Genomic DNA, 111,155 nt, shown 5'->3' on the forward strand with positions numbered 1-111,155 from the left:
CACTGCACGCATGAGAAGCCTTCACAGTCAGATTGGGTTGAGTTTTGCAAGCTGATGCTGGAGTATCACCAGGTCGTTGTCGATGAATCGATTTTGACAATCACACCCGACTGAGGCTGCTTTCAATGAGTCTAAAAATCAATTACGCGGTTCGCTGCGCAGCCACCAGCTACCAGAAGGGCAAGAACGCTGGCACCGGTGCCGCCATGAGTGCCTACAAGCAGATCGAAGCCCAGGAGCGTCAATGATGAGCAAGCCACAAAACACGGTCGTCGTTGGAGCAGCCAGCGCGGGCAAAACCACCTCCTTGCGGACCAGGGTCTGCGGCACGCTGTATGGCCGATCATCCACGGACACGCAGCCATCCATGCTGACACGCACCCGCCGAAACTCGGCATACTCGAAATCGCCGTTGGGCAGGGGTTGCATGGCGGGCAGGTCAAGCGCTTCAAAGGTGCTCCGGCGCGAACCGGGCAGTTTCTGAAACTTGCGTTGGTTAAGGTCCAGCAACAGTTCCTGAATGGCCTGGTTGAGGTCGTGTAGCTGATGAAAGACTCGCTTGCGCAATCGAAACAAGATCCATCGCTCTACCACCAGCACGCCGTTTTCCACCTTGCCTTTATCTTTCGGGGTTCGGGGGCGCGCCGGAATGATCGTCAGGCTGTAGTGGTCAGCCAGGCTTTGATAGGTGGCGTTGATGACCGGCTCGGTTCGGCTGGCATGAATCACAGCCGACTTGAGGTTGTCGCAGACGATGACTTTCGGTACCGCACCAAAAAACTCGAACATATTGGTATGGGCAGCGATCCAGTTGGGCAATTTCTGAGACCAGTGCGCTTCGGCATAGGTGTAGTTTGATGCACCCATCACCCCGACAAAAATCTGAGCCCGTCGGATTTCTCCGGTGGCCATGTCGATGACCGGCATGGTGGGACCTGCATAATCCACAAACACGCGTTCCCCGGCAACGTGGGTGAATCGCATATAACTTTTGAGTGTTTTGCACCACTGCCTGTAGCGTTCACAAAACTGACTGCGTTGCAAACCATCTGGATGGTCGGCGAGGTATTCAACGTGCAGTTGAATCAGGGTTGCCCCTTTGGCTTTCAGCTCTTGCTGGATATCGACCCAATTGGGCTCGACCTTGCGCTGGAAGCGGCCCGTTTGGGGTGGAAACAAGCGCGCTTCAAGCGCAGCATCGTCGGTGTCTGGCGGCAGTGGCCATACCAAACCGGCTGCGGTGGCTCTGGTAATGTGGTTGCTGACCGCTTCCCGTGACAATCCCAGGCTGCGGGCGATGGCCCGCTGACTGAGATCAGTTTCGTGAACAAGTCTGAGGACTTGCCTGATTTTTCGCATGGTGATTCTCCGATTCATCGTACTTGAACCGGTCAGCTTGGTTCCCGCCGACCGGCACCCTTCGTCGGCTGTGGCACCACGACCTAGTCGTGTCAACCCCAGCAATGAGAAACAGCAGGTGGCCGCCCACCNGGTNGGTCGCAAGCGACTTGACGGCGGGTCGAGGGAAATGCACAATACGCACCGAAGTCCCCACTTCAATGACGTTATGAAACAGCCCGCAGTTGACGCTACGGGCTGTTTCGCTTTTCCCGGCCTCGATTTCAGTCAATCTATGGCATGGGTGGTATCTCCTTCTGGGTTGGAACTGGTCGCTGTCGCCGATTGGCTGACGGACCTCTGGGTTTGAAGCTGTAGCGTGTCGGCCACAACTCCCGGATTTCAAGCCCTACCACTTGGGCTATATGCTGTGCCACAGAGTAGGCAGTGATTCGATCATGAATGACATTGCCAACCACTGCCTGCGACACCCCGAGTTGTCGGGCAAGAAGGGTCTGGGTGACCCCGGCCTGACGCAGTCGATAGTTGATCTCAAATGCTTCCATTCGTGACAGTCTTGCGTGTTGGGTGTAAATTATCTCTATTTAGACTACAAATGTCTTTATAGAGATAAATATACACCAAATGAAACATAAAGATCAAGAAGAATCTGCCTACGACACCCTGGCTGACCTGCCCGCACGTTTGACACAGGTGCTTGCCCATCAGGGCATCTCGCAAACCGAGCTGGCCAGACAGATTGGCATGTCGCCTGGCTTCATCAGCGATGTGATGCGGGGGCACAAGCGCCCAGGTGCAGAATTCTTCGTGGCTGTGCGCAAGCTCTTCTGCGTCTCAATCGACTGGTTGATGACCGGTGACGGCACCATGATGGGCGATGTCGGTATCCGCCATGAACTGCTGCAGGCCATCCGGATTCAAATTGCCGTCGCCCGCGCGGCGGTCAACGAGGATGATCCCGCTGCACGCGCCTTGCTGATCCTGATTCGCGAGGGGCAGTTGGTCAACGCCGCGAAGGATGCGCATTTTCAGGGTCTGCTGGAGCGTATCGCGCCAACTGACCGCGACCTGGATCTGGCGGTGGAGCTTTACAACGGCCATTTGGGAGCCACCGACCCGATTGTCCAGCGACGCAATTTATTGGCGGCCGCCGTGGCTCACTTTGAAGCGCGCAAGCCCATTGACAAGATGGCGGCGATGACGGGCTTGCCCAAAGCAACTGCACCATCACGGGTGCAGATCAACACCGGTCGGAGACAGCGCATTGCGGGCAACGATTACATCGACCACCGTCCGCAAGGTGACGGGAAGAAATGAGCCCATCGGCCAACTGATTTCTTAACCCTCCAGGAGCTCCTGATGAACCAGCAAACCACACCAACGTTGCCATCGCACGCGAATCTTCAAGTCAACCATGGCGACCACCACCGGATCGCGTTCAGGGACTACCATGAAGGTAGTACGCCGGATTCGATCAAGATGTACCTGGCGACCACACCCGCTGCCCAGATCGACGCGGAGTCCATAGATAACGAATTTCTCTTTCGCCATCGTTTTGGGTTCGATGCCAACCCGTCAGGTCGCGCCGAGGTCATTGCATTGAAAAGGCAATTTCAGATAACGGATGCGGAAGTTATTTCCTTACGTCGCTCTGGGCTGCTTTCCATCAAACGAACCGAAGTCAGAATTGCGCCAGATCGTTGGGTGCCCATGATGGGCTGGTTTTACCTGAGCATCATCAGCATTTATTTGCTGCCCAGCTTGCTTGTCATCGCCTTTGGTTCTGCACCACTATGGAAACAATATCTTGGCGTCATTTCTCTGGGTGCTATCTGGCTTGCAGCGATATGGTTCGTATGCAAGACTCACATCCATCCGTGGAGGTTGCTCAAGCAAGTTGGCGCTTTGCACGTTGCAGGAAATTCTGCGGTTTGAGGACGGGACGGGAGACCCAAAAGGCTTACCCATCCAAGAGTGATCCATCCAATCTCTGGGAATGGTCACCCTCCGAACTCGATTTTACCCGATCTCCCCCATTTATCCCGTCAACTCATTTTTAGCCTATTATTTTTTATAATATATTTTTACGTATATTCAAAGAAATGTTTAAATTCTGATAATATGTCTTTGAGCATCAGTGCAATCGAAGTAGTCAGTAATATTGCCATGATAACGTTAAATCTTCTTAAATTGCCAAAGTTTTTTCTAGCAGTAGCTCCGATCGCGCTCCAACCAAGAAGTGACAGCGAGCAGGCAAAAAAGAACACTACGCAAAATAATATCAAAGTAAAATTATAGTAATCGCTCGAATTTACATAAATTGATACTGCAGCAATGGAAACAATCCACGCCTTTGGATTAGAAACCTGTGCTAATACTCCAGAGAATACGCTTGGTGCTTTGGTAATTGTTTCAGTAAAAGCATCGGTCATATCTGCCCTTGCAATTCGGTAGGCTAAATTAAGCATGTAAATCGCTCCACCCAGCGTGAGTAGCACGCGCACAATTGGAATTTTAACTATAAGTTCTCCGAGTCCAATTCCAACGGCCAATAGAACTCCAATAAATCCAAACGTTGCACCGATTACATATGGTATGCTTTGGATAACTCCAAAGCGTGCACCAGACATTGCCAATATAATGTTTATAGGCCCAGGACTTGCTGATGTTGCAAATGCAAACACGCTCATCGGCAATAATTTTTCCATTACTAGTGATATGACCATCCCAATTTCTGAACTCATAGATCTGCGTCTTTCACTTCCCCAGTACCCTTAAAAAGAAATTTTCTTTGGATATCTACAGCGTAGTATTTTTTAGGTAAAACTGTGCCATCAACGCTGTATCCAGCGTATTTTTCCCAATACCCGATCTCGTTAAGACGTGTCACCTCAAGTGTAGCTAGACATTTCACGCATTTGTACAGATAAAGACCGAAATCAATAAGCCGTAAAGGAAAACCGTTTTCAAGCGGTAAGACTTCGCCATCAACATGATATGCTAAAATCGCCTCACGTTCTATTGCTGAAGTTAAGTGAATTGTTGAATCGTACTTTCCATTTACTGTGCCGACACTATTTTGTTTTATGTACAAAGAGCGATCGGTTATATCCACGCCTGCAATAGCAAGTACATCTTTGAGTAATACACCTTTCCAGTGTCTCTTAATACTCCATAGACAAACACAAACGTTTCTTCTATGGTAATCAACAGATGGCATGGTCAGAAGCTCTTCGTATCCGATAGTCACTGGCTTTTCAACTTCACCAAATATTTCTAGTTTCCAGTTTATGAGATCTACAGGACATACACCCTCCTGGAAATATCGGAGTGAAGATGGTTTTTTGTGAAGAAATGGGGTTTTCAGAGAACCATCATTCATATATAAATTGCTCATTTAGTACACATCGAATTCCGACAATATTGTCTCTCAACTCTGGAGAATAATAATCGCGGCTAGCGCAGCGTAGGCAGTCTTCATCGTGGAGTCCGGATCCACCTCGAACAACATGAGGCAGGTTCTCTGCGGTTGCGTAAATCGGATCTATCTTAAATTCATCCCACCTGTAATCTGGTGAGATGTTGTCCAAGCACCATTCATTTAAATTTCCTGCCATGTCGTGGCATCCGTTCCTTGAAACAGCTAAGGGGTGCGCATCAACGCTTGTGCTACGACGATTTAGCTCAGCAGGCTCGCATCCGGGTGCGAAATTCGCCAACGATTCAGTGGGTCGTTCATTTCCCCACGGATACAGATCTATTCCTCCGCAAGCGGCGTATTCCCATTGAGCCTCAGTTGGAAGTGATTTGCCTTCGAACTTTGAAAACGCTATCGCCTCCCACCAAGATACACCCGTGACCGGTTGCTTTGGTTGGTTCCAATTGAAGTCATTCCAATAAAGTGGTTTTTGTTCATCTAAGCTCGTAACGAAATCCCATCCTTGGTCAGTCCAAAACTCTCGTCGTGAGTAACCATCTGCCAAAATAAACTTTGTATATCTTTCGTTTGTGACGGGAAACCTATCTATCCAGAACCCCGAAAGGGCGATCTTTTTGATTGGTCCTTCATTGGTATAAATTGAACTACCGCGACAGAAAATGGCCGGGGCAATATAAACCATATCTATAGTATTCATCGTAATAGTTGAAGATTGCCAGTCATTTTATTTATCAATTTTTTACCACCATATGCCATCAACCCGAATATCTTAATCTCATTTAGACTGCTCTTAGAAACTTGAATTTCATAGTCATCATACGTCTTTGTTCGCATTGCGCATTCGTTAAACACCACCACAAACAATTCTGATCCACATTGCTCTATGAACATTGATCTAAGTTTTTCTGTGGAAGCCTGGAGCAACGGTATTGGAATAGTGGTGATACCTAAGAATTGATGCCCATCGGCTGACTCAACTTCCTTCCCTACGAGTTCCGGGTACTTGGCGCCCAAACTCAGTGTCAAAATGGCAGCAATATTTGCTTTTAAACCAGTTGTTAGTGAATCTTCGACGACAATTACAGCTTTAGTCATTGAAATCACCTCTGCCTGCGAACACCGTCCAAAGCATTGGAATTACTCCAGTATCGACCATCTTTATCAATCCATTTTTTTCGCAGGCCAATTGGGTAGTTAAACAGGCATCTACTTCACCAGCCATAGCCAGACGTGCAGCCTCACCTGTTGAGAATACTTCAATGATGATGTGATCGCAGTTCGGTATCAATTTCGAAATTAAATGGGCCGGTGCCCTGTGTGATGCAACTCGCATCGGCGTGCTCCTGAGGTTTATTGCACCGTGCTTGGTAGCCAGCACATAAGATGGTGTATCAAGAAAGAACGCAGCTATAGGCTTTAACTTGCGAGAAATATAGAATTTATTCACATCTTGATACGCATTGGCGACCAGAAAGGCCGCACTCCCTTTGCTCTTGATGACAAATTCCTCTGCTTTCTCGTAGCTGTTAAATAGTTGGACATCGTCTGTAAGATGTTTCGCGGCAAACTCGCTACTAGTACCAGATGGGCCGAGCGTTGCAATGACTTTACGACAGCAGTCAAACGATTCATCATGACGAATGATGAATTGAAGCAATTGAGTTTCGCCAGAACAGACTATCTCTCTCAATTTATCCTCCCTACTTGATATGGAATAGTCAGTCCAAGTTCCAAGTGGAAAACGGATTGACTTGCACGAACACAGCGCTGTTCCAAATTCTGTACCGATTGATAGCTCAAGTATTGTAAAAAATACAGATCACCTAAATTCTACAGTTTCAGTGCATTAAGGCGTGTTAAATCCATACAAATCAATGACTTACGGATGATATTTATTAGTTTTCAGCAATGATTGTTACGACCTTCGATATCTAAGGAGGAACAGGGGTGTTTTGTACCACGGCGAATGAGGGGCTTTGGAGTTCGATAGCCTTGGTGAAGCTGGGACGAAATCTGTTGAAAGCCACGCCATCACTGGGTTTTCTATAAATTGTCCCCGGCTTTCCTGACTCGCTTTTTCTGCGAGACAGCCTTTTGATCATCGGTATTCAAGGGAATGATGCTGAAGCGTCTCGCAGTAAGTCAGGGTATGAATTCTATAAAACGGCTGTTTGGCAAGCGAAGCGCGACAGGCCGTAGGCATCAAGCCGAGGAGCGGTGGGCAACCCACGCACCCCGCAGGGGCCGTCCATAGGCTTGTCCTGTGGGCGGGTGGGTTGTCCACGGCGGACGTGAGTTGTGAGATGCAGAATCTGCTGGGCTTAAAAAGATTGTAAGGAAGGTGAAACTTTCCCTACGCTACAGCGAGACGCATCTGTTTCACGCTACGTCAGGGGCAGGCGCAACGGCAGCGCACGAACTGCACATGGTTGTTGCGAAGGGTGGCCTGTACACGGCGGGCGCATGTTAAAGATACGTCCGGTTATCGGAACTGTCTACATCGAATAGGTTGGGACGCAAAGTCTGAAATATCGCGGTACGTAACAAATGATGACTGATGCGCGGCTAGTGGCAGGTTGCTGCTGGTGAGCATCACGGCAGACCTCAGTGTCAAGTAGGTTGCTCAGCGATACAAGTCATTGATAGATATCGTGGGCAGTTTTCGGATGCTGAAGTTGAGCGGGGCTTCAAGGTGGTGAAGTCGGAGTTGGAGATTGGTCCGGTGTACCACCGCTTGCCTGAACGCATACGCGCCCATGCCTCAATTTGTTTTGTGGCGCGGGGCTGTACCGGGTGATGCGTATGCGCCTACGCTCAGCCAATACCGACTTCACGCCGGAGCGGGCGCTGCAGTCGCGCAAGCGGATTCAGCATCACCGTGTCTCACTCAGTGGCGCGCAGCCGCTGAGCGGGGTGTCATCCATGAGCGAGGAGGACAGCCAAATGCTGAAAGCGCTGAAGGTCAAACAACCGAAAACAAACCGACAATTGAGCCTCTTGTAGGGGCACGTTCTGAACTCGAACCCAATAAAACAAGGACTTACGTCGTTAGCTGTCTAACTCTGGCTTACAGCCCACTTCTATATGAATTGTGCGCTTTACAAGTTTAATCATGGCTGGTATATTCCACGCCGCCTGCGGCGTTCCCTCTCAACGCGAACGTCAGTGAGTCGTATGGTCTCGTTGGTACCTGATACCCAATCTCTTCAAGTTAAAAGCCTTTTATCGTTAAAAGCCACGAATTCGAGTCAAAATGGCACAAAGGTATGGCTCGGAAGGCCTGATTTCGAAGTAGTCGTCGCTAACTTGAGAAGATTGATCCGATATCCCACCCCTTGGGGCGGGGTTTCCCATCTGTTAAGTCAGATAATTAGTGTCCAAGGATTTGTTTAGGCGTTATACCGGTAGTTCTTTTAAAAGCCTTGATAAAATGAGCCTGATCATAGAATCCCAGTTTGAACATTACATCCAACGGACTTATGCCTCTAAGTAGCATTGCCTTGGCACTCGCCATGCGTCGCACAGTCCAATACGCATAAGGCGATATTCCGACTTTCGCACGAAAGACGTTTACGAGATAATTGGGCTGCAATCCAACCATTTTGGCCAGATCGCCAAGACTAACCGCCTTGCTGTTAAGTTCAAATGGACTTAAGGCTATTGAATTTGCTAAACTGTCAAGATAGTCTTTGACTCGCTGAACTGCAGCAACCTCTTGTCCAGCCTTGCGGACAGAAAGTCCAGCATAGCGAGTCATTAGGGTCTCCAACGTCAGCGTCAGTTGGGTGTCAACTGATATTTTCCAACCGGAATTTTTGGGTCTACTTAGTGCGTATGCGAGTGCGTCAAAAAGTTTCCGGATTTTCCCATCGACATCATGGGCAACACAATTCTGGAAACCTTTAATGGGTTGGTGATCAAGCATTTCCCTCAATTCGTCTTCACTAACGTAAAGCATTTTGTATTTCAGCGACTTAGTTACCGCGTACCCAGTGTGGGGTTCATCTGGATTCATCAGTGAGACGGTGCATGCTGGAAGCACTTCTTTGGAACCTCTTACAAAGTTGCCGCCAACGCCACCTTCAATCATTCCAATTGCAAATGCGTCATGGGAATGTTTTCCAAATGACTCACCTTTGATGCAGACATCAAGCATTTCTATGCCGCGATGCCAGGTTAAAACGTGCAATGCATTCTTATGAGTCATTCCCTACATACTCCCTTGAAACCAATGATTCGCTGTGGTTTTATTACAGCACACAGTGTCTAGCCTCTGGCAGACCGGACAATTATCCCTATCAGTGCCTAGAACCTTGATGCAGCCGGAGTGTAAGGTTTGTGATCATCGTTGAAGACTCCACTCGAGCGCACCTGAGGCACTTCGATGGTGACTTCAACCATGCGGGCCAGGACGGACTTGTTTTGTAGCCGTTGGTGTAGACACGCTGGACACAGCGCTCACAGGGGGGTGTTTGCTGGGCGCTCAATGCGCGATTTTTCGTTGATCAGTATGCGCAGGGCTTCACCTGCACCATTCAGACCTTTGGCGAGCAGGCAGGCTTAGTCATTAAGCTTGGTACGTTGTAGCTTCGAAATACGTTCTTTCTGCGGTGGTTCAGGCTTGCCAGTCAGCTTCCTGGGGGGCCTCCGGCGGCCTGGCAGGGGCCTAATTTAAAAAGCATCAAATCCTAGACTCAAGAGTCAAGCAACCCCGACCTTGCAACGGGACTTGTGTGGGTGTCCAGCCACTGATGATCAATACCAAGATCGTTTGAACTTCTGTTCAGCCTGACCCTGATGCGGCAGTGGCGTTTTAAATCGGAATGGCTGGCAGGGTCTGGACCGGAATGGGTGGCATTTGTGAATCGGAACGACTGGCCGGTTTGAATCGGAACGACTGGCGTTTTTGACCGGAATACGCACGTGTGCCGCAATGTCCGAAGACCTCAAGCTAACTGGCGCGCAGGAAGTCCCGCCTGTCAGCACATCCGCAACCGGATCAGGGTCGATCATGGTCGCTGACGACGGCGCAGTCATCAAAAGCCTCAAGACCACAGGTGTTGTCGGCACCGCTGCTCACATTCACACCGGCGAGAAAGGTGTAAATGGGCCGCCCATCGTCACGCTGACCAAGACAGCCGATGGCGTTTGGTCGGTGCCGCCCGGCGCCAAGCTGAGTGCAGAGCAGGCCAAGCTTTATAAAGCAGGTGGGCTGTACCTGAACGTGCACTCTGAAGCGCACAAGGGCGGCGAGGTTCGTACCCAGTTGACGCCATAGGGTGCGATTGCCGATCGCGCCCATGGACGCCTGCACCGCGTGGTAAAGCGCACCTGGACATCGATCTGGGCGCGGGGGATTGCCAGCAGTCTCGCGGTGATGCGCAAGCTGGCAAAGCCTGCGCTTAAGCGCCCACCCGCCCGCAAGGCAAAGGCTGCTGCGCGTGCCCCCGTTCCTATAGGTACTGGCGCGGTGAACCGGGTCAGCGCAAACGCCAAGCAAAGCACGGGCCGCTGGTCAGCAGGGGTAGCGCTTAGCACGGGCGGTGCGAGCCGCTATAAGCTGTATCGCCCGCCCGGCCTCCAGCCCGGCGAACGGGTACCGATGCTCGTCATGTTGCACGGCTGCAACCAAGACGCTGATCGGTTCGCCGCCAGCACGCGGATGAATCAGATCGCCGCGCGTGCACATTTCGTCGTTCTCTACCCCGAGCAAGATCACCTGGCAAATCCGCAGGGCTGTTGGAACTGGTACGACACCAAATCAGGCCGTGCCTACAGCGAAGCGGCGCGGGTCATGGCCGTTATCGAGCAGGCCTGCCTGAAGTACCCGGTGGACCGGCAACGGGTGGCGGTTGCGGGGCTGTCTGCTGGCGCTGGCATGGCTGCGCTACTGGCCACGCGCTACCCTGAGCGCTTCAAGGCGGTGGTCATGCACTCCGGCATCCCACCAGGCACCGCAAACTCCGCCCTTACCGCGCTGCGTGCGATGCAAGGGCGACGTGCTACAGCACCTTTACCAGCCACGCCCCCGACGATGGGCGCAGGCTTGGCGCCGCTGCTGGTGATCCACGGCACAGTCGACGCCGTGGTTGACGTGCGCAACGGACGCGCCGCCGCGCAGGTATGGGCCGACGCTGCAGACGCCCGGGCCGCGCCAGAGCGTGACGTCCAGCGGGGCAAGCGCTACGCCATGAAGGTGACCGATTTCAAGCACAAAGGCAGCACGGTGGTCACGCTCGCGGTGATTGGCCGCCTGGGTCACGCCTGGAGCGGCGGTGCCGCGAAACAGGCCTTCAGCGATGCCAAGGGGCCCGACGCGTCACGCATGGTCTGGGCCTATGCCGCAAAGCAGTTCCGTAAGTGAGCTTTGGCCCCCGCTTTTTTTCGGTCATGTGCTTTTGCAGCTGTGCGCTCGCCTGAATACGGTGGTCATGGATTCCGTGCAAATCAGATGGCGCTTGTGCGAAAAATTTTGGGACACTACTGACTTTTTTATATAGGACTGAGACATGACTGACTCCATCGTGATCGTCGGCGCGGCCCGCACCCCCTTGGGCAGTTTTCAGGGGGACTTTTCCGCGCTGGCCGCGCATGACCTGGGCGCTGCCGCCATCCGCGCCGCCATCGAGCGCTCAGGCGTTTCGCCTGACGCAGTGGACGAAGTGCTGTTTGGCAATGTGCTCCCAGCCGGCCAGGGCCAAGCGCCGGCGCGCCAGGCCGCGCTCAAGGCAGGTTTGCCCATCAGCGCAGGCGCGGTCACCCTGTCCAAAATCTGCGGTTCGGGCATGCGCAGCGCCATGTTTGGCCATGACATGCTGCTGGCAGGCAGCGCCGATGTGCTGGTCGTCGGCGGCATGGAGAGCATGACCAACGCGCCCTACTTGCTGCCCAAAGCGCGCGCTGGCCACCGCATCGGCCATGACCGCATCCTTGACCACATGATGCTTGACGGCCTGGAAGACGCCTATGAAGCGGGGCGCTCAATGGGCACCTTTGGCGAAGACTGCGCCGCCAAATTCGGCTTTACCCGTGAGCAGCAAGATGCCTACGCCATTGAGAGCGTGACCCGTGCGCAAAACGCCATCAACTCGGGTGCGTTTGCCGCCGAGATCACCCCGGTCACGGTCAAGGCCCGCGCTGGGGATAAGGTCATCAGCATTGACGAAGGCCCAGGCCGCATCAGGCTCGACAAGATCCCCACGCTCAAACCCGCGTTCAAGAAAGACGGCACCATTACCGCCGCCAGCAGCTCCAGCATCAACGACGGCGCCGCCGCGCTGGTGCTGATGCGCGAATCGACAGCGGTGAAACTCGGTTGCAAACCGCTGGCGCGCATCGTGGCGCATGCGGTGCACGCCCAAGAGCCGGCCTGGTTTGCCACTGCGCCGGTCGGGTCGGTACGTAAAGTGCTGGCGCGTGCGGGTTGGAGCGTGAATGATGTGGACCTGTGGGAGGTGAACGAAGCCTTTGCCGTAGTGGCCATGGCGCTGATGCACGACCTGAACCTGAGCCACGACATCGTCAACGTGAACGGCGGCGCCTGCGCCCTGGGCCACCCGATTGGTGCCAGCGGCGCGCGCATCATGGTCACGCTGATATACGCCTTGCAGGCGCATGGGCTGAAAAAAGGTGTTGCTACCCTGTGTATTGGCGGTGGCGAGGCGACAGCCATTGCGCTGGAGATGCTCTGATTTAGATAGCTGTTGGCGCTTTATCTGTAAGGGCTGGCGTTCGATTTGACATATTTTTTTCGGCTGGTGAAATGCGATATCCCGGCCCGTTTTGACAGCAACCAGCGGTCAAAGCGTTCAAGCCGGTTGCCAGCATCAATCCCCCTACCTTTCGTGAACGATTGCCGATGCGTGACCCTTTGAGGACTACATCAATTCCACTTTCGAGGTGTCTGAAATTTCTGTCGGTTGCGGCTTGGAGCTTCTTCGTGCGTGCGCTCGGTTGCCATTAGCGCTACTTGTCCAATGGGATGGATGTTTGGGTTACGTTCTCCAGACTGAACGTCTGCTCCCCGATGATTTCGTTCACTTTTTCAGCAGTCAATCCAGCGTCAATCAACTGTTTGCGCAAGCCCTCAATGCGACGCTCAAATGCAGCCCTTGCCTGGGTCACCCCATCGACAATGAACTAGACACGCACTTATCAAACCAAGCAAAGCGGATCGCAACCTCTTGGCGTGCAAGCGTCCCATGGGCTTGACGAACTCCAAGTTCGCTTAAATAGACGGTCCTTTGGATGTTGGCGAAGCGGTGCCGAGATAAAACGCGTTGGATGTCGGCACAGCCGTTTCTCCAACTAGGATTGCGATAGTGCTGCTCCAGCAGCTTCGCGTCCAGGTCAAAAACGATTAAACAGCGATCCGTCGGTTTTCCTCAATTTGGCTTAAGACTTTGGCATTAATCCAGCAGGCTCGCCACCGGGCCGCGCCAGCCAATGCTGGCCAGATCTGCCTCGCAGTCGGTGCCTTCAAACACAAACAACTCAAAGCGTTCGGCCGCATTGCGTCGGTACACCTCCAGCCGGGCGGTTTCGGCGTCGAGCAGGGCGTATTCTTTCAGCGAGCTCAGTTTTTGCAGGCTGATGAAATTTTGGCCCCGGTCGTAGGCTTGCGTGGAGGGCGACAGCACTTCGAGTATCAGCACGGGCTCGCTGACGGCAACTGCGCTCATGTCGCCCAGGTCTTGCGCGCTGCAGGTCACCAGCACATCGGGGTAAAACCAATGCTCTGTGACGTTCACGGCCACCTTCACATCGCCTGAGAACACTTTGCAGGGCGAGCCCGCCAAGTGGGACTTGAAAGCTAACACGCTGGCAACGGTTGCCAGGTTATGCCGCAGCGTGCCACCGGTCATGGCAAACACTTCGCCGCCAAAGAAGACATGCTTCTCAGGCTGCTGACTTTCCCAGTTCAGATAGTCCGAGACGCTCAAGACAGATTTTTCGAGGGAATCGGTCATGGTGTATTTCCTGTTGCGAAAAATGTACATTGTCGGGTGGAGGCGTTATTTTGAACATCCGTGCCATGACCGCGCTATGACCGCCGTGCCGCCGCCGTGGCCCATAATCAAGCTCATTGACGTGAACGTCAACTGGCTAACGCTTTTTTTGGAAGAACCCATGCTGCTGACAGATGACCAAGAAATGATCCGCGACGCAGTGCGTACCTTTGCCCAGGCCGAACTTTGGCCCAACGCCGCCAAGTGGGACAAGGAGCACACCTTCCCGAAAGAGGTGCACAAAGGCCTGGCCGCCTTGGGTGCCTACGGCATTTGCGTGCCCGAAGAACACGGCGGTGCCGGGCTGGATTACCTGACGCTGGCCCTGGTTTTGGAAGAAATCGCCGCAGGCGACGGCGGCACCAGCACGGTGATTTCCGTTACCAACTGCCCGGTCAACGCCATTTTGATGAAGTTTGGAGATGCCGCGCAAAAGAAGCAATGGCTTGAACCTTTGGCGCAAGGTCAGATGCTGGGTGCGTTCTGTTTGACCGAGCCGCATGTTGGTAGCGACGCATCGGGCCTGCGCACCACCGCCATCAAAGATGGTGACAGCTATGTCATCAACGGCGTCAAACAGTTCATCACCAGCGGCAAACATGGCGACGTGGCCATTGTCATCGCGGTCACCGACAAGGGCGCGGGCAAAAAAGGCATGAGCGCCTTCCTGGTGCCCACCAACGCGCCGGGTTATGTGGTGGCGCGCCTTGAAGACAAGCTGGGCCAGCATTCCAGCGACACCGCGCAGATCAATTTCGACGATTGCCGCATTCCCGCAGAAAACCTGATTGGCAAAGAGGGCGAAGGCTATGGCATCGCCCTGGGCGGCTTGGAGGGTGGGCGCATTGGCATCGCCGCGCAAAGCGTGGGCATGGCGCGCAGCGCGTTTGAGGTGGCGGTGGCCTATGCCAAAGACCGCACCAGCTTCGGCCAACCCATTTTCAACCATCAGGCGGTCGGCTTCAGGCTTGCCGAGTGCGCTACGCAATTGGAAGCAGCTCGGCAACTCATTTGGCACGCTGCTGCGCTGCGCGACGCTGGGCGACCCTGCCTGAAAGAAGCCGCCATGGCCAAACTGTTTGCCAGTGAAATGGCTGAGAAGGTCTGCAGCGTTGCCATTCAGACACTCGGTGGCTACGGTTATGTGAGCGATTTCCCGGTGGAGCGCATCTACCGCGACGTGCGTGTTTGCCAGATTTACGAAGGCACCTCTGACGTGCAGAAGATCATTATTCAGCGGGCGCTGGGGTGAGCGTGGTCGGTTTTTACGCCCTGAGTTCGAGCGGGCAATCCATTTTTCAGCGCGGCACCGTTCTGTACTCGGCACATGCGTGGGTGTTGTGGGGTGAAAACCCATCCGCCGCTGTGTTGCCTTTGCCAGGCGTGACCTGAGTATGGGCGTCGAAGACCGCGACTGGCACCGCAACGCGCAGCGCGAGCGCGACAAGCAGCGCCAGCTGGATGAAACCCGCCAGAAGTTCACTTCGTTTTCCAGCAAAAACATGGGGCGTAAAACCACGTCAAACTCGACAGCACCTGTGCACGCACCGCGCCAGACCGGCTTGATCCCGATGCTGCTGTTCTGGTTCGCGGTGATGGGGCTGGTTTACGGGCTGATGACGTTTTACCTCAAGCCCAAACAGACGCAGGTGCTGGCCAATGGCGACTTGGTGATTCCACGGGCGCAGGACGGCCACTTTTATACACCGGGCACCATCAACGGGCGCGAGGTGGTGTTTTTGGTGGACACCGGGGCGTCGCTGGTGAGCGTGAGTGAGTCGCTGGCTCAGGTTGCCGGCATTCGCGCCGGCGTGCCCACCACCTTTCACACCGCCAACGGCGCGCGCCCAGGGCGCGTGGTGAACGGCGTAGATGTGAGCGTCGGGCCAATGCATGTCACCAACCTCAAAGTCGGCGTGGGGCTGAACCTGGGCAGCGACACGCAGGCGCTGCTGGGGCAGTCGTTTCTCTCAAAGTTTGACATCAGCTTGACCCAGAACCAAATGACTTTGCGGGCGCGTTGAGGGTCAATCTTATTAAATAATGATAGCTGCTCGCGCTTATTTCATGTGGGCTAGAGGCTATTTTTATATATGAATCTTCAGGCAACGCTACCCCGTGGACTCTCCGTGCTGGAGCGCGGCTGGCTGTCTAGCAACAACATCCTGATCCAGGGCGAAGCAGGCACCGCGCTGATCGACAGCAGCTACCACACCCATGCGCCGCAAACGCTGGCGCTGGTGCAGAACGTGCTCAAAGACCAGCCGTTGGACTTGCTCATCAACACCCATTTGCACAGCGACCATTGCGGTGGCAATGCCGCACTGCAAGCGGCTTATCCGCAGGTACGCACCCTGATCCCACCGGGGCAGGCGGGCGATGTGCGGAATTGGAACCCCTATGCCCTGAGCTACACACCCACCGGGCAACACTGCCCGCGCTTCGGCTTTGACGGTGTGTTGCAGCCCGGGGCTGACTTGCGCCTGGGTGACGCGCTGTGGCAAATCCATGCCGCACCCGGGCATGACAGCCACTCGGTGGTCCTGTTTGAGCCGCAAAGCCGCTGCCTCATCTCAGCCGACGCGTTATGGCAGCGCGGTTTTGGGGTGGTGTTCCCAGAGTTGGACGGCGAGGGCGCGTTTGACGAGGTGGCCGCCACGCTGGATGTGATTGAAGCGCTGCACCCGTCGGTGGTGATTCCCGGCCACGGCACGCCGTTTACCGATGTAGCGCAGGCTTTGACGGTGGCACGCCAGCGGCTGGTCAGCTTTGTGGCCAGCCCGCGCAAGCACATTCAGTACGCTGCCAAAGTCATGCTCAAGTTCAAGCTGCTTGAAGCCCAGCGCATCACCCGCGCCGACCTGCTGGCCTGGGCGCAGGGCACGCCTTACCTGGCGCACTTGTTTGCCCAGCAGTTTGGTGGCGCACCATTTGCCCAGGGGCTGGACGCGCTGGTGAGCCAGCTGGTGCGCTCGGGCGCAGCCACCACGCAAGCCACGGTCGTTTTTAACGCCTGACGCCGTCGAGCCGCGTGCGGCCCTCAGGCGAGTGCTTGCCTCAAGTCAAGCGCGGCTATGATTTGGCCAGTTTTTCAGAGGTTTCTTCATGCGTATCTTGATTTTGGGGGCCGGTCGCGTTGGCGAGAGTGTGGCCGAAACCTTGGGGTCGGAGCAAAACGACATTACCTTGATTGACCCCGACCCGCAGCGCCTGCGGTATTTGGAAGACCGGCTGGATCTGCGGGGCGTGGTTGGCAACGGCATCCAGCCGTCGGTGCTCCGTCGTGCCGGTGCTGAGGATGCTGACCTGTTCATCGCCTGTGCATCGCTGGATGAAACCAACCTGGCCGCCTGCAAGGTTGCCAAGACGGTGTTTGGTATCCGCACCACCATTGCCCGTTTGCGCTCGCAAGAGTTTGAGGACGGCACGCCCTTGCTGGGAGCTGAGGGTTTTGGCGTGGACCATGTGATCTGCCCCGAAGAGTCGGTGATGCACTATGTGCACAAACTCATTGATTACCCCGAAGCTTTACAGATTGTGGAGTTTTCCCAGGGCCGCGCGCACCTGATTGCCGCGCGGGCTGCGGTAGACAGCGTGATGGTGCACCACACCATCGGCGAATTTAAAAAACTCTTTCCGAATACACCGATGCGCGTGGTGGCGGTTTACCGGCAAGAGGATGAACTGCCCATCACCTCCCAGACCCGGGTGTTGCCGGGTGACGAGGTGTTTGTGTTGGCCGACAAAAATAAGATCCGCGAGGTGCTCAGCGCCATCCACAAGGACGACAGGCCGGTGCGCCGGGTGATGATCGCAGGTGGCGGCAAGGTCGGCTTGCGGCTGGCGCGCAGTTTGGTTGGGCAGTGTGATGTGAAGCTGATTGAGCTCGACCGCAAGCGCTGTGAATACCTGGCCACCGAGTTGCCCAGCAATATGCTGGTGCTGTGTGGCGACTCGGCCGACGAAGAGCTACTGATGGAAGAAAGTGTCGGCGATATGGACCTGTTCATCGCCCTGACCAGCGATGACGAGGACAACATCCTGTCATCCATGCTGGCCAAGAGGCTGGGCGCGCGCCGCGTGATCTCGCTGATTAACCGGCGCGTTTACGCCGAAATGATGCAGGGCAGCGCCATTGACATTGCCATGTCGCCCGCGCAAACCGTCATCGGCGAACTATTGGTGCACGTGCGCCGTGGTGCGGTGGCAGCGGTGCACAGCCTGCGCCGGGGTGCCGCTGAAGCCATTGAAGGCATTGCGCGGGGAGATGCCCGCTCTTCCAAGCTGGTGGGGCGGCGCGTCAAAGACATCAGCCTGCCCGAGGGCGCGCGCTTTGGTGTGGTGGTGCGCGGCGAGGGTGCAGACTGCGAGGTGCTCATGCCGCACCACGATCTGGTGGTGGAAACCGGTGACCATGTGATCATCTTCATCCCCAATAAGCGAATGCTGCGACAGGTGGAAAAGCTTTTCCTGGTCAGTGCCACCTTTTTCTAGGCTGAAATGAACTTTTTCGGCCCGGTTTTGAATGTTCTGGCGCGCATCATCGTCGGCTATTCCCTGATGTTTTTGATGCCCTTGGCCTGGTCCTGGGGCATGGGTGAGGTTGGCATGGTGGGCGTCTGGCTCAATGGCTTGGCGCTGACCTTAGTGGTGGGGCTGGTGATGGGCCTGGTGAGTCGATCCCATCGCCGTGAGTTGCAGCCGCGCGACGGTTTTTTACTGGTGAACCTGGTTTGGCTGGTGCTGCCGGCCCTGTCTGCCGTGCCCTTGATGCAGGCCATTCCCGCCCTGAGCTTCACCGACGCCTATTTTGAGTCCATGAGCGGGCTCACCGCGACCGGCGCCACCGTCATGAGTGGGTTGGACCTGTTGCCGGTGTCGGTGAACGTGTGGCGCTGCTTTTTGCAACTGGTGGGTGGCTTGGGCATCATGCTGCTGGTGGTGGCGGTGCTGCCGTTGCTTGGGCTGGGCGGCGTGCAGCTCTACAAGGCTGAAACTCCTGGCCCGATGAAAGATGCGCGGCTCACCCCGCGCATTGCCGAGACTGCGCGTGGCCTGTGGGCGGTGTACTTTGTGATGTCGGCCCTGTGCCTGCTGGCCTACCACTGGGGCGGCATGAGCTGGGCAGATGCCTTTATGCACATGTGCAGCACCATGGGCTTGGGCGGTTTTTCATCGCATGACGCCAGCTTTGGCTACTGGGATTCACCGCTGCTGGAAATGGTGGCAGTGCTGTTCATGGCGCTGGCAGGCATCAGCTTTGCGCGCTATTTCATTGTGTGGCGTGCCAAGTCGCTGCGTTCGCTGGTGCGCGATCTGGAAGTGCGGGCTTACGTGACCGTGCTGCTGGTATCCACCTTCGGTTTGGCCGCGGTGCTGTTGCTGCACCAAACTCAGCCGAGCATTCTGGAGAGTTTGCGGGCCTCGGCCTTCCATGTGGTGTCGGTGGCCACCACCACCGGCTACGCCTCGCAAGACTACACGCTGTGGCCGGTGTTTGCCCCGGTGCTGTTGATGTCACTGGGCTGCTTTGTGTCCTGTGCCGGCTCCACCGGTGGCGGCATCAAGATGGTGCGCATGATCATCCTGTTTAAGCAGACCAAGCGCGAGCTGGTGCGGGCCTTGCACCCCAGTGTGGTCAACCCGGTGGTGATGGGGCACCAGGTGATTCCGGCCACGGTGAGCGCCTCGGTGATCGCCTTTATGCTGATCTATATCGCCTCGGTTGTCTGGTTGACCATGCTGCTGTTGCTCTCAGGGCTGGACATCGTGACCGCATTCTCTGCGGTGGTGGCCACCATCAACAACATCGGGCCAGGACTGGGGCTGGTGGGGCCTGCGGGCAATTTTGGTGTGTTGACCGATTTTCAGACCTGGGTATGCACGCTATGCATGTGGATGGGTCGGCTGGAGTTGCTGGCGGTGATGGTGTTGTTTATGCCGCAGTTTTGGCGCAAGTGAAAGCGCTGGGCTCGATGTGAGCCGACTCATTGAGGCTGGCGCTCGCGTGCTGCGCAGCTCGTCAGAGTTTCAGGCGTTGCTCAAATCACTGGGCGCGATGCCTGATGCACCATAGATTTATATAAAAAATCGGGCTCTAGCCCTTACAGATAAAGCGCAAGCAGCTATGAATTTTAAAGCAATCTTGTTTGACTGTGACGGCGTGCTGGTGGACAGCGAAGCCATCACCTGCGGCGCGCTGCGCGATCAATTGGAGGCGTCTGGCTGGCGCATGACGCTGGCCGAGTGCATGGCCTATTTTGTGGGCAAAGCCGTGCGTGATGAGCGTGTCGTCATCGAGGCACGCACCGGTCAGCCGCTCACCGAGGCCTGGATGCAAGCGTTTTACGCGCAACGCGACCAGGCGCTGCGGGCTAATTTGCAGATCATTCCAGGCGCGTTGGCAGCGGTGCAGGCGGCGCAGGCCCACACCGGCGGGCAGACAGCTTGCGCTTCAGGCGCAGACCGTTTCAAGGTGGAGATGATGCTCAGCCAGGTTGGGCTGATGGATTTTTTCGCTGGCCGCATCTTCAGCGGGCACGAAATGCCGCGCTCCAAACCCGCGCCCGACGTGTATCTGGCCGCTGCCGCACACCTGCAGGTGCCGGGTTCAGAGTGCTTGGTGATTGAAGACACCACTGTCGGCGTGACCGCCGGTGTGGCCGCCGCTGCCACCGTGTGGGCCTATTGCCCGCTGCCTGACGCGGGTGCGGCGCTGCTGCAGGCGGGGGCGAGTCGGCTGTTTTCGCGCATGTCTGATCTTCCAGAGTTGCTGCTGGCGCGCTGATTTGAAAATAGTTGGGAAAGTTGCAGCCACTGCCTATTCCTGAGGCAGTGCGTTGCAGGCCGCACCAGATAAGGCTTTGCCGGGTTGTCCTGTGACTGGTGCACAAAGTTATCCACAAAATCTGTGGGTTGATACCTTAAGCGTTTGTGTTAAGCGCTGCCTGTTTGCGAAAGCCTGCCGGTGCCTGCCCCGTCCACCCCCGAAACGCGCGGATAAAGCTCTTTTCATTCAGGAACCCAACCGCCTGCGCCACCTGCTTGATCGGTCGCTGGGTGCGCAGCAGCAGGTCGATGGCGCGGGCCTGGCGGACTTCGTCTTTCAGCCCTTGCAGTGACGCGCCTTCTTCTTGGAGCTGGCGGTGCAGGGTGCGGGGTGACATGGCCAGCAGCGCTGCCAGATCGTCGGCGCTATGCGTTTCGTTGGGCTGGCTGGCCAGGGCCTGGCGTACGCGCTGCACCAGCAGGCGGTCGCGGCGGTATTGCAGAACGGTCAGCGGCAGGGCGCGCTTGAGCATCTGGCGCAAGGCGGCTTCGTCACGGCGCAGCGGCAGGCGCAGGTAGTTTGAGTCAAAAATAATAGCTGTCCGCGCTTGCTGGAAAAGGGTTGGAGCCGGAAAAAGCACGTTATAGACGTCTTGATGGGCGGTCGCGGCAAAGGCGAATTGCGCCTGATTGAGCGCGATGCGCGAGTCAATCAGCCAGCACGCCAGGCCGTGAAAATTGCGCAGCACCGATACCAGACAAAACTCGCGCAGCGCGCCCAGGTCGCGGTGTTCGGTGATCTCAAGCGTCGCCACGCCGCCCGCATCACGTAGCGTGAGCGTGATGTCGTCGGCAATCAAGCCATGGTGGCGGCACCAGCGTTTTAATGCCACACCCAGATTTGGCGCGCTGATGGAGGCGCGTGCCAGCATGCCGTAGCTGCCCCAAGGCAGGCGCCGGCTGAACCAGCCCAAGCCTTCATCGTCGAGCTCCTGCATGGCGGCGCCGGAGATGCGCTCCATTTGTGCGGCGGTGATGCGCGTGGCTGGATCACCAAGTTTTTCTGGCGTGATTTGTGCCGCTTCCAGCGCCTGGCTTGGGTCTTTGCCCTGTTTGGCGTAGGCCTGCACAATGGCTTGAACAAATGCGATGGGTGTAACCGCTGGGCCAATTTTGGGTTTTTGGGCTAAATTAGGTGAGCCGGGGATGCGTTCAGGCATGGGTTGACGGACTTCTTTGGGTGGCTTGCGTACGGGCGCGATATGGGCAGGAGAGTTTGCACCTGAATGGCAGTATTTGCAACCTGTGTGACACCTGCGGCGCGCCTTGTTGCTCTATGCTTGACGCTGCACAATGGCGCAAAACCTTCAGCGTCAACCCGATACAGAAAGACTGCCATGCCCGCACTCGACTCGAAACTCAACGCCCGCTCTGCCGATTTCCAGATCAACGCCCATGCCATGCGCGGTCTGGTGGATGACCTGAACGCCCAGGTCACGCAAGTGGAGCTTGGCGGCGGCGAAGCCGCCCGCGCCAAACACACCGCGCGCGGCAAACTGCTGCCACGCGACCGCGTGCAAATGCTGCTCGACCCCGGCACACCGTTTCTTGAGCTCTCGCCACTGGCAGCACTCGGCATGTACCCCGACCGCGATGGCACCGACAGCGCGCCCGGCGCGGGCATCGTCGCGGGCATCGGCCGTGTCAGCGGGGTGGATTGCATGATCGTCTGCAACGACGCCACCGTCAAAGGCGGCACCTACTACCCGCTGACGGTCAAGAAACACCTGCGCGCGCAGGAAATTGCCCAGCAAAACCGTTTGCCTTGCATCTACCTGGTGGACTCGGGCGGTGCCAATTTGCCCAATCAGGATGAGGTGTTTCCAGACCGTGACCATTTCGGGCGCATTTTCTTCAACCAGGCCACCATGAGCTCGCTGGGCATTGCGCAGATCGCGGTGGTCATGGGCAGTTGCACGGCGGGTGGCGCTTATGTGCCGGCCATGAGTGATGAGGCCATCATCGTCAAGAACCAGGGCACCATCTTTTTGGGCGGCCCACCGCTGGTGAAAGCCGCCACCGGCGAGGTGGTGACGGCGGAAGATTTGGGCGGCGGCGACGTGCACACCCGCCTCTCAGGCGTGGCTGACCATCTGGCACAAAACGACATGCATGCGCTGGCGCTGGCGCGGCAATCAGTTAAGAATTTATATAAAAATAAGCCTCTAGCCCTTATGGATCATGCGCCAGCAGCTCCTAAATACGTAGCAGAAGAGCTTTACGGCGTGATCCCGGTGGACACCCGCAAGCCTTTTGACGTGCGCGAAATCATTGCCCGCATCGTTGACGACTCCGACTTTGACGAGTTCAAGTCGCGCTTTGGCATCACGCTGGTGTGCGGCTTTGCGCGGGTGGAAGGCATGCCGGTGGGCATCATCGCCAACAACGGTATCTTGTTCAGCGAGTCGGCCCTGAAAGGCACGCACTTCATCGAGCTGTGCTGCCAGCGCAAGATTGCGCTGGTGTTTTTGCAGAACATCACCGGCTTCATGGTCGGGCGCAAGTACGAAAACGAAGGCATTGCCCGCAACGGCGCGAAGATGGTTACTGCGGTGGCCACTGCTGCTGTGCCCAAATTCACCATCATCATCGGCGGCAGTTTTGGCGCGGGCAATTACGGCATGTGTGGCCGCGCGTTTAGCCCGCGCTTTTTGTGGATGTGGCCGAACGCGCGCATCAGTGTCATGGGTGGCGAGCAGGCGGCCAGCGTGTTGGCCACGGTGCGCCGCGATGGCATTGAGCTCAAGGGTGGCACCTGGAGCATGGAGGAAGAAGAAGTCTTCAAAGCCCCCATCCGCCGCCAATACGAAGAACAAGGCCACCCCTATTTCGCCACCGCGCGCCTGTGGGACGACGGCATCATCGACCCCGCCGACTCCCGCCGGGTGCTGGCGCTGGGCTTGAGCGCAGCCCGCAATGCGCCGGTGGAAGACACGCGGTTTGGACTTTTTCGCATGTGATGTGTATGATTTGTTAAATTCATACACATCAAAGGCTAAATCATGCGAACCAATATCGAAATTGACGACAAGCTCATGGACTTTGTCATGGCCACCGGCGAGTTCAAAACCAAGCGCGAGGCGGTGGAAGAGGGCTTGAAGTTGATCAAGCGGCGCAAGGTTTATGACGCTCTTTTGGCCGCCCGTGGCACCTTGCACTGGGATGACTCCGACGAAGCCTGGGCCAAATACCGTGCCGAGCAAACAGCTATGGCCAAGGCCCGGGCGGCTGGCGAGCCCATAACGGGTGAGCTTGACCCGCTTTTCGAAATTTCCATGTCAGACATGGTGCAGCAGCCCTCAGCCGCTTACACCGTTACTAAGGACAACACCAAATGATTCTGGTGGACTCCAGTGTGTGGATTGACTTCTTTCGGGAGACGCAAAACAAGCACACCCTGCAATTGGTCAAGTGGCTACAAGGCAATGACATAGAACTGGCTGTGGCCGATTTGGTCATTTTTGAGGTCATGCGCGGTTTTTTGCTGCCCAAAGATCAAGTTCGCGCCAAGCAGTTGCTGCTGTCGCTAACCGTGGTTGAAATCGGCGGGCTTGACAACGCGCTCATCGCTGCAGAGCACTACCACGCGCTGCGTCAGCGTGGCTACACCATCCGCAGCCCCATCGACGTGCTGCTGGCCAGTTACTGCATCACCCACGGCCACCATTTGCTGCACCGCGATGCAGATTTTGATGTGATGGAAATTCTCAGAGGTTTGAAAACATGGCCGCATTGACTATTGAGACCGACGTTGTCGCCACCGTCACCCTGAACCGCCCCGAGGTGCGCAACGCCTTCAACGACGAGGTGATTGCTGAACTGACTCAGGCTTTTGCCGCACTGGGCCAAAACGCACAGGTGCGCACCATCGTTCTTGCCGCTGACGGCCCGGCCTTCTGCGCCGGGGCGGACCTGAACTGGATGCGCCGCATGGCCGACTACACCCATGCCGAAAACCTGCTTGACGCCGCGCAGCTGGCCGAGATGCTGCGCGTGATCTACACCTGCCCCAAACCCACCGTGGCGCGCATTCAGGGCGACGTGTATGCCGGTGGCATGGGCTTGGTAGCTGCGTGCGACATGGCCGTTAGCGTGGACACGGCCAACTATTGCCTGAGCGAGGTCAAGCTGGGCTTGTACCCGGCCACCATCAGCCCGTATGTGATCCGCGCCATGGGCGCGCGTGCGGCGCACCGCTACTTTTTGACCGCCGAGCGTTTTGACGCGGTGGAGGGCTTGCGCATCGGTTTTGTGCATGCGGTGGTGGGCGCTGAGCAACTCGACGCCAAGGTCGATGAGATCACCCGCGCGCTGGTCAATGCCAGCCCGAATGCGGTCAAACAATGCAAAACCCTGCTGCACGACGTGGCCGGGCAAGACATCAACGCCAAGCTGATCGCGCACACGGTTGAGGGCATCGCCAGCATTCGTGCCAGCGCCGAGGGCAAGGAGGGCGTGCAGTCGTTCCTGCAAAAGCGCAAGCCCCACTGGCTTGCCCAAAGCTGAGCGCAACGTGCGCACTGACCTCTATGGACGCACTTTGGCAAACCCTGACCGGCTGGCTGCACGCCATGGGCTTGTCGCTGGGCGACAGCCCGCTCGGGCTGGTTGGGCCGGTGGCGGCTCAGGCGGCAGACAAGATGGATATGCCCGGCTTGCTGGCGCTAGCCGCCGCGCTGGGCTGGGCCAGTGGTTTTCGGCTGTACGCCGCGGTGTTTCTGGTGGGCATGGCGGGTGCGCTGGGCTGGATCGCGCTGCCCCAGGGGCTGATGGTGCTGCAACATCCGGCCATGCTGGCCGCCAGCGGCTTCATGCTTTGCGTCGAGTTTTTCGCCGACAAGATTCCGGGGCTGGACGCACTCTGGGACATGCTCAACAGCGTGCTGCGCATTCCTGCCGGTGCCGTGCTGGCCGCTGGCGCCTTGGGCGCGGACAGCGCCACCATGGGGCTGGTCGCCGCGTTGCTGGGCGGATCGCTGGCGGCCACCAGCCAGGCCACCAAGACCACCACGCGCGCGGCCATCAACACCTCACCCGAGCCGTTTTCCAACATTCTGGCCAGTCTGGCCGAAGACGGCCTGGTGCTGGGCGCCGTCTGGCTAGCCACCACGCACCCGCTGATTTTTGGCGTGGTGCTGGCCGTCACCGTGGTGCTGATGTGGCTGGTGACCGTTTCACTTTTCAGGTTTCTGCGCGCTGCGCTACGCCGCTTGACGGCACTTTTTGACAATTCCCAGAAGGTGGTTTGAATGTTTACCAAAATCCTCATCGCTAACCGAGGCGACCAGCCGCAAAGCGGCGCAGCAGCGAAGCTAAATTGCATGATGCGCGTAGCGCATGCAGGCGATTGCACCCCGATGGAGGTGGCGTATGTTTAATAAGATACTGATTGCCAATCGGGGTGAAATCGCCTGCCGCGTAGCCGCCACCGCGCGCCGCATCGGCATCAAAACCGTGGCGGTGTATTCCGACGCGGACGCCTCTGCCAAACACGTGGCCGCCTGCGACGAATCTGTGTTTATTGGCGGCAGCGCCCCCAAAGACAGCTATTTGCGCTGGGAACGCATCATTGAAGCGGCCCAAGCCACGGGTGCGCAGGCGGTGCACCCCGGCTACGGGTTTTTGAGCGAAAACGAAGACTTTGCCAAAGCCTGCGCAGCCGCCGGACTGGTGTTTATCGGCCCACCGGCGTCAAGCATTCGGGCGATGGGTTTGAAGGCGGAATCGAAACAGCTGATGGAGCGCGCCGGTGTGCCGCTGGTGCCCGGTTACCACGGCGCGGCCCAGGGCGAGGCGCTGCTGCAGCAGGAAGCCGACCGCATCGGTTACCCGGTGCTGATCAAAGCCAGCGCGGGTGGCGGCGGCAAGGGCATGCGTGCGGTGGACAAAGCTGAAGACTTTCTGGCCGCGCTGGAGTCATGTAAGCGCGAAGCTATCAACAGCTTTGGTAGCGACGCAATGTTGATTGAAAAATACGTGCAGCGCCCGCGCCACATTGAAATTCAGGTGTTTGGCGACACGCAGGGCAACTATGTCTATTTGTTCGAGCGCGACTGCTCGGTGCAACGGCGCCACCAGAAAGTGTTGGAAGAAGCGCCCGCGCCAGGCATGACCCCCGAGCTGCGCCGCGCCATGGGCGAAGTGGCGGTGGCCGCTGCGCGCGCCGTGAACTACGTGGGTGCGGGCACGGTGGAGTTCATCGTCGAGCAGCCCGGCGGTTACGAGCGCCCCGAAGACATGAAGTTTTACTTCATGGAGATGAACACGCGCCTGCAGGTGGAGCACCCGGTGACTGAAGCGATCACCGGACAAGACCTGGTGGAGTGGCAACTGCGCGTGGCCAGCGGCGAGCCGCTGCCGCTCAAACAAGAGCAGCTCAGCATCACCGGCCACGCCATAGAGGCACGCATCTGCGCCGAGAACCCCGACAACAATTTCCTGCCCGCCACCGGCACCTTGGAGGTGTACGCCAAGCCCGTGCATGTGTCGTTTCAGCCGCCTGTGGATGTTGCTGACAACACCAGCGCGCTTCGCAACCAGCCCATCCGCTTTGACGACGGTGTGCGCCAGGGTGACGCTATCAGCCCGTTTTACGACTCGATGGTGGCCAAGCTCATCGTCCATGGCGACACGCGCGCACAGGCGCTGGCCCGGCTGGACACCGCGCTGGCACAAACTCACATCGTCGGCCTGACCACCAATGTGCAGTTTTTGCGCTACGTGGCACAAAGCGAATCGTTTGCCCAGGGCAATCTGGACACCGGCCTGATCCCGCGCGAAGCCGCCGTGCTGTTCAACCAGGAGCGCGTGGGCCTGGCGCTGGCTGCGGCCGCTGACGTAGCGCAAACCCTGCTCGACGAGGGCAGCACGCAAACTACCGATCCGTTCAGTAAAACCGACGGCTGGCGCAGCCACGGTGTTTTTACCCGGCGTTTCGCGTTTGAATTTGGCGGTGAACAAGTGCAGGCGGGCCTGACCTACTTGCACGACGGTGCGCTGTCCTTCAAGGTCGGTGACACTGCTGGCGTGCTGAGTTTTGCCGCCACGCCGCAGGGCATTGACGTGCAATATGCCGGCCAGCGCGCCTTGGTGAATGTGTATCGAAAAGGCGAGGTAGCCCATATCCACACTGCGCAAGGTGCTACACAAATCATTGCGGTTGATTTGCTGTTGCACGCCGGTGAAGCCCCCGCCGAAGGTGGCCGCCTGACCGCGCCGATGCCGGGTAAGGTGGTGTCGTTTTCGGTGCAGGCCGGTGATACGGTCAAAAAAGGCCAGCCGCTGGCGGTGATGGATGCCATGAAAATGGAGCACACCATTGCCGCGCCGATGGACGGTGTGGTGGCCGAGCTGCTCTACGCGCCGGGCGATCAGGTGCCCGAAGGGGCTGAGTTGCTCAAGCTCAACAGCCTGCCGGTTTAACCCGAACTTATAAGCTTTTTAGGCCTCTAGCCCTTATATTTAAAGGGTGAGTAGCTATTAACTTAAAAGTACTATGGGTGCCTTCCACATCACCTTCTGCTGCAGCAACACCGAACCAGAGCCGTGGCTGGAGGGCTTGCGCGCCGCGCTGCCAAAGGCGCAGGTGTCGGTTTGGCAAAGTGGCGCAGCGCTTGCTGACTACGCCGTGGTCTGGGCACCGCCGCAGCAATTTATGGACGAGCAGCTGCAGCTCAAAGGCATTTTCAACATCGGCGCGGGCGTGGATGCGTTGATGAAACTGCGCCTGCCGCCAAACGCGGTGGTGGTGCGCCTCGAAGACGCTGGCATGGCCGTGCAAATGGCTGAGTAGGTGTGCCAGGCAGTGATCCGGTACTTTCGTGACCTGAACGCCTACGCCGGCGATATTCGCGCCGGGCACTGGACCTATTACAAACCGCGCCAGCGCAGCGACTTTTCCGTCGGGGTGATGGGGCTGGGTGTGTTGGGCGCGCGGGTGGCGCAGGCGCTGCAGCAGTTTGAGTTCCCGGTCAGCGGCTGGAGCCGCTCGCCCAAGGCGCTGCACGGTGTGCGCACCTTTATGGGTGCCGCGCAGTTGCCCGACTTTCTGGCCAGCAGCTTGAGCTCTGCGCAGAAGTCCACCACTGTTTGGTGGTCGCGTCCCTCGCAGGCAAAGAGCAGACGTTTTGCTTGAAGGTCATGCACCACAGTGATGTCGTTCTGACCTTTGCGCAGGCTGGTCTCATCAATGCCGACAATCTTCACCTCAGACATGTCGTCGAGCTTGCGGGCGCCCCTACATAGTGTTCAATACGCCGCCATAGCTGTTTGTCCGCGCAGCGCAGCAATGCTGCGGCTTGGCGCACCGGCAGTTCCTGACACAGCGACAGCGCCAGGGCTTCAAACAGTGCGTAGAAGCCACTTCCTTCGCGCGCCCAGGGCCCTGGCATCTGCGTGGTCTTGGCGCAACCACTGCAGGTAATGCGAGGTACTTGAGCGTGCAGCCATGCCTCGTACTGAAAGAAGTCCAGATGTCGCCAGTCTCGCTTTTGTCGGTCACAAATGCCTTGGTCGCTGAGTCCACAGGCCGGGCAAATCAGTCGCATGCCATCACAGGTGAGCTCAAAGTCGATGCGCCGGTGAGCGGTGTCTAGTTCAACTTTTTCGACACGCCAGGGTGCAGCTAAGCCCAGCGCACTGGTGAACAAGGATTCGATTCCAATTCCCATTTCTATATGGCTTGTGTTGGTTAAACATCCGCCCGGTGGATTTGTGGACAACCCGCTGCGCGCGTTGCCCACAAGCCCCACCGGACCCTACTACTGCATTGTATTTTTCAGGGCAAGTTCCACACGAAACGACGAAGGGCCCGCGTGACCCGGAAGATGACCGCGTGCGGGTCAAAGATGACTACAAGCTTTTGGCGCAGTGTGACTGTGAAGCCATCAGTCATTTAATCAGTGAAGATGCCAGCACGTTGTACAAATATTTAGACCGAGCTAGGGGTGCCGGGTTAACCACAACCAAAGCAGTCTTGCTGCGAGATGGTTTTGACACTGCATGGTTTGAGAACGGTCAAACACGATTGCTGCCGTAAACACGAACCCCTTGGCAGCTTTGTCGGCGAAGCAGCGCCGTTGAACGGGTGCATTGTTTTGGCGTGCAGTGCCGCATGGCGGCCAAAGTGAAAGCTGCCAGTGACCGGGTTTCGAGTAAAGGTTTGCGCCATACTTGACACTTGGTTTTCGTCGCAGGATTTGAGCAAGCTGCTCAGTCTGGTGGAGCAACATCAAGCAACTTTTGTGGAGGCCTGGGATGAATTTTTCAATGCTTAAATTGGCGCCTAGGGCCATGGCGGTTGTGTGCTCCGAAGACGAATTGCGAGTGTCCTTGGCCGATGGACGATCGCTCTCGGTGCCGATGGCCTGGTTTGCACGGCTGGCACATGCTTCACAAGCCGAGCGGGCGCATGACGAATTGCTGGGCGATCGCGAAGGTATTCATTGGCCGGAGATCGATGAAGATATTTCTATTGCCGCACTTTTGCTAGGCCAGCCGTCTGTGCAGGCTAGACGCGCACTGGCTTGATCGCCCTGATCGAAGCCAAGCAGGCACTGTTCTACGCCAGCCTCGAACTGAAAGCACAACAGTTTCCAGCTGCGCGTCAGCAACGCGCAAGCCCGACAGTGGTGCGTGACTGATGCTTGTAAGACCCCTCCTTTATTGAAACGAAACGGAACCATCCATGACTCTCCCCACCCACGTCAAACTCATCGATGTCGGCCCGCGTGACGGGCTGCAGAACGAAAAGCAAACCGTTCCCGCCGCCGTCAAGATCGAGCTGGTGCATCGCCTGCAAGATGCTGGTCTGAAAGAAATTGAAGTCACCAGCTTTGTCAGCCCCAAATGGGTGCCGCAAATGGCCGACAACCTGGAGGTCATGGCTGGCATCGCGCGCCAAAGCGGTGTGCGCTATTCGGTGCTCACGCCCAACATGAAGGGCTTTGAAGCTGCGCTGGCCAGCAAGCCTGATGAAATCGTCGTGTTTGGTGCCGCCAGCGAGGCCTTTAGCCAAAAAAACATCAATTGCAGCATTGCCGAGAGCATTGAGCGATTCGCGCCGGTGGTGGCAGCCGCGCTGGCCGCTGGCATCAATGTGCGCGGTGCCATGAGTTGCACCGTGGGCTGCCCGTATGAGGGCGACATCGCCCCGGAGCGTGTGGGCTACCTGGCCGGGTTGATGAAGGGCATCGGTGTGCAACGGGTGGATGTTGCCGACACGATCGGTGTCGGCACCCCTTTAAGCGTGCAGCGCGCCATCGAGGCGACGCTGGCCCATTTCGATCTCAACCACATCAGCGGCCACTTTCACGACACCTATGGTCAAGCGCTGAGCAACACCTTGGCGGCGCTACAGCTGGGGGTGTTCAACTTCCAATCGTCAGTGGCTGGCTTGGGCGGCTGCCCGTATGCCAAAGGCGCTACCGGAAATGTAGCAACTGAGGACGTGGTGTATCTGTTGCACGGCATGGGCATCGCCACCGGTATTGACCTGGACAAGCTCATCGACGCGGGCCAGTTCATCAGCGACTTTCTGGGGCGGCCGACTAACTCGCGCGTTGGTAAGGCACTGCTGAACAAGCGTTTATCCGCATGAGTCACGACGCCAGCAAACCCCTGCCCGAAGGTGTGCAGCGCGTGGCGCAGGTGCTGCGCGACAAAGGTCACCCGCATGCGCCGGTGATGCTCAGCGATGCGGCCCGCACGGCCCAGCAGGCCGCCGATGCGCTGGGCATCGCGCTCGGGCAAATTGCCAAAAGCATCATCTTCAAACGCAAGCCTGACGCTGCTGCCGTGCTGGTCATCACCTCGGGTGACCGACGTGTGGATGAAAAAAAGGTCCAGGCGCTGGTGTGCCAAGACGGGCAAAAGCTCGGCCGGGCCGACGCCGACTTTGTCAAAGCGAGTACCGGGTTTTCGATAGGCGGTGTGGCCCCGGTGGGCCACGCGGTGCCGCTGGTCACGCTGATTGACCGCGAGCTGTTGCGTTTTGACGAAATCTGGGCGGCAGCAGGCCATCCGCATGGCGTGTTTAAATTGCATTCTGAGCATCTGGCGCACCTCACAGGCGCGCCCGTAGCCGATGTCACAGAACAGGCAAACACATGACACTTAATGCAAAAGCTATGATTTTTCTAGCTGCTACCGCACGCGACATAAGGGCTGGAGGCCAAAAGTATGACAAAGGTGTGCCGTCGCCCTGCATGTCTGTCTGCCAGATGGATGACGACACCGCGCTGTGCCAGGGCTGCCTGCGCACGCTGGGCGAAATTGGTCAGTGGGGTAACGTGGACGACAAGCAACGGCGCGCCATCTGGCAAGCCATCGAGGCGCGCATCGTTCAATACGCACCATGAAACACATCACTTTTTACCTGGATTTCATCTCGCCCTACGCCTACCTGGCGTTCGAAAAGCTGCCCGAGGCGCTGCTGGGCCACAGCTACAGCGTCACTTACCGGCCGATTTTGTTCGCGGCATTGCTCAAGCACCACAGCCAACTTGGCCCGGCGGAAATACCGGCCAAGCGTGCGTGGACGGACCGCCATGTGTTGTGGCTGGCGCAACAAAACGGTGTGGAACTGCAACTGCCTGCCCAGCATCCGTTCAACCCGCTGGGCCTGCTGCGGCTGGCGCTGGCCTGCAGCGATTCAGGTTTGCCCAGCCGATATGTGTGTGAACGCATCTTTCGCCATGTTTGGCAAGGTGGCCAGGACGCAGCCGATGCGCAGCGCCTGCAGGCCTTGACGGCGCAATTGGCCCCACCGCACGGTGTCAATGACGCACTGGCCAGGATTCAGCTCAGAAGCCATACCGACGACGCCATTGCCAAAGGCGTGTTTGGTGCGCCCACCTTCGAGGTGGATGGCAAATTGTTCTGGGGCCTGGATTCGCTGCCGATGCTCAAGGCCTATCTGGACGAAGACCCGTGGTTTGGCAGCGCGTGGGCCGCTGCAGACCAAGTTGGCCAGTGGCCGTAGCTTAGTAGTCCGTTTCATCAAAACAGTTACATGAAATCGTGTCTTTTCCTGCCTGGCGTTGTTGTTCGTCGATGCCATAGCTACGGCTATGTCGCCTCCTCTCGCCTAGCCAGCCAGAAAAATCCATCGATTCCATTTCGTAACCGTTTTGGCGAAGCAAACTACTAGCCGCCGGACTCGACCTCAAACGCTTTGTGTTTGCCCTGCGCCAGAAACTGCGCCGCTTGGCCGAGCGCAGCAGTGAGCGCCGCTTTCAGCGTGTGCGGCGGGTTGATCACAAACACCCCGCTGGCAGGCAAGCCGGGGCGCACTACCTCGCCAGCATCGTCGTGCCCCAGCTTGCTGGACTTGACGGTGAGCGTGGCGTTTAACCAAGGCAGCTTCTCGCGGTTAGCCAGGGTTTTGAGCTTGCGCGGCAGGTCGTGCGCCTGCGGGCGCGGAATGATCGGGTACCAGACCATGTAGGTGCCGGTAGGGAAACGTTTCACCGAATCGGTCATCATTTCCACCACGCGCGGGTAGTCGCTTTTGATCTCGTAGCTCGGGTCGCACAGCACCAGCGCACGGCGCGAGGGCGGGGGTAAAAACTTCTTCAACGCCTCAAAACCGTCCTCCGGCAGCACCGCAATGGAACGCCCGGCGTTGAGCTGGGCAATGTTGGCCGCCAGAGTTTTAGCGTCGGTGGGATGGATTTCAAACAGTTTCAGCCGATCGCGGTCGCGCTCTTGCAACAGGTGGTGGATGATGAAAGGCGAGCCTGGATACACCTTGTGGCTGCCCGCCTTGTTGAAGCTGGCCACCATGTCCAGGTAGTCTTGCAAGGCTGGGGCCAGCGCGGCAACCGGGCTTGGTTTTTTGGCGCCTTTGGCTGCAGCAGGTGTTTTGGCTGCTGCACTATCCATAGCTGTCTGTGCTTGATTGGCGGGGGCTACAGGCTTATTTTCTATAGAAGCTGGGGGTGCGATGGCGGCCAGCAGTTTCAGGTAACCATCCGCCGCTTCGCCACTGGTCTGGGCGTAATCGCCGTCCAACCGGTACAGGCCAGCTCCGGCGTGGGTGTCAAACACGTTGAGTGCTGTGTCTTTTTGGGTCATGTGGCGCAGCACCGCCAGCAGGGCGGTGTGCTTGAGAACGTCGGCATGGTTGCCGGCATGGAAGGCGTGGCGATAACTGAACATCTCGTGATGTTACCGCGTTGCCCGGGAAATTTGTATAATGGCGGGCTTCGCAGCGCTTTTGTGGCTCCGCGGCGAAGCAGCTCTTTAGTATCGTCTCACGACCCTGCGCCGAGTTAACCCCACCTAAGAGATTCCCATCAGAGGAACGCCGACCGTGGAAAAGAGCCCTGCAAACCCTCTATATAAAAGAGAAACCTCATGTCAACTTTCAGCGCAAAACCCGCTGAGGTCGTGCACGAGTGGTTTGTGATTGACGCGACCAACAAGGTCCTCGGACGAGTAGCCAGCGAAGTTGCTCTCCGTTTGCGCGGCAAACACAAGGCCATTTACACGCCTCACGTCGATACCGGCGACTTCATCATCGTCACCAACGCAGCTCAGCTGCGCGTGACCGGTGCCAAGTCTACGGACAAAATCTACTACAGCCACTCTGGTTACCCAGGCGGCATCAGTTCTACCAACTTCCGTGACATGCAAGCCAAATTCCCTGGCCGCGCTTTGGAAAAAGCCGTCAAGGGCATGCTGCCCAAGGGCCCGCTTGGCTACGCCATGATCAAGAAGCTCAAGGTGTACGGTGGTGCAGAGCACCCGCACACTGCCCAGCAACCCAAAGTGTTGGTTCTTTAAGGAGCTTTGAGATGATTGGTGAATGGAACAATGGTACCGGCCGTCGCAAATCGAGCGTCGCCCGTGTTTTCCTGAAAAAAGGCTCTGGCCAAATCGTGGTGAACGGCAAAGACATTCAAAACTTCTTTGGCCGTGCAACCTCGATCATGATCTGCAAGCAGCCCCTGATGCTGACCAACCACGCGCAAACCTTTGACATCATGGTCAATGTGGCAGGCGGCGGTGAGTCCGGTCAAGCCGGTGCAGTGCGCCACGGTATTACCCGTGCCCTGATCGACTATGACGCAACGCTCAAGCCTGAGCTGAGCAAAGCCGGTTTTGTGACTCGCGATGCCCGTGAAGTGGAACGTAAGAAGGTTGGTTTGCACGGTGCTCGCCGTCGCAAGCAGTTCTCCAAGCGTTAATTCAGCTTCTCCCAAATGGCCGCCTGGATGCAAGTCCCGGCGGCCGTTTGCTTTTTGGCGTGTGGCCGCTGCGCCGCCAATGACCATACGCCAATTGGCGGCAAACCAGGCTTGAAGTTGCTCTGGATCAAGTTGTTGTAGTATTGCTCTACTCAATTATTTGGAGACCCGTATGAGCGCTGTAGCCGAAGCTATTCAAACCGAAATGCCTGCACCGATTTTGTTCACCGACAGCGCCGCTGCCAAGGTGGCTGACCTGATCGCCGAAGAAGGTAACCCTGATTTGAAGTTGCGTGTGTTTGTACAAGGCGGTGGCTGCTCCGGCTTCCAGTATGGCTTCACCTTTGACGAAATCACCAACGAAGACGACACCACTATGACGAAAAACGGTGTGTCGCTGTTGGTTGACGCGATGAGCTATCAGTATCTGGTGGGCGCTGAAATCGACTACAAGGAAGACCTGCAGGGTGCCCAGTTCGTCATCCGCAACCCGAATGCCACCACCACCTGTGGATGTGGTTCTAGTTTCTCCTGATACTGTCTCTCAGGCATGTTGGTAGCACTATGCCTGGATACGACTGATCTACAAACGAAGTGATCCAGTAACTTGCCAAAAAACCGTCTAACCAGGCGGTTTTTTTACGCCTGATGTGGCTCAGGCTGGGTAGATGGCGCCCAGAATTCTGCGGCCTGCTGCACCGGTGACGCTCGGCAGGTTGCCAGGTTTGTGGTGCATGGTCTGGTAAGCCAACCAGGCAAATGCAGCGGCTTCCACCTCCAGCGGCGGTAAGCCGTCTTGGTCTGAGGTGCTCACCGGTATACCCGCAAGATGCGCTTGCAAGCGTTGCAGCAGATGGTGGTTGAAGGCACCGCCACCACAAACAATTAATCTTTTGCTCTCTTTTGCGTAGCTGCTAATGCAGTCAGCACAAGCGCTAGCAGTCAATTCCGTCAGTGTCGCTTGAACGTCTTGCGCCGGTGCGTTGGTAAAACCCTGTAACTTGTCCTGCAGCCAGTCTGAATTGAACAGGTCTCGACCCGTGCTTTTAGGCAGTGGCTGGCTGAAGTACGGCTCGTCAAGCAGGCGTGCCAACAGGTCGGGCAGACATTGCCCGCTGGCCGCCCAGGCACCGCCTTGGTCAAAGGGCTGGCCGGTCTGCTGCAAGCACCAGGCATCCATCAAAGCGTTGCCGGGGCCGCAGTCAAAGCCCAGCACAGGGTCTGACGCCTGGCCAGGCAGCACGCTCAGGTTGGCGATGCCGCCCAGGTTGAGCACCGCCACAGTCACCCCTGGTTGGCTAAAGACCTGCTGGTGAAACGCTGGTACCAAGGGCGCACCCTGGCCGCCAGCGGCCACGTCACGGCTGCGAAAGTCTGCCACCACGGTGATGCCGGTCAGCTCTGCCAGCAAAGCTGGGTTGTTCAGTTGCAGGGTGTAGCCAGCACCCATAGCGGCTTCGGACCAACGTTGCGGTTGGTGGCGTACCGTTTGACCGTGCGCGCCTATCGCCAACACATCGGTGGCGTTCAAGTCCAAGTTTTGCGCCTGTTGTATCAGTTGGTGGACCACTTGCGCATACGCGGCTGCAATGCGATTGCCGGCCAGTGCCGCACGGTGCAATTCGTTGTAAGAGGCAATGTTGAGAGAGAGCAATTCGGCTCTGAAAGTGGGCTCAAAGGGCAGGCTTGCCTGTGCCAAAACATGAACGCCGGGCCCAGCCAGATCAAGCAAAACGCCGTCCACGCCGTCCAGAGACGTACCGGACATCAAGCCAATACAAAGCGCCTTCTTAATACTGTTTCCAGAGGCCAGCGCTTCAAACGGTTGGCCAACCCCTGCGCTCATTCAAACCGTGTTGGCTGCAGGCTGGCTGCTGCGTGCAGCCCGACTCGCGCCTCGCTGGCAGCCTGCTTGAACACAGGCAGTACAGCTGCCGACACCGGCACGGTTTCGCTCTTTTGAGCCATCTTCATTGGGTCATGCTGCACCCCATTCACCCGCACTTCAAAATGCAGATGTGGGCCGGTGGCCCAGCCGGTAGAGCCGACCAGGCCGATGGTTTGACCTTGCGTAACGTTGTCACCACGCTTGACCATCAGTCGGCTCAGGTGGGCATAGACGGTTTCGGTGTTGTTGCGGTGCTGGACAAAAACCACGTTGCCATAGCCGTTTTGCACCCCAGAAAAAGCCACAACCCCATCGCCCACAGTGCGCGCCGGTGTGCCGGTAGGTGCCGCAAAGTCGGTGCCTAAATGCTTGCTCCACTGTTTCAGGATCGGGTGAAATCGCTCTGAAAAACCGCTGCTAACCCGCGAAAAAGCCACTGGAGCGCTGAGGAAAGCGCGGCGCAGGCTCTGGCCGTCAAGCGTGTAATAGGCACCGGCGTTAGCTTGTCCGGCACTGTTGGTGCCTGGCGGCTGAAACCACATGGCCTGAAACACCTTGCCCGCGTTGACAAACTCGGCGCTCAACACGCGGCCCGTGCGCAAGCGCTCGCCGTCGCCTTCCAGCACTTCATAGACCACATTGAAGCGGTCGCCTTTGCGCAGTGAGCGGCGAAAGTCGATATCGCCAGAGAACAGTTCCGCTAATTGAGTGGCAACGCTATCGTGCAAACCCGCGTCATCTGTCGCGGCGAACAGTGATGACTGGATGGTGCCGCTTGCCAAACGCGCTGTTGCCACCAGCGGCGCAGATTCCAGATGGGCGGTGAAGCCCTGAGCATCACGCTGCACGACCATTCGATTGAACTCAGGACCATCGTCAGGGCTCCAGCGCACGCTCAGCTTGCTCAACTGATGGTTGTCGAGGGTTTCGATGGTGACATGGCGCCCGCTGCGGCTCAGCAAAGCCTGCCGCGCTAGGGGTTGGGTGCGTAAAAACTGGGCCGCTTGCGGGTCATTCACACCCATACGTTTGAGCAAGGTGTCGGTGGTGTCAGTGCTGCGGGTGATGTCAGAGCGATACAGATTCAGCACAGCGGTGCTCTGGTCGGTCTCAGACTCAGCCAGAGGCTGTTGTGGCTGCACCGCCTCGAGCACCATTTGGACCGGCAGTTCCGACACATCGGGGCCTAAGGAAGCCAGCGCCCAAGCGCCGCCGCCGCCTGCCAAAAGTGTGGCAGTGACAACGGCTGTGAGGTGTTTGGGGTATTTTGCCAGCGTGTTCGCTGAAGTTGCCAGCAGAGACTGGCCGCGGATCAAGACGGAATGGATCAAGGGAACATCCTGTATTGGAGCGTGGATTGCATACAACAGAGGTAGCAGAGACCCTGAGAAACACCCACTTAAAATCATACCGATTAACAAAACTTAGTATAAACCCCTCCCCTCAAGGTGGATGCGGGAAAACCCATATGACTCAGCAAAAAACCACAGATTTTCCCCTCTCTGACAGCGTTCGCGAAGCCCTTGCAGTGACTTTGCGCGGCTGCGAAGAGTTGATACCGCAAAAAGACTGGGTCAAAAAGCTGGTGCGCTCCGAGGCCACGGGCACGCCGCTGCGGATCAAGCTCGGCCTGGACCCGACTGCGCCCGACATCCACATTGGCCACACCGTGGTGCTGAACAAGATGCGTCAGTTACAGGACTTGGGTCACACGGTGATTTTTTTGATTGGTGATTTCACCACGCTCATTGGTGATCCGTCCGGGCGCAACAGCACCCGCCCGCCCTTGACCCGCGAGCAGATCGACATCAACGCTCAGACTTACTACCGCCAGGCTTCGATGGTGCTGGACCCATCCAAAACCGAGATTCGCTACAACAGCGAATGGTGCGATGCGTTGGGTTCGCGCGGCGTGATCCAACTGGCAGCGCGCTACACCGTGGCGCGCATGATGGAGCGCAACGACTTTCATGACCGCTTTCACGCCGGCGCACCCATTTCTGTGCACGAATTTTTGTACCCACTGATGCAGGGCTACGACTCGGTGGCATTGAAGAGTGACCTGGAGTTGGGCGGCACGGACCAGAAATTCAACCTGCTGGTCGGCCGCCATTTGCAAGCCGAATACGGCCAGGAGCCGCAATGCATCTTGACCATGCCGCTGCTCGAAGGGTTGGACGGCGTGGAGAAAATGTCCAAGAGCAAAAACAATTACATCGGCATCAGCGAAGGCGCCAACACCATGTTTGCCAAAGTGTTGAGCATTTCTGACCTGCTGATGTGGCGCTGGTACACGCTGCTGAGTTTCCAGTCAGAAGCACAGATTGCCGCACTGAAGGCCGAAGTGGCTACCGGGCGTAACCCGAAAGACGCCAAGGTGGCCCTGGCCAAAGAGATCACCACGCGTTTTCACAACGCCGCAGCGGCGGATACTGCCGAGCAGGATTTCATCAACCGAAGCCAAGGCGGCATCCCGGACGGGATCAATGAGATCAACCTGCCGCTGGGCGAAGGCGGTGCCGCTTTGGGCATTGGTGCGCTGCTGAAATCTGCCGGGCTGGCCGCGTCGAGTGGCGAGGGCAACCGCCTGATAGACGGTGGTGGCGTGCGCGTGGATGCTACTGTGGTCAACGACAAAGGTCTGAAGCTGGGCGCTGGGACCTATGTGCTGCAGGTGGGCAAGCGCAAATTTGCGCGCGTGACGCTGGGCTGAACAGCCGCTTGAGTGCAATGCCACTCCCGTCAAGCGTTTTATAAGGTCTTTTGGGCTCTAGCCCTTATGCCTTAAGCGCGAGCAGCTACTATTTTAATAGTTACCAGCCTTGGGTTGAACCCTGGTACAAGTTCTGGATTAGCCAGAATATAAGACACGTTTTAACTTGAACGACGATTGAATTGCCCCATGCCCTTACCTGACTGCCATGGCAACGAAGCCGCTTCAAAGCATAAAAATCCTGCTGTCAATGCCAGCGTTGCGAGGCAGTCCTGCGATTCGGCGGCATGGATTGCTTCACTGGCGTTCGCAATGACAGCTCGACCTCACCTTAAAACTTTCATATCCGACGCCTTATCTGACACCTCGCCGCTTGAGCGGCGTGCGCCCGCGTGGGCGATGGTGCCGCCATGATGGCGCTGCTACAGCGTGTGCGCTGTGCTCGGGTCGAGGTGGCCGGGCAGGTGATTGGCGCGATTGATGCCGGTTTGCTGGTGTTGCTGTGTGCCGAGCGCGGCGACACCGCTGCCGTCTGCGACAGGATGTTGTCCAAGATCCTCAAGCTACGCATCTTCAATGATGCCGCTGGCAAAATGAACCACAGCGTGCAGGACATGGACGGTCATGGCGCAGCCGGTGGCCTGTTGCTGGTCAGCCAGTTCACGCTGGCCGCAGACACCGCTGGCGGCAACCGGCCCGGGTTTACCGGTGCCGCCCCACCTGACGAAGGCCGCCGCTGGTTTGACTATCTGGTTGCACAGGCGCGGCAAAAGCACGCTGTGGTGCAAACCGGTAAGTTTGGTGCCGACATGCTGGTGCATCTGGTCAACGATGGACCGGTCACCATTGCGCTGCGTCTGACCGCCTAGTCGTTCACGCACCGGATAATGAGGCCCCATGTCTTTTGTTTTTGAACGTCCCTCGCTTTGGCGCCGCATTTCGCCGTGGCTGGGTGGTTTTGACGGGCCCCTGGCGCTGGCCGTGCTGCTGCTGGTCTGTGCAGGGTTGATCACCATGTACTCCGCAGGTTTCGACCACGGCAGCCGGTTCCAGGACCATGGGCGCAACATGCTCATAGCTTTTGCCATACTTTTTACGGTCGCGAAAATTTCGCCACAGCGCTTGATGAGCTTAGCGGTTCCGCTTTACATGGTGGGCGTCGCCTTGCTGATTGCCGTGGCGTTTTTTGGGGTCACCAAGAAAGGCGCAACCCGCTGGCTGGATGTGGGAGTGGTCATTCAGCCCAGCGAAATCCTGAAGATTGCCATGCCGTTGATGCTGGCCTGGTGGTTTCAGCGGCGTGAAGGTCAGCTGCGTGCCTTGGACTTTCTGGTGGCAGGGGTACTGCTGGCGCTGCCGGTGGGCCTGATCATGAAGCAGCCTGACCTTGGCACCTCCTTGTTGGTGCTGGCAGCTGGCCTGTCGGTGATCTTTTTTGCCGGCTTGAGCTGGAAACTGGTGATGCCGCCGCTGCTGCTGGGCTTGGTGGGGATCACGCTGCTGGTAGTGTTTGAGCCTGAGCTTTGCGCGCCCGGTGTCGACTGGCCGCTACTGCGGGAGTATCAACAACAGCGGGTTTGTACGCTGCTGGACCCTGGCCGCGACCCGCTGGGCAAGGGTTTTCACATCATCCAGGGCATGATTGCCATCGGCTCGGGCGGTGTCTGGGGTAAGGGCTTCATGCAGGGCACCCAAACGCATCTTGAATTCATCCCGGAGCGCACCACCGACTTTATTTTTGCGGCGTTTTCTGAGGAGTTTGGTCTGGTGGGCAACCTGCTGCTGATTGCCACCTTCCTTTTCCTTGTGCTGCGAGCGCTGGCCATTGCGCTGGAGGCCCCCACCGTGTTTTCCCGGCTGTTGGCCGGTGCCATGGCAGCTATCTTCTTTTGCTATGCGTTTGTGAATATGGGCATGGTCAGCGGCATTTTGCCAGTGGTGGGGGTGCCGCTGCCGTTCATCAGCTACGGCGGTACGGCGATGGTGACGCTCGGCTTGGGGCTGGGCATTCTGATGTCGATTGCCAAGTCAAAGCGGCTGGTGAAGTCATAACACCAGTGGGCGTCGGGTCTGCCCCCAAGCCCTAAAATCGCGGCCATGATTTCACGCGAACCCACCATCGAGCGCCTAGGCGTTGCCAAGTCCCTGCTGCTGACTCCTTTTTGTCTGGATGAGGGGCACCTCAGTCGGGCCTTGGCGGCCATCAAGGCGCACCAAGTCGACGAGGCGGACCTGTATTTCCAGTACACCCGCAGCGAAGGCTGGAGCCTGGAAGAGGGCATCGTCAAAACCGGCTCCTTCAGCATTGATCAGGGCGTGGGGGTGCGCGCGGTGAGTGGCGAGAAAACCGCCTTTGCCTACTCGGATGACATCTCTGAGGCGTCGCTCATGGATGCGGCCCGCACTGTAAGGACTATTTCGGCTGCAGCCCAGAACCGCAAAGGGCGAGTAGCTACTAAAAAAATAGCGCCTTCGCGTGCTCTTTATCATGGGCTGGACCCTATTGCCAGCTTGGACAGCACAGCCAAAGTGGCCTTGCTGGAAAAGGTCGAAAAGTTGGCGCGCGCCAAAGACCCGCGTGTGGCGCAGGTGATGGCTAGCCTGGCCGCCGAGCATGACGTGGTGCTGGTGGCGCGTGCTGACGGCACCCTGGCCGCTGATGTGCGCCCGCTGGTGCGTCTAAGTGTGACGGTGATTGCCGAGCAAAAAGGCCGCCGCGAGGTGGGCTCAGCAGGCGGTGGCGGGCGCTTCGGTTTTGCTTATTTTGACGACGCACTGATTGAAAAGTATGTGGACGAGGCGGTCAGTGCTGCGCTGACGAACCTGGAGGCGCGCCCGGCACCTGCTGGCGAGATGACTGTGGTGCTTGGCCCGGGCTGGCCTGGCATCTTGCTGCACGAGGCCATTGGTCACGGGCTGGAGGGCGATTTCAACCGCAAGGGCTCCAGCGCCTTTAGTGGACGTATTGGCCAGCGGGTAGCAGCCAAAGGTGTGACGGTGCTGGACGACGGCACCCTGGCCGACCGCCGTGGTTCACTCAATGTGGACGACGAAGGCAACGCCAGCGGACGCAATGTGTTGATTGAAGACGGCATTTTGAAGGCCTACATTCAGGACGCGATGAACGCCCGCCTGATGGGCGTCCCGCCCACCGGCAATGGCCGGCGCGAAAGTTACGCCCACGTTCCGCTGCCACGTATGACCAACACCTACATGCTGGCTGGCGACAAAGCGCCGGAAGAAATTGTGGCCAGCATCAAACGTGGCTTGTATGCCACCAACTTTGGTGGTGGCCAAGTGGACATTACCTCTGGCAAGTTTGTGTTTTCAGCCAGCCAGGCTTACTGGGTGGAAAACGGCAAAATTCAGTATCCGGTGAAGGGCGCCACGCTGGTGGGTAGCGGGCCAGAATGCCTGAAACGCGTCAGCATGATTGGCAACGACATGCAACTCGACAGCGGTGTCGGCACCTGCGGCAAAGAGGGTCAAAGTGTGCCGGTTGGAGTGGGCCAGCCGACCCTGCGGCTGGATGGGTTGACGGTCGGCGGCACGGCCTGATCAGGCATCACTTCCGCCATGGCTCACCAGAAGGCCCAATACCGATGCTTCAGTCTGTCAGGTTTTGGTGAAATGACTGTGCTACATTCAAACTCCATGACATCAGTGACCTTCTTCTTTAGCTACTTTTGGTTCTCAAGCGCCGCTGGCGGAAGAGAGTTCTGAAACGTTCCCAAACCAAACGTCCTGATTCTTCAAAACCGCCGGCAGCCCCGGCGGTTTTTTTATGTGTTTTTGATGCCAAACCTGCAAGGAAATCTTCCATGAATGCCAAAACTGTTGTCAGTGCTGATCCAGATGCCTGGAACCATTCTTTGAATGCCAACGCCCCTGATCGAACAGGTCAGACCGACAACGAACGCATCAAGGACATCACCGTGCTACCGCCACCCGAACATTTGATCCGGTTTTTCCCCATCAAGGGCACACCGGCCGAGACCATGATCAGCGCCACCCGCCGCAACATTCACAACATCACGACCGGCAAGGACGATCGCGTGCTGGTGGTCATTGGCCCATGCTCCATTCATGACCCGGCTGCTGCCATGGAGTACGCCCGCAAATTGAAGGTGCAACGCGAAAAATACGCCGATTCGCTGGAAATTGTGATGCGCGTGTATTTTGAGAAGCCACGCACCACCGTTGGCTGGAAGGGCCTGATCAACGACCCGTACCTGGACGAGAGCTTCCGCATCGACGAAGGTTTGCGCATGGCGCGTCAACTGCTCATCGACATTAACCGCCTGGGCTTGCCTGCAGGTAGCGAGTTTCTCGACGTCATCTCGCCGCAGTATCTGGGCGATTTGATCAGTTGGGGGGCGATTGGCGCACGCACCACCGAGAGCCAGGTGCACCGCGAACTGGCCTCAGGCCTGTCGGCACCGATTGGTTTCAAAAATGGCACCGACGGCAATATCCGCATCGCCACCGACGCGATCCATGCTGCAGCGGGCGGTCATCACTTTTTGTCGGTGCACAAAAATGGCCAGGTGGCCATCGTCCAGACCAAGGGCAACAAGGATTGCCATGTGATTTTGCGCGGTGGCAAGGCGCCCAACTTTGACGCTGTGAGCGTCGCTGCTGCCTGCACCGAACTGGAAAAGTCCAAACTGCCGCAGACCCTGATGGTGGATTGCAGCCACGCCAACAGCAGCAAGCAGCACGAGAAGCAGATCGACGTGGCGCGCGACATTGCTGGGCAGATTTCAGGTGGCTCGAAGCAGGTGTTCGGTGTGATGGTGGAAAGCCACCTGAGCGCAGGTGCACAAAAGTTCACGCCTGGCAAGGACAAAACCGACAAGCTGGTTTATGGCCAAAGCATCACCGACGCTTGCCTGGGCTGGGACGATTCGCTACAGGTGCTGGAATTGCTGTCGCAAGCGGTGCTGACGCGACGCGCCGCTTGAGCCGGATGCAGATCGCGAAGCTTGCGCCTTGAGCCGATGCAGCCAAGAGATCAGCGTGTCGAGGGCGATCGTCACAGGTAAAAACCCGTGCCTCTTGTCACTTTAAGGGTTATATGCCTTTTTGGCCTCTAGCCCTTACAGATCAAGCGGTAGTAGCTATATATTTTGTAGTGAATACAATAGTTTGGCATGCACGCCACCAAAGCCGCCGTTGCTCATGCACACGATGTGGTCACCCGCGCGGGCTGCCCGTGTGGCGGCGGCTACCAGCACGTCTAGCTGGTCACTGACCAGCGCCCGGTCAGCCATCGGTGCCAGGGCGCTTGCCGCATCCCAGTCGAGCCCCGCACTGTGGCAGAAAGCCAGGTCAGCGTTCTCCAGGCTCCAGGGCAGCAGTGCTTTCATGGTGCCCAGCTTCATCGTGTTGGAGCGCGGCTCAAACACCGCCAGGATACGCTCTCCGCTTGGCAGCGAGTTGCGCAGACCGTCCAGCGTTGTGCGGATGGCAGTGGGGTGGTGCGCGAAATCGTCATAAACCGTGACCGTGCCAGCCGTAGCGTCATGGCCCACCGTGACCGTGCCGCGCACCTCCATGCGGCGTTTGACGTTCTCGAACCTACCTAACGCGGTGGCTGCGGCCTCTGGCGCAACGCCCAGATGTTCTGCTGCAGCGATGGCGGCCAGCGCATTCAGTTGGTTGTGGACACCGGTCAGCCCCCAACGCACGTGACCTGCGGCATTGCCATGGTGGAGCACCTCAAAATCGTTGGCGGAGCCCACGGCGGTGAAGTCGCCCACTGCCGCGCCAAAGCTACGCACCTCGCTCCAGCAGCCCATGTGCAGCACTCGGGCCAAGCTTTCTTCCAACCCGTTGACCACAATCCGGCCACTGCCGTGTGCACCAGTGCCTGGGACGGTGCGAACAAGATAGTGGAATTGGCGCTCGATAGCGGCAAGATCATCAAAGATGTCAGCGTGATCGAATTCCAGATTGTTCAGCACGGCAGTGCGCGGACGGTAATGCACAAATTTGCTCCGCTTGTCGAAAAACGCCGTGTCGTACTCATCAGCCTCAATCACAAAGGCTTTTCCAGTACCCAGTCTGGCAGAGATGCCAAAATTCAAAGGCACACCACCCACCAGAAAGCCAGGTTGCAGGCCTGCGCATTCCAGCACCCAGGAGGTCATAGCGGCGGTGGTGGTTTTGCCGTGCGTACCGGCAATGGCGACCACATGGCGGCCCTGCAAGATGTGTTCGCTAAGCCACTGGGGGCCGCTGGTGTAGGGCAGGCCAGCGTCCAGAATCGCCTCCATCAACGGGAACTTCGGGTTGCCGTCGCTCAGACGTGCGCGGCTCACCACGTTGCCCACCACAAAGATGTCAGGATTCAGGTTGATTTGGTCCGCCGCAAAGCCGTCCAAGAGGTCAATTCCCAAGGCACGCAACTGGTCGCTCATCGGCGGGTAAACACCCGCATCGCAACCGGTGACCTTGTGACCCGCCTCGCGCGCCAAAGCAGCCAGACCGCCCATGAAGGTGCCGCAAATACCCAAAATATGAATGTGCATGCTCTGATTCTAGAGAACGCACTACCTGCGCCGCTTGGCCTTGCGTCTGGGCGGGTGGTGTGAATCAGGGCAAAATCCGCGCTCTATGAACGATTTGCAGACCGAGATCGCGGCGCAAGCTGCCCGCTGGGTGGTGGAGGAGGGGCTTGAATATGGCCCTGCAAAGCGCCGCGCCGTGAAAGCGATGGGTTTGCCAGGGCGCACCGCACTGCCCGGCAACGATCAGCTCGAAGATGCAGTTCGCGACTACCTGGCGGTGTTTTGCTGCGACACCCAACCGCAAGAGCTGCTGGCGTTACGCCGCTTGGCCCTGGTCTGGATGGAGCGCTTGGAGGAGTTTCGGCCGCACCTTGGCGGTGCGGTTTGGCGCGGCACCGCCACGCGGCTGTCAGATATTTACCTGCAGTTGTTTTGTGATGACTGCAAATCGACAGAAATTGCGTTGATTGACAGGAAAGTGCGCTACCTTCCGCACAGGGTGACCGGTTTTAATGGTGAAACCGTCGATGCGCTCAGTGTTCATGCGTTTTGTGCAGAGTTGCAAGAGGAGATTGGTGTGCATTTGATGATTTATGACCGTGACGATGTGCGCGGCGCCCTGATTCCTGACGGCAAAGGGCGCGCACCACGCGGCGATCTGCGGGCGTTGCGCCGTGTGTTGGCTGAGGTGCAGGCTTGAGCGCGCCAGCCTCTGGCCATTCGCGCCGGGCCTGGCTGGCTGCTGCTGGTGTTGCCGTGGTGGCGGGCGTTACGGCCTACGCGTTGCGCCGCCAGCCTGAAGTCAGCAGACAGCCCGGGCCGGTCGAGGAGGCCTTTTGGCAAACAGAATTCAGCCAACTTGATGGCGCCACTTTGCCTATGGCGTCCTTCCGCGGGCAAAACCTGTTGGTGAATTTCTGGGCTACCTGGTGCCCCCCGTGTGTGGCTGAACTGCCTCTATTGAGCGCCTTTCATAATGAAAACAAGCCTAAAAACTGGCAAGTTTTGGGTTTGGCCGTAGACCAGCCCAGCGCTGTCAAGCGTTTTCAGGCCCAAAATCCTCTATCTTTTCCGGTGGCTTTGGCGGGCATGGACGGCACGGAGATCAGCCGCTCGCTGGGGAATTTGAGTGGTGGTTTGCCGTTTACTGTTGTTTTTAGTCCTGCGGGTGCGGTGGTGCATCGTAAAATAGGACGCGTCTCGCCGGATGATCTGGCTGCCTGGGTGCAAGCAGGCTAAGCTGACAAAAGGCTTTTTGGTTGTAAAATGCTGGTTTTTAGATTGATATTTAAGTCATTTGCTGACAGTTGACAGAAGTTGGCGTAAATTCAGTCTAAATCCCCCTACTGCATGTTGGAGTGTTTATGGACCTTAGAAAACTTAAAACCCTCATTGACCTGGTTTCAGAGTCGAATGTTTCGGAGCTCGAAATCACCGAAGCCGAGGGTAAGGTGCGCATTGTCAAGGCCAGCGCCGCGATAGCTCCGCAATTTGTTCAGATGACCACGCCAGTGGCATCGGTGGCAGTGGCAGGCCCTGTGGCGACCGCTGAGCCTGCTGTGGCGATTGAAACCGGCCACATCACCAAGTCACCCATGGTGGGTACCTTTTACAGGTCAGCCACCCCTGGCGCCAAATCCTTTGTGGAGATGGGTGATGCGGTCAAGGAAGGCGATACTTTGTGCATCATTGAGGCGATGAAGATCCTCAACGAGATTGAGGCTGACAAAACCGGCACCATCAAGCGCGTCCTGGCGGAAAACGGGCAAGCGGTTGAGTATGGCCAGCCGCTGTTCATCATCGAGTGACGCCGGGCGCCATCTATGTTTAAAAAAATCCTGATCGCCAACCGTGGCGAAATTGCCTTGCGCATTCAGCGCGCCTGTCGTGAGATGGGCATCAAGGCGGTCATGGTCTACTCTGAGGCTGATCGTGACGCCAAATATATCAAGCTGGCCGAGGAGGCTGTTTGCATTGGCCCGGCCCAGTCGGGCTTGAGTTATCTGAATATGCCGGCCATCATCTCGGCGGCAGAGGTGACAGACGCGGAGGCTATCCACCCCGGCTATGGTTTTTTGAGCGAGAACGCCGATTTTGCCGAGCGGGTCGAGCGTAGCGGCTTTCAGTTCATTGGTCCCACGCCGGAATCCATCCGGATCATGGGTGACAAGGTGTCGGCCAAGCAGGCCATGATCAAGGCGGGTGTGCCTTGCGTGCCGGGCTCGGAAGGCGAGTTGCCAGACGACCCCGTGCAGGTCAAGCGTATCGCCAAAGCCGTCGGCTACCCGGTGATCATCAAGGCTGCCGGTGGTGGGGGCGGGCGTGGCATGCGGGTGGTTCACACCGAAGCGGCGCTCATCAATGCCGTGGCCATGACCAAGAGCGAAGCCGGAGCCGCCTTCAACAACTCGGCGGTTTACATGGAGAAGTTTCTCCAGAATCCGCGCCACATTGAAATCCAGATCCTGGCTGACAAATTCAAGAATGCGGTGTATTTGGGTGAGCGGGATTGCTCTATGCAGCGCCGCCACCAAAAAGTGATCGAGGAGGCACCTGCCCCCGGTATTCCCCGCAAGATCATCGACCGTATTGGTGAGCGCTGTGTGGCGGCTTGCAAACGCATCGGCTACCGCGGCGCGGGGACGTTCGAGTTTCTATATGAAGACGGTGAGTTTTACTTCATTGAGATGAACACTCGCGTGCAAGTTGAGCATCCGGTTACGGAAATGACTACCGGCATTGATATCGTCAAAACCCAGATCATGGTGGCGGCCGGTGAAAAGTTGCCGTTCACGCAGCGTCAGATCCAGATCCGTGGCCATGCCATTGAGTGTCGTCTGAACGCCGAAGACCCTTACAAGTTCGTTCCGTCGCCCGGGCGTATCACCATGTGGCACCCACCCGGTGGGCCGGGCATCCGGGTTGACTCCCATATCTACACGAACTATTTTGTGCCGTCGAATTACGACTCGATGATTGGCAAGGTGATCGCCCATGGCGATACCCGCGAGCAGGCCTTGGCCCGCATGCGCACGGCGTTAGGCGAGACGGTTGTAGAAGGTATCAATACCAATATCGCGCTGCATCGTGAGTTGATGATCGACGCAAAATTCATGGAGGGTGGTACCAACATTCACTATTTGGAAGGCTGGCTGGCTGACCGCGCTCACAAGTAGGGGCGACGCATGTTTGAACTGCGATTGATGTGCCCAGCGGATCGGGTCGAACCGCTCAGCGAGGCACTGGAGGTGCTCGAGGCGCTGAGTGTCAGTGTGGAAGATGCCGACGCCCAGACCGACGCCGAGCAAGCCCTGTTTGGCGAGCCCGGTATGCCTGCACCCAAGGATGGCTGGCAACGGTCACGCGTGCTGGCTTTGTTTGCGGAGCAGGCTCAGGCGCAAAGTGCCTTGCAACTGCTGCGATTACAAGACTTTTTTGTCGGTTGCGAAGCGTTGGGCATTGAGCACGTGCCCGAGCAGGATTGGGTTCGGCTTACTCAGTCGCAGTTTGCGCCGGTGGAGATCACACCTGAGTTCTGGATCGTCCCCACATGGCACGAGCCGCCTGACGCAGCGCGAGTGGTGATCAGGCTGGACCCGGGCTTGGCGTTTGGTACCGGTACACACCCCACCACCCGCATGTGCCTGCGCTGGATTGCGCGCAATGAGGCGGATGTAGCGCTGTCCAGGGTTCTGGACTATGGCTGTGGCTCAGGCATTCTCGCGGTCGGTGCTGCCAAGTTTGGCGCCTCAGATATTGATGCGGTGGACATTGATACCGGTGCGGTCGAGGCCACGCGCCTCAACGCGCAAGCCAACCATGTGCAACTGCGCGCAGGTTTGCCAGAGTTGGCGTCTGGGAGTTACCAAACGGTGCTGGCCAACATTCTGGCCACACCCTTGACAGTGTTGGCTCCGCTGTTGTGGTCGCGCGTGGCAGACGGCGGTCATTTGGTGCTGGCGGGCATTCTGGAGCGCCAGGCTGACGAACTCAAGGCTGCTTATGCACCTTATTGCAGCTTGACGGTTACGGAGCAGGAAGATGGCTGGATTTTGATGACGGCAAAGCGTTGAGGCGCTAGACTCAACGGCCGTTCCACCCCCCCGTTTATGAGTCTCCTGACACGTTGCCCCGCCTGCACCACCCTCTACAAGGTTGTGCCCGACCAGTTGCGCATTTCCCAGGGATGGGTCAAGTGCGGACACTGCGACGAAATTTTTGACGCCTCCCAGCATCTTTTGGAGGCGTCGATTGAGCCGGCAGAAGTCGTCAGCGCGCCACCGCCTGAGTCGCTAGTCGACCCCATCGACGAGGCCTCGGCGGATGATTTGGCACTTCCCGCAGAACGTGATCAGGATGATTGCGCAGCGGTGAATCATCTAGAAGAGCCAGAGCCAGAGCCAGAAGCCATTGGCGCTCTGGTCGGCCACGAAGATCTATCGGTTGTTTCTGCCGAGTGGGAACCCTCGAATCCCGATGCGCCCGAAGTTCAAAACGTTATTTCAAGCGCAGCGTCTGAAACCACCACTGAACCAGCGCTGCCTAGCGCACCTGAACCTGTTAATGAACCCGTCGCGCCAGAACCCAAAGCTGCGTCAATATCGTTCATGCGTGACGCAGCTCCCATACCGATTTGGGAACCTGGCACTGTCAAGCGGGCCCTGGCGGGAATTGCTATTGTGTTGACTCTGGGTTTGGGTGCTCAGTGGGTTTATCAGGACCACGACCGGCTGTCGGCCTCACGGCCAAACTGGCAGCCTGCGTTGACCAAGGTGTGTGCTTTTCTACGCTGCTCGGTCCAACCATTACAAAAGATTGAATCGATGGCGATCGATTCGGCTGCTTTCACCAAACTGGGCCCCGACCGTTATCGCCTGAGCTTTGTCCTCAAAAATACCGACCCTCTGATGCTGGCGGTGCCCAGCGTTGAATTGACGCTGACCGACGTGCAGGATCAGGTGGTGGTTCGCCGTGTGTTGTCGCCGCGCGAGTTGGCAGCGGCCTCTGAACGTCTGCCCGCTGCTTCTGAATGGCCGGTGGCGGTGAATCTGCGTGTTACGTCGGATGTATCTTCGTTGGCCGTGGTGGGTTACCGCTTGCTGGCTTTTTACCCCTGATCAGCGCAGAAAAAACCCTGGAAAAATGCCAGGGTTTGATGCTGCGAGCGCTCACGCCAATCAGGGCTTGGACCCGGTAGGAAATGGCCACGCTGCCTGAGGATTGAGCTTAGTCTTGGAGGCTGGCGCTAGCGTGGCAGCCGCTGTTTTTGGCGTCTTGGCAGCAGGCGCTGCAGCTTTGACCGGTGCTGCGGCTTTCGCTGGTGCTGCAGCTTGGGCGGGTGCGGCAGCTTTAGCAGGCGTCGCCGCTTTCTTGGCGGGCGCAGCAGCCTTTTTGGCTGGCGCTGGCGCTGGGGCTGGCGCTGGCGCTGGGGCGGCAGCGGCTGCTTTTTTCACCGGGGGTGCAGCTTTCTTCGCGGTGACAGGTGCCTTTTTGGCAGCAGCGGTTTTCGCAGGAGCAGGCGAAGGCGTAACCTTTTTGGCGGGCGCGGCATTCGGTGCGGGTGCTGCCTTGGTTGGTACTGCAACGGCTTTTTTCGCGAGCGCAGTGGCTTTCTTGGCTGCAGGTGCTGCCCTTTTCTTAGCCACAGGTGCCGCAGCTTGTTTCACCGCCGCCACAGATTTTTTGGCCGAAGCAGCAGGCTTGGTCGGGCTGGCTTTTTTAGCTGCTGGCGCAGGTGTTTTGGCCACAACAGCCGTGGGTACTGGAGCCGCTTTTTTCGCGGCGGGTTTTTTAGCAATGACCATCAACTTCTCCTTGGGGTAGCTACAAAGAGCACCTTATGTCAATGATTTGGCATAAAGTGATTCAGGTTGTTGGGGCTGCCCCAGCACCATGAATGGGAACACACAGGCACGCGACAAAGCAGTTTTCGTCTGGCTTGTGAAAGAGGGTGGGCTCGCATCGTCTGGTTCAACGTGAGGCCTCAACCGGCAGGGTCGCGGTAGCCTTGAAGGGGTTGATGACGCGCGACCAGCCCTGAATCTGGCAGTGCGAAAGAGGCGAAGGGTTGGCAGTAGGAGTGACTTTTTGGGACCGGGGCGACATAGTATTTTCCAATCCGCAAATTATCAGAGTTCATTGCACAAATTGAAAGCTGCACAAGCAAGCAAATGGTGATGAAGCCTGCGATGTTGCGTATCAACAGCGACTCTGTGGCGCTGCTGTGTGCGCAGGCCTTGTTCAGGCGCGTACCGCTGCTGGCAACAGCCTTGCGTCTAGGGCCAGAGAGCGCTCTAACAGGTGCCAGTCAAAACCGGCGCCGGGGTCGTGTTTGCGACCAGGCGCAATGTGTTCGTGCCCTGCCAGGTGCTCGATGGGGTAACGCTGCTGGATGCTGGCGCACAGAGCAACCAGGGTCGCGTATTGGGCAGGCTCAAAGCGGGTGCCCTCCAGGCCTTCAAGTTCGATGCCGATGCTGAAGTCGTTGCAATTGCTGCGACCCCGGTAGCTGGAGGCGCCGGCATGCCACGCGCGATCGTCGCAGCTGACAAACTGCCAAAGCTCACCGCTGCGGCGAACATAAAAATGCGAGGACACCGTCAGCCCCTGAATGCGATGAAAATACGGGTGGGCTTGCCAGTCCAACCGGTTGGTGAAAAGTTGCTGAACTTCGTCACCACCATACTGGCCCGGTGGCAGGCTGATGGAGTGCAGCACGATCAAATCAACACAGCTGCCTTTTGGACGTGGGCCAAAGTTGGGTGAGGGCAGTTGGGCTGCAAACTGGTAGCAGCCGTCACGCCACAAGGCGTTCGGGGCGACAGCCCCGCAGCGTTCAGTCGGCGGCGTCATCCGGGTTATCTTCAGTGCCGGGGGCATCAATTTTGAGCCGTGCCATGCGATAGCGCATTTGGCGCAAATTCAAACCCAACCGCGCGGCTGCCGCAGTGCGGTTGAATTGGGTAGCGCGCAGCGCCTGCAGCAACAGGCTGCGCTCCAGTTGGTCGAGTTGCGTTTGCAAGTCGCCGGCCACAGGTTCCGGCGCGATCTGTTCACGGGTGGGCAACGCAGCCGCAGCAAATTCGAGGGCATCCAGCGTGGAGTCGCTGAGCGTTGTCGTGCCTTGCACCGGGCGATCAAGCTGCAGGCTCTGCCCGTCTCCCAGTGCCACGGCACGGTACAGCAGGTTTTCCAGTTCGCGCACATTCCCCGGCAAGGTCAGACACGCCAGCTCCTGCAGCACTTCAACTGGCAAGGTCGGCACCGGTGTGTCTGATTCCTGGGCAATACGTGCCAGCAAAACCTGACACAGTTCGGGCAGATCTTGGGCCCGCTCTCGCAGAGGTGCAATCGTCAGGTCGATCACGTTGAGCCGAAAAAACAGGTCTTGGCGAAAGTTGCCGTTCTGCACCTCTTGCGACAGGTTTCTATGGGTGGCGCTGACGATGCGCACGTCCACCGCCTCTTCCTGGTTCGAGCCCAGCGGGCGAATGCGCCGCTCCTGGATGGCGCGCAGTAGTTTGGACTGCATCGGCAACGGCAAGTCACCAATCTCATCTAGGAACAAAGTGCCGCCACGCGCCGCCTGGAAAAAACCTTCGCGGTCTTGGGTGGCTCCGGTATAAGCCCCTTTGCGCGCACCAAAAAATTCGGCCTCCAGCAGCGTCTCAGGAATAGCGCCGCAGTTCACCGCAACCCAGGGGCCTTTGACACGGTGACTGTTGGCATGAATGGCATAGGCCACCAGCTCTTTGCCGGTGCCAGATTCGCCCGTAACCATCACCGGCGCCATGCTGGTGGCCACCTTGAGGATGCGCGTCTTGATCTGTTGCATGCACTGCGAGTGTCCGATCAGCCGGTCCAGCGCACGCTGGCCCAACGCCCCGGCGACCACGCCTGGCGTCGGTTTGCTGAAGAGGGCACCTTCGTCTGCTGACCCCGGTGTCACGCTGCGCACCGCCGAAGCCACCACCGCCCGGAACTGCTTCAGATCAACCGGTTTGGTCAGGTAGTCAAAGGCGCCTGCCTTGAGCGCTTCCACCGCATTCTGAGCCGACCCATAGGCGGTAATAACGATGCTGCGTTCGTTGCGGGCCTGGGCTTTGATGTCGGTGATGAGCGCCATGCCCAAGCCATCGGGCAGCCGCATGTCAGTGATCATCACATCAAAGCGGTGCGCTTCCAGCAGCGCACGCGCCTGCTGAAGGTTCTCCGCCGTGTCAACCTGATGACCCTCTCGCAACAGGGTCAGCTCGTACAGCGTGCGCAGGTCGGGCTCGTCGTCGACGACCAAAATCCGGGCGTGGCTGGCAGGTGTGGTCATGGTGTTGCGGGCTGGTCAGGTGCTGGCTTGAAAACAACGCGAAATTCGTTGCCTGGTACCAGCTGCTGGTTCAGTAATCTGTCGCTGCGGTCGTAGGAGATGGTGGCGCCATGGCTCTCGCACAGCTCACGGCAAATATACAACCCCAGCCCGCTTGAGCGGCTCTCAGACGAAAAAAAAGGCTCAAACAAATGCTGCTCTACCGACGGGTCCAGCACCGTTCCGTCGCTCCAAACGCGTAGCGTCAGTCCAATTTTTGAAGGCATCTGGCCGCCACTCTCCAGGCTGACCTGAATGCTGCTGGGGCGGTGGCTAGCGAAGCGCTGAGCGTTGTCTAGCAGATTGATCAACACCCGGCGCAAGTGCTCCACATCAAACCAGCCGTTAAGTGGCTCTATGGGCAGGCTCAAGCCGAGCTCGCCACCGGCCGCATGCTGATTGCCCCAATCCCGACAAATGCGCTCTGTGCTTTTGCAGATGTCCAGCGACTTTGCGGAGTCTGCCCGGCCGGGTTCACCCGCATGCGCGAGGTGCAGCACATCTTTGACGATGTTTTCCAGTCGCAGTGCGTTTTGACCGACCATTTGCGCCAGGCGTTGTTGCGCCGGGTCGCTCAGGTCCTCGGTCAATAGGGCGTTCGCCTGAGTGATAGCGGCTAGCGGGTTGCGAATTTCATGTGCCACCGCAGCCGACATGCGACCCATGCCTGCCAGTTTTTCGGCCCTGATGCGCGCCTGAATCTCACGCTGATCCTGCATGAACACCACGCACAGGCCCTGCACTTGCTCTTGAGTTTGGCCCTTCAGTGAGCCGGTCAGCTGGGTGCGTACTCGCAGCCTGCGCGGGCTGCTACCTGGCCTGTCAACGGTGATGTCAGCCTGTTGCGGGTGGTGGCTGGCAAAGCTGGCGTGCACCAACTGCATCAAAGTCTGCCAGCCAGGACGGGTGCTCAGGTCGAGCTCGTCATTTTGCGCCCTCGTGTCTAGCAGCAGACAGGCCGCTGGGTTGGTGGAACGGACCTTGCCACCTTCGTCGACGACCAGCACGCCATCGGTCAGCGACTTGATCACCAGCTCGTTCACCCGGCGCTGCTCGGCGACAGCCAGCTGGTTGCGCTGCGCCCGCAACTCCACATTGGCCAGGCGTGTCGCCAGTTGGCTTGCTATGAATGAAATAGCGAAACACCCAGCACCCGTGAGCGCTGCCTGCAAAAAATTGCCTGTGACATCGCCGGTGTGCCGGGTCATTAGCCAAGCGGCATGGGCAAACAACAGCAAGGTGACGCTGGCCGCAGTGGCCATGGCCAGCAGCATGGACCCCAGCACGCCGACCACCAGCACCGGTAGTGCAAACAAAGGCGTGTAGTCAATGGCACCACCTTGCACGATTTGCAGAGTGGCAAAAGCCAGCACATCCACCCCCACGGTCTGTAGCCAGGAGGCGTCAAAAGACCGCTGCAGTTGCTGTGGCTGCCCGGTCAGGCGCACCGCCAGCGCCGCTGCAAAATAAGTCAGGCAGATCAACAGGGGCGCGCTGCTTTGTTGCGGTATCAGCGCATAAATGCCGACCTGAAACAGTGCCAGCATCAACCCCAAGGTGGCACGGGCGGTCATGAAACCGCGCCACAGGCGTTCAAACTCCTGCGGCTGATCCAGCTCAGCGTGTGAAGCGTTAGGGAAGGAAGTTGGCCAGAGGGAGTTCACTGGCGCAGCAGCCAATCAGGACTCTGACAGCTGCAGATGCTCGGCACAGCAGTAACTGCCTTGACGACCCGTGATCGCATCAGCGGCCGGAAGGTGCAAACCACACTGCTGGCAGCGCACCATGTCCTCCAACTGTGGCTCGGCGGCTCGGGTAGCACGGTCGGGCTTGACCGAACCGGCCCGGCTTCTCCATAGCCAGACAATCACCAGCACAGCGGCCAGAAGTAACAGGCCTCTCACAAGGTCTGCCCCATCATCACCTCAAGCACAAAGCGCGACCCCACATACGCCAGCAGTAGCAGCCCGGTGCCCATGTAAAGCACGCGAACCGCTTGCCGACCGCGCCAGCCAAAGCGCGCGCGCCCGATCAGCAGCACACCAAAAGTTAGCCATGACAGCACCGAGAAAATGGTTTTGTGGTCCCACTTGATGGCGTGCGCGCTGCCATACAAATAGTTGCCAAAGAAGAAGCCGGCAATCAGGGTGGCTGTCAGCAGCAGGAAGCCTACATGCACAAAGCGGAAGGTCAGGCGCTCCATGGTCAGCAAAGGCATGCCGGTAAAACCGTCTGCGCCGATGCGAATGCGCGCCTCAGCACGCGTCATCATCCAGGCGTGGACTACCGCCGCAGCAAACAAACCGTAGGACGCAATGCCCAGCGCCCAGTGCAGTGGCAACCAGGCTGACAAATTCGCACTCAGTGGCTCACCCGGAAAAAGCAGGGTCAGCAGCACGACCGCCGCGCCAATGCTTGACAGAACCCAGGGCGTTTTGAGTTGTGGAAAAACAAAAATTTCAACCGCATACACCAGCCCGACCAGCCAGGCGGTAATCGACAGCGCGGGGGCAAACCCGAACAGTGGGCGTTCCCCACCCCACAAGCTCCAGCCAAGCAAAGCGCCATGCAACGACCACGCCAACCACACGGCCACACGCGACAGTGTTTGGTCAGTACGCGTGGCACCGGTGGCAGATACCGCATAGGCAGCAGAGGCCGCCAGCGACAGCACAAGTGTTAGAGGGGAAGCACTGGGTAAAATCATGGCAACAGTTTACCGTTTTGTCATTTGCCTTATCTCAAAGGCTCCAACTCAGGCTCCGCCCGCCGGACACCCCCCACATGGCTTCTGCTCTTACCGACAAACTCTCCCGACTGGTCAAGGAAATCCGTGGTCAGGCCCGCATCACCGAGGCCAACGTGGCCGACATGCTGCGCGAAGTCCGCATGGCACTGCTGGAGGCCGACGTTGCCTTGCCGGTGGTGCGCGACTTCATTGCCCGGGTGAGGGAAAAAGCGCTGGGCCAGGACGTGCTGGGCTCGCTGACGCCCGGCCAGGCACTGGTGAGCATTGTGAACAAAGAGCTCGCCGCCACCATGGGAGACGGTGTCGCCGACATCAACTTGGCCGCCCAGCCGCCTGCGGTGATTTTGATGGCAGGCCTGCAGGGTGCCGGTAAAACCACCACCACCGCCAAGCTGGCCAAGCACCTGATCGAAAAGCGCAACAAAAAAGTGCTGACCGTCTCTGGCGACGTGTATCGCCCCGCGGCTATTGAGCAGTTGAAAACCGTCACCGCCCAGGCGGGGGCCGAGTGGTTTCCCAGCACGCCAGAGCAGAAGCCGGTGGACATTGCCCTGGCCGCGCTGGACTTCGCCAAAAAACATTACTTTGACGTGCTGCTGGTCGACACCGCCGGGCGCCTGGCCATCGATGACGTGTTGATGCGCGAGATCAAAGACTTGCACGCCGCCATCCACCCGGTCGAGACGCTGTTTGTGGTGGATGCGATGCAAGGCCAGGACGCGATCAACACCGCTCGCGCCTTTAAAGAGGCGTTGCCGCTCACCGGCATCATCCTGACCAAGCTCGATGGCGACTCACGCGGTGGCGCGGCGCTCTCGGTGCGGCAGATCACTGGCGCACCGATCAAATTTGCCGGCACCAGTGAAAAGCTCGATGGCCTAGAAGTGTTTGACGCCGAACGCCACGCTGGGCGCGTGCTGGGCATGGGCGACATTCTGGCGCTGGTGGAGCAGGTGACTGCCGGGGTCGATATGGCCAGCGCGCAAAAGTTGGCCGCCAAGGTCAAGAGCGGCGCCACCTTCGATTTGAACGACTTTTTGAGCCAGATCCAGCAGATGCGTCAAATGGGTGGTTTGGGCAGCCTGATGGACAAGTTGCCCAGCGCCATGGCTGCCAAGGCCGGCCAGGTCGATATGGGCCGGGTTGAAAAAGACATCAAGCGCAAGGAAGGCATCATCCACAGCATGACGCCCAAAGAGCGCACCAAGCCCGATCTGATCAAAGCCACCCGCAAGCGCCGCATTGCTGCGGGTGCCGGGGTTCAGGTGCAGGAGGTGAACCGCATGCTCAAGGAGTTTGAGCAGATGCAGGACATGATGAAAAAAATGAAAGGCGCCGGCATGATGAAAATGATGAAGCGCCTGGGTGGCATGAAAGGCATGGGCGGCATGCCCAAGATGCCGTTTTAGGGCGCATCCGTAATCAAACTTTTAAGCCTCTAGCCCTTATCTTCAAAGGGCTGATAGCTATTTAATTGCGAGTGTCTGTCTACTGGAACATCGCCTGAAAGTTCTGTGTGCCGAGATAGCTCACCAAAATCCACAGAGCCACCAGCACCGCCCAAATGATGTTCGACACCTTGTTGCTGGGGGGGTTGATGATGGCCTCCTTCGCACGCGACATTGGGGTGCCCGGGGTGGTGTCCTGAGGTACCTTCCCCATGCTTTCATCAACGATCAGGTTGGTCTGAATACGTGCGGTCGTCATGATCTGATCGATCAACGCCCGTGCTTCACGGGTTTGGTCGGTTCGCTGCAGTTTCTGGGCTTGCTGGGTGATGGCCTTGAAGGCGGCATATTGCGATTCTGAAGGGTTCATCTGGTGGCTCCGGGTGAAAAATTTCGGGCTATTTTCGCCTCGAAAGAGGCCTGCGGTCTTGCCCTGAATCAAGGAAAGCGTCCGCAAGTACTGGGCCGCTACTGCGACTCAGTTCATGGATTCTGGCCACCCTCGGGTAGACCCGTTATTTCACCCTCCCCAGCGCGCTCAGGCCTATTCTTGCATCTCCGGCGCGGCATGTGACGCGCTTGGCGTGATGGTTGCGTCGCGCGCGCTGCTGCGGGTGCGTCGCAACGCATGACGCTGTGCGCGGGCGCTGCGCCGTTTGCTGCGCTTGGCTGACTTCCAGAGCACATAGCCATACAGCAGTCGGGCCAGGTATCCCACGCCTAATAGCGCCGCCAGCCCGATCAGCCATGGGGTGATTTGGTCAATCAGTTTCTCACGCATCATGCTGGCCATTTCTCTGTCCAACTGAGCTTGCGCGGCGGATCTGGGGGGCTGGGCCGGGTCTTGGCCGCCAGGTGCGTCCCACCGGCCAGGGCCTTTGACGCTGGGGTCGGGTTTATCCTGTTCGCGCCATTGGTTTTTGTTCAGGCCCAGATCAGATTTCAATTCGTGCAGGGCTTGCACCGCACCAGACTCGACCAACTTTTCGAACACCGGCCGAACGCCTTCCTTGATGGCGCTGTGAACCGACACGTCGGCAGGGGTGTGCGTCTGGCCCGGCGACGCGGTGGGGGTGGCACCGGTACGCTGCGGCATCACTGGGCCAGCAGGCGGCGGGGGCAATGTGCGCTGAGCCTTCTCGGCAGGCTCTGGCCGGGTGAGCGCGGTGCCTCTGGTGCCTGTGCGCAGCGGTTCTGCATCCACTGGCAGGGGTTCAGATGCCACTGTCACACCTTTGCGGGTGTCGATGGTCGTATCCGCCGACTCGGTGCCGTCGTACAAAACAATGGGCTCGGCAAGCGCCGATGTGAGCAACCCCAAACACAGTGCACAGACCGCGCTAAGCCGGGTGGAAGCAGTCCAAAGTAGACGCGGTAATCTCTGGTGCATAACGCTGTTGATTTTTCAGGACCGTGGAAAACCGCAGTGGTGCGAGTTAAACGCATCCAACTGTGAAGGAATGCTGAACGGGCGGACTTGATCGACGCATCAGTTACAAATTTTAGCGCTGACCAAAGGCCAGCTCAGCGTGTCGCGGAGGCATTTGTTAGGTGGATGCAGCGCTGGACCGCTTTGGCTACGAAAAATATAAGATTTAAGCCTGTAGCCCTTATGCTTAAAGCGCTAGCAGCTATTTTTTTAATAGCTACTAACCTGCTGTGAGTTCCAGCGTGTGCACCTCGCCACGCAGGGTGTAGGTGCGGGTCTCGGAAATGCTGACGTCCACCATTTGCCCGATCAGGCGCGGCTGGCCAATGAAGTTCACCACCCGGTTGCATTCGGTGCGGCCCATCAGCTCGCCGCCGTCACGCTTGGAGGCGCCTTCCACCAAAATGCGCTGCACCGTGCCGACCAGGCCCTGGCTGATGCGCGCCATGTTGGCGTTAATGGCGGCTTGCACCTCGTGCAGGCGGCGCAGCTTGACGTCGTGCGGCGTGTCGTCAGGCAGATTGGCCGCCGGGGTGCCAGGGCGTGGGCTGAAGATGAAGCTGAAACTGTTATCGAACCCCACATCGTCGATCAGCTTCATCAGCTTGGCGTGGTCGTCTTCGGTCTCGCCGGGAAAGCCGACGATGAAGTCGGAACTCAGCGCCATGTTCGGGCGGATGGCGCGCAATTTACGCACCGTGCTCTTGTATTCCATGGCGGTGTAGCCGCGTTTCATGGCCATCAGCAAGCGGTCCGAGCCGTGTTGTACCGGCAGGTGCAGGTGGCTAACCAGTTTGGGCAGCTTGTCGTAGGCGGCAATCAGCGCGGGCGTGAACTCGTTGGGGTGGCTGGTGACATAGCGCATGCGCTCAATGCCGGGAATGTCAGACACGTATTCCAGCAGGGTGGCAAAGTCGGCCATCTCGCCGGTGTCGCTGACCGTGCCAGGGTGGCTGATCATCTTGGCGCGCCAGGCGTTCACGTTTTGGCCCAGCAAGGTGATCTCCTTCACACCTTGATCTGCCAGGCCAGCCACCTCCACCAGAATGTCTTCAAACGGGCGGTGAATTTCCTCGCCGCGCGTGTAAGGCACTACGCAGTAGCTACAGTATTTGGAGCAGCCCTCCATGATGCTGACAAACGCGCTGGCACCTTCCACACGCGCGGGCGGGAGGTGGTCAAATTTTTCGATCTCGGGAAAACTGATGTCGACCTGCGAGCGGTTTTGCCGTGCGCGCTCGTCGAGCATCTGCGGCAAGCGGTGCAGCGTCTGCGGGCCAAACACCACATCCACATAAGGCGCGCGGGCAATGATGGCCGCGCCTTCCTGGCTGGCCACGCAGCCGCCGACGCCGATCAAGGCGCCTTTCTTCTTCAGGTGTTTGACGCGGCCCAGGTCAGAAAACACTTTTTCCTGCGCCTTTTCGCGCACCGAGCAGGTGTTGAAGAGGATCAGGTCAGCCTCTTCCACGTTGTCGGTGGGCTCATAGCCTTGTGCGGCGCCGAGCACGTCGCTCATTTTGTCCGAGTCGTACTCGTTCATCTGGCAACCGTAGGTCTTGATGAATACTTTTTTGCTCATGGCGATAGGGGGAATGATAATTTTGATAGCTGCTGGCGCTTAATGTATAAGGGCTGGAGCCCGATTTCTTATATAAAGGGGGCCGTTGGCCAGGCGCTGAACCCGGCCCTGCGCGTGGCAAGCCTTGCGTGCCGTCAGTTGCTAGCCGGACGCGCGTCAGACTCGAAGCGGATGTTGCTGATGGTGTCGTTGCCGGGGCGCTTTTGCTGGGCTTCGGCGTCGGTCAGAATCCACACCTCGTGAATCAACCCTTGGCCGTCGCGCACATAGTTCACGCGCAACTGCTGCCCCACCAGCGTGCCCGACATGACGATCAAATTGTTTGTGCCTCTGATGCGCGCGCCGGGTGAGAGCCTAGCTGGTGCACCGTCGAGCAAAATTGTCGGCGGTGTGGTCACCTGAAAAATGCCGCGCAGCGCCTTGGCAGGAAAAGGTCGCGTCATTCCCTGCGCCTCGGCCACCGAGGGCAACAGGCAGGCGACGAAGGTCAGGCACAGGGCCAGAATTAACAAGGGGGCTTTGAAAGCGCGGAGCCAGCGGTTCATGGTGTACATCCAGAGGCTGTTGAAGAAGGCACGATTTTAGGTCAGCGCGGTGCGGGTGTCATGCCGACAGATGTGCCAGACGTGCGGGTGCTGTGCGCGGAGGATGTGCCGGTGCTGTGCGGGGAACGAGCCGGTAGCGTGCCGGTAGCGTGCCAGCGTCAGGCTGGCGCCTTGGGCGGCAGCACGCCAGCGGCGCGCAGTTTGTCTTTTTTACTCGGCCGCAGGCCTTTCACGCCGCCATTGCCCATGCCAGCGGGTGCATCGGCAGAGGTGGAGACCGGCGGTGCCACGTCTTGCGCCTCGAAACCGGGCACGCTTTCGAGTTCAAGTTGAACCTGCTGGCGTTTTTCGATCAGCCGCCAATGGGCCTGCGTGCTGCTGCTGACAAAACTCAGTGCCAGACCGGGCTCGCCGGCGCGCCCGGTGCGGCCAATGCGGTGGGTGTAGTCCTGGGTGGAGCGTGGTAGATCAAAGTTCACCACCACCGGCAAGCCAACGATGTCCAGCCCGCGCGCCGCCACGTCTGTGGCTACCACCACTTGCAGCCGCTCCAATTTGAAGTCGGTCAGCACCTGCGTGCGTTTGCCCTGGCTGAGTTCGCCATGGAAGGGCTCCGCGGTCAGGCCGCCCTTGCGCAGCTTGTCGGCGACGATCTCGGCGGCGAATTTGGTCGCCACAAACACCAGGGCGCGCGGCCAGGCGTGCTGTTGCATCAGCTGGCGCAGCAGCTGGGTGCGCTTGGCCGTGTCGACCGCGATGGCGCGTTGGATGATTTCCATCGGCTGCTGCTGGGCGGCATCCACCTCAACCCGCACGGGGTCGTGCAGCAGGGTGTTGGCCAGTGCGGTCACGCCAGGGCTGAAAGTCGCCGAGAAAAACAGGTTTTGCCGCTGGGCGGGCAACTGCATCAGCACTTGGGCCAGCTCATCGGCAAAGCCCAGGTCAAGCATACGGTCCGCCTCGTCGAGCACCAGAAGGGCTACCGCATCCAACTTTAGGGCGTTGTGCGCCACCAAGTCCAGCAGCCGCCCAGGCGTGGCCACCACCACGTCGGTGCCGCCGCGCAGGCTCATCATTTGCGGGTTGATGGACACGCCGCCAAAAAACACCGACACCTTCACGCGCTGCGGCAGCTTCTGCGCCAGCGCCTGGATTACTTCGCCCACTTGCGCGGCCAGTTCGCGCGTGGGCACCAGCACCAGCGCTTGGGGTTGGCGCACCCGGCGGGTGTTGGGTTGCAGGCGTTGCAGCAGCGGCAGGGCAAACGCCAGGGTTTTGCCAGAACCTGTTTGCGCAGAGCTTAGCAAATCGCGCCCAGCCAGCGCTGGCGCAATGGCCTCCTGCTGGATCGGTGTGGGGCGGCTGTGGCCGAGTTGCGCCACGGCAGCCAGCAAGGCGGGCGAGAGGCCCAGGGAAGAAAAAGTCATGGTGTGGTTAAAGGTCAAAGGTCAAAAGCGGGTTGCGCGTCAAGGAAAATGCGTGCTGAGCGGCAGGTGTAACACAACCAGCGCGCGACCTGGCGGCACTGGTAGAGGCTGGCCGCATAATCGTTACCCTGAGAATTCTGCTGGTGCGCGCTGCCACCCCGTGTGCGCAGCAATGGGTTACCAAGGTGGCCGTTGGCCAGCAGGATTCAAATTGATGCAAAGGACACCGTGAAAAAAACATTCAAAATCAACATCGAAGGCAAAAACCGCGACCGCGTGCTGGAAGCCACCAAGCATGAAATCCGCCAGTACATGAAGCGTGAGCGCAACAAGGCGCTGACCGAAGGCGTGGATTTTTGGGACTTTGACTGCCGTTTTGGCCTGAGCGAGGAAGCCGCTGCCAGCGCGCATCCCGCCAACATAACCGCGCTGATTGACGCTGCCGCTCAGGATGGTGCACAGGCGTTTTATCTGGAACTCGTTGCCAAGCCGGGCGTTCGCCAGCCGCGTGGCGAGGCGCCCGAGGCCACCGAGGCACCGCAATAGCTCTCGCTGCCCAAGCCGCCACAAGAAAAAACCCGCACAGGCTTTTGCCGATGCGGGTTTTTGTATGTTGGCGACGGGTGATTCGCGATCCTGTGCGCGTTCAACCGCGCCCCTACCTTCAAACTTTCAGACGATGTCAGATCATTGCGACGGCATTTCGGATATGGCTCGTGAACGAAAATGGCGCTTTCAAACCATTTGATCTGTGAAAAAACTGCTCCTGCCATTAACCTCCCTCCTGAGCGGTGTCGCGCTGCTGGTGTTGGGCACCGGCTTACTCTTTGCGGTGATCGGTGCGCAGGCGGCAGCGGCAAACTTTTCGGTGTTGGTCACCGGCCTGATCAACTCAGGCTACTTTGCCGGCTTTGTGTTTGGCACCTACGCGTGTCCGCAAATCATACGAAGGTTTGGACATATTCGCGCTTTTGCCGCGATGGCATCGGTGGCGTCAACCTTGCCCTTATTGCACGCGCTTTGGCTCAATGCGGGGTTTTGGGCGGCCCTGCGCTTCACCAATGGCGTTTGCCTGGTCGGCTTGTACATTGTGGTGGAGAGCTGGCTCAATGTGGTGGCCCCCAGTTCACACCGGGGCAAGGTGTTTGCGGCCTACATGGCGGTCAGCGGGGTGGCCATGGCACTTGGGCAATGGCTGATTCTGGTGGGTGACCGCTTTGGTTTTGTGCCCTTTGCCATGGTGTCCATTCTGTTTTCGTTTGCCTTGTTGCCGATCACGCTGACGCCGGTCAACGAGCCCGAGCCGATGCCTGTGCCCAAACTGGGTTTGCTCAAGCTGTATGCCACCTCTCCCATCGGTGTCATTGGCGCGGTAGCGTCCGGCTTGTTAACGGGCGCGTTCTACAGCCTGGGCCATGTGTTTGGTGAGCGTGTGGGCTTGAGCGAAGTGGGCATTGCGACGTTTATGGCGGCGACCATTCTTGGCGGTGCCGCCTTTCAGTGGCCGGTGGGGCATTTATCTGATCAGAACGATCGGCGCTGGGTATTGTTTGGTGTCTGCGTGAGTGGCGTGGTGGTAGCGATGCTGGGGTTCTACTGGGCATTGGCGGCACCCTGGGCACTGATTCTGCTGGGTATTATTTATGGCGGCTTGACTTTCACCATCTATGGTTTGTCGGTGGCGCATGTCAACGACTTGATCAGCCGGGATCGGGTGCTGGAGGTGACCGGCGGCTTGCTGCTGCTGCACGGTGTTGGTGCCACGCTGGGACCCGCCTTGGCCGGTGGGTTCATGGATTGGCTTGGACCGGGCAGTTTGCTGCTGTACTTCGCGGGTGTGTTGGCACTGTTGGCCGTGGCCGTGTGGCGCCTGATTCGCCTGCTGCCGCTGAACCGTGGGGAACCAGGGCAAAAGGATGCTTATGTGGTCATGGGCGCCGGATCGCAGGCCGTTCTCAAACTGGACCCACGCGGCCCGGAAGATGAAGCGGCTCCACCGTGAGCGACCCAGTACAGCAGGAGATCCGCGGATCCATAGACCGGTTCAAACTACAGGAGTCACGACAAATGCAAGCGCACAATTATCTCGTGCCCCGGACCATGGTTGGCATGCAACTGACGGAATTTGGTGGCCCGGAAAAACTGGTTTATCGAACCGACCTGGCTGTGCCAGAGCCGCTGGCAGGTGAGGTGATGGTTCAGGTTGGAGCCTGTGGCATCAACAACACCGATATCTGGACGCGGGAGGGGGCTTATGGCGCGGGCGCTGAAGGTGGTTGGCGTGGGTCCGACTTTGATCCATCAGGACAAGGCGCATTTTCTGGATGCCTGGGGCATGGACGCCATCGTCTACCGAGGCGACCCAAATCCGGCGCAGACGATCTCACAGCAATTGGGCCAGCGCACGGTTGAAAATCGTGGCGTTTGTCGAGCAAGGCCGATTGCAGCCGCTGCTCTTTGGCACTTACCGGCTTCAACAGGTGGCTCTGGCGCAGCTAGATTTCAAGGGCAAAGCGCACTTTGGAAAACTGGTCGTTGTTGCGTGAGACGACCTTCTGCTAAAATACATTTGTTCAAATATATCTTTGAATCCGTTTGACGAATCGAAAGCTTGGCGCTTTCATTGTCAAGTCCGGGTGCACGGGCGCTTCGGATTTTCTCGATTTCATCAGGACTACAACATGCACCATTCCCTCAAGAAATCTTCGACCCTGACACTCGTCTTTGCCGCGTTTGTCACCACGCTACCGCTAGTGGCTTCGGCCCAATCCTGTGGCAGAGTGACCGTTGCCAATATGAACTGGCAGTCTGCCGAAGTGCTGGCGAACATTGACGACATTATTCTGACCGAGGGCTACGGTTGTGAGGTTGAACTGGTTCCGGGTGACACCATGCCCACACTCACCGCCATGATAGAAAAGGGCAAGCCTGACGTGGCCCCTGAGGCATGGATCAATGCCGTGCGCCTGCCGCTGGATGCCGCCGTCAAGGAAGGTCGACTGCACTACGCCGCCCGTTCTTTGCAAGATGGGGGGGCTGAGGGTTGGTGGATTCCCAAGTATGTGGCCGATGCCAATCCGGGCATCAAGACCATTGACGACGCGCTGAAGCATCCGGAGATATTCCCTTCCGCCGAGGCCAAGGGCAAAGGTGCCGTGCACAACTGCCCATCTGGCTGGAATTGCCAGTTGACCACGGGCAACGCCTTCAAGGCGTGGGATGCCAAAGCCAAGGGTTTCTTGCTGGTGGATACCGGATCAGCGGCTGGCTTGGACGGCTCTATTGCCAAGGCCAACGAGCGCAAGCAGGGTTGGCTGGGCTACTACTGGGCACCGACTGCCATCCTCGGTAAATACCCGATGGTGAAGCTCGACGCCGGTGTGCCCTTCGACAAAAATGCCTTCGAGACCTGCAACACGAAAGCGGACTGCGACCACCCGACCAAAACGGACTGGGCCAAGTCCGAGGTCTTCACCGTTGTGACGGACAAATTCAAGAAAACGGGTAGCCCCGCTTTGGCGTACCTGAACAAAAGAACCTGGGGCAACGACACGGTGAACCAGCTGCTGTCCTGGATGAACGAGAACCAAGCCACCGGTGCCGATGGCGCACGCCATTTCCTCAAGACCCAGCCGGAACTGTGGACCACCTGGGTCAGCCCGGAAGTTGCGCAAAAGGTCAAGGCCAGCCTTTGATGGCCAGCGATTGGCTTGACGAATTTCCGTCCATGGGTGCTGACCAGCTCAGCGCCTTGAGGCGGACGATTGACGGCGCATTCCGGTCTTTTTCGCGGGAGTACGGCGAGGCTGTTGAAAACCTCTTTAACCCGTTGCGGGAATTTTTAATTGCATCTGAGCGTCTGCTGACCCAGTCGCCCTGGCCGCTGGTGCTGGGCGGAATTGTCTTGGTGGCGTGGCTAGCATCGCGGTCCCGAAGAATCGTTCTGGGCACCATTCTGACGCTGCTGCTGATCGGCTACTTTGGCATGTGGGACGACACCATGAAGACCATTTCGATGATCTTTGTGTGTACCGTTGTCGCATTGGCCGTGGGTTTGCCCATTGGCGTTGCCATGAGCCACTGGGACCGCTTGCAGCGTGTTATCAACCCGGGGCTTGACGTGATGCAGACCATGCCCAGCTTCGTCTATCTGATCCCGGTGGTGATGCTGCTGGGCATTGGCCGCGTGGCAGGCATGATCGCCGTGGTTGTGTATGCCATTCCCCCAGTCATCCGCTTCACCAACCTAGGGATCCGACTGGTTGATCGAGATCTGCTTGAAGCAGCTGATGCCTTTGGCTCAGCCACATGGCAAAAGATGTTTCACGTGCAGTTGCCGCTGGCCTTGCCAACTATCATGGCTGGCATCAACCAGACCATCATGCTGTCACTGGCAATGGTGGTGGTGGCCTCCATGATCGGGGTGCAAGGCTTGGGCCAACCCGTGCTGAAGGCGATTGCCAACCAGTATTTCACCATGGGCATGTTCAACGGCCTGGCGATCGTCGGCATTGCCATCATCTTTGACCGGGTGTCACAGACCTACGGCAAACGCTTGCAAAAGCATCTGGAGGTTGTACATGGTTGAGGCAGCTACACCGCTCGTCGGCGTAGCCGTCAAGAACTTGTACAAGATATTTGGCCCGACTCCAGAGAAGTTCCTGCAGCCTGTGCGTGATGGCATGAGCAAGCAGGAGCTCCGCGATACCCACGGCCATGTTCTTGGGCTGCGCGATATTTCAATCGACATGCCTGCAGGCGCCATTCAGGTGGTCATGGGGCTTTCCGGGTCTGGCAAAAGCACCTTGATTCGACACATCAACCGCCTGATTGATCCCACCGCGGGTGAGATATGGGTTGGCGCAGACGATGTGGTGCAGATGTCTGCGCGTCGTCTGCTGCGCTTTCGGCGCGAGCGCACCGCCATGGTATTTCAGAAATTTGCCTTGTTTCCCCACATGACGGTGGTAGAAAATGCCGCCTTCGGATTGCAGATCCAGCACATCAGTCCAAAAAAGCGGCACGCCTGCGCGATGCGTTGGGTCGAGCGCGTCGGGCTCAAGGGCTATGAAGACAACTACCCGAACCAGTTGTCTGGTGGTATGCAGCAGCGCGTGGGGCTGGCGAGGGCACTCGCCAACGATGCCCCCATTTTGTTGATGGATGAGGCTTTTTCTGCGCTGGACCCGTTGATTCGTGGCGACATGCAGTCGGTGCTGCTGGATCTGCAGCAGGAGTTGAGCAAAACCATTGTGTTCATCACCCATGATCTGGACGAAGCCCTGCGCCTGGGGGATCGCATCGCGATTTTGCGTGACGGCGAAGTGGTGCAGCAAGGCACAGGCCAGCAAATTGTGTTGCAGCCCGCCAACGACTACATCAGCAGCTTTGTCAAAGATGTCAATCGCGGACGGGTCATCCGCTGCCGCACACTCATGAAAACGGGTGCGCCAGTTCAGGGGCCGGAAGTGGATGCCAGCATGGTCATCGAGGAGGCTGCCCGGCTACTCAGCGGCGTCGGCCAGGAGGCGGCGAACGTGGTCAGCAGCAAGGGCAGGCACTTGGGGACGCTGTCGATGGCCGACATCATCGCCGCCATGGTGCCACCGAACGTGGAAAGTTCGACCCAGCCAACGCCGCTGTCGTAGGGTCGGTGTGCATCAACCCTGGCAACGCTCGACTGCCTTGGACAGAGTTCGGCGAAGCCAGGAGAGCTTGCGTTGGCGCTGGGTCTTGGTTGGTGTCGGGTCGGAAAACGGTCTGATATCCGCCACCAGATCGTCAAAGTAAGGCACTGGAAAAGCAGAAAGCCAGCTACTTATTAGATAGCAGGCTTTCTTGTTTCGTCGGACGTTTAATCTTGGTGGTGATAGGTGGATTTGAACCACCGACATCAGCATTATGAATGCTGCGCTCTAACCAGCTGAGCTATATCACCACAGAGGCGAAAGTATAACGGCTCGCACTGCAAAAACTTTAAGCGCCTTTATTTTTGTGCTGAACTCAACGAACGGATCTGTGTTGTGAGAGGTTCCGGTGCCGCAAACCAGGCGCCTTCACCGGCCCGGTTCAGTTACCTCACTGGTGGGTGAACACGGCCTTGCGTTTGTTCACAAAGGCGTCCATGCCTTCCTTTTGATCCGTCGTGGCAAACAAGGCGTGAAACAGGCGGCGCTCGAAATGGAGGCCGTCATTCAAACTGCCTTCAAACGCCTGGTTGACCGACTCCTTGGCGGCCATCACGGCAATTTGTGAGTACTCACTGATCATCAGCGCGGCGCCCAGCGTTTCTTCCATCAGTTTGTCCAGCGGCACCACGCGGCTGACCAACCCCGCGCGCTCGGCTTCCACTGCGTCCATCGTGCGGCCGGTGAGGGCCATGTCCATGGCCTTGGCTTTGCCTACCGCGCGCGGCAGGCGCTGCGTGCCGCCTGCGCCGGGGATGATGCCCAGCTTGATCTCGGGCTGGCCAAAGCGGGCGTTGTCTGCGGCAATGATGAAGTCGCACATCATGGCCAGTTCGCAGCCGCCGCCCAGTGCAAAGCCGCTCACGGCGGCAATCACGGGCTTGCGAACCGCGCGAATTTGTTCCCAGTTGCGGGTGATGAAGTCGCCTTTGTACACGTCGGCAAAGCTGTAGGTGGCCATGGCGCCAATGTCGGCCCCTGCAGCAAAGGCTTTTTCGCTGCCGGTGAGGATCATGCAGCCAATGGCGGGGTCGGCATCAAAGGCTTTGAGTGCCTCGCCCAGCTCGGTCATGAGCTGGTCGTTCAGCGCATTGAGTTGCTTGGGTCGGTTCAGGGTGATGATGCCGATCTTGTCGGCTTCAGTACGCACGGTGATGAGTTCGTAGGTCATGGTGTTTCCGGTTGTAAGTGATGGATATGTTCAGTTTGTAAACCAAAGCCATTTTGTCGCCAAGCCTCAAATACCGTTACAGCCACTGCGTTGGATAAATTCAGGCTGCGCTGGCCTGCCACCATCGGCAGCTTGATGGCGGTGGTGGGGGTGAAAGACTGGCGGACCGTCTGGCTTAAGCCTTTGGTCTCAGAACCAAACACCAGATAGTCACCGGGGTGAAAGCTCACCTCAAAAACGTTGTGGGTGGCTTTGGTGGTGAGCGCAAAAAGGCGCTCCGTGGGCGGGTTTTCGGTGCCCAGAAACGCCGCCCAGTCGGCGTGGCGTTTGACGGTGGCGTATTCGTGGTAGTCCAGCCCGGCGCGGCGCATATGTTTGTCGTCCATCGAAAACCCCAGCGGCTCCACCAAGTGCAGGGTACAGCCGGTGTTGGCGGCCAGGCGGATGACGTTGCCGGTGTTGGGCGGGATTTCGGGCTCAACCAGGACGATGTGAAACATAGGTGGCATTGTCGCGCAGGCGCTTGGGCCATTGCGGGGGCACCTGCCCCCGACTTGAGCCAGCGAACTTGACCCACCTAAAGGGCCCGCCTGGCGGGTGCTAACAAGGCTACTCAGTGCGGGCAATCACCAACCCGGTCACCTTTGCGACCCCCGCTGCTTTGAGCACCCGCGCTGCGGTGTAGAGCGACGTGCCGGTGGTCATCACATCGTCCACCAGCACGACTCGCTTGCCGCGCAACACATCCGCCAGCAGGGGTTCTACGGCAAACGCATGGTCCAGCGCAGTCAGGCGTTCGGCGCGTTTGAGCGTGTGCTGCGCGGGCGTGTCTTGAATGCGCAGCAGTAGATCAAAGCGGGTTTTGGCTGGCTCCAGGGCGCGCGCCAGCAGCAGGGCCTGGTTGTAGCCGCGGTCTTTCAGCTTTTCAACGGACAGGGGCAGGGGCAGCAGCAGGTCGGCATCTTCCAGCGCCGGTTCTACCCACGGCGTGGCGCGCAGTAGCGTGGCAAAACTACGCACTAGGCCGGGTTCGGAATGAAATTTGTAGTGCGCTATCAAAGTAGACCAAGGGTAAGCATAAGAAACGGCGGCCAGACAGCGGTCTAGCGGCGGCGCGCTTTTGAGGCAGGCGCCGCAGTGGCGCGGGTTGCCGGGGTGCGCCGCGGCTAAGGGCAGGGCGCAGGTCAGGCAGCGTGGCTGCGGCTGGGCAAACTGGTTGACGCAGGCTTCGCACACCGGCTGCGATGGCCAGCTGTGGCACACCCGGCATTGGCTGGGCAGCCGGGGCAGGCCCAGACGCTGTGGCAACGCCCCCGACAACAGCTTGGTGAACATCGGGTCAATATACTCCCCAGACGCCGCTCCAAAGCCCCAAATTTTCAGATGTCAGCTTCCACGCCCCCCCCCACCATTGACCCGCTTGCCGCCCAACGCTGGCAGCAGATGCCTGCCACTGAGTCGCCCTGGCTGCATGAAGAGGTCGCGCGGCGCATGCAGGAGCGGCTGGACTGGATCAAGACCCAGCCCAGCAGTTGGGTGCATTGGCAGCCGATGCTGGGCGGCCTGCAGGCGCACAGTTTGCTGGCGCAGCGCTACCCAAAAGCTGCCTGCACGGTGCTGGAGGCTTCCAATGCTGGTGTGCAACTCGCATCGAAGGCGCTGATGGCGCCGCGCTGGAAGCCGCAAGCCTGGCTGCAGCCCAAGACCAGCGTGGTCCAAAGGGTCGATCAACCCGCGCAGATGCTGTGGTCCAACATGGCGCTGCACATGGCCGCCGACCCGCAGGCGCTGATGGCGCAGTGGCAGGAAGCGCTGCAGGTGGATGGCTTTCTGATGTTTTCCTGCCTTGGCCCCGACACGCTCAAAGAGCTGCAAACGCTCTACCAAACGCTGGGCTGGCCCGCGCACGCGCATGCGTTTACCGACATGCACGACTGGGGCGACATGCTGATGACCGCCGGGTTTGCCGAGCCGGTGATGGACATGGAACGCATCACGCTCACCTTTGAGTCGCCCGAGCGCCTGCTGCAAGAGCTGCGCGGCTTGGGGCGCAACCTGCACACCGGGCGTTTTTCCGCCCTGCGGGGGCGTGGCTGGCACCGGCAACTGCTGCAGGCGCTGGCGCAACAGCCCTTGCAATTGACCTTTGAGGTGATTTACGGTCACGCTTTCAAGCCCGCGCCGCGCTTGTCGGTGGCGGCACACAGCGAGATCAGTCTGGACAACATGCGTGCTGCGCTGGCACGCGGTCGGGCCAAGCCGGGTTAGCGCCACACGGCAGCGGCGCTACCTGGCCTGCGCCAAAATGGCGCGTTTGGGCTGCTGCACGCTGACGCGGATCGCTCTGCACGCCCGCACTTAAGCCATTTACTGCAGCGTATGATCACATGCTTGAACAAACGAAGCGCTCTTCAAAAAATAGCTACTAGCGCAATATTCATATGGGCTGCAAGCCAATTAGCCGCATGTGATCAGGACGCTCTGAAGTTCACCGCCATCAACATCACCGGTGCCAGTTACGGCCGTGACTTTGCCCTGACCGACCACAATGGCCAGCCGCGCACGCTGGCAGATTTTCGCGGCAAGATCGTGATGGTGTTCTTTGGTTACACCCAGTGTCCGGACGTGTGCCCCACCTCCATGACCGAGATGGTCGCCATCAAGCAGTTGCTAGGGCCTGATGGCGACAAGCTGCAGGGCCTGTTCGTCACCGTGGACCCCGAGCGCGATCAGCCCGAGATGCTTAAGGCCTATATGGCGGCTTTTGACCCCAGCTTTCTGGCGCTCTACACCACGCCCGAGAAGACCGCCGCCTTGGCCAAGGATTTCAAGGTGTACTTTAAGAAAGTGCCCGGCCCCGCGCCCACCAGCTACACCGTTGACCACACTGCGGGCAGCTACGTGTATGACACCCAAGGCAAGCTGCGGCTGTTCACTCGCTACGGCACCGCGCCAGAAAAAACCGCTGCTGACATTCATTTGCTACTGAAAAACGCCACCTAGCTACTATTGATATAGGAGCTACTGACGCTTTATCTACAAGGGCTGAAGGCCTAAGAGGCATATAAACGTAACCAGACACCAGACACCAGACACCAGACACCTTGCCCCTGCTCTGAGGCGCTGGGCGGCCGGCAGTCAGTCAGCCAGTCAGCCAGTCAGCCAGATCAGTTACTGGTTGCTGATACCCAGCGTTTTGATCACGCCGCCAAACAGCGCGGTGTCAGAGGTGATGCGGTTGGCCAGGCCCTCGGGCGATGAGCCCACCACCTGCCAGCCCTGCTGGAAAAGTTTTTCCCGCACCTCGGGCGAGCGGGCAATCTCGCTGATCAGCTTGGAGAGTTTGGCCACGATCGGGGCTGGCATGGTTTTAGGTGCCGCCACCGCGTTCCAGATCTCCAAGTTGAAATTGGCCACACCGGCTTCACTCATGCTGGGGAGTTCCGGCGCCAGCGCGCTGCGCCCGCTAGAGGTGACGCCGATAGCGCGCAACTTGTCCCCTTTGACCTGCGCCAGTGCCAGCGCCGGCGGCAGCATCGACAACTGCAGCTGCCCACCGAGCATGCCACCTGCCACCTGGGCGTAGCCGGGGTAAGGCACATGCACAGCTTTCGTCCCGGTGCGCGATTGCAGCAATTCCATGCCGATGTGCCCGACTGTGCCCACGCCTGGCGAGCCATAGCTCCAGCTGTCTGCGGCCTGTTTGGCTGCTGCCAGAAACGCCCGTGCATCGGCACCGGGCGCATTTTTGGGAGCCATCAGCACCAGTGGCGACACGCCGATCAGGCTCACTGGCGCCAGGTCTTTCAAGGGGTCATAGGGCAGCTTGGGGTTGAGCAGCTTGGCGGTGGTCATGTTGCCGTTGATCATCAGGCCCAGCGTGTGGTTGTCCGTGGCCTTGGCCACGAAGTCGGCGCCAATATTGCCGCCCGCGCCCACCTTGTTTTCCACAATCACCGGTTGGCCTAGCGCTTTGGACAGCGGTTCGGCCAGGGTGCGCGCGGTCAAATCGGGCGAGGAGCCGCCGGGGAAGCCGACGATGATGCGTACCGTCTTTGTCGGCCAGTTCACTGTCTGTGAAACATTTTGGCGAAACCCCGAGTCCAGGCCGATAGCCCAAGTAGATATTGCGCTAATAGCTATAAAAAAAAGAGTATTTCGGCGTTGCAAAGAGATCATGAGGGTGCTCCGTTGAGACATAAAAAAACCCTGGGTACCAGCAAGCTGCGGCACCCAGGGTGATTATCGGCGCGCCAGGTGCGCGTCAAACCGGTGGATCAGGCAAACTCAACCAGCGACTTTTTCATCTTTTTCATGGCCGCCACTTCAATCTGGCGGATGCGCTCGGCGCTCACGCTGTAAACCGCAGCCAAGTCGTGCAGCGTCATGCCGCCGGAACTGTCGTCGTTGACTTTAAGCCAGCGTTCCTCGACGATGTGGCGGCTGCGCGCGTCCAGCGTCTCCAGCGCCAGGGCAATGCCGTCACTGGCCAGCTCGTCACGGTGCTGCGCTTCAATCATGGCGGTGGGCTCGTGGGCGGCATCGGTCAGGTACGAAATCGGGCCGTAAGCGTCTTCGCCATCGTCGCCCGGTGTCGGGTCAAGCAGCACATCACCACCGGACAGGCGCGCTTCCATCTCGATGACTTCCTCGCGCTTGACGTTTAACTGCGTTGCCATGGCGTCGATCTGGCTGTCGTTGAGCGTGTCGCGGTGCGAATCCAGATCGGCCATGGCGTCGGCGCTGCGAAAACGCTGCTTCATTGAGCGCAGGTTGAAAAACAGCTTGCGCTGCGCCTTGGTGGTGGCCACCTTGACCATGCGCCAGTTTTTCAGGATGTATTCGTGAATCTCGGCCTTGATCCAATGCAGCGCGTAGCTCACCAGACGCACGCCTTGGTCCGGGTCGAAGCGTTTCACCGCCTTCATCAGGCCCACATTGCCTTCCTGAATCAGGTCGCCATGCGCAAGGCCATAGCCCAAGTACTGACGTGCGGTAGACACCACCAGGCGCAGGTGCGAGAGCACCAGTTTTCCGGCGGCTTCCAGGTCGTTGTCGATGCGGAACTCGCGTGCAAACCGCTGCTCTTCTTCCAGGGTGAGCATCGGCATACGGTTAACGGCGGAAATGTAGGCATCCAGATTGCCCAGCGCAGGAACCAGCGCCCAGGGGTTGGCCAGGGTCAGCGCGGTGCTTGGGGTATCAGTGTGAATCGTCATGCCTGTTCTCCTATGGATGGACGGCTAAATGTTAGCACTCCCTCAGAGAGAGTGCTAATTGATAAGTTCAATGGCTTACATAGCGCAATCGAAAGTCATTTTGTCCGACAGGTTTCTATTGGTGTCTCCCTGATGTTTTGGCTATCGTGGGTTTGCGCGGTGGGACTTATGCGCCCATCAGAGTCCAGGGTGAAAACAAGCCAGCCAGTACCGGGCCGGGCGCAGGATCGCGTCGCGGTGACTGCAGCCATTGGTCAGCAACAGCGCTCAGAAGCTCTCCCAATCGTCATTGCCAGCCTTCACCGTACTGTCATGCAACAAGTTCGCCGGTTTGGTGGCTGCCTTGGCCATCACCTTCTGAGCCGGTGCAAATGCTTTAGGTGCGCTGACCACGGCGCTGGCGCGTGCGGCGGGCGCTGAGAAATCAAGCTCCTGCCCAGGCGCCAGTTTGAACACCGCCACCGTGCTCACCAGTTCCTGCGCCTGGCTTCTCAGACTCGATGCTGCTGCGGCCATCTCTTCGACCAGAGCCGCGTTTTGTTGCGTGACCTGGTCCATCTGCTGGATAGCTTCTCCAATCTGGCCAACGCCTTGACTTTGTTCGGTGCTGGCTGAGCTGATTTCACCCATGATGTCGTTGACCCGGCGGATGGAGCCAACCACTTCGGTCATGGTGGTGCCAGCCTGATCCACCAGTGTGGTGCCTTGCTCCACCCGCTCGACACTGGTACTGATGAGAGTTTTGATTTCTTTCGCGGCTTCTGCCGAGCGGCCAGCCAGGCTGCGCACTTCACTGGCCACCACCGCAAATCCGCGCCCCTGTTCACCGGCGCGGGCCGCTTCCACCGCCGCGTTCAAGGCCAGGATGTTGGTCTGGAAGGCAATGCCGTCAATGACGCTGATGATGTCGCTGATCTTGCGGCTAGATTCGTTGATGCCTTTCATGGTATTCACCACCTGGGCGACAACTTCTCCGCCTTTGACCGCAACAGCGCTGGCGTTTTGCGCCAACTGGTTGGCCTGGCGGGCGTTGTCGGCGTTTTGTTTCACGGTGGAGGAGAGTTCTTCCATGGCGGCCGCTGTTTCTTCCAGCGCGCTGGCCTGTGACTCGGTGCGGCTGGAAAGGTCCTGGTTGCCCTGAGCGATTTCGGCACAGGCGGTGGCCAGGCTCTCTGCGTTGCCACGCACATTGGCCACCACACTGCCCAGTTGGGATTGCATCTCTTGGAGGCACTGCAGCAACACACCGGTCTCATCGCGGGTGTGTACCGTCATGATGTGACTCAGATCGCCGGAGGCCACCCTGCGGGCTGCCGTCATGGCATCGCGCAGGGGAGTGGTGATGGCGCGGGTGATGAGCCACGCGATGGTGGTTCCCATCAATAACATGACCACACTCAGCACGAGCAACAACTTGGAACTGGTCTGATTCAGCGATTTGATCTCAGCGGCTCGGGTATCGATGGCTTGGCGCTGCAGTTGTTTGAAGGCGTCAAGGCCGCTCAGGTAGGCCGTAGCCTGCGGCATGTATTCCTTATTCAAGACTTCATTCGCTTCGTCTAGCTTGCTCACCTTTTTCAACTCGGTGATGCTGTCGCGGGATTGACCGTACTTTTTGCGGATCGTCGCGAGTTCTTCGAACTGCGCCTTTTCTTCGCTTGTCTCAAGCAGTTCCCCAATGGCTTTTTGAGCCTCTGAAGCACCTTTGCCGGTCGCAGTCATATCGGCTGCAAAAAAGTCTACCAGTGAACTGTCGGTGCTCTTGGCAATGGCGGAGGTACGGCGTACCGCAGCGTTGACGTAGGTCGCCCAGTCACTGGCCAAACGTTCCTTGGTCAAGGGTGCGCCCATCATGGCTTCGGTTTCTCTGGCAGTCTCTTGCAGTCGCCACAGGCCGATGCCTGTGATGACCATGGCCAGCAGCAGGATGAGCGCAAATCCAGCGGCCAGACGCTGGCCAATAGAAAGTGTGAGGTGTTTCATGTCAGCGTTTTTCAGAGAGACGGTTTGAAGGTGCCAGCCAGAGCGATGCCCGGTTGGCGTGAGCTGGATGCCTGCACCTTGAGGATGTCGATGCCATACGCCACCGATCCAAGTTGAAAATTCAGGCACTCACGCGCCGGGTTGGGTGAATATGTTGGGTTCTCAGAACCCATCTCATTTATGCATATGTCGTCTATGTTGGCTTTGCCCTCGCTGTTGCAGTAACAAGTCAAGGCTTGCCCAAAAGGAGCCCGACACTGTTGAGTTGTGATAGCAACAACGAGGGTGATAACGAGGAACACAACCCCGCTATCTTCCCTGCTGGTGGCAGGCGTCAGACAGGAGGCTTTGCGTTCTTGGCTTTCGCTCAAGTGTGCCAAACAGCGAATTTTTTTGGTTTTCCCTGAATTTGTCAATCAAATGAGCACATCTGGCACGCTGGACTGCGGCTTTTGTAGCCGCCTATCAACGGTTTGTACTCAAAGATCGGCCACATTGCCCTTGTAGTCAGATCATTGCCCTGCCAGCTGGATACTCCAAAAGGTCAAAAAGCCACCAAACAAGACCAGCGTCGAGATGGGTTTCGCCTCCGGCGGCAAAACCTGCGCCGATGATGAAGCCATCAGTCGCTACATCAATAAAGGTCGCCAGCAGCAGCCCGGTGCTCAAGCCCTTAACGGCACCCGAGATGCTGGTGGCGTGCTCCATGCGCAGCGTCCACAACTTTAGCGCGTACATGAACAAGCTGCCCAGCGCAAACGAGCCCGCCAGAACCAGACCGGGCGCATGTGCCCGGCTGATCTCGGGCAACAGCTCGACCGCCAGTGCAGCCAGAACGACACCGGCTGCAAAGTGCTGAATCAGGCTGCGAGCAGTGTGGCTTGGCGTCCAGAAAGCCGCCAGAATTCCGCCCGCTAGGGCAATCACGGCTGGAATGCCCATGATCAGAAATTGATGTGTGTTCATTTGTTTTTATAGCGGGTATGGCATCAATCGTCGTGTTCGCCGCCACGCTCGCCACCGCCTTCACGGCCGCCTTTGATGTCGTGTTTGTTGCCACTGCGGTGGCATTCGACGCAGTTCTCGTATTTGCTAATACCTTCCTTGATATGTTCTCGGCGGATGTTGTCCGGCGTGTGTTCATGGCAGCCGTAGCAAGTGGACTGGCTGTAGTCATTGCGCACATGGCACGTTGCACAAGGGGCGTTGTGGTCGCGGTCGAGCACAAAGAACTTGTTGTGGTCAAAGGTGGCCGGGGTCCATTTCTGCTGTGTATGGCATGACTGGCAATTGCCGGTGACTTGCTTGTGCAGCGAGTCGGTGGGCGTTTTGTGGCAGGTCTGGCATTGCGTCAAGGTGGTTTGCTTGAGCAGGCTGTGGTCAAACTGACGCTGCCGGGCAAAACGCTTCACCCCTGCATGGTCACTGTGACAGGCCACGCAGTCCTGGCTTTTGAGGTCCTGGTGAAAAGCAGCCTTGGTGCTGGGCATGGTGAGCGCCAGGCCCGTGGTGGTCAGGCGGCCAATGTCGGCTGGCTTGTGACACGTGGCGCACTTGTCGGAACTGGCGCCGGTGAAGACGGCGTGGCAGGCAAAGCAGTCGCCCTCCAGGGCTTTGTGGCCGGGGATCAGTTTGCCTGGCCCGACCATCAAATTAGGGTAAATGAAGGTCAGCGCGGCCAGAATGACCAGGTTGACGGCCAGCAGGATCTTGACGATTTTGCTCATACCCAACCCCAGAACATGAAGACGCTGAGGATGTGCCCTAGCGCGATCACCATGAACACGATGTAAATCGGGATGTGCACCTTGCGCCACTGGTTCATGATGTACAGCGCGACAGCGTCCCAGAACACGGCTTGTTCAACCTCGGGTTTGGACATGCCGCGCAGTTGGAGCTGCTCGCGCTGGTCTTGCACAAGCGCACGCGCCCGTTTGAGCAACATGCGGCCCACCAGACCACTGACCACATTGACACTCATGGCCACAGTGGCCAGCCACGGCAGGATGGCGTTGAAGTGAACGCCTGCGTGGATCAGGATCATTAACGAGCCCAGCCAGGCGCTGAACTCGTGCATGCGCAGCAGCGTGACCGGGTTGCCCGAGGTAACGATCTTGCGCTTGCGCAGCGAGTAATAGAACGAGACGATGATCAGCACGGTGCCCAAAATGCCCAGGTAACGGCCCACCCACACCAGGTTCAACCGATGCAGCAGGTAGTCTCCTGACAAGCTGGCTGCCGCCAGCACACCCAGCAACAAGCCAAAGGGTAAAACGTGGTCGCGCCACAGTGATCGGTTCATTTAAAGCTCCAGCGTCAAAGGCGTTTTGGGCGTGCAGACGCACATCAGGCAGTTGCCCGGATCGGGGTCAAAGTCCGGGGCTTGGGCGTAGCTCACTTCACCGTGCCGAATGCTGGTTTGGCAACTGCCGCAACTCCCGGCACGGCAACCTGAGTCCACCGCAATGCCAAGGGTCTCAGCAAAAGCCAGCAAATTGCCGCTGCCCGGTTGCCACGCCTCCTGTCTGCCGGATTTCGCAAAAGTCACCATCACGGCGGTGTCTGCGCTCGGCGCTGGCGCGGCAGCACCAGGCGCCAACGCTGCACTTTTGCGTTTCACGCAAGCTGGGCCAAAGGCTTCAAAGTGAATGCGTGCGTCGGGCACCCCCCAGTCCTCCAGCGCCGGGACCAGGCTGGCCAACATCGGCGTCGGGCCGCACAGATAGAAGTGATAGGGCTTCAGTGGCAGCAGACGGCGCAGAAGATCTATGTCAACGCGGCCTTGATGCTGGTATTTGCTGCCGAGCGCAGTGCCCTTGTCGGTGTCACTGAGGCAGAAGTAAAGGTGGAAGTTGCTGTGCAGGTCTGCCAGGGCTTCCAAGTGCGCGTGTGCCATCAGCTCCTGGTCATGGCGTGCGCCATAAAACAGCCAGACTTCGCGCTCTGGCCGCTCAGCGATGCACCAGTTCACCATGCTCAGCATCGGTGTGATGCCGATGCCGCCGCCCAGCAGTACCACCGGTGCATCACTGTGGTCGATATGAAAATGCCCTGCAGGCGCACGCACCTGTAAAAGGCTGTCCAGGTGCACTAGGTCGTGGAAAAAATTCGATGAACGCCCGGGTGGATGAGCGCTGTTGGGTGGTGCAGGTGCGCGTTTGATTGATATGCGGTAACCGTTGGAGCGCGGTCCGTCCGAGAGCGAATAACAGCGTGTGATGGACTCAGTGCCGCCCTGGAGTGAGGCAATAGCCAACCGAAAGGTCAGGTACTGACCCGGCATGAAGGCGGGTAGCGGCTGGCCGTCTTGCGGTGCTAGATGAAACGAACAAATGTCCTGGCTGGCGTTCTCCATCACTTTGTGGGTCACCTTGAAGGCGCGCCAGCCAGCCCAAGCGGCAGCCACCGGCCCGGAGTCGACCGGGTCGTCGTTAAGTTTGCCGGGCAGGCCAGCATCAATGACCGTGGTGCGTAACGCCTCGTAAGTCTGCCAATGCCGCCAAAAGCCGATGGTCATGTAGATGGCCAGTTGCAGCAGGATGGCACCAACAATCCAGAGCAGCAGATGGAGCGAGGTCATGTGACCGCCCTTTGGGCTTGCCAGGCCCCAGCCTCAGATGTGAGAAACACGTTGCGTCCCTTTTTCTTGTCGAATTGACAAAAGTTTAGGCTTGCTGTCTTAAGTAACTCTTAACACCATCAGGGGCAAGCGCGGTGGCGCCGTGGCACCAGTTAAGAGGGCCTAAGGTATGCCTGCGAACATCGGCCCCGAAAAAACAAACTGTCTCCACCATGATTTCTGATCTGCCAACCCGCTTACTGACACCGAAACGATTGTTATGGGCCTCCATTGCGGTGGCGGTAATCACCATCACCTTGAAAACGCTGGCTTGGTACGTCACGGATTGCGTGGGTTTGTTATCCGACGCGATGGAGTCGTTTGTCAATCTGGCCAGTGCTGTTTTCGCTCTGCTGATGGTGACCATTGCGCAGCGACCGGCTGACGAGGAGCACCCCTACGGCCACCACAAGGCGGAATATTTTTCGTCCGGCTTCGAAGGAATTTGGATTGTCGGCGTGGCGTTCGGCATCATCTGGGCGGCAACGTCGAGGTTATTTGATCCACAGCCGCTACAGGATCTGGCTGGGGCCTGGCTTTGTCGGTACTGAGCTGCGCACTCAACGGGTTGCTGGCCTGGGTGATGTTCAGCGCCGCAAAGCAGCACCGGTCGATTGCAGTGGAGGCCGACGCCAGGCACCTGCTCACCGATGTCTGGACTTCGGTAGGTGTGGTGGTGGGTCTGGTAGGCGTGGCCATGACGGGCTGGCTTTGGCTGGACGCGTTGGCGGCTATTGGGGTGGCGCTGAATATTCTCTGGGAAGGTGGCCACCTGGTGTGGCGCTCAGCGCAAGGCTTGACGGATGAAGCGGTCGAACCCGAGGTTCTAACGCAAATTCAACAGACGATGGCGTCCTTTGACCAGCAAACCATCCGGTTTGACCATGTCATGACGCGTCGCTGCGGCCAGCGCCGCTTCGTGGATCTGCACATGCATATGCCGTCGGGCTGGAAGCTGGGGCGCGCTGCGGCTGTCAGAACCGAGGTAGAGCAGGCGCTCATGCAGGCGGTGCCCGGTCTGAGCGCCACCATTCAACTGTTACCCACCGAAGTGACGTGCAATGTTCACCGCAAAAATTCTGACCCAGACGGCCCTAGGCAGGGTGATTGGGTTATGCGACCGGGCTTCAGGGTGAAAGGCGCGCGCCGACAGCTACGGGCGTACTGATTCATCCGTTTTGCGTGTGATTTCACCCCGAAGCCGCATGCGCATAACCCAGTCGCCATGCCGGGTTTGACATGAAGCATCACGAATGACGAATGAAGCATTGATTTCGAGAGCAACCACAACACTTTGAATCGCCCCCTGAATCCACCGCACAGACCAGGGGTTTTCTGGTGGTGAGGGCATAATTTCTGGATGACACCGCTCACCCACCACGACATTCTGGGCCTGGTTGAACCGTTCACCCGCAGCGGCCACCAGCTTGACCTGGCGGCCAGCGACCGCATCCAGCGCTGCCTGGTGTTCAAGCCCAGAATCTCTAGCGGCTCAGTCACCGCCACCACCCAAAACAGCTCGATCATCAGCCCGGTTCCAACCGATGCTCTGGCGTTGACCGACACGCTGGCGCTGGACTGCCTGGGCGCTGACAACTTTGTACTCAAACGCACCCTGACTCACCCTGACGGTCTGGCGGCCACCCTGGTGATCAAAGGCGCAGACACGGCCAGCCTGCTGGCCAACGTGGAGGCGGTTGACCCGCACGCCCCGTTCAGATCAGGCGAGGGTTGGCAGATGGCCTGCAGCTACCGGCTGGAGCCCGGGCACAGCGCCAGCCAGGCGTCTGTTACCAGTCCGCCAGCTAGCAAGCCCGGCATGCTGCTGACCAGCGGTGTGGTGAAGGTGGCGGGCCTGACATTGCTGCTAAAAATGCCCGGCGTGACGGGTTATCCGGCTGAACTGGAGATCACCGCCAACGCTGCCATTGATCTGCCGGATGACTTGCTGCAGGTGCTGGGCCGGGACTGGGCGCGTCTGGAGCGCGGTGCCAAAAGCTGGAAGAGTACGCTGAAAATTCGCGGCAAAGAACCCGAGCGCATGCGTCTTGCGCAAGACAAGCTGGAGACCGCCGCCCGGCACTTGGTGCTGACGCTGTCCCAACCACCAGCATCTTTTGCGCGTCAGCAGGCGGCTGCGCGCTGGAGGGTGGCCGGCCGGCGTTCTGTGCCGATGCTGACCCTGGTGGGGTTGCTACTGGCTTCACTGGCTGTGCCCTACTTGGGCATCGCGCCGGATTCGGTTTATTGGATGTTGATCTTCAACGCGCCGCCGCTGCTGCTGCTGTGGGGCTTCAGCCTGCGTGAGATGCCGCAGTTTGCTCTGCCGCGCCCGCCCAAGCGGCTGACTGCGGCAAGTTGGTGGCCGGTGGCGCCAGCCGCGTCTGCGGTGATGCCCTCCAGCCAGCCCAGCCCAGCCACCACTGCTACTACCGCGCTCGTCGGGCAACCCTGATGATTTTCAGGACCGCAAGATCAAGACCACAGGATCAAGACCATACGATTGATACAAAACGCTGCAACCACACTGGGGCGGCTCTGCAACAGTCCTGGACAACAAGGTAAAACATGCTCGGTAACCCCATGAACATCCCGCCCGTCTCGATTGCCGCTGCCAAGGCCGCGCTGATCGAGCAATACGCTGACGACACGCTGCGCCGACGCGCCACCATGCTGTGGGGCACACGGGGTGTAGGCAAGTCGTCCATCGTGCGACAGGTGGCAGAGCATTTCAAGGTGCCGCTGGTTGATTTGCGCCTGACCACTATTGAGCCGGTGGACATTCGGGGTGCCATCTATGCCGACGACAAGCTGGCGAAAACCGTGTGGTTTCCGCCCGAGTTTTTACCTTCGCCATCCGACCCGGCGGGCATTTTGTTTCTGGACGAGCTCACCGCCGCAGACAAGCGGCTGCAGGTGTCGGCCTACTCGCTGATTCTGGACCGGCGCGTGGGTAACTACCACCTGCCTGATGGTTGGCAAGTGGTGGCCGCCGGCAACGCCAGTTTTCACGATGCGGTCAGCAACGACATGGGCACCGCGCTGGCCGACCGCATGTTCCACTTCAACGTGCAAACCGTGATTGACGCCTTTCTGGCCCACGCCATGTCGCAGGACTTTGCCCCCGAGGTGATGGCTTATTTGCGTGTGCGGCCTGACAAGCTCGACGACACGCAATCGCAGCTGGCCAATGACTACCTGATAGGTGCCAGCCCGCGCGGTTGGGAAGACATCTCCAACGTACTCACGTCGGGCTTGTCGGAATCTGCCAAACGCATCTTTGTGCAGGGCCGCATCGGCGCGGCCAATGCCGCCGAGTTTTTTGGGGTGCTGCGCGAAATTCAGGCGGCAGTAGATGTGGTTCGGCTGCTGGCGGCCAAACGCGGCGCTGACACCACCGCCTTGCTGCCCAAAACGCTGGACGGGCTCTACGGCACCATTTACGGCTTGCTGGCCGCTTGTCGCGATGAGCCCACGGTGAGCCGCGCGCTGGAGATCATCGAGCAATTTGTCGACATCCGCAGCAACGCAGCGCTGCCCATTGTGGAAGGCCAGACGCTGGCGATGGAACTGTTGATGCAGCGCGCGTTGGAAAGCGGCCTGGAAGCCGCCATTCTGGACAGCCCCGCCTACGCCCGCTACACCGAGCGGCGCGCCAAAGAGGACAAACGTGCCTGACAGCCTGCCTGCCCTGGCGGTGCCGGTGGACGTGCCAGCGGACGCCCCCTACCGGCATCGCGGCACCCGCGCGGTGGCGCGTATGGTCGAGTTTGCGCCGTCCACCGGTGGCCTGGCACTGTGGGTGAAGCACCAGAACATGCAAGAGCTGCAAGCCTTTTTGGCAAAACCCCAAGTCCAGGCCTCTAGCCCTTATGTAGTAACCGATGGCTGCACTATTTTTTATAGCGCCGAGTTTGAAGGCCTGCCGCTACCGGAGCAGGTGGGCCACATCGCCCACGAGGTGCTGCACATTGCGCTGCGTCACCCGCAGCGTTATCTGGACCTGAAACACCTGCTGGGCGATGTCGATTTGCCGCTGTTCAACCTCTGCGCCGACGCCATCGTCAACAGTGCGCTCAGCCACCTGACCTGGCTGAAGCTGCCGCAGGGTTCGGTGTATCTGGACAAGTTGCTGAAAACTTCGTTGCAACTGGACCAGCCGTTGGACAAAGCCTTGCTGCAGTGGGATGTGGAAACCCTCTACCGAGCGGTGGATGACCGTGCGGCGCAGCCCAAACGCGGCAACGTTCAGAGCAACAGCAGTAGCGCCGCAGCGCAAAAGCAGTCCAGCCAAGGCCAGTCGTCCAACAAAACCAGTGCCAACGGCCAAACGGGTCAGGCCAGCGGGCAGGCCAAAGCCACGGACGGCCAGCGCGCCGCGCGGGCCATGGTGCTGAGTCGACCGTCCCAAGCCGACCTGATTCCCGGCCCCGAGACAGAAGGCGCACCCGAATCCGAGGCCGAGCAAGCGCGCGAGTGGAGCGAGCGCATCACCCGCGCCCACGCCGGTGACGGCGCGCACTCCATGCTGCGCGCCCTGCTGGCAGACCTGCCCAAAACCCGCACGCCGTGGGAGCAGGTGCTGCGCACCCAACTGGCGCGCAGCCTCTCCCATGAGCCTGAGCTGTCATGGTCGCGCCCGTCGCGCTCCTACCTGGCCAATCAGGGGCGCAGCGGCCCGCACCACCGCATGCCGTTTGAACCCGGAACCAGCCCGAGCCGCACGGTGGCGCGCCTGGTGCTGGTGGTGGATGTCTCGGGCTCGATTGATGACGACTTGATGCAGCGTTTTGCCCGCGAGATCGAAGCCATCACCCGCCGCCTGGCCGCAGGCATCACCCTGGTGCTGGGCGACAACCGGGTGCAGCGCGTGGAAAGCTATCTTCCTGGCCGCTCCAAACTCAGCGACATCCAGTTCAAGGGCGGCGGTGGCACTGACTTCACCCCGCTGCTGGAAGAAGCCGAGCGGCATCACCCCGACATCATCGTGGTGCTGACCGATCTGGACGGACCGGTGCGCCACCAGCCGCGCTGCCCGGTGTTGTGGGCGGTGCCGCAGGCTTATGCCTTGGCGGCACAGCCGTTCGGGCGCAAACTTGTGCTGAGTTGAGCCCGACATGACCGCTGCGCCACTCACGCACCACGACATCCTGGCACTGGTGGCGCCGTTCACCCGCAGTGGCCGCCATGTGGATTTGCCGGCCTGTGACCGCATTCAACGACGCGTGGTGTTCAAGCCGCTGGAGCACGCCACCGGGGCGCCTGAGTTGTCTGGCCTGCGTGAACTGCTGGAGTTGGAAAAATTCGGGACGAGCACCTACCGCCTGACCCGCACCTTGGTCCTGCCCAGCGGCATGAAGGCAAGGCTGCAGGCCACGGGCAGGGAGCCCGCTGAGTTGCTGCGCCGGGTGGATGCGGTTGCTGCCGACCAGCATTTCCAGACGGGTGAAGGTTTTGTGGTGGCACACCATGACGCTTTGCTTCCGGATGCACAGATCCCCTCTCTGACCAGCGGTGTGGTGCAGGTTGGTGAGCTGACCTTGACCATGACCGTGTCTGCGGTGCGCAGCGTCTCGGCGGATGTGCTGTTGGCTGCCCCGCCGGGCCAGACGCTTGACATTCCGCATGATTTGCTGGCTGTGTTGGGCTGGGCCTGGTCGCCACTGACGCGTACACCTCAAGGCTGGACCGGCAAGTATCGCCTGCGCGGCACACCGACCCAACGCACCAGCCGCGCAGAGCGGGCGCTGCAGCGTGTGGCGATGCATCTGGCGCAGACCCTGGCCGCGCCCCCAAGCCACTTTCACGACCAGCATTTGGCGGCCCGCTGGCGCGTGGTGTTTCGCCGTGCCATTCCCATCCTGACACCGATCTTCCTACTGATCACCTTGTTGCTGATGCCAAAGCTGACGCTGGACGGTAGGCCCGGCTTGTGGACGCTGGTTTACCAGTTGCCTACGGTGTTGATTGCCATCAGTTTCATGACACAAGATTTGGCACGATTTGAAATGCCGCGCTGGCCGCACCGCGCCAGCGCCGTCAGTTGGCTACAACTGCGTGTCGCCGGTGTCGTGCCCAAAGTGATTTGATTTGGGTTTGTACGCAGCATTAGCGCATGCGGCTGGCACCAGCGCAAGCGTCAGGTGCCAGCGCAAGCGTCAGCCGCGTGTTCCGGTATTGCGGAAGGTCTTTCAGTGCGTTCCGGCGACCCCGCCACCGAAGCGGCTTCCAGCATCGGGTGGTCGATCTTGTGCAGAAAGCCCAGCGTGGCGTGTAGTGAGTTGTTCAGTAGTCGGGCAATCTCCTTCACGTCATCGGGCACGGCGGCGTTGTCCCAGTCCACCGCGGTATGGCGCGCCAAACGCACCGCCAGCACCACACATCTGACGTTGCTGCGCCTGGCGTTGCGGTTGTCGCTGATGTTGATCAGCAGTTCGGGCAAGTGCCACAGCTTCATCAGCGCCTGGCGCAAATCTGCCATCTCAACACCCAGCACCTCTTTCTGGATGAGGCTGGAGCGCAAGGTGCTGTCAGCGGCCTGGGCGTCGCGAATCTTGACCGCAAGCACGGGCGCATGCAGCCAGACCAGCATCTCGGCAAAGTCGTTCAGAAACGCAGCCTGGTGGATGATGGTTGCATCGGTATCGCCCCGATGCACTGCAAACCCAAGTGCAAACTGTCCGGCACGCTCTGCTCTTAGTAGCAAAGTCTGTAGACCCTGGCGAGCCTCGGGTTGGTCAGCCAGCCAGTCCTCCACAGTGCGCTGCGGGCCAAAGTGGCGGAAAAACGGCGAGATGCCCATCAACACCAATGACGTGGTGATTGACTCGGTCTGTGTGGCGTGGCTGGGTTTGCGCAGGCCAGCGGCAAAAGACAGCACTTTAAGCGTCATCAACGGATCGGCCTGAATCACCGAGGTGAGCATGTTCGCATCCACATCGTCTTCCCTGGCGCGCAGTTCTTCCAGCGCCGCAGCGGTTGCGGCCAGCACCGGAATCTCGGCTTGCATGAAATAGTGTGTCCAGGCGCCAATGTGCGCCAAGGCTGTCTTTATATAGGTGGCAGGCGGTGGCGCCGGCGCAATGGGTATAGCCGGTACAGCCGTGGCAGCGCCGCTCTGGGGGGTGTCATCGGTCATGGGTGTCCTCGTTTTTGGCGTGGGCGGGAGTATCTGCGCAGCAGTCTGGCGGGTCAAGCCAGGCTGGGCTCGGTTGCTCACCTTTTTATCGGCTGCAGCCGCCGGATAATGAGGTTTTTCCCTTATCACTCAGGATTTTTATGGCCCATACCCATCAAGACAACGCGGTGGCACCAGCCGCTGCCGAAACCAGCAAGACCCAAACACCAGAGCCGCGCCTGACCAGCCTGTCGCATGGCGGTGGCTGTGGTTGCAAGATTGCACCAGGCGTGTTGTCGAGCATTCTCAAAGGTACCACGGCCATGCCCATCCCCAAAGAGCTGCTGGTGGGCATCGAGACCGCTGACGACGCGGCCGTGTACCAGCTCAATGAGCACCAGGCGCTGATTGCCACCACCGACTTTTTCATGCCCATCGTCGATGACCCGTTTGACTTTGGCCGCATCGCCGCCACCAACGCCATCAGTGACGTGTATGCCATGGGCGGCACACCGATCATGGCGCTGGCGCTGGTGGGTATGCCGATCAAGGTGTTGTCGATCGAGACTATCGGCAAAATTCTGGAGGGCGGTGCCAGCGTCTGCCGCGCCGCAGGCATCCCGATTGCGGGCGGCCACACCATCGACTCGGTCGAGCCGATTTACGGGCTGGTGGCTCTCGGCCTGGTGCACCCCAGCCGCGTCAAGAAAAACGCCAGCGCCCAAGTGGGTGACAAACTGGTGCTGGGCAAGCCGATTGGCGTGGGCATCTTGTCGGCAGCGCTTAAAAAGAGCAACCTGGACGCAGCTGGCTACGCGCAGATGATCGCCGTGACCACCCAGCTCAATACACCCGGCCCGGTGTTGGCCGCGCTGCCCGGCGTGCATGCCATGACCGACGTCACCGGCTTTGGCCTGGCCGGGCACGCACTGGAAATTGCGCGTGGTGCGGCAGTCACCGTCACGCTGGACTGGCAGAGCGTGCCCTTGTTGGCAGGGGTGCAAGAGCTGGCGGCGGCGGGCAATGTCACGGGTGCTTCAGGCAACAACTGGGCGGCGTATGGGGCTGAGGTGGGGCTACCGGCAGATTTTTCGGCAGTGCAGCGCGCACTGCTCAGCGACCCGCAAACCAGCGGTGGTTTGCTGGTGACCTGTGCGCCCGACGCGGTAGACGCGGTGCTGGCGGTCTTCAAGCAGCAGGGTTTTGAGTCGGCGTGTGTGGTAGGTGAAGTCACCCCGGCTACCGACAGCGCGAAGCTGGTGTTGCGTTGAAGCGAGAAAGTTCGCGCGGGCATGAGCGCAAATTGTCCGCCGGGCGCTATGCGTCTAAGAAGTCACGCCAAGTGAACTGTCTCGGTTGAAGTTGGCTGGGCGCTTTGTTGCTGCCGTAAAAGACGCTCAGCCATCAACCTATTTGCTATGCTAATAATAGCTACTTGCGCATATACATAAAGGGTTAGAAGCCAATTTCTTATATAAAATCGTTAAACGCCAGACTTTGCTCCGAATGGCAGTTGTTGGGGGCCTGCTACAGCCATGCAGGTCTGGCGACCCTGGCGGATTCCTCACGGCTGCGCCGGGCCGCTGTATTTCTGGATAAAGCCGCGGTCAATGCGGTCTTTGAGCCACCACACCCATTTCCCCTCGGCAGACCAGCCGCCCCAGCTGGCGATGGCGTATTTTTCGCCGCAGGCCAGCAGGTTTAGTGTTTTGGTCTGCGGGATGTAGGGATTGGGCTCCTCGCCTGTCAGCACGGCGCGCAGGTTGGCAGCCAGCGGCACGCCGGCGCGCACGGCATACACGCCGCTGCGCGCCACGGGTCGATCCACGCGGCTCGACACATCGCCTGCGGCAAATACCGCTGGGTGGCTGGTGCTGCGCTGAAACTCGTCTACCGCGATAAAACCTTGCTTGTCGAGCGCCAGGGCGCTGCCCTGCAGCCAGCTTGGCGCCTGCGCACCGATGGCCATCAGCGGCACGTCGCAGGCCAGTTGGCCACCGTTGCCCAACGCAACTTCGGCTACGCTGATGCCAGTGGCTTGCTCCTGAATCACGCTGATGTGGCGCTTTTTCAAGGCCCGTTTGATGCGCGCCTGCACCTTGTCCGAATAATTGGCGCCCACCAGCGCGTCACCCGCCACCAGCGTGACCGACGAGCTTGGCAGCCGGTGCGCCACCGCGCACGCCAGCTCGATGCCGGCCGCGCCGCCGCCAAGCACCGCCACCCGCAGCGCCTTGGTGCCAGCCAGCGCCACCACTTGCGGCCAGAGCGCGCCAAAGGCCTCGATGGGGCGCACAAACAGCGCATGTTCGCGTGCACCTGGCATCATCTGCTCGATCTTCTCGCGGTTTTGCACGGCACCGGTGTTGACCGACAGCAGGTCAAACGCCATCAGGCTGCCGTCGTCCAGAGTGACGGTGCGCGCATCGGCGTCCAGCGCCACAGCGCTGCGCTGCAGCCACTGCACGCCACTATGGGCTAGCCAGGGCGCGAGGTTGATCACGCAGTCTTCCAGCGCGTAATGCCCCGCCACAAAACCCGGCACCATGCCCGAGTAAAGCTGGCGCGGATAGGGCGCCACCAGCGTGATCTGCACCCCGGCCAGTGGCTGCGCCGCCAGCGTCGAGAGCATGTGCACGTGGGCATGGCCGGCGCCCAGCATCACCAGATGTTTCATCGGTCAACCTTCTTCAATTTAGCCAATCCAGCATCAGTCAACCCAACGCAGGCGGGCCAGATAAGCGCTGCTGGCACCGCCGGTGTTGTCGCTGTCAGCGCCAACTGCAATCGCCACCACCGGCGGCATCACGGCGCTCTCGGCGCCAAACAGGCTGGCAAAGTCGTCTGCAATGCGCCTGCGCTGGGTCACCCATTGTCCGGTGGCCGTCTCGGTGCCGTTGAGCACGATGTAGCGCACCCGCGCGCTGTAGGGGTTGGCGCCGCGTGTACCCGCCGGGTAGCGGCTGTCCCACAGGTAACACAGCGTGGCGCTGGGCAGGTCTTGCCCGGTGGCAGAGCGCGCCAGCGACAGGGCGGCGCGTTGAAAGAAGGGGATGTCGGTCAGCGGCTGGTCAAACATCACGCACACCTTCAGCGCGGCATCGTCACCGGCTTTGGTGCTGATGTCAGCCAGCGGCAGACCTTGCGCCAGCTGCCAGCGCCAGGCCAACTCGGCAGGGGCAGGCCCGCTCCAGGGGTGGGTTAACACGCCGTAAGACTTCTGGGTGACGAGCCGCAGCGCAGGCTCGCCCAGCACGGTGGTCAGGTCAAATTGGCTCAGCGGAAATTTGTTACCCGGCAAGCCGCTTACGCGCCAGGCTGGGTTCAGGCTGGCGGGGGTGCTGGCTTCAAAAGGTGCCAGTTGGCGTTTGGGTGTTGCGCTTGCCGTTGGCAGTGTGCTGGCTGGTGCGCTCGTTGCTGGTGGCGGCAAAGATTGAGAAAAAACGGCTGTAGCCCAAGTAAACAAAGCGCAGATAGCTATAATATACAGAGCATATGTCCGGCAGAGATCGCTCAAAGTTGCCAGAGGTCGAGGCCGTGTCTTGTTCACATTGAGCCTATTTAAAGCAAAACGGGTTAGCGGCAAAATTGCGCTAACCCGTTGATTTATATGGTCGGAATGAGAGGATTCGAACCTCCGACCCCTTCGTCCCGAACGAAGTGCGCTACCAGGCTGCGCCACATTCCGAAATGCCAGACTGAGGGAGCGCTAGGTTTGTCGATCCAAAAGTTGGGCTGCCAATTGTATCAAACACGTCCTGTGGGGGCTGTCGGGCAATTGTTCTGCGGCGGCGATGGCTCGGGCGGCTTCGTCGCTGGCGGCCTTGCGGGCCACATCCAGTGCGCCAGTGGCTCTGACGATGGCCACCACCTGCTCGATGGCGTCCACATCGCCGTTTTCGATGGCGAGTTTGACCACCTCGCGCTGCTCGGCATTGCCGCGTTGCATGGCGGCAATCAGCGGCAGGGTGGCTTTGCCTTCGCGCAGGTCGTCGCCCAGGTTCTTGCCCATCAGGGCCGCGTCGCCGGTGTAGTCCAGCACGTCGTCAATCACCTGAAAGGCCGTGCCAAGCGCTTGCCCGTAATGCGCGCAGGCGGTTTCAATCTCGGGGCTGGCGCCCGCCAGAATGGCGCCCACGCGGGCACTGGCTTCAAACAGCTTCGCCGTCTTGGAACGGATGACGTGCAGGTAGCCCTCTTCGTCCAGATCGGCGTTGTGCATGTTCATCAACTGCAACACTTCACCTTCTGAGATCACGGTGGTTGCTTCAGAAAGAACGCTCATGACGCGCATGCTGCCCACATCCACCATCATCTGGAAGGCGCGGGAGTACAAAAAGTCGCCCACCAACACGCTGGCCGGGTTGCCAAAGGTGATATTTGCGGTGGCGTTACCGCGCCGCAGAGAGGAGTCGTCCACCACGTCGTCGTGTAGCAGGGTGGCGGTGTGAATGAACTCCACCACGGCTGCCAATGTGAACCGCTCTGGCCCGGTGAACCCCAGCGCGCCACTCACCAGCAACAGCAGTGTGGGACGCAAACGCTTGCCCCCTGCGGTAATGATGTAGCGTGAAACCTGCCCTATCAATGGCACGCCAGAGTCCAGGCGTTGCCGAATGAAAAGATCGACCTCGCGCATGTCAGGCGCGATGACCGATAGCAAAGTGGATGGGGAGGTGTTGGAGGCTTGCAAGACGGTTGACTCAATAATTTCCACAGATTATAGAAAGCTCCCCGAAGCAAGCCGACAGCCTCTGTAAAAGAGGCCCCAGGTGGGCGCTCTGCGTTGTCAGGCAGCTTCAGTTGCGGCTTCAGAGAGTCTTGAGAGAGCCTGTGCGATAATGTTGGGCTTCGCGAAAATCCGTTCGTGGAGATCTATACAAAGAGGTTCATATGTACGCGGTCATAAAAACCGGTGGCAAACAATACAGAGTTGCTGCTGGCGAAAAAATTAAAGTAGAACAGATTGCTGCGGACGTTGGCCAAGAGATTGTGTTTGACCAGGTTCTGGCGGTCGGTAGCGGCGCAGAGTTGAAGGTTGGCACACCCTTGGTGTCCGGCGCAACAGTCAGTGTCACAGTTTTGGCACATGGTAAGCACGACAAGGTTCACATTTTCAAAATGCGTCGTCGCAAGCACTATCAAAAACGGCAAGGGCATCGCCAGCAGTTCACCGAACTGCTGATCGGCGCCATAACGGCATAAGGAGCTGAGTCATGGCACAAAAAAAAGGCGGCGGCTCGACGCGAAACGGGCGTGATTCCAAGCCCAAGATGCTCGGTGTGAAGAAGTTCGGTGGTGAACTGATCAGCTCCGGCGCGATCATCGTGCGCCAGCGTGGCACGCAATTCCACCCCGGCACCAATGTCGGCATCGGCAAGGACCACACGCTGTTTGCCTTGGTCGAAGGCAATGTGTGTTTTGAAGTCAAAGGCGCGATGAACCGCCGCACCGTGAGCGTGACGGCAGCCGCTTAACAGGCCGGTTATTCCCCTCACAAGACCCTGCGCTCGACGCGGGGTTTTTTATTTCTGCAACTTGGGCGCAGCAGGCCTGTCGCCAAACGCAGCGAAGATCAGGCTTCCTGACGCCAAGTAAAATGAATTTTTTGCGGCGCGCCGCAACTCGACCGAGCAAACCAAGTTCCACAACCGACTGAAGCCATGAAATTCGTTGACGAAGCCTATATTGATGTCTCTGCTGGAGACGGCGGCGCAGGCTGCGTCTCTTTTCGACACGAAAAATACAAGGAATTTGGCGGCCCCAATGGTGGTGACGGCGGACGTGGCGGCCATGTGTTTGCCGTGGCTGACGAAAACCTCAACACGCTGGTCGATTTTCGCTTTTCACGCCGCCATGATGCGCAGCGCGGCCAGCACGGCATGGGCTCCGACATGTTTGGCGCGGCGGGGGACGACATCACCCTCAAAATGCCGGTCGGCACCATCATCACCGACGCTGAAACCGGCGATGTGCTGTTTGAATTGCTCAAGCCAGGCGAGGTCATCACCATCGCCAAGGGCGGCGACGGTGGCTTTGGCAACTTGCGTTACAAGAGCGCCATCAACCGCGCGCCGCGCCAGAAAACACCGGGCTGGCCGGGTGAAAAACGCAACCTCAAGCTGGAACTTAAGGTACTCGCCGATGTCGGCCTGCTGGGTATGCCCAACGCCGGCAAATCGACCCTGATTACAGCCATCTCCAACGCCCGGCCGCGGATTGCTGACTACCCTTTCACCACCTTGCACCCCAACTTGGGCGTGGTGCGTGTTGGGCCCGAGCAAAGTTTTGTGGTGGCTGACCTGCCGGGCCTGATTGAAGGTGCCTCTGAAGGCGCAGGCCTGGGTCACTTGTTTTTGCGCCATTTGCAACGCACGCGTTTGCTGCTGCACATGGTTGACATGGCTCCGTTTGACGACGCCATCGACACCGTGGCACAAGCCAAAGCCATCGTCAATGAACTCAAAAAATACGACAAAAAGCTCTATGACAAACCGCGCTGGCTGGTGCTCAACAAGCTTGACATGGTGCCCAAGGAGGAGCGTGCGGCGTTGGTGAAAGACTTTGTCAAACGTTTCAAATACAAAGGCCCGGTGTTCGAGATCTCTGCCCTGACCCGTGAAGGCTGCGAGCCGCTGATCAAGGCGGTGTACCAGCACATCAGCGCGCAGCAAAAGATCGAAACTGCCCCTGAGGTGATTGACCCGCGTTTCCCCGCTGGTGTGGACCCTATTTAGTTGCTATTTATTTAATAGCTGCTTGCGCATATCTAATAAGGGCTAGAGCCTGAAAATGCTTAAAGAATTTGATGCCTCCATCCTGCGCGATGCACGCCGTGTGGTGGTCAAGGTGGGCTCCAGCCTGGTCACCAACGAAGGCCGGGGTCTGGACGAAGCCGCTATTGGTGAATGGTGCCGCCAGATGTCGCTGTTGGTGCGCGAGGGCCGCGAAGTCATCATGGTGTCTAGCGGGGCGATTGCCGAAGGCATGAAGCGCTTGGGCTGGACCACCCGCCCGCGTGAAGTCCATGAGTTGCAAGCGGCGGCTGCCGTTGGGCAAATGGGCTTGGCGCAGATGTATGAGACCAAGCTGCGTGAAAACGGCCTGGGTAGCGCTCAGGTGCTGCTGACCCATGCTGACCTGGCCGACCGTGAGCGCTACCTCAATGCCCGCTCCACGCTGCTGACCTTGCTCAAACTCGGTGTGCTGCCGGTCATCAACGAAAACGATACGGTGGTGAACGACGAAATCAAGTTTGGTGATAACGACACGTTGGGTGCGCTGGTGGCGAACCTGGTGGAAGCCGATGCGCTGGTGATCCTCACCGACCAACAAGGTCTCTACACCGCCGACCCGCGCAAAGACCCCACCGCGCAGTTCGTCCATGTGGCGCAAGCCGGTGACGCGGCGCTGGAGGCGATGGCGGGTGGTGCGGGCTCCAGCCTGGGCCGTGGCGGCATGATCACCAAAATTCTGGCCGCCAAGCGCGCGGCATGCTCCGGTGCCTCTACCGTGATTGCCTGGGGTCGTGAGCCGGATGCGTTGCTGCGCCTGTGCCGGGGTGAATCCATTGGTACTTTATTGATAGCACCGACGCAAAAAACGCAGGCGCGTAAGCAGTGGATTGCCGACCACCTGCAGATGAAGGGTTCCGTCACGGTGGATGCTGGTGCGGTACACAAACTGCGCAGCGACGGCTCAAGCCTGCTGCCCATTGGGATGACGGCGGTAGAGGGTGGCTTTTCACGCGGCGATGTGATTGCCATTCGCTCGGACGACGGCGTTGAAGTGGCGCGCGGTCTGGCCAATTACGCCAGTGCCGAAGCCCGCCTGATTTGTCGCAAGCCCTCCAGCCAGTTCGAAAAACTGCTGGGTTATTCGGCTGAACCCGAGATGGTGCACCGTGACAATATGGTGCTCAGCCGCTGATGCCATTTCTAAACCATCCCTGTCGCTTCGCCTTGTCAAGCTAAAGCACTGCCTTCGGCTTCGCGCCTAAGCAGGAAGGATTTGGAAACGAACAACCACAGCTATTTTTTCAGCGCCCTGACGATATCGCCCGGTGTGCTGGCGGCAGTAGCTCGCCCATCGCAGGCCGCCTGCCGCGCAAACACCCAAGCGTGTTTGGAAGGCAGGTTGTCGGTGAAGCCACGCCATTGCGGCTCAGTCACTATCGACCAGGGGCCTGTGCCGCCGGCGCGGGCGTAGGTCTTGACCTCGCCGGTGGCACAGCGGATGCCTTCATACATGGCGTTGATCGACCCACCCGCGTTGCGCGCCACCACCACGTAGCGCACGATGCCATCGGGCGAGATGGCCAGCGTCGCCGGGTCAATACCGAAGGTCAGCGAGACATAGGGCGGCATGGCCAGTGGCAGCAATTTGTCCACGCTGAACGCGGGCGGTGTTGGGGTGTCGGATTCTTTCCAGTCTGGGTCGTCTGGCCCGACTTGGGCATGCAGGTGGGTGGCCATCGTCAGGGCCAACGCCCCCAGCAGGGCAGGCGCGCACCAGCGCAGGGTGCGATTCTTGTCAAACATGCTCGTTTCCAGTGTGTGGATCAGGCTCCCAGCTTCCACCGGGTGGTAAGTCGATATGGCCGGCAGAGGCTTCATCACTGCCCGATTCCGCGCCAAGCGGACGCAAACCCTGGCGCAAAAAACGGTTACGGTGCTCGTTGCGCGGCAGGTAACGTGCCAGTTCGGTCAGGGCGGTTGAATACACCTCGCGCTTGAATTCGACCACAGCGTCCAGTGGTACCCAGTAGTCGTTCCAGCGCCAAGCATCAAATTCCGGATGATCGGTGGCACGCAAGTTCAAATCCCAGTCGTGGCCCACCAGTTGCAGCAGAAACCAGATCTGTTTCTGGCCCTTGTAAAAGCCGCGTGAGTCGCGGCGGATAAAACGGTCCGGCACCTCATAGCGCAACCAGTCTCGGGTGCGGGCCACGATGCGAACGTGTTCACGTTGCAGCCCAACTTCTTCATGCAGTTCCCGAACCATGGCCTGCTCTGGGGTTTCACCCCGATCAATGCCACCTTGCGGAAACTGCCAGGAGTGCGTACGGATACGCTTACCCCAAAACACCTGATTTTTCTGGTTGAGCAGGACGATGCCGACGTTCGGCCTAAAGCCGTCTCGGTCGAGCATAATCAAACCCCAAATTTTTAAATTGTGGCCATTATGCACAGCGTTTGCCTTGCATCAAGAGTGGCGACCCTGACATACCGCGAATCGCCTCAATGAAAGCTTCTCAATTCTTTATTTCCACCCTCAAAGAGGCACCCGCTGATGCGGAAGTGGTCAGCCACAAGCTAATGATGCGCGCTGGCATGATCAAAAAATTAGGCGCCGGCATTTACACCTTGATGCCGATGGGCCTGCGCGTGGTGCAGAAAGTTGAGGCCATCGTGCGTGAGGAAATGAACCGCGCGGGGGCTGTAGAGCTGTCAATGCCGGTGGTGCAGCCCGCTGAGCTGTGGCAGCAAACCGGCCGTTTCGGGTCGATGGGGCCGGAGTTGCTGCGCATCGCTGACCGTCACGGCAACGACTTTGTAGTGCAACCGACCAGTGAAGAGGTGGTGACCGACATTGCGCGCCAAGAGATCCGCAGCTACAAACAGTTGCCGAAGAATTTTTACCAGATTCAGACCAAGTTTCGCGACGAACGCCGTCCACGGTTTGGTTTGATGCGCGGGCGTGAGTTCGTCATGAAAGACGCCTACAGCTTTGACCGTGATCAGGCAAGTGCCAAGGCCAGCTACCAAGTGATGGCCAAAGCCTATCGACGCATTTTTGACCGCTTTGGCCTGACCTACCGCGCCGTGGCGGCCGATAGCGGTGCCATTGGCGGCGATTTGAGCGAAGAGTTCCAGGTAATTGCCGCCACCGGCGAAGACGCCATCGTCTACTGCCCCACGAGCGACTACGCAGCCAACATGGAAAAAGCCGAAGCGCTGGCGCCTGTCGACCCGCGCAAGGCGGCGTCGCAAGCGATGGTTAAAACGCCAACACCTGGCATGGCAACCTGCGCGGATGTCGCAACATTTCTCAACATCCCGCTGTGGAACACCGTCAAATCACTCGTGCTGGCCACCGACGAGACCAACGTAGCCGGTGAAGTCTGCAAGACACAGGTCTGGTTGCTGCTCTTGCGCGGCGACGACAGCATGAACGAAGTCAAGGTCAGCAAGGTGCCAGGACTCGCTACCAACCGTCGCTTTGCCACCCTGGCCGAGATTGACGAGCACTTTGGCTGCGAGCCTGGCTATCTGGGGCCGTTGGGCTTGAAAAAGCCTGTCAAACTGGTGGTTGACCGCGAAGTCGCCGTTTTGGCCGACTGGGTTTGCGGTGCCAACGAGGCTGACTTTCATATCACCGGTGTGAACTGGGGCCGCGACCTGCCAGAGCCCAACTTGGTCGTGGATATTCGCAACGTGGTAGCGGGCGACCCTTCACCCGACGGGCTGGGCGTGTTGGCCATCGAACGCGGCATTGAGGTGGGTCACGTGTTCTACCTCGGCACCAAGTACAGCCAGGCGATGAAAGCGACCTTTCTGGATCAGAACGGCAAACCGCAATTCATGGAAATGGGTTGCTACGGCATCGGTATCACTCGTCTTCCCGCCGCTGCCATTGAGCAAAACCATGACGAGCGCGGCATCATCTGGCCGGACGCACTGGCGCCGTTCACCGTGGTCATCTGCCCGATCAATGCGGAGCGTTCACCGGACGTCAAGGCCGCCTCCGATGCGCTTTACGCTGAGTTGATGACGGCTGGCGTGGATGTGATGCTGGACGACCGTGGCGAACGCCCAGGGGCCATGTTTGCCGACTGGGAACTGATCGGTGTGCCACACCGGGTGAATATCGGTGACCGCGCTTTGAAAGAAGGCAATGTGGAGTACCAGCGCCGCCGCGAAGCAGCCGCTACCGCTGTGCCACTGGCCGATATCGCCAGTGTGCTACTGGGCAACCTGAAGGTGTGAGTGCCATTTTTGCGTTCGGAGCATCCCACCCCGGCGGTTTGGTCGGAGGTGCTGAGGTGATGTCATGACTACCCGGCGTCTGGTTTTATCCAGTGTTTTAAGTCTCCAGCCCCTATCTGTAGGGCTTAGTATGCTATTGACTTCGAAGCAATCGTTGGCTGGTGGACAGCTTGAGGAGCCCTTGGCTGATTCGGTGCGCACAGCCTTGAGTTCGGCCATTGCCAATACCGCGCCGCCAGTACCGGTGTTTTATGACACCGAATCGCGATTGGCTTATTTGCGCTGGCTGGGTGCCCAGAGCGATCGCCTGAGCAGAAAAAAAGCCGACTTCACCACCCGCAAGGAATTTTTGCAGACTGTCTGGTACGAGAGCAAGCGCGCTGGGTTGGACGTGTCGCTGGTATTGGGGTTGATTCAGGTGGAGAGCAATTTTCGCAAGTTTGCAGTGAGCCGGGCGGGCGCGCGCGGCTACATGCAGGTGATGCCTTTCTGGACCCGGGTGCTGGGTGACGGCAATGCGTCGAACTTGTTTCACATGCAGAACAACCTGCGTTTTGGCTGCGTCATCTTGCGCCACTATCTGGAGCGCGAGCGCGGCGACTTGTTTTTGGCGCTGGGCCGCTACAACGGCTCGCGTGGGCGCGCACCGTACCCGAACGCGGTGACCTCAGCGCAGCGCAACTGGGTCACCGCCTAAAACCGGGGCAACTCAGGCGCTTGTGCCCAGAGCCTGCTGCAGCTCGCCGGATTCGTACATTTCCATCATGATGTCGGAGCCGCCGATGAATTCACCCTTGAGGTAAAGCTGGGGAATGGTTGGCCAGTTGCTGTAGTCCTTGATGGCTTCGCGCACTTCTGCATCTTCGAGCACATTGACGGTGGTGATGGCTTTCGGGTCCACACCGCAGGCTTTGAGGATTTGCACCGCCCGGCCCGAAAAACCGCACTGGGGAAAGGTCGCTGTGCCTTTCATGAACAGCAGAATCTCGTTTTGTTTAACCAGATCGTCGATGCGTTGTTGGGTGTCGCTCATGGGGTGTCCTGAAATAAGTGTGAACGCGATTATTTCATTGTCGGCGCCAGCCGAGTGCTGGATAACCCTCATGTGACTGGGGTTGCGGCCGGGCAGCGTGGCCTGGCTTCAGTAGTGTGGCGGCAGTTCGTCGCGCAGGTTGCGTGGCCCAGCCGCTCCTTCAGTGGGCGTTTGCTGGCGCAGCCACAGCAGGTCCTGGGTTAGCCGGTCAATCTGGTCTTGCTGGCGGATGATGATTTGGTCGAGTTTGTCCAGCAGGTCTTCAGAAAAACTCGCTTTGATTTCCAGGTTGGTCAGGCGATCTTGCATCGTGTGGGGAGTGGTCATGGGCTGGGGGAAGTGAGGTGGGAGGGTCGGTGGTCGGCTGGCGGGAACGGTGCAAACGGCTCAAGCCATGGCCCTTGATCAGTCGTAACAGGGTTTTTGGCCACCGGTACAGCGCGCAATGCCTGCCAAATCGTTGCGCGACTGAACCGAAGTGAAGCCTTGCTGTGCCAGCAAGTGTTGCACTGCAACTGCGTGGTCGAAGCCATGTTCCAGCAGCAGCCAGCCACCTAGTTTGAGGTGCGCCAACGCGGTGGCGACGATGTGGCGAATGTCGTCCAAGCCATCGACGCCACTGGTCAGGGCCTGGGTGGGCTCAAAAGTCAGTGCCGCCAGATGCGGGTCGTGTTCGGGGATGTAGGGCGGGTTGGAGACAATGCAGTCAAACGCTGGCGCGTCTGCTGGCAGCGCGGCCAGCCAGGCACCCTGGCTGAAAGACACCTCAAGTTGCAGGCGCTGCGCATTGGCTTTTGCCACGGCGAGGGCTGCAGCGCTTTGGTCCGTGGCCCACATCTGAAGTGCGGACCGGGTGGCTTTGAGCGCCAGCGCAATGGCGCCGCTGCCAGTGCCCAGGTCCAGCACGCGCGGCGCTGGGTTTGCAGGGTGATTTGCCTGCGGGGCAGTTGCGCCAACGGTGGCCTGATGGCAGTCTGGCAAGACCTCTAGCGCCCAGTCCACCAGGGTTTCAGTGTCGGGGCGCGGCACCAGTACGTCTGGGGTGACGTGTAACGCCAGACCGTAAAACGCCTTGCTGCCGGTGAGGTAGGCCAGCGGCTCACCCTGCGTGCGGCGTAGCGCCAGCGCTTGCAACGCAGGGACACATTGCAAAGGCAGCGGATCGGTGTCGTGTGCCATCAGCCAGCCGCGCTGCGTCGGGGCGATGCCGAGCACGTGCAGCAGCAACAGCTGGGCATCGAGCCGCTCCAGACCCCGGCTTTGCAGTGCCGTCAGGGCTTGGTCGATGCTGGAGTTGGCGAGTAGAGACATTTAAAATACTATATTAAACGTAGCTACCAGCGCTTTATGCATAAGGGCTGGAGCAAGATTTTCCATATAAAACATCAGGCATTGAGCTCCAGAGCTGCCAGCTGCTGCGCAGCCTCATGGGCTTGCAGCGCGTTCACCACGTCGTCTAGGTCGCCTTCCATGATGCTCAGTAATTTGTACAGCGTCAGGTTGATGCGGTGGTCGGTCAGGCGACCCTGCGGAAAGTTGTAGGTGCGGATGCGGTCGCTGCGGTCGCCGCTACCGACCAGGCTTTTGCGCTCGGCGGATTCTTTGGCGGCGCGCGCGCTGCGCTCTTTTTCCTGAATGCGCGCGGTGAGCACTTTCAGCGCCTGGGCTTTGTTGCTGTGCTGGCTGCGGCCATCCTGGCATTCAGCGACGATGCCGGTGGGTAGGTGAGTGATGCGCACCGCCGAGTCGGTTTTGTTGATGTGCTGGCCACCGGCGCCGCTGGCGCGGTAAGTGTCGATGCGCAAGTCAGCCGGGTTGATTTTGATGGCCTCGGCTTCATCCGGCTCGGCCATCACCGCCACGGTGGCGGCGCTGGTGTGGATGCGGCCCTGGGTTTCGGTCACCGGCACGCGTTGCACGCGGTGGCCGCCGGATTCGAACTTGAGCGCGCCATAGATGCCGGCGCCGCCAGGCGTGTCAGTGTCCTTGCCTTCAATACGCAGTACCAGCTCCTTGTAGCCGCCGAGTTCACTGAGCGATTGGCTGATCACCTCATGCTTCCAGCCCTTGCGGTCGCAGTAGCGCAGGTACATGCGCGCCAGATCGGCGGCAAACAAGGCGGATTCGTCACCCCCGGTGCCTGCGCGGATTTCCACAAAGGCCGGTCGGGCGTCGTCGGGGTCTTTGGGCAGCAGCATGCGCTGCAACTCGGCTTCGAGCTGTGCCAGTTCTGCGGTGGCGGCGTCGACTTCCTCTTGCGCCATGGCCAGCATGTCGGCATCGTCCGCGGCGTCTTTGAGCATCTCTTGGGCGCTAGCCATGTCAGACTCGCGCTGCTGGTAACGCAACCAGCGGCTGGCCACTGCCGCCACCTCGGTGTGTTCGCGCGAGAGCTTTAAAAATTGCGCCATGTCGCCCATGATGTCTTGGCGCGAGAGCAAAAATTCAAGCTCCCCGAGCCGATCGGCGTAGCGGTCAAGTTGCTGGTGGAGAAACGGTTTCATGGTCAGGGCTCGGGTGAGGTGCATGCCCGGATCGGGTCGCAGGGCGGTTCAGGTCGATGAGGGCAGAGCCACTGGGTGCCCCCACGTTTAGGGCAATGCGAGGATCGGGTTCAAGCGCAATGCTGATCGCCCGGTGGCCCAAGCGCGGCCAGTTGGCGCTGTTAGCGGCGCTAGCTAACGCTCTTTGCGCAAAAAGAAGTGATGCACCGCTGAGCTAGCGCGGTCGCGCGCGGCGGAGTCACCGGCGCGCAATTCGGCCATAGCGCCATGCAGCATCTTTTGGGTGATGCCTCTGGACATGGCCTCGAGCACCGTGTCGATGTTTTCACCCTTAAGCAGCAGCTTGCGGGCCCGCGCCATTTCAGCAAAGCGCCATTCGTCCGCCTGGGCGTTAAGCGCCTGAATCAAAGGAACCGTGCTGCGCTGCTCCACCCAATGTAGAAAGTTTTGCACGCCGACGTCGACAATCGCTTCAGCCTGCGCGACAGCGGCCTTGCGGCTGGCCTGGGCGGTTTGCACCACACCAGCCAGGTCATCCACCGTGTAAAGGTAAACGTCTTCGAGTTCCTTGACTTCAATTTCGATGTCGCGCGGCACGGCCAAGTCCACCATGAACATCGGGCGGCGGCGCCGTTTCTTCAAAGCGCGCTCGACCGAACCCAAACCAATCAGCGGCAAGGTGCTGGCGGTGCAACTCACCACCGCGTCAAATTCATGCAGCCGATCAGGTAGGTCGGCCAGGCACATCACCTCGGCGCCGAATTTGCGGGCCAGCTCTTCGCCACGCGACAACGTGCGGTTGGCAATCACCATGCTTTTGGGGTTTTTGGCGGCAAAGTGGGTGGCGCACAGGTCGATCATCTCGCCAGCACCGACAAACAAAATCTTGACTTCGTTGAGGTTTTCAAACAGCTGACCCGCCAGGCGAACCGCCGCAGCTGCCATGCTGATCGAATGCGCGCCAATTTCTGTCGAGGTGCGCACCTCTTTGGCGACTGCAAACGAACGCTGAAACAACTGGCTGAGCGTGGTGCCCATCGACCCGGCAGCTTCGGCAGCACGCACCGCGTCTTTGAGCTGGCCCAGAATCTGCGGCTCGCCCAGCACCATGGAGTCCAGCCCGCTGGCCACACGAAAAGCGTGGCGCGCTGCCATGCCGTCAGTCAGGGTGTAGGAGTGCGCGCGCAGCACATCAGCAGAGACGCCGCCGCATTGCGCCAGCCAGTCCATTGTGTGCTGAAGCTGGGGGTGTTCGCAGGCGCAGTAAATTTCTGTGCGGTTACAGGTTGAGATCAGGGCCGCTTCGGGTTGGCGGCTCAAGGCGCCACGCAAAGCATGCAAAGTGGGAGCCACCTGGTCGATAGCGAATGCGAACCGACCTCGCAGATCAAGCGGTGCGGTGGTGTGATTAATGCCTAAAGCCCAAACTGCCATCGTGTAATTATAAAATCAACTCAATGATTTTCCAAGAGTGTCAACTTATATTGACTGATTGTTGTCGCTGATGGGCATCCTGGCTGCTGTCAACCATGTGATCAATTTTTTTGCGCCCGCAATTTGGCTCGCCTTACTGCTGCCACTGTGTGCCCGATTGTTCTTGAAAAAAAAGGCGGCAGCGCGCACTATAACTTCTCAAGTTGCTCTGCATTTGATAGTGGGTGGTGTGGCGCTGCTGGTGGGCATGCTGGTGTTCGGACGCGATGGCAAAATGCTTACCTACCTGGCGCTGGTGTTGGCCGCTGCCAGCACCCAGTGGTGGTTGTCACGTCGGTGAGAGCAGGTCAACGCTATCGGTGATGATCGCGTCGATGCCCAAGTCTATCAATCGCAGGGCTTCAGTTGCATCGTTCACGGTATAGCTCAGCGTGCGCAGACCTGCTTTTTTGGCTTGCGAGACAGTTGCCGCGTCCCATAGCGTGTGGTCACAGACCACTGCCACGCAACCCAGCCGCTGCGCGGTTTCCAACCAGCCATCCCAGAGTGCTTCGAGCAACAAGCCGCGCGGCAAATCTGGCTGCGACTGCAGGGCGCCTTCAAGCGCTGGAACTTCAAACGAGGTCAACAGCGGTGGCACGACCGCACCGTGCCAAAGTCGGGCAGCATGTCGTGCAACAACCTGGCCTGTGTGGTATTCGGTGCCGGGGCTGGGCTTGATTTCGATGTTCAGGTGAAAACCGTTGTGCCGGCAGTAGCGGGCAATGGCTTCAAAAGTGGGTAAGGTCTCGCCGGCAAAGGCGCGTGAATGCCAACTGCCCGCATCCAGCAGCGACAAGGTGCCCCACGGGTGCTCACCCGCCACCGTGCTCAGACCACTGCCCAAGGCGGTTTCAGCGTTGGTAGTGCGCTTGAGCGTGTGATCGTGCAGTAGGAAAGGCACGCCATCGGCGCTAAGTCGGACGTCGCACTCAAACATGCGGTAGCCGTGCGCGGCACCGGCCCGAAACGCCGCCAGCGTGTTCTCTGGGGCGAGCTTGCCTGCGCCGCGGTGCGCAATCCAGCGCGGGTAGGGCCAGGGCAGGTCATGCAGGGTGTTTTTCATGATGGTAGGTCCTTGCGTTTGCCGCTTGTCGCGTCAAAGTGGTGAATCTTTCCGGGTCGGGGTGTCACAAACAGGGTTTGCCCCAGGCTGGGGGCGGCGTTGCATTCTTCGGTGCGGATGATCACCAGTTCTTCAGCCTGGCCATGCAACCAGCGGCCATAGGTGAGGCGCTCGGCGCCGAGCATCTCTACCGCTTCAACGCGCAGGCCCCAGCCATCCGGGGTGATGTCCAGGTGTTCGGGCCGCACGCCGACGATGGTGCCCGGTGGCGCACTGGGCGCGTCTTTGAGCAAATTCATCGGCGGCGAGCCCATGAATCCGGCCACAAACGTGCTGGCCGGGCGGTTGTAAACCTCTTCGGGCGTGCCAAATTGCTCCATCTCCCCTGCATTCATTACCATCATGCGCTGCGCCAGCGTCATCGCTTCGACTTGGTCGTGGGTGACAAACAGGCTGGTGATGCCCAGTTCACGGTGCAATTTCTGGATTTCAAGGCGGGTCTGGGCGCGCAGCTTGGCGTCGAGGTTGCTCAAGGGTTCATCAAACAAAAAAACCCGTGGCTGGCGCACGATGGCGCGCCCCATGGCCACACGCTGGCGCTGGCCGCCAGAGAGTTCGCGCGGCTTGCGCTGTAAAAAGGGGCCGATCTCCAGAATTTTGGCGGCCTTGTCAACGCGCGCCTGAATCTCGGCCTTGGGGACTTTGGCAATCTTCAGACCATAGGCCATGTTCTCAAACACGCTCATATGCGGATACAGCGCGTAGTTCTGGAACACCATGGCAATGTCGCGCTCAGACGGCTCCAGGTTGTTGACGACCCGGCTGCCAATCGAGATCTCGCCGCCGCTGATTTCTTCCAGCCCCGCAACCATGCGCAACAGGGTGGACTTGCCGCAGCCGGAAGGGCCGACGATGACGACGAACTCGCCGTCATGGATCACCGCGCTGACCCCGTGGATGACTTGGTTGGCGGCTTTGCCCATGCCGTAGCGCTTGAGGACGTTTTTGAGTGTGATGGAGGCCATAAATTTAACCGGTCTGTCCCGCAATCCCTTGATCAGTTGGTAACAGAGCAAATTTGCTGCGCAAATCTTGGTCTGTCACGCAAGCAAGTTTATTTCTCTGTATCCACCAGCCCTTTGACGAACCACTTCTGCATCAGCATCACCACCAGCGCGGGTGGCAGCATGGCCAGAATGGCGGTCGCCATGACGATGTTCCACTGCATTTCGGAGTCGCCGCCGGAAATCATGCGCTTGATACCGATCACCACCGGGTACATGTCCTCACTGGTAGTGACCAGCAGCGGCCACAAATACTGGTTCCAACCATAAATGAACTGAATCACAAACAGTGCCGCAATCGAGGTTTTGGACAGTGGCACCAACACATCCCAGAAAAAACGCATCGGCCCAGCCCCGTCCATGCGCGCCGCCTCCACCAGTTCTTCAGGCACCGTCAGAAAGAACTGCCGGAACAAGAAGGTGGCGGTGGCCGAGGCGATCAGCGGAATGGTCAGGCCAGCGTAGCTGTTGAGCATGCCCAAATCGGATACCACCTTGTAGGTCGGGCCAATGCGCACCTCCACCGGCAACATCAGCGTGATGAAGATCGCCCAGAAGAAAAACATGCGAAACGGAAAGCGGAAATACACGATGGCAAACGCCGACAGCAAAGAGATGGCGATTTTGCCAATGGAGATGATCAGCGCCGAAATCAGGCTCACCGTCATCATCCGCGCCACCGGCGCTTTTGAGCCTGAGCCACCGCCGGTACCGTTCAGCGCCGCTGTGTAGTTATCTATCAAATGCCCGCCAGGCAGCAGCGGCATGGGGGTTTGCACAATCGCTTGAGAGGTTTGGGTGGACGCCACAAAGGTCAAGTACAGCGGAAACGCCACCACCAGCACGCCCAGCACCATCACCGCGTGTGACAGAAATGTCAAAAAGGGGCGGCGTTCAACCATGGGATTGCCGCCGCGCCGGGCTGCCCCAAGCAAGACACGTCTCCCGCTGGGGGCAGCGCAGTGCACGAAGTGACAAGCGTGGGGGTGACATAGTTCAATAATTCACTTTCTTCTCGACGAAGCGGAACTGCACCACAGTGAGCGCCACCACTATCACCATCAGCACCACCGATTGCGCGGCCGAGCCGCCCAGGTCCATCGCCTTGAAGCCGTCGAAGTACACCTTGTAAACCAGAATCGCCGTATCTTTGCCCGGGCCGCCTTGCGTGGCTGCGTCGATGATGGCGAAGGTGTCAAAAAACGCGTAGACGATGTTGATCACCAGCAGGAAAAACGTGGTGGGGGACAGCAGCGGGAACACGATGGTCCAGAAGCGCCGCCAAGGTCGGGCACCGTCAATGGCCGCCGCTTCGATCAGGGATTTTGGGATGCTCTGTAACCCGGCCAGAAAAAACAGGAAGTTGTACGAGATCTGCTTCCACACCGCTGCCATCACCACCAACGTCATGGCGTGCCGACTGTTGAGCAGGTGGTTCCAGTCGATGCCCAAAGCGCGCAGCCAGTACGACACCACGCCCACGCTGGGCGCAAACATAAACAACCACAACACGCCCGCCACAGCAGGCGCGACGGCATACGGCCAGATCAGCAGGGTCTTGTAAGCCAGCGCGCCTTTGACGATGCGGTCGGCAAATACGGCCAACAGCAGCGACAGGCTGATGCCCAGCACCGCCACCAGGCTGGAAAAAATGGCGGTGGTGTAAAACGACGCCAGATAGGTTTCATCGTTGCACAGGTTGCGGAAATTTTCCAGCCCAACCCAATCCACCTGGGTACCAAAGGCATCCGACTGCTGCAGCGACTGCACCAACGCTTGTCCGGCGGGCCAAAAGAAAAAAATGGCGATGACAGCCACCTGGGGCGCTATGAGCACCCAAGGCAGCCATCTGGAACGGAAAAAGACGCGCTTTTCCATAGGGGGTCAGAGGGGCAGAAACGGCGCTAGTTTCGCTGTGAATCTGCCCCGTAGGCCGCATCCAGGCTGTGGCCGGTCATGGCTTGTTGGGCAGGTCATGGGCCTCATTTGCCTTTGTTGGCCTTCTCAAACCGCTCCAGCAACACATTGCCGCGTGTCACGACGGAGTCCAGTGCCTCTTTGGCAGACTTCTTGCCACCCCAGACCTGCTCCAGTTCTTCGTCCTCAATGGTGCGGATCTGCACATAGTTGCCCAAGCGGATGCCGCGTGACTTTTCGGTTACTTTGCGGATCATCTGGTTCACCGCCACATCGGTGCCCGGATTCTCGTTGTAAAAGCCCGATTTCTCGGTCAACTGGAACGCCGCTGTGGTGATGGGCAGGTAGCCGGTACGTTTGTGGCTGGCAGACTGCACTTGCGGACTGGAAATGTAATTGAAAAATTCAGCGACAGCTTTGTACTCATCAGCCTTCTTGCCGGCCATGACCCACAGGCTGGCGCCGCCAATCACGGTGTTTTGCGGCGCCCCGGGTACGTCCGGGTAATAAGGCAGCGGTGCCAGACCAAAGTTGAACTTGGCGTTCTTCTTCACATTGCCATAGAAGCCGCTTGAGGTGGTGATCATGGCGCATTCGCCCGAGACAAAGGTGGCCTCGGGTACGTTGGCGCGGCCCTTGTAGACAAACAGGCCCTGTTTGGCCATGTTGGCCAGGTTGTCGATGTGGCGCACGTGCAGCGGTGAGTTGATCTTCATGCGCGCATCCAGCCCGGCCAAGCCGTTGGACTTGGTGGCAAACTCCACGTTGTGCCATGCCGAGAAGCTTTCCAGCTGAGTCCAGCCCTGCCAGGCAATGGTCAGCGGGCACTTGTGGCCATTGGCTTTCAGTTTGGCCGCCGCCAAGGCCACTTCAGGCCAACTGCTGGGGGCTTTGCTGGTGTCCAGACCGGCGGCCTTGAACGCATCCTTGTTGATGTAAAACACGGTGGTAGAGCTGTTGAACGGCATGCTCAGCATCTGGCCGTTGGGTGCGGTGTAATAGCCGCCCACAGCTGAAATATAGGCCTTGGGATCAAACTTCTGCCCGGCGTCTTTCATCACCTTGGCCACCGGCACGATGGCGCCCTTGCTGGCCATCATGGTGGCCGTGCCCACTTCAAACACCTGCAGGATGTGCGGTGCGTTGCCGGAGCGAAACGCTGCCACGGCGGCGGTCATCGACTCGTCGTAGGAGCCCTTGTAGGTGGGGACAATCTTGTAATCGGTCTGGCTGGCATTAAAGCTCTTGGCCAGATCATTGACCCATTCTCCATTCACCGCTGTCATCGAGTGCCACCACTGGACTTCGGTTATGGCGTGAGCAGACAGGGCCGACATGGCGGCAAAAGCTGCCGCTACGAGTTTCAGTTTCATGCTTTTCTCCTGGAAGTTAAATCGTGCAGCATATGTAAATCGTGTGAAACGCCCGTGACGTCAATATGGCAGTGTGTAAACATTGATTAGACGCAGATTTGGCTCAAACAGGCATCAGGGTTTCCATCAGGGCAGGCATGTTTGAATCAGCCGCAATGAAGCCACTGGCGAGATCATTCTGAAACCCAAGAATGATGATCAGCGCAAAGCGCGACCTAAATGAACTGTTTCGGTTGATACGTAAAACCCATTTACCGAGGACTTCATACCACCGCGAGACGATGCGTCACGCCCCAACCCCGTTCGCTATCTCGGCCATCACTCAGGCTGAACTTCGTGACGGCCAAGCCTGAATGGTGGCAGAAGACAAACGCCGGCGCAGCATCGATTTGATACTCCGGCAACTCACGGCGCTGCCCTGGCCTGCCGCTACCGCCGACATTTACAGCGACATCAAGTCACAGAACAAGCACCAAGGTACTCCCAAAGGCGATCTTGGCACCCAAATCGCCGCCCACGCCCTGGCCGAGACGCTGCCTCCGGTCACCCACAACACCCGCTATTTTGAAAAGATTGCGGGTCTGCAACTTGCAAACCGGATGGCCCCAAGCCTGCAGTAGGGTAATGCTGCGCTGCGGTAACATCGCCTGCCCAGCCCAGACGCAGCTTTCACAGGCCGTTGAACCGCCGTTTGGGCGGCCATCACAACACCCATGAACGCTCCCACCCAGATCACGTCTTTGTTGCCTGCGGATGCCAGCGCGCCGCACGAGCCGCAGCGTATTCGCGAAATCCCGTACAACTACACCTCGTTTTCTGACCGCGAGATCGTCATTCGCCTGTTGGGCGCGTCCGCCTGGGGCTGGGCGAACCAGTTGCGTGAAGAGCGCCGCACCGGCCGCTCGGCACGCATGTTGTATGAGGTGCTGGGTGATATCTGGGTGGTGCAGCGCAACCCCTATTTGCAGGACGACTTGCTGGACAACCCGAAGCGTCGCGTCTTGCTGGTGCAAGCCTTGCAGCACCGCCTGGGCGAGATCGAGAAGCGCCGCAACCCGGACGCTGACCTCGAGCGCGACGCGCTGGTGGGCCAGCTGCTGGGCGCAGCCGTCAAGGCGGTGCAGGCTTTTGACCAGAATTTTGTTGAAACCGCCACGCTACGGCGCAAAGCGCAGCGCCTGCTGGTCAGGCTCACCGCCAAAGACAACATTAAGTTTGACGGCCTATCCCGCGTCAGCCATGTGACTGATGCTACAGATTGGCGAGTGGAATACCCGTTTGTGGTGCTCACCCCAGACACCGAGGCCGAGATGGCGCATCTGGTGGCCGGCTGCATTGAACTGGGTTTGACCATCATCCCGCGCGGCGGTGGCACTGGCTACACCGGCGGCGCCATTCCGCTGACCTGGAAAAGCGTGGTGATCAACACCGAAAAGCTCGAAGCCATGTCCGAGGTGGAAATG

The 111,155-nt window shown here is 58.8% G+C and carries 112 protein-coding genes, 2 tRNA genes, 4 pseudogenes and 1 riboswitch (1 of these 119 running past the window's edge); of the genes and pseudogenes, 62 read left to right on the forward strand and 56 right to left on the reverse strand.

Annotated elements, in window-relative coordinates; all coding sequences use genetic code 11:
- Positions 1–138: 138 nt before the first annotated feature.
- Together istA and BLL52_RS21995 are read right to left on the reverse strand one after the other, a co-directional pair.
- Positions 139–1,359 (reverse strand): IS21 family transposase, encoded by a 1,221-nt coding sequence (istA, locus tag BLL52_RS08635; RefSeq protein ID WP_075588263.1) that lies wholly within the window; start codon positions 1,357–1,359, stop codon positions 139–141.
- 272 nt (positions 1,360–1,631) lie between these two features.
- Positions 1,632–1,904 carry a helix-turn-helix domain-containing protein gene (locus tag BLL52_RS21995; protein WP_075586305.1) on the reverse strand — a complete coding sequence of 91 codons (273 nt, stop codon included), beginning with the start codon at positions 1,902–1,904 and terminating at the stop codon, positions 1,632–1,634.
- A gap of 79 nt (positions 1,905–1,983) precedes the next feature.
- Between BLL52_RS21995 and BLL52_RS08645 the strand changes: the two genes are divergently transcribed.
- Both BLL52_RS08645 and BLL52_RS08650 read left to right on the forward strand, forming a co-directional pair.
- Positions 1,984–2,676 carry a helix-turn-helix domain-containing protein gene (locus tag BLL52_RS08645; protein ID WP_075586306.1) on the forward strand — a complete coding sequence of 231 codons (693 nt, stop codon included), beginning with the start codon at positions 1,984–1,986 and terminating at the stop codon, positions 2,674–2,676.
- Positions 2,677–2,718: 42 nt separating this feature from the next.
- Positions 2,719–3,294, forward strand: coding sequence for a hypothetical protein (locus BLL52_RS08650; RefSeq protein ID WP_075586307.1), 576 nt, complete (start codon positions 2,719–2,721; stop codon positions 3,292–3,294).
- Between the two features lie 149 nt (positions 3,295–3,443).
- Here BLL52_RS08650 and BLL52_RS08655 read toward each other — a convergent pair whose 3' ends face one another.
- The 5 genes from BLL52_RS08655 to BLL52_RS08675 are packed head-to-tail and all read right to left on the reverse strand — an operon-like array spanning position 3,444 to position 6,488.
- Complete coding sequence (locus tag BLL52_RS08655) at positions 3,444–4,103, reverse strand: LysE family translocator (RefSeq protein ID WP_075586308.1); 660 nt, start codon at positions 4,101–4,103, stop codon at positions 3,444–3,446.
- Entirely contained in the window at positions 4,100–4,741 is a 642-nt protein-coding gene (locus BLL52_RS08660; protein WP_075586309.1) for a molybdopterin-dependent oxidoreductase, read from the reverse strand. The genes BLL52_RS08655 and BLL52_RS08660 overlap by 4 nt, the downstream gene beginning before the upstream one ends.
- Positions 4,734–5,495 carry a formylglycine-generating enzyme family protein gene (locus tag BLL52_RS08665; protein WP_075586310.1) on the reverse strand — a complete coding sequence of 254 codons (762 nt, stop codon included), beginning with the start codon at positions 5,493–5,495 and terminating at the stop codon, positions 4,734–4,736. Before BLL52_RS08665 ends, BLL52_RS08660 begins: the two co-directional genes overlap by 8 nt.
- Positions 5,492–5,893, reverse strand: a complete 402-nt coding sequence (locus BLL52_RS08670; protein ID WP_075586311.1) for a DUF2000 domain-containing protein — start codon at positions 5,891–5,893, stop codon at positions 5,492–5,494. Before BLL52_RS08670 ends, BLL52_RS08665 begins: the two co-directional genes overlap by 4 nt.
- A complete protein-coding gene (locus BLL52_RS08675; RefSeq protein ID WP_139313350.1) occupies positions 5,886–6,488 on the reverse strand; it encodes a bacilysin biosynthesis protein BacA in 603 nt (200 codons plus the stop codon). Before BLL52_RS08675 ends, BLL52_RS08670 begins: the two co-directional genes overlap by 8 nt.
- 942 nt (positions 6,489–7,430) lie before the next feature.
- On the opposite strand from BLL52_RS08675, the pseudogene BLL52_RS21380 reads away from it, so the two are divergent.
- Positions 7,431–7,801, forward strand: a pseudogene (locus BLL52_RS21380) (IS1634 family transposase); the annotation flags it as partial.
- A gap of 367 nt (positions 7,802–8,168) precedes the next feature.
- Here BLL52_RS21380 and BLL52_RS08685 read toward each other — a convergent pair.
- Positions 8,169–9,005 carry an AraC family transcriptional regulator gene (locus tag BLL52_RS08685; protein WP_075586312.1) on the reverse strand — a complete coding sequence of 279 codons (837 nt, stop codon included), beginning with the start codon at positions 9,003–9,005 and terminating at the stop codon, positions 8,169–8,171.
- A gap of 726 nt (positions 9,006–9,731) precedes the next feature.
- On the opposite strand from BLL52_RS08685, the gene BLL52_RS08690 reads away from it, so the two are divergent.
- The 3 genes from BLL52_RS08690 to BLL52_RS08700 all read left to right on the forward strand — a co-directional run bounded on the left by BLL52_RS08690 (position 9,732) and on the right by BLL52_RS08700 (position 12,489).
- Positions 9,732–10,076, forward strand: coding sequence for a CHRD domain-containing protein (locus BLL52_RS08690; protein ID WP_083633866.1), 345 nt, complete (start codon positions 9,732–9,734; stop codon positions 10,074–10,076).
- Positions 10,077–10,115: 39 nt separating this feature from the next.
- Positions 10,116–11,162 carry an extracellular catalytic domain type 1 short-chain-length polyhydroxyalkanoate depolymerase gene (locus BLL52_RS08695; RefSeq protein ID WP_075586314.1) on the forward strand — a complete coding sequence of 349 codons (1,047 nt, stop codon included), beginning with the start codon at positions 10,116–10,118 and terminating at the stop codon, positions 11,160–11,162.
- A 145-nt stretch (positions 11,163–11,307) separates the two neighbouring features.
- The gene (locus BLL52_RS08700) at positions 11,308–12,489 is read left to right on the forward strand and encodes an acetyl-CoA C-acyltransferase (protein WP_075586315.1); all 1,182 of its coding nucleotides are present in this window, start codon (positions 11,308–11,310) and stop codon (positions 12,487–12,489) included.
- Positions 12,490–13,206: 717 nt separating this feature from the next.
- On the opposite strand, the gene BLL52_RS08710 is transcribed toward BLL52_RS08700, so the two are convergent.
- Entirely contained in the window at positions 13,207–13,767 is a 561-nt protein-coding gene (locus BLL52_RS08710) for a Uma2 family endonuclease (protein WP_075586316.1), read from the reverse strand.
- A 160-nt stretch (positions 13,768–13,927) separates the two neighbouring features.
- Between BLL52_RS08710 and BLL52_RS08715 the strand changes: the two genes are divergently transcribed.
- From BLL52_RS08715 to BLL52_RS08740, 6 genes are all read left to right on the forward strand, one after another.
- Positions 13,928–15,058, forward strand: a complete 1,131-nt coding sequence (locus tag BLL52_RS08715) for an acyl-CoA dehydrogenase family protein (RefSeq protein ID WP_075587147.1) — start codon at positions 13,928–13,930, stop codon at positions 15,056–15,058.
- Positions 15,059–15,200: 142 nt separating this feature from the next.
- Positions 15,201–15,830: a retropepsin-like aspartic protease family protein gene (locus BLL52_RS08720; protein WP_083633869.1), complete on the forward strand. Its 630-nt coding sequence runs from the start codon at positions 15,201–15,203 to the stop codon at positions 15,828–15,830.
- A 69-nt stretch (positions 15,831–15,899) separates the two neighbouring features.
- Positions 15,900–16,823 (forward strand): MBL fold metallo-hydrolase, encoded by a 924-nt coding sequence (locus BLL52_RS08725; protein ID WP_075586317.1) that lies wholly within the window; start codon positions 15,900–15,902, stop codon positions 16,821–16,823.
- An 88-nt stretch (positions 16,824–16,911) separates the two neighbouring features.
- Positions 16,912–18,300 (forward strand): Trk system potassium transporter TrkA, encoded by a 1,389-nt coding sequence (trkA, locus tag BLL52_RS08730; protein WP_075586318.1) that lies wholly within the window; start codon positions 16,912–16,914, stop codon positions 18,298–18,300.
- Between the two features lie 6 nt (positions 18,301–18,306).
- The gene (locus tag BLL52_RS08735; RefSeq protein WP_075586319.1) at positions 18,307–19,767 is read left to right on the forward strand and encodes a TrkH family potassium uptake protein; all 1,461 of its coding nucleotides are present in this window, start codon (positions 18,307–18,309) and stop codon (positions 19,765–19,767) included.
- A gap of 166 nt (positions 19,768–19,933) precedes the next feature.
- Positions 19,934–20,593, forward strand: coding sequence for an HAD family hydrolase (locus BLL52_RS08740; RefSeq protein WP_075586320.1), 660 nt, complete (start codon positions 19,934–19,936; stop codon positions 20,591–20,593).
- 136 nt (positions 20,594–20,729) lie between these two features.
- On the opposite strand, the gene BLL52_RS08745 is transcribed toward BLL52_RS08740, so the two are convergent.
- Positions 20,730–21,794 carry an AraC family transcriptional regulator gene (locus BLL52_RS08745; RefSeq protein WP_075586321.1) on the reverse strand — a complete coding sequence of 355 codons (1,065 nt, stop codon included), beginning with the start codon at positions 21,792–21,794 and terminating at the stop codon, positions 20,730–20,732.
- A 177-nt stretch (positions 21,795–21,971) separates the two neighbouring features.
- Between BLL52_RS08745 and BLL52_RS08750 the strand changes: the two genes are divergently transcribed.
- The 7 genes and pseudogenes from BLL52_RS08750 to BLL52_RS08780 form a co-directional block, all read left to right on the forward strand.
- Complete coding sequence (locus BLL52_RS08750; RefSeq protein WP_075586322.1) at positions 21,972–23,594, forward strand: carboxyl transferase domain-containing protein; 1,623 nt, start codon at positions 21,972–21,974, stop codon at positions 23,592–23,594.
- 42 nt (positions 23,595–23,636) lie between these two features.
- On the forward strand, positions 23,637–23,972 hold the full coding sequence (locus BLL52_RS19955; protein ID WP_083633870.1) for a type II toxin-antitoxin system VapB family antitoxin: 336 nt from the start codon (positions 23,637–23,639) through the stop codon (positions 23,970–23,972).
- Positions 23,969–24,370 (forward strand): type II toxin-antitoxin system VapC family toxin, encoded by a 402-nt coding sequence (gene vapC / locus BLL52_RS08760; RefSeq protein ID WP_075586323.1) that lies wholly within the window; start codon positions 23,969–23,971, stop codon positions 24,368–24,370. The genes BLL52_RS19955 and vapC overlap by 4 nt, the downstream gene beginning before the upstream one ends.
- On the forward strand, positions 24,358–25,140 hold the full coding sequence (locus BLL52_RS08765) for an enoyl-CoA hydratase/isomerase family protein (protein WP_075586324.1): 783 nt from the start codon (positions 24,358–24,360) through the stop codon (positions 25,138–25,140). Before vapC ends, BLL52_RS08765 begins: the two co-directional genes overlap by 13 nt.
- A gap of 23 nt (positions 25,141–25,163) precedes the next feature.
- A complete protein-coding gene (locus BLL52_RS08770) occupies positions 25,164–25,883 on the forward strand; it encodes a DUF4126 domain-containing protein (protein WP_075586325.1) in 720 nt (239 codons plus the stop codon).
- Positions 25,884–26,004: 121 nt separating this feature from the next.
- Entirely contained in the window at positions 26,005–28,056 is a 2,052-nt protein-coding gene (locus BLL52_RS08775) for an acetyl-CoA carboxylase biotin carboxylase subunit (RefSeq protein ID WP_075586326.1), read from the forward strand.
- A gap of 73 nt (positions 28,057–28,129) precedes the next feature.
- Positions 28,130–28,693: pseudogene (locus BLL52_RS08780) on the forward strand (NAD(P)-dependent oxidoreductase); the annotation flags it as partial.
- Here BLL52_RS08780 and BLL52_RS08785 read toward each other — a convergent pair.
- Positions 28,693–29,303: pseudogene (locus BLL52_RS08785) on the reverse strand (helix-turn-helix domain-containing protein); the annotation flags it as partial. The pseudogenes BLL52_RS08780 and BLL52_RS08785 overlap by 1 nt on opposite strands.
- 586 nt (positions 29,304–29,889) lie before the next feature.
- Here BLL52_RS08785 and BLL52_RS08795 point away from each other — a divergent pair.
- The 5 genes from BLL52_RS08795 to BLL52_RS08815 all read left to right on the forward strand — a co-directional run bounded on the left by BLL52_RS08795 (position 29,890) and on the right by BLL52_RS08815 (position 32,614).
- Complete coding sequence (locus BLL52_RS08795; protein WP_075586328.1) at positions 29,890–30,162, forward strand: DUF2442 domain-containing protein; 273 nt, start codon at positions 29,890–29,892, stop codon at positions 30,160–30,162.
- A 157-nt stretch (positions 30,163–30,319) separates the two neighbouring features.
- A complete protein-coding gene (locus tag BLL52_RS08800) occupies positions 30,320–31,231 on the forward strand; it encodes a hydroxymethylglutaryl-CoA lyase (RefSeq protein WP_075586329.1) in 912 nt (303 codons plus the stop codon).
- Positions 31,228–31,743, forward strand: coding sequence for a YbaK/EbsC family protein (locus tag BLL52_RS08805; RefSeq protein WP_075586330.1), 516 nt, complete (start codon positions 31,228–31,230; stop codon positions 31,741–31,743). Before BLL52_RS08800 ends, BLL52_RS08805 begins: the two co-directional genes overlap by 4 nt.
- A gap of 17 nt (positions 31,744–31,760) precedes the next feature.
- Positions 31,761–31,991 carry a DUF1289 domain-containing protein gene (locus tag BLL52_RS08810; RefSeq protein ID WP_173861796.1) on the forward strand — a complete coding sequence of 77 codons (231 nt, stop codon included), beginning with the start codon at positions 31,761–31,763 and terminating at the stop codon, positions 31,989–31,991.
- A complete protein-coding gene (locus tag BLL52_RS08815; protein WP_075586331.1) occupies positions 31,988–32,614 on the forward strand; it encodes a 2-hydroxychromene-2-carboxylate isomerase in 627 nt (208 codons plus the stop codon). Before BLL52_RS08810 ends, BLL52_RS08815 begins: the two co-directional genes overlap by 4 nt.
- A 164-nt stretch (positions 32,615–32,778) precedes the next feature.
- Here BLL52_RS08815 and BLL52_RS08820 read toward each other — a convergent pair whose 3' ends face one another.
- Positions 32,779–33,792, reverse strand: a complete 1,014-nt coding sequence (locus BLL52_RS08820; RefSeq protein ID WP_075586332.1) for a 23S rRNA (adenine(2030)-N(6))-methyltransferase RlmJ — start codon at positions 33,790–33,792, stop codon at positions 32,779–32,781.
- Positions 33,793–33,990: 198 nt separating this feature from the next.
- Here BLL52_RS08820 and rplM point away from each other — a divergent pair, with 198 nt between their 5' ends.
- The 3 genes from rplM to erpA all read left to right on the forward strand — a co-directional run bounded on the left by rplM (position 33,991) and on the right by erpA (position 35,358).
- Positions 33,991–34,419 carry a 50S ribosomal protein L13 gene (rplM, locus tag BLL52_RS08825; protein WP_075586333.1) on the forward strand — a complete coding sequence of 143 codons (429 nt, stop codon included), beginning with the start codon at positions 33,991–33,993 and terminating at the stop codon, positions 34,417–34,419.
- An 11-nt stretch (positions 34,420–34,430) separates the two neighbouring features.
- A complete protein-coding gene (rpsI, locus tag BLL52_RS08830; RefSeq protein ID WP_075586334.1) occupies positions 34,431–34,823 on the forward strand; it encodes a 30S ribosomal protein S9 in 393 nt (130 codons plus the stop codon).
- 172 nt (positions 34,824–34,995) lie between these two features.
- On the forward strand, positions 34,996–35,358 hold the full coding sequence (erpA, locus tag BLL52_RS08835) for an iron-sulfur cluster insertion protein ErpA (protein ID WP_075586335.1): 363 nt from the start codon (positions 34,996–34,998) through the stop codon (positions 35,356–35,358).
- A gap of 120 nt (positions 35,359–35,478) precedes the next feature.
- On the opposite strand, the gene BLL52_RS08840 is transcribed toward erpA, so the two are convergent.
- Both BLL52_RS08840 and BLL52_RS08845 read right to left on the reverse strand, forming a co-directional pair.
- Positions 35,479–36,618, reverse strand: coding sequence for an anhydro-N-acetylmuramic acid kinase (locus BLL52_RS08840; protein WP_139313390.1), 1,140 nt, complete (start codon positions 36,616–36,618; stop codon positions 35,479–35,481).
- A 47-nt stretch (positions 36,619–36,665) separates the two neighbouring features.
- Positions 36,666–38,042: a M23 family metallopeptidase gene (locus BLL52_RS08845; RefSeq protein WP_075586337.1), complete on the reverse strand. Its 1,377-nt coding sequence runs from the start codon at positions 38,040–38,042 to the stop codon at positions 36,666–36,668.
- Between the two features lie 137 nt (positions 38,043–38,179).
- Here BLL52_RS08845 and tyrS point away from each other — a divergent pair, with 137 nt between their 5' ends.
- The 4 genes from tyrS to tldD all read left to right on the forward strand — a co-directional run bounded on the left by tyrS (position 38,180) and on the right by tldD (position 42,982).
- A complete protein-coding gene (tyrS, locus tag BLL52_RS08850; protein WP_075586338.1) occupies positions 38,180–39,424 on the forward strand; it encodes a tyrosine--tRNA ligase in 1,245 nt (414 codons plus the stop codon).
- A 410-nt stretch (positions 39,425–39,834) separates the two neighbouring features.
- Positions 39,835–40,293, forward strand: coding sequence for a D-aminoacyl-tRNA deacylase (gene dtd / locus BLL52_RS08855; protein ID WP_075587150.1), 459 nt, complete (start codon positions 39,835–39,837; stop codon positions 40,291–40,293).
- A gap of 28 nt (positions 40,294–40,321) precedes the next feature.
- On the forward strand, positions 40,322–41,476 hold the full coding sequence (rodA, locus tag BLL52_RS08860) for a rod shape-determining protein RodA (RefSeq protein WP_075586339.1): 1,155 nt from the start codon (positions 40,322–40,324) through the stop codon (positions 41,474–41,476).
- Between the two features lie 45 nt (positions 41,477–41,521).
- Positions 41,522–42,982 carry a metalloprotease TldD gene (gene tldD / locus BLL52_RS08865; protein WP_075586340.1) on the forward strand — a complete coding sequence of 487 codons (1,461 nt, stop codon included), beginning with the start codon at positions 41,522–41,524 and terminating at the stop codon, positions 42,980–42,982.
- Positions 42,983–43,100: 118 nt separating this feature from the next.
- Here tldD and BLL52_RS20755 read toward each other — a convergent pair whose 3' ends face one another.
- Positions 43,101–43,247: a hypothetical protein gene (locus BLL52_RS20755; RefSeq protein WP_156876197.1), complete on the reverse strand. Its 147-nt coding sequence runs from the start codon at positions 43,245–43,247 to the stop codon at positions 43,101–43,103.
- On the opposite strand from BLL52_RS20755, the gene BLL52_RS08870 reads away from it, so the two are divergent.
- A complete protein-coding gene (locus BLL52_RS08870; protein WP_075586341.1) occupies positions 43,246–44,388 on the forward strand; it encodes a 3-deoxy-7-phosphoheptulonate synthase in 1,143 nt (380 codons plus the stop codon). The two genes, BLL52_RS20755 and BLL52_RS08870, sit on opposite strands and share 2 nt — an antisense overlap.
- 156 nt (positions 44,389–44,544) lie before the next feature.
- Here the strand turns inward: BLL52_RS08870 and mpl are convergent, their stop codons facing one another.
- Positions 44,545–45,957 (reverse strand): UDP-N-acetylmuramate:L-alanyl-gamma-D-glutamyl-meso-diaminopimelate ligase, encoded by a 1,413-nt coding sequence (gene mpl / locus BLL52_RS08875; RefSeq protein ID WP_075586342.1) that lies wholly within the window; start codon positions 45,955–45,957, stop codon positions 44,545–44,547.
- Between the two features lie 85 nt (positions 45,958–46,042).
- Here mpl and BLL52_RS08880 point away from each other — a divergent pair, with 85 nt between their 5' ends.
- The 6 genes from BLL52_RS08880 to BLL52_RS08905 all read left to right on the forward strand — a co-directional run bounded on the left by BLL52_RS08880 (position 46,043) and on the right by BLL52_RS08905 (position 51,053).
- The gene (locus tag BLL52_RS08880; protein ID WP_075586343.1) at positions 46,043–46,636 is read left to right on the forward strand and encodes a hypothetical protein; all 594 of its coding nucleotides are present in this window, start codon (positions 46,043–46,045) and stop codon (positions 46,634–46,636) included.
- A gap of 59 nt (positions 46,637–46,695) precedes the next feature.
- Entirely contained in the window at positions 46,696–47,175 is a 480-nt protein-coding gene (locus BLL52_RS08885; protein WP_274534896.1) for a TlpA family protein disulfide reductase, read from the forward strand.
- Positions 47,176–47,300: 125 nt separating this feature from the next.
- Positions 47,301–47,744, forward strand: a complete 444-nt coding sequence (gene accB, locus BLL52_RS08890; protein ID WP_075586345.1) for an acetyl-CoA carboxylase biotin carboxyl carrier protein — start codon at positions 47,301–47,303, stop codon at positions 47,742–47,744.
- A 15-nt stretch (positions 47,745–47,759) separates the two neighbouring features.
- Complete coding sequence (gene accC, locus BLL52_RS08895) at positions 47,760–49,112, forward strand: acetyl-CoA carboxylase biotin carboxylase subunit (RefSeq protein WP_075586346.1); 1,353 nt, start codon at positions 47,760–47,762, stop codon at positions 49,110–49,112.
- 9 nt (positions 49,113–49,121) lie between these two features.
- The gene (prmA, locus tag BLL52_RS08900; RefSeq protein ID WP_075586347.1) at positions 49,122–50,009 is read left to right on the forward strand and encodes a 50S ribosomal protein L11 methyltransferase; all 888 of its coding nucleotides are present in this window, start codon (positions 49,122–49,124) and stop codon (positions 50,007–50,009) included.
- 36 nt (positions 50,010–50,045) lie between these two features.
- Positions 50,046–51,053, forward strand: coding sequence for a zinc-ribbon and DUF3426 domain-containing protein (locus BLL52_RS08905; protein WP_075586348.1), 1,008 nt, complete (start codon positions 50,046–50,048; stop codon positions 51,051–51,053).
- Between the two features lie 60 nt (positions 51,054–51,113).
- Here the strand turns inward: BLL52_RS08905 and BLL52_RS08910 are convergent, their stop codons facing one another.
- The 6 genes from BLL52_RS08910 to BLL52_RS08935 form a co-directional block, all read right to left on the reverse strand.
- A complete protein-coding gene (locus BLL52_RS08910; protein WP_075586349.1) occupies positions 51,114–51,740 on the reverse strand; it encodes a hypothetical protein in 627 nt (208 codons plus the stop codon).
- 436 nt (positions 51,741–52,176) lie between these two features.
- Positions 52,177–52,788, reverse strand: coding sequence for a 1,6-anhydro-N-acetylmuramyl-L-alanine amidase AmpD (gene ampD, locus BLL52_RS08915; RefSeq protein ID WP_075586350.1), 612 nt, complete (start codon positions 52,786–52,788; stop codon positions 52,177–52,179).
- On the reverse strand, positions 52,772–54,259 hold the full coding sequence (locus BLL52_RS08920) for a sigma-54-dependent transcriptional regulator (protein ID WP_075586351.1): 1,488 nt from the start codon (positions 54,257–54,259) through the stop codon (positions 52,772–52,774). The genes ampD and BLL52_RS08920 overlap by 17 nt, the downstream gene beginning before the upstream one ends.
- A complete protein-coding gene (locus tag BLL52_RS08925; protein WP_476748461.1) occupies positions 54,256–55,962 on the reverse strand; it encodes a sensor histidine kinase in 1,707 nt (568 codons plus the stop codon). Before BLL52_RS08925 ends, BLL52_RS08920 begins: the two co-directional genes overlap by 4 nt.
- Positions 55,963–55,977: 15 nt before the next feature.
- The gene (locus BLL52_RS08930; protein WP_075586352.1) at positions 55,978–56,202 is read right to left on the reverse strand and encodes a PP0621 family protein; all 225 of its coding nucleotides are present in this window, start codon (positions 56,200–56,202) and stop codon (positions 55,978–55,980) included.
- Positions 56,199–57,005, reverse strand: a complete 807-nt coding sequence (locus BLL52_RS08935; RefSeq protein WP_075586353.1) for a cytochrome C assembly family protein — start codon at positions 57,003–57,005, stop codon at positions 56,199–56,201. The genes BLL52_RS08930 and BLL52_RS08935 overlap by 4 nt, the downstream gene beginning before the upstream one ends.
- Before the next feature lie 77 nt (positions 57,006–57,082).
- Between BLL52_RS08935 and ffh the strand changes: the two genes are divergently transcribed.
- A complete protein-coding gene (gene ffh / locus BLL52_RS08940; RefSeq protein WP_075586354.1) occupies positions 57,083–58,456 on the forward strand; it encodes a signal recognition particle protein in 1,374 nt (457 codons plus the stop codon).
- Positions 58,457–58,535: 79 nt separating this feature from the next.
- Here ffh and BLL52_RS08945 read toward each other — a convergent pair whose 3' ends face one another.
- From BLL52_RS08945 to BLL52_RS08965, 5 genes are all read right to left on the reverse strand, one after another.
- Positions 58,536–58,865, reverse strand: coding sequence for a hypothetical protein (locus BLL52_RS08945; RefSeq protein WP_075586355.1), 330 nt, complete (start codon positions 58,863–58,865; stop codon positions 58,536–58,538).
- Between the two features lie 174 nt (positions 58,866–59,039).
- Positions 59,040–59,816, reverse strand: coding sequence for a hypothetical protein (locus BLL52_RS08950; RefSeq protein WP_075586356.1), 777 nt, complete (start codon positions 59,814–59,816; stop codon positions 59,040–59,042).
- A gap of 328 nt (positions 59,817–60,144) precedes the next feature.
- Positions 60,145–61,506 (reverse strand): tRNA (N6-isopentenyl adenosine(37)-C2)-methylthiotransferase MiaB, encoded by a 1,362-nt coding sequence (gene miaB, locus BLL52_RS08955; RefSeq protein ID WP_075586357.1) that lies wholly within the window; start codon positions 61,504–61,506, stop codon positions 60,145–60,147.
- Between the two features lie 134 nt (positions 61,507–61,640).
- Complete coding sequence (locus tag BLL52_RS20995; protein ID WP_175580241.1) at positions 61,641–62,051, reverse strand: hypothetical protein; 411 nt, start codon at positions 62,049–62,051, stop codon at positions 61,641–61,643.
- A 158-nt stretch (positions 62,052–62,209) separates the two neighbouring features.
- Complete coding sequence (locus BLL52_RS08965; RefSeq protein WP_075587153.1) at positions 62,210–63,478, reverse strand: DEAD/DEAH box helicase; 1,269 nt, start codon at positions 63,476–63,478, stop codon at positions 62,210–62,212.
- A gap of 228 nt (positions 63,479–63,706) precedes the next feature.
- Here BLL52_RS08965 and BLL52_RS08970 point away from each other — a divergent pair, with 228 nt between their 5' ends.
- The 6 genes from BLL52_RS08970 (at position 63,707) to BLL52_RS08995 (ending at position 69,126) form a co-directional block, all read left to right on the forward strand.
- Positions 63,707–64,024 (forward strand): DUF6172 family protein, encoded by a 318-nt coding sequence (locus BLL52_RS08970; protein ID WP_075587154.1) that lies wholly within the window; start codon positions 63,707–63,709, stop codon positions 64,022–64,024.
- A 205-nt stretch (positions 64,025–64,229) separates the two neighbouring features.
- Positions 64,230–65,480, forward strand: a complete 1,251-nt coding sequence (locus BLL52_RS08975) for an MFS transporter (protein WP_083633873.1) — start codon at positions 64,230–64,232, stop codon at positions 65,478–65,480.
- A gap of 65 nt (positions 65,481–65,545) precedes the next feature.
- Positions 65,546–65,890 carry an MDR/zinc-dependent alcohol dehydrogenase-like family protein gene (locus tag BLL52_RS21000; RefSeq protein WP_076072038.1) on the forward strand — a complete coding sequence of 115 codons (345 nt, stop codon included), beginning with the start codon at positions 65,546–65,548 and terminating at the stop codon, positions 65,888–65,890.
- 269 nt (positions 65,891–66,159) lie between these two features.
- Positions 66,160–67,173 carry an ABC transporter substrate-binding protein gene (locus BLL52_RS08985; RefSeq protein ID WP_075586359.1) on the forward strand — a complete coding sequence of 338 codons (1,014 nt, stop codon included), beginning with the start codon at positions 66,160–66,162 and terminating at the stop codon, positions 67,171–67,173.
- Positions 67,173–68,066, forward strand: coding sequence for an ABC transporter permease (locus BLL52_RS08990; RefSeq protein WP_075586360.1), 894 nt, complete (start codon positions 67,173–67,175; stop codon positions 68,064–68,066). The genes BLL52_RS08985 and BLL52_RS08990 overlap by 1 nt, the downstream gene beginning before the upstream one ends.
- Complete coding sequence (locus BLL52_RS08995; RefSeq protein ID WP_075586361.1) at positions 68,059–69,126, forward strand: quaternary amine ABC transporter ATP-binding protein; 1,068 nt, start codon at positions 68,059–68,061, stop codon at positions 69,124–69,126. The genes BLL52_RS08990 and BLL52_RS08995 overlap by 8 nt, the downstream gene beginning before the upstream one ends.
- 213 nt (positions 69,127–69,339) lie before the next feature.
- Here BLL52_RS08995 and BLL52_RS09000 read toward each other — a convergent pair.
- The 4 genes from BLL52_RS09000 to BLL52_RS09015 all read right to left on the reverse strand — a co-directional run bounded on the left by BLL52_RS09000 (position 69,340) and on the right by BLL52_RS09015 (position 71,671).
- A tRNA-Met gene (locus tag BLL52_RS09000) sits at positions 69,340–69,416 on the reverse strand.
- A 140-nt stretch (positions 69,417–69,556) separates the two neighbouring features.
- A complete protein-coding gene (locus tag BLL52_RS09005) occupies positions 69,557–70,336 on the reverse strand; it encodes an enoyl-CoA hydratase (RefSeq protein WP_075586362.1) in 780 nt (259 codons plus the stop codon).
- A complete protein-coding gene (gene trmL, locus BLL52_RS09010; protein ID WP_075586363.1) occupies positions 70,333–70,836 on the reverse strand; it encodes a tRNA (uridine(34)/cytosine(34)/5-carboxymethylaminomethyluridine(34)-2'-O)-methyltransferase TrmL in 504 nt (167 codons plus the stop codon). The genes BLL52_RS09005 and trmL overlap by 4 nt, the downstream gene beginning before the upstream one ends.
- A gap of 109 nt (positions 70,837–70,945) precedes the next feature.
- The gene (locus tag BLL52_RS09015) at positions 70,946–71,671 is read right to left on the reverse strand and encodes a ComF family protein (protein WP_075586364.1); all 726 of its coding nucleotides are present in this window, start codon (positions 71,669–71,671) and stop codon (positions 70,946–70,948) included.
- 48 nt (positions 71,672–71,719) lie between these two features.
- On the opposite strand from BLL52_RS09015, the gene BLL52_RS09020 reads away from it, so the two are divergent.
- Positions 71,720–72,604, forward strand: a complete 885-nt coding sequence (locus BLL52_RS09020; protein ID WP_075586365.1) for a malonyl-ACP O-methyltransferase BioC — start codon at positions 71,720–71,722, stop codon at positions 72,602–72,604.
- A gap of 111 nt (positions 72,605–72,715) precedes the next feature.
- On the forward strand, positions 72,716–73,339 hold the full coding sequence (locus BLL52_RS09025) for an SCO family protein (protein WP_139313351.1): 624 nt from the start codon (positions 72,716–72,718) through the stop codon (positions 73,337–73,339).
- Between the two features lie 168 nt (positions 73,340–73,507).
- On the opposite strand, the gene BLL52_RS09030 is transcribed toward BLL52_RS09025, so the two are convergent.
- The 8 genes from BLL52_RS09030 to BLL52_RS09060 all read right to left on the reverse strand — a co-directional run bounded on the left by BLL52_RS09030 (position 73,508) and on the right by BLL52_RS09060 (position 81,118).
- Positions 73,508–74,536, reverse strand: coding sequence for a Bug family tripartite tricarboxylate transporter substrate binding protein (locus BLL52_RS09030; RefSeq protein ID WP_406681407.1), 1,029 nt, complete (start codon positions 74,534–74,536; stop codon positions 73,508–73,510).
- Positions 74,537–74,613: 77 nt separating this feature from the next.
- Positions 74,614–75,555, reverse strand: coding sequence for an RNA polymerase sigma factor RpoH (gene rpoH / locus BLL52_RS09035; protein ID WP_075586366.1), 942 nt, complete (start codon positions 75,553–75,555; stop codon positions 74,614–74,616).
- Between the two features lie 267 nt (positions 75,556–75,822).
- Positions 75,823–77,538: a methyl-accepting chemotaxis protein gene (locus tag BLL52_RS09040; protein ID WP_075586367.1), complete on the reverse strand. Its 1,716-nt coding sequence runs from the start codon at positions 77,536–77,538 to the stop codon at positions 75,823–75,825.
- Positions 77,539–77,549: 11 nt separating this feature from the next.
- Complete coding sequence (locus tag BLL52_RS20760) at positions 77,550–77,711, reverse strand: hypothetical protein (protein WP_156876200.1); 162 nt, start codon at positions 77,709–77,711, stop codon at positions 77,550–77,552.
- 123 nt (positions 77,712–77,834) lie between these two features.
- A riboswitch (cyclic di-GMP riboswitch) is annotated at positions 77,835–77,926 on the reverse strand.
- A gap of 119 nt (positions 77,927–78,045) precedes the next feature.
- Positions 78,046–78,504: a ZIP family metal transporter gene (locus BLL52_RS09045; protein ID WP_198930620.1), complete on the reverse strand. Its 459-nt coding sequence runs from the start codon at positions 78,502–78,504 to the stop codon at positions 78,046–78,048.
- 23 nt (positions 78,505–78,527) lie between these two features.
- Positions 78,528–79,265: a cytochrome c3 family protein gene (locus BLL52_RS09050; protein ID WP_075586368.1), complete on the reverse strand. Its 738-nt coding sequence runs from the start codon at positions 79,263–79,265 to the stop codon at positions 78,528–78,530.
- Positions 79,262–79,840 (reverse strand): hypothetical protein, encoded by a 579-nt coding sequence (locus tag BLL52_RS09055; protein ID WP_075586369.1) that lies wholly within the window; start codon positions 79,838–79,840, stop codon positions 79,262–79,264. Before BLL52_RS09055 ends, BLL52_RS09050 begins: the two co-directional genes overlap by 4 nt.
- A complete protein-coding gene (locus tag BLL52_RS09060; protein WP_075586370.1) occupies positions 79,841–81,118 on the reverse strand; it encodes a 2Fe-2S iron-sulfur cluster-binding protein in 1,278 nt (425 codons plus the stop codon).
- 212 nt (positions 81,119–81,330) lie between these two features.
- On the opposite strand from BLL52_RS09060, the pseudogene BLL52_RS09065 reads away from it, so the two are divergent.
- The 5 genes and pseudogenes from BLL52_RS09065 (at position 81,331) to BLL52_RS09085 (ending at position 87,246) form a co-directional block, all read left to right on the forward strand.
- Positions 81,331–82,325 (forward strand): annotated as a pseudogene (locus BLL52_RS09065) (cation diffusion facilitator family transporter).
- Between the two features lie 192 nt (positions 82,326–82,517).
- Complete coding sequence (locus BLL52_RS09070) at positions 82,518–83,612, forward strand: hypothetical protein (RefSeq protein WP_075586371.1); 1,095 nt, start codon at positions 82,518–82,520, stop codon at positions 83,610–83,612.
- A gap of 128 nt (positions 83,613–83,740) precedes the next feature.
- Positions 83,741–84,835 carry an AAA family ATPase gene (locus BLL52_RS09075; RefSeq protein ID WP_241839093.1) on the forward strand — a complete coding sequence of 365 codons (1,095 nt, stop codon included), beginning with the start codon at positions 83,741–83,743 and terminating at the stop codon, positions 84,833–84,835.
- Positions 84,828–86,267, forward strand: a complete 1,440-nt coding sequence (locus tag BLL52_RS09080) for a vWA domain-containing protein (protein WP_241839095.1) — start codon at positions 84,828–84,830, stop codon at positions 86,265–86,267. Before BLL52_RS09075 ends, BLL52_RS09080 begins: the two co-directional genes overlap by 8 nt.
- A 7-nt stretch (positions 86,268–86,274) precedes the next feature.
- Positions 86,275–87,246: a hypothetical protein gene (locus tag BLL52_RS09085; RefSeq protein ID WP_075586373.1), complete on the forward strand. Its 972-nt coding sequence runs from the start codon at positions 86,275–86,277 to the stop codon at positions 87,244–87,246.
- A 50-nt stretch (positions 87,247–87,296) separates the two neighbouring features.
- Here the strand turns inward: BLL52_RS09085 and BLL52_RS09090 are convergent, their stop codons facing one another.
- Complete coding sequence (locus tag BLL52_RS09090; protein ID WP_075586374.1) at positions 87,297–88,295, reverse strand: HDOD domain-containing protein; 999 nt, start codon at positions 88,293–88,295, stop codon at positions 87,297–87,299.
- 140 nt (positions 88,296–88,435) lie between these two features.
- Here BLL52_RS09090 and selD point away from each other — a divergent pair, with 140 nt between their 5' ends.
- Positions 88,436–89,545: a selenide, water dikinase SelD gene (gene selD / locus BLL52_RS09095; RefSeq protein WP_083633875.1), complete on the forward strand. Its 1,110-nt coding sequence runs from the start codon at positions 88,436–88,438 to the stop codon at positions 89,543–89,545.
- Between the two features lie 293 nt (positions 89,546–89,838).
- Here selD and BLL52_RS09100 read toward each other — a convergent pair whose 3' ends face one another.
- The 4 genes from BLL52_RS09100 to BLL52_RS09115 all read right to left on the reverse strand — a co-directional run bounded on the left by BLL52_RS09100 (position 89,839) and on the right by BLL52_RS09115 (position 92,913).
- Positions 89,839–90,951 (reverse strand): FAD-dependent oxidoreductase, encoded by a 1,113-nt coding sequence (locus BLL52_RS09100; RefSeq protein WP_075586375.1) that lies wholly within the window; start codon positions 90,949–90,951, stop codon positions 89,839–89,841.
- A gap of 33 nt (positions 90,952–90,984) precedes the next feature.
- On the reverse strand, positions 90,985–91,704 hold the full coding sequence (locus BLL52_RS09105; protein WP_075586376.1) for a DUF3047 domain-containing protein: 720 nt from the start codon (positions 91,702–91,704) through the stop codon (positions 90,985–90,987).
- A 181-nt stretch (positions 91,705–91,885) separates the two neighbouring features.
- Positions 91,886–91,962, reverse strand: a tRNA-Pro gene (locus BLL52_RS09110).
- Positions 91,963–91,983: 21 nt separating this feature from the next.
- On the reverse strand, positions 91,984–92,913 hold the full coding sequence (locus BLL52_RS09115) for a polyprenyl synthetase family protein (RefSeq protein ID WP_075587160.1): 930 nt from the start codon (positions 92,911–92,913) through the stop codon (positions 91,984–91,986).
- Between the two features lie 254 nt (positions 92,914–93,167).
- On the opposite strand from BLL52_RS09115, the gene rplU reads away from it, so the two are divergent.
- The 4 genes from rplU (at position 93,168) to proB (ending at position 96,203) form a co-directional block, all read left to right on the forward strand.
- Entirely contained in the window at positions 93,168–93,479 is a 312-nt protein-coding gene (gene rplU / locus BLL52_RS09120) for a 50S ribosomal protein L21 (RefSeq protein WP_075586377.1), read from the forward strand.
- An 11-nt stretch (positions 93,480–93,490) separates the two neighbouring features.
- Complete coding sequence (gene rpmA, locus BLL52_RS09125; RefSeq protein WP_075586378.1) at positions 93,491–93,751, forward strand: 50S ribosomal protein L27; 261 nt, start codon at positions 93,491–93,493, stop codon at positions 93,749–93,751.
- A gap of 186 nt (positions 93,752–93,937) precedes the next feature.
- Positions 93,938–95,011, forward strand: a complete 1,074-nt coding sequence (gene cgtA, locus BLL52_RS09130) for an Obg family GTPase CgtA (RefSeq protein ID WP_075586379.1) — start codon at positions 93,938–93,940, stop codon at positions 95,009–95,011.
- Between the two features lie 55 nt (positions 95,012–95,066).
- Positions 95,067–96,203 (forward strand): glutamate 5-kinase, encoded by a 1,137-nt coding sequence (proB, locus tag BLL52_RS09135; RefSeq protein ID WP_075586380.1) that lies wholly within the window; start codon positions 95,067–95,069, stop codon positions 96,201–96,203.
- 101 nt (positions 96,204–96,304) lie between these two features.
- Here the strand turns inward: proB and BLL52_RS09140 are convergent, their stop codons facing one another.
- On the reverse strand, positions 96,305–96,814 hold the full coding sequence (locus tag BLL52_RS09140; protein ID WP_075586381.1) for a CNP1-like family protein: 510 nt from the start codon (positions 96,812–96,814) through the stop codon (positions 96,305–96,307).
- Entirely contained in the window at positions 96,807–97,424 is a 618-nt protein-coding gene (locus tag BLL52_RS09145; RefSeq protein ID WP_075586382.1) for an RNA pyrophosphohydrolase, read from the reverse strand. The genes BLL52_RS09140 and BLL52_RS09145 overlap by 8 nt, the downstream gene beginning before the upstream one ends.
- Before the next feature lie 92 nt (positions 97,425–97,516).
- On the opposite strand from BLL52_RS09145, the gene BLL52_RS09150 reads away from it, so the two are divergent.
- Together BLL52_RS09150 and BLL52_RS09155 are read left to right on the forward strand one after the other, a co-directional pair.
- On the forward strand, positions 97,517–99,262 hold the full coding sequence (locus tag BLL52_RS09150; protein WP_075586383.1) for a proline--tRNA ligase: 1,746 nt from the start codon (positions 97,517–97,519) through the stop codon (positions 99,260–99,262).
- Between the two features lie 130 nt (positions 99,263–99,392).
- On the forward strand, positions 99,393–99,959 hold the full coding sequence (locus tag BLL52_RS09155; RefSeq protein WP_241839097.1) for a lytic transglycosylase domain-containing protein: 567 nt from the start codon (positions 99,393–99,395) through the stop codon (positions 99,957–99,959).
- A gap of 12 nt (positions 99,960–99,971) precedes the next feature.
- Here BLL52_RS09155 and grxD read toward each other — a convergent pair whose 3' ends face one another.
- The 5 genes from grxD to hemA all read right to left on the reverse strand — a co-directional run bounded on the left by grxD (position 99,972) and on the right by hemA (position 104,233).
- On the reverse strand, positions 99,972–100,295 hold the full coding sequence (gene grxD, locus BLL52_RS09160; protein ID WP_075586385.1) for a Grx4 family monothiol glutaredoxin: 324 nt from the start codon (positions 100,293–100,295) through the stop codon (positions 99,972–99,974).
- 108 nt (positions 100,296–100,403) lie between these two features.
- Positions 100,404–100,622 (reverse strand): SlyX family protein, encoded by a 219-nt coding sequence (locus BLL52_RS09165; RefSeq protein ID WP_075586386.1) that lies wholly within the window; start codon positions 100,620–100,622, stop codon positions 100,404–100,406.
- A gap of 78 nt (positions 100,623–100,700) precedes the next feature.
- Entirely contained in the window at positions 100,701–101,606 is a 906-nt protein-coding gene (gene prmC, locus BLL52_RS09170; protein ID WP_075586387.1) for a peptide chain release factor N(5)-glutamine methyltransferase, read from the reverse strand.
- Positions 101,607–101,680: 74 nt separating this feature from the next.
- Positions 101,681–102,799, reverse strand: coding sequence for a peptide chain release factor 1 (gene prfA, locus BLL52_RS09175; RefSeq protein ID WP_075587161.1), 1,119 nt, complete (start codon positions 102,797–102,799; stop codon positions 101,681–101,683).
- A 174-nt stretch (positions 102,800–102,973) separates the two neighbouring features.
- The gene (gene hemA, locus BLL52_RS09180) at positions 102,974–104,233 is read right to left on the reverse strand and encodes a glutamyl-tRNA reductase (RefSeq protein WP_075586388.1); all 1,260 of its coding nucleotides are present in this window, start codon (positions 104,231–104,233) and stop codon (positions 102,974–102,976) included.
- A 58-nt stretch (positions 104,234–104,291) separates the two neighbouring features.
- On the opposite strand from hemA, the gene BLL52_RS09185 reads away from it, so the two are divergent.
- Entirely contained in the window at positions 104,292–104,573 is a 282-nt protein-coding gene (locus BLL52_RS09185; protein ID WP_241839098.1) for a hypothetical protein, read from the forward strand.
- Here BLL52_RS09185 and ugpQ read toward each other — a convergent pair.
- The 5 genes from ugpQ to ugpB form a co-directional block, all read right to left on the reverse strand.
- Positions 104,562–105,338, reverse strand: coding sequence for a glycerophosphodiester phosphodiesterase (ugpQ, locus tag BLL52_RS09190; RefSeq protein ID WP_075586389.1), 777 nt, complete (start codon positions 105,336–105,338; stop codon positions 104,562–104,564). The two genes, BLL52_RS09185 and ugpQ, sit on opposite strands and share 12 nt — an antisense overlap.
- On the reverse strand, positions 105,335–106,363 hold the full coding sequence (gene ugpC / locus BLL52_RS09195; RefSeq protein ID WP_075586390.1) for a sn-glycerol-3-phosphate ABC transporter ATP-binding protein UgpC: 1,029 nt from the start codon (positions 106,361–106,363) through the stop codon (positions 105,335–105,337). The genes ugpQ and ugpC overlap by 4 nt, the downstream gene beginning before the upstream one ends.
- 89 nt (positions 106,364–106,452) lie before the next feature.
- Complete coding sequence (ugpE, locus tag BLL52_RS09200) at positions 106,453–107,304, reverse strand: sn-glycerol-3-phosphate ABC transporter permease UgpE (protein ID WP_075586391.1); 852 nt, start codon at positions 107,302–107,304, stop codon at positions 106,453–106,455.
- A gap of 94 nt (positions 107,305–107,398) precedes the next feature.
- Positions 107,399–108,280, reverse strand: coding sequence for a sn-glycerol-3-phosphate ABC transporter permease UgpA (gene ugpA, locus BLL52_RS09205; RefSeq protein WP_075586392.1), 882 nt, complete (start codon positions 108,278–108,280; stop codon positions 107,399–107,401).
- A gap of 104 nt (positions 108,281–108,384) precedes the next feature.
- Complete coding sequence (gene ugpB / locus BLL52_RS09210; RefSeq protein WP_075586393.1) at positions 108,385–109,692, reverse strand: sn-glycerol-3-phosphate ABC transporter substrate-binding protein UgpB; 1,308 nt, start codon at positions 109,690–109,692, stop codon at positions 108,385–108,387.
- Between the two features lie 353 nt (positions 109,693–110,045).
- Here ugpB and BLL52_RS09215 point away from each other — a divergent pair, with 353 nt between their 5' ends.
- A complete protein-coding gene (locus BLL52_RS09215; protein ID WP_075586394.1) occupies positions 110,046–110,312 on the forward strand; it encodes a type II toxin-antitoxin system VapC family toxin in 267 nt (88 codons plus the stop codon).
- A gap of 93 nt (positions 110,313–110,405) precedes the next feature.
- Positions 110,406–111,155, forward strand: the 5' end (the start) of a protein-coding gene (locus BLL52_RS09220) for a DUF3683 domain-containing protein (RefSeq protein ID WP_075586395.1). Its footprint extends 3,180 nt past the window's final position; 750 of the gene's 3,930 nt are visible here — the first part of the coding sequence; the start codon lies at positions 110,406–110,408; the stop codon falls past the right edge of the window.

It is taken from the genome of Rhodoferax antarcticus ANT.BR (assembly GCF_001938565.1).
Taxonomy (GTDB): domain Bacteria; phylum Pseudomonadota; class Gammaproteobacteria; order Burkholderiales; family Burkholderiaceae_C; genus Rhodoferax; species Rhodoferax antarcticus.

Excerpts from the sequence above, each read along its gene's own strand:
- istA (WP_075588263.1), bottom strand. The coding sequence starts at position 1,359 with ATGCGAAAAATCAGGCAAGTCCTCAGACTTGTTCACGAAACTGATCTC.
- BLL52_RS21995 (WP_075586305.1), bottom strand. The coding sequence starts at position 1,904 with ATGGAAGCATTTGAGATCAACTATCGACTGCGTCAGGCCGGGGTCACC.
- BLL52_RS08645 (WP_075586306.1), top strand. The coding sequence starts at position 1,984 with ATGAAACATAAAGATCAAGAAGAATCTGCCTACGACACCCTGGCTGAC.
- BLL52_RS08650 (WP_075586307.1), top strand. The coding sequence starts at position 2,719 with ATGAACCAGCAAACCACACCAACGTTGCCATCGCACGCGAATCTTCAA.
- BLL52_RS08655 (WP_075586308.1), bottom strand. The coding sequence starts at position 4,103 with ATGAGTTCAGAAATTGGGATGGTCATATCACTAGTAATGGAAAAATTA.
- BLL52_RS08660 (WP_075586309.1), bottom strand. The coding sequence starts at position 4,741 with ATGAATGATGGTTCTCTGAAAACCCCATTTCTTCACAAAAAACCATCT.
- BLL52_RS08665 (WP_075586310.1), bottom strand. The coding sequence starts at position 5,495 with ATGAATACTATAGATATGGTTTATATTGCCCCGGCCATTTTCTGTCGC.
- BLL52_RS08670 (WP_075586311.1), bottom strand. The coding sequence starts at position 5,893 with ATGACTAAAGCTGTAATTGTCGTCGAAGATTCACTAACAACTGGTTTA.
- BLL52_RS08685 (WP_075586312.1), bottom strand. The coding sequence starts at position 9,005 with ATGACTCATAAGAATGCATTGCACGTTTTAACCTGGCATCGCGGCATA.
- BLL52_RS08690 (WP_083633866.1), top strand. The coding sequence starts at position 9,732 with ATGTCCGAAGACCTCAAGCTAACTGGCGCGCAGGAAGTCCCGCCTGTC.
- BLL52_RS08700 (WP_075586315.1), top strand. The coding sequence starts at position 11,308 with ATGACTGACTCCATCGTGATCGTCGGCGCGGCCCGCACCCCCTTGGGC.
- BLL52_RS08710 (WP_075586316.1), bottom strand. The coding sequence starts at position 13,767 with ATGACCGATTCCCTCGAAAAATCTGTCTTGAGCGTCTCGGACTATCTG.
- BLL52_RS08715 (WP_075587147.1), top strand. The coding sequence starts at position 13,928 with ATGCTGCTGACAGATGACCAAGAAATGATCCGCGACGCAGTGCGTACC.
- BLL52_RS08720 (WP_083633869.1), top strand. The coding sequence starts at position 15,201 with ATGGGCGTCGAAGACCGCGACTGGCACCGCAACGCGCAGCGCGAGCGC.
- BLL52_RS08725 (WP_075586317.1), top strand. The coding sequence starts at position 15,900 with ATGAATCTTCAGGCAACGCTACCCCGTGGACTCTCCGTGCTGGAGCGC.
- trkA (WP_075586318.1), top strand. The coding sequence starts at position 16,912 with ATGCGTATCTTGATTTTGGGGGCCGGTCGCGTTGGCGAGAGTGTGGCC.
- BLL52_RS08735 (WP_075586319.1), top strand. The coding sequence starts at position 18,307 with ATGAACTTTTTCGGCCCGGTTTTGAATGTTCTGGCGCGCATCATCGTC.
- BLL52_RS08740 (WP_075586320.1), top strand. The coding sequence starts at position 19,934 with ATGAATTTTAAAGCAATCTTGTTTGACTGTGACGGCGTGCTGGTGGAC.
- BLL52_RS08745 (WP_075586321.1), bottom strand. The coding sequence starts at position 21,794 with ATGCCTGAACGCATCCCCGGCTCACCTAATTTAGCCCAAAAACCCAAA.
- BLL52_RS08750 (WP_075586322.1), top strand. The coding sequence starts at position 21,972 with ATGCCCGCACTCGACTCGAAACTCAACGCCCGCTCTGCCGATTTCCAG.
- BLL52_RS19955 (WP_083633870.1), top strand. The coding sequence starts at position 23,637 with ATGCGAACCAATATCGAAATTGACGACAAGCTCATGGACTTTGTCATG.
- vapC (WP_075586323.1), top strand. The coding sequence starts at position 23,969 with ATGATTCTGGTGGACTCCAGTGTGTGGATTGACTTCTTTCGGGAGACG.
- BLL52_RS08765 (WP_075586324.1), top strand. The coding sequence starts at position 24,358 with ATGGCCGCATTGACTATTGAGACCGACGTTGTCGCCACCGTCACCCTG.
- BLL52_RS08770 (WP_075586325.1), top strand. The coding sequence starts at position 25,164 with ATGGACGCACTTTGGCAAACCCTGACCGGCTGGCTGCACGCCATGGGC.
- BLL52_RS08775 (WP_075586326.1), top strand. The coding sequence starts at position 26,005 with ATGTTTAATAAGATACTGATTGCCAATCGGGGTGAAATCGCCTGCCGC.
- BLL52_RS08795 (WP_075586328.1), top strand. The coding sequence starts at position 29,890 with ATGAATTTTTCAATGCTTAAATTGGCGCCTAGGGCCATGGCGGTTGTG.
- BLL52_RS08800 (WP_075586329.1), top strand. The coding sequence starts at position 30,320 with ATGACTCTCCCCACCCACGTCAAACTCATCGATGTCGGCCCGCGTGAC.
- BLL52_RS08805 (WP_075586330.1), top strand. The coding sequence starts at position 31,228 with ATGAGTCACGACGCCAGCAAACCCCTGCCCGAAGGTGTGCAGCGCGTG.
- BLL52_RS08810 (WP_173861796.1), top strand. The coding sequence starts at position 31,761 with ATGATTTTTCTAGCTGCTACCGCACGCGACATAAGGGCTGGAGGCCAA.
- BLL52_RS08815 (WP_075586331.1), top strand. The coding sequence starts at position 31,988 with ATGAAACACATCACTTTTTACCTGGATTTCATCTCGCCCTACGCCTAC.
- BLL52_RS08820 (WP_075586332.1), bottom strand. The coding sequence starts at position 33,792 with ATGTTCAGTTATCGCCACGCCTTCCATGCCGGCAACCATGCCGACGTT.
- rplM (WP_075586333.1), top strand. The coding sequence starts at position 33,991 with ATGTCAACTTTCAGCGCAAAACCCGCTGAGGTCGTGCACGAGTGGTTT.
- rpsI (WP_075586334.1), top strand. The coding sequence starts at position 34,431 with ATGATTGGTGAATGGAACAATGGTACCGGCCGTCGCAAATCGAGCGTC.
- erpA (WP_075586335.1), top strand. The coding sequence starts at position 34,996 with ATGAGCGCTGTAGCCGAAGCTATTCAAACCGAAATGCCTGCACCGATT.
- tyrS (WP_075586338.1), top strand. The coding sequence starts at position 38,180 with ATGACTCAGCAAAAAACCACAGATTTTCCCCTCTCTGACAGCGTTCGC.
- dtd (WP_075587150.1), top strand. The coding sequence starts at position 39,835 with ATGATGGCGCTGCTACAGCGTGTGCGCTGTGCTCGGGTCGAGGTGGCC.
- rodA (WP_075586339.1), top strand. The coding sequence starts at position 40,322 with ATGTCTTTTGTTTTTGAACGTCCCTCGCTTTGGCGCCGCATTTCGCCG.
- tldD (WP_075586340.1), top strand. The coding sequence starts at position 41,522 with ATGATTTCACGCGAACCCACCATCGAGCGCCTAGGCGTTGCCAAGTCC.
- BLL52_RS08870 (WP_075586341.1), top strand. The coding sequence starts at position 43,246 with ATGAATGCCAAAACTGTTGTCAGTGCTGATCCAGATGCCTGGAACCAT.
- BLL52_RS20755 (WP_156876197.1), bottom strand. The coding sequence starts at position 43,247 with ATGGAAGATTTCCTTGCAGGTTTGGCATCAAAAACACATAAAAAAACC.
- mpl (WP_075586342.1), bottom strand. The coding sequence starts at position 45,957 with ATGCACATTCATATTTTGGGTATTTGCGGCACCTTCATGGGCGGTCTG.
- BLL52_RS08880 (WP_075586343.1), top strand. The coding sequence starts at position 46,043 with ATGAACGATTTGCAGACCGAGATCGCGGCGCAAGCTGCCCGCTGGGTG.
- accB (WP_075586345.1), top strand. The coding sequence starts at position 47,301 with ATGGACCTTAGAAAACTTAAAACCCTCATTGACCTGGTTTCAGAGTCG.
- accC (WP_075586346.1), top strand. The coding sequence starts at position 47,760 with ATGTTTAAAAAAATCCTGATCGCCAACCGTGGCGAAATTGCCTTGCGC.
- prmA (WP_075586347.1), top strand. The coding sequence starts at position 49,122 with ATGTTTGAACTGCGATTGATGTGCCCAGCGGATCGGGTCGAACCGCTC.
- BLL52_RS08905 (WP_075586348.1), top strand. The coding sequence starts at position 50,046 with ATGAGTCTCCTGACACGTTGCCCCGCCTGCACCACCCTCTACAAGGTT.
- BLL52_RS08910 (WP_075586349.1), bottom strand. The coding sequence starts at position 51,740 with ATGGTCATTGCTAAAAAACCCGCCGCGAAAAAAGCGGCTCCAGTACCC.
- ampD (WP_075586350.1), bottom strand. The coding sequence starts at position 52,788 with ATGACGCCGCCGACTGAACGCTGCGGGGCTGTCGCCCCGAACGCCTTG.
- BLL52_RS08920 (WP_075586351.1), bottom strand. The coding sequence starts at position 54,259 with ATGACCACACCTGCCAGCCACGCCCGGATTTTGGTCGTCGACGACGAG.
- BLL52_RS08935 (WP_075586353.1), bottom strand. The coding sequence starts at position 57,005 with ATGATTTTACCCAGTGCTTCCCCTCTAACACTTGTGCTGTCGCTGGCG.
- ffh (WP_075586354.1), top strand. The coding sequence starts at position 57,083 with ATGGCTTCTGCTCTTACCGACAAACTCTCCCGACTGGTCAAGGAAATC.
- BLL52_RS08945 (WP_075586355.1), bottom strand. The coding sequence starts at position 58,865 with ATGAACCCTTCAGAATCGCAATATGCCGCCTTCAAGGCCATCACCCAG.
- miaB (WP_075586357.1), bottom strand. The coding sequence starts at position 61,506 with ATGAGCAAAAAAGTATTCATCAAGACCTACGGTTGCCAGATGAACGAG.
- BLL52_RS20995 (WP_175580241.1), bottom strand. The coding sequence starts at position 62,051 with ATGAACCGCTGGCTCCGCGCTTTCAAAGCCCCCTTGTTAATTCTGGCC.
- BLL52_RS08965 (WP_075587153.1), bottom strand. The coding sequence starts at position 63,478 with ATGACTTTTTCTTCCCTGGGCCTCTCGCCCGCCTTGCTGGCTGCCGTG.
- BLL52_RS21000 (WP_076072038.1), top strand. The coding sequence starts at position 65,546 with ATGCAAGCGCACAATTATCTCGTGCCCCGGACCATGGTTGGCATGCAA.
- BLL52_RS08985 (WP_075586359.1), top strand. The coding sequence starts at position 66,160 with ATGCACCATTCCCTCAAGAAATCTTCGACCCTGACACTCGTCTTTGCC.
- BLL52_RS08990 (WP_075586360.1), top strand. The coding sequence starts at position 67,173 with ATGGCCAGCGATTGGCTTGACGAATTTCCGTCCATGGGTGCTGACCAG.
- BLL52_RS08995 (WP_075586361.1), top strand. The coding sequence starts at position 68,059 with ATGGTTGAGGCAGCTACACCGCTCGTCGGCGTAGCCGTCAAGAACTTG.
- BLL52_RS09005 (WP_075586362.1), bottom strand. The coding sequence starts at position 70,336 with ATGACCTACGAACTCATCACCGTGCGTACTGAAGCCGACAAGATCGGC.
- trmL (WP_075586363.1), bottom strand. The coding sequence starts at position 70,836 with ATGTTTCACATCGTCCTGGTTGAGCCCGAAATCCCGCCCAACACCGGC.
- BLL52_RS09015 (WP_075586364.1), bottom strand. The coding sequence starts at position 71,671 with ATGTTCACCAAGCTGTTGTCGGGGGCGTTGCCACAGCGTCTGGGCCTG.
- BLL52_RS09020 (WP_075586365.1), top strand. The coding sequence starts at position 71,720 with ATGTCAGCTTCCACGCCCCCCCCCACCATTGACCCGCTTGCCGCCCAA.
- BLL52_RS09025 (WP_139313351.1), top strand. The coding sequence starts at position 72,716 with ATGATCACATGCTTGAACAAACGAAGCGCTCTTCAAAAAATAGCTACT.
- BLL52_RS09030 (WP_406681407.1), bottom strand. The coding sequence starts at position 74,536 with ATGTCTCAACGGAGCACCCTCATGATCTCTTTGCAACGCCGAAATACT.
- rpoH (WP_075586366.1), bottom strand. The coding sequence starts at position 75,555 with ATGACGATTCACACTGATACCCCAAGCACCGCGCTGACCCTGGCCAAC.
- BLL52_RS09040 (WP_075586367.1), bottom strand. The coding sequence starts at position 77,538 with ATGAAACACCTCACACTTTCTATTGGCCAGCGTCTGGCCGCTGGATTT.
- BLL52_RS20760 (WP_156876200.1), bottom strand. The coding sequence starts at position 77,711 with ATGGGTTCTGAGAACCCAACATATTCACCCAACCCGGCGCGTGAGTGC.
- BLL52_RS09045 (WP_198930620.1), bottom strand. The coding sequence starts at position 78,504 with ATGAACACACATCAATTTCTGATCATGGGCATTCCAGCCGTGATTGCC.
- BLL52_RS09050 (WP_075586368.1), bottom strand. The coding sequence starts at position 79,265 with ATGAGCAAAATCGTCAAGATCCTGCTGGCCGTCAACCTGGTCATTCTG.
- BLL52_RS09055 (WP_075586369.1), bottom strand. The coding sequence starts at position 79,840 with ATGAACCGATCACTGTGGCGCGACCACGTTTTACCCTTTGGCTTGTTG.
- BLL52_RS09060 (WP_075586370.1), bottom strand. The coding sequence starts at position 81,118 with ATGACCTCGCTCCATCTGCTGCTCTGGATTGTTGGTGCCATCCTGCTG.
- BLL52_RS09070 (WP_075586371.1), top strand. The coding sequence starts at position 82,518 with ATGACACCGCTCACCCACCACGACATTCTGGGCCTGGTTGAACCGTTC.
- BLL52_RS09075 (WP_241839093.1), top strand. The coding sequence starts at position 83,741 with ATGAACATCCCGCCCGTCTCGATTGCCGCTGCCAAGGCCGCGCTGATC.
- BLL52_RS09085 (WP_075586373.1), top strand. The coding sequence starts at position 86,275 with ATGACCGCTGCGCCACTCACGCACCACGACATCCTGGCACTGGTGGCG.
- BLL52_RS09090 (WP_075586374.1), bottom strand. The coding sequence starts at position 88,295 with ATGACCGATGACACCCCCCAGAGCGGCGCTGCCACGGCTGTACCGGCT.
- selD (WP_083633875.1), top strand. The coding sequence starts at position 88,436 with ATGGCCCATACCCATCAAGACAACGCGGTGGCACCAGCCGCTGCCGAA.
- BLL52_RS09100 (WP_075586375.1), bottom strand. The coding sequence starts at position 90,951 with ATGAAACATCTGGTGATGCTGGGCGCCGGCCATGCCCACGTGCACATG.
- BLL52_RS09115 (WP_075587160.1), bottom strand. The coding sequence starts at position 92,913 with ATGCGCGAGGTCGATCTTTTCATTCGGCAACGCCTGGACTCTGGCGTG.
- rplU (WP_075586377.1), top strand. The coding sequence starts at position 93,168 with ATGTACGCGGTCATAAAAACCGGTGGCAAACAATACAGAGTTGCTGCT.
- rpmA (WP_075586378.1), top strand. The coding sequence starts at position 93,491 with ATGGCACAAAAAAAAGGCGGCGGCTCGACGCGAAACGGGCGTGATTCC.
- cgtA (WP_075586379.1), top strand. The coding sequence starts at position 93,938 with ATGAAATTCGTTGACGAAGCCTATATTGATGTCTCTGCTGGAGACGGC.
- proB (WP_075586380.1), top strand. The coding sequence starts at position 95,067 with ATGCTTAAAGAATTTGATGCCTCCATCCTGCGCGATGCACGCCGTGTG.
- BLL52_RS09140 (WP_075586381.1), bottom strand. The coding sequence starts at position 96,814 with ATGTTTGACAAGAATCGCACCCTGCGCTGGTGCGCGCCTGCCCTGCTG.
- BLL52_RS09145 (WP_075586382.1), bottom strand. The coding sequence starts at position 97,424 with ATGCTCGACCGAGACGGCTTTAGGCCGAACGTCGGCATCGTCCTGCTC.
- BLL52_RS09150 (WP_075586383.1), top strand. The coding sequence starts at position 97,517 with ATGAAAGCTTCTCAATTCTTTATTTCCACCCTCAAAGAGGCACCCGCT.
- BLL52_RS09155 (WP_241839097.1), top strand. The coding sequence starts at position 99,393 with ATGCTATTGACTTCGAAGCAATCGTTGGCTGGTGGACAGCTTGAGGAG.
- grxD (WP_075586385.1), bottom strand. The coding sequence starts at position 100,295 with ATGAGCGACACCCAACAACGCATCGACGATCTGGTTAAACAAAACGAG.
- BLL52_RS09165 (WP_075586386.1), bottom strand. The coding sequence starts at position 100,622 with ATGACCACTCCCCACACGATGCAAGATCGCCTGACCAACCTGGAAATC.
- prmC (WP_075586387.1), bottom strand. The coding sequence starts at position 101,606 with ATGTCTCTACTCGCCAACTCCAGCATCGACCAAGCCCTGACGGCACTG.
- prfA (WP_075587161.1), bottom strand. The coding sequence starts at position 102,799 with ATGAAACCGTTTCTCCACCAGCAACTTGACCGCTACGCCGATCGGCTC.
- hemA (WP_075586388.1), bottom strand. The coding sequence starts at position 104,233 with ATGGCAGTTTGGGCTTTAGGCATTAATCACACCACCGCACCGCTTGAT.
- ugpQ (WP_075586389.1), bottom strand. The coding sequence starts at position 105,338 with ATGAAAAACACCCTGCATGACCTGCCCTGGCCCTACCCGCGCTGGATT.
- ugpC (WP_075586390.1), bottom strand. The coding sequence starts at position 106,363 with ATGGCCTCCATCACACTCAAAAACGTCCTCAAGCGCTACGGCATGGGC.
- ugpE (WP_075586391.1), bottom strand. The coding sequence starts at position 107,304 with ATGGTTGAACGCCGCCCCTTTTTGACATTTCTGTCACACGCGGTGATG.
- ugpA (WP_075586392.1), bottom strand. The coding sequence starts at position 108,280 with ATGGAAAAGCGCGTCTTTTTCCGTTCCAGATGGCTGCCTTGGGTGCTC.
- ugpB (WP_075586393.1), bottom strand. The coding sequence starts at position 109,692 with ATGAAACTGAAACTCGTAGCGGCAGCTTTTGCCGCCATGTCGGCCCTG.
- BLL52_RS09215 (WP_075586394.1), top strand. The coding sequence starts at position 110,046 with ATGGTGGCAGAAGACAAACGCCGGCGCAGCATCGATTTGATACTCCGG.